The sequence below is a fragment of the Sporomusa sp. KB1 genome, assembly GCF_007830295.1.
Lineage (GTDB): Bacteria > Bacillota > Negativicutes > Sporomusales > Sporomusaceae > Sporomusa.
Map to the genome: position 1 here is coordinate 4,091,209 of NZ_VLKC01000002.1, position 115,343 is coordinate 4,206,551.

Genomic DNA, 115,343 nt, shown 5'->3' on the forward strand with positions numbered 1-115,343 from the left:
CGTAGCGCAAGCGGCAACAGGCCTATCAACTCAGGCGTTGCAGCTAGAAACAACGCCAACTGTAAATAGCACAGCCGTAGCGCAAACGGCAGCTGATCTACCAACTCAGGCGTTGCAGCTAGAAACAACGCCAACTGTAAATAGCACAGCCGTAGCGCAAGCGGCAGCAGACCTACCAACCCAGGCATTGCAGATAGACGCTACAGCAGCTGGGATTGGCACAATTCTACCGCAAACAGCAACAAATATACAACAAACCCAAGCCGTGCAGGTAGAAGCAATGCCAACTGCAAATAGCACAATTTTACCGCAAGCGGTAGCAGGACTGCAAGCACAAGCCATAAAAGCAGAAACAACCCAAGATGCTAACGGCAAAGCTAGCAAGCAAGTGCAGCAAACTGGTGAACAAATAGCTATACCGACTGTTGGAACAAACCAGCAGGACAAAGCTTTACAATCAGACCTTAGCGGTCAAAAAGATAATCTAACAGATACCAGTACCTTCAAGGGTACACAAGTTCTATCCCCTGGAAGTAATGAAGTAATGAATTTCTCGGCGTTTACTCAGAATTTAGATGCTGCACTAGTATCTGCAAATGGGTTAACGATGTCAGCTAAAACTACCGAAACTCAATCGCCAACAACTCCTGTTGCTGATGTATATCAAGTCCTTGATCAAATTGTGGAGCAAACAAAAATTATTACCAAACCGCAAAATACTGAAATGATTATGAAACTCAAACCAGAGCATCTTGGAGAACTTACCCTGAAAGTAGCAATTGAAAATGGTGTGGTAAATGCCAGCTTCCATTCTAATAATCCTGAAGTGCGCAGTTTGCTTGAGGCGTCTTTGTCTCAGCTCAAACAAGAATTAGCTAGTACGGGGATTAAAGTGGATAATGTTAGTGTTTATGCTGGCCTTAGCCAATTTCAGCACAATCAGGATCAAAATCAAAACTCGCGCCAGCAGTTAATGAAATTTACTAATAAAAATTCTGCAGATGATTTTGTCGAAGCTATTGATGGTGAATTAACAGGTGGGAATAGTTCTGGAATGGGCTTGCAATCCGGTGTAGATTACCGTATTTAGAAAAAGGAGGTGTTAACATGGCTACTACATATTCAGTTGCTGGCAATAGTCAATCTTCGGCCACTACTAACACAACAACTACCCAAAAAACGAGTGATACTCTTGGTAAAGATGATTTTTTAAAACTACTAATTACCCAATTACAGTACCAGGATCCGATGAATCCAATGGAAGATAAGGAGTTTATTTCGCAAATGGCGCAGTTCACGAGTTTGGAACAAATGAAGAACTTGAACTCGTCGATGCAGATGACGCAGGCCAGCAGCCTGATTGGGATGAAAGTAACTTGGACAAATAGCAGCAATGCTGAAGTAAAGACAGGTGTAGTTAATTCCGTACGGTTAGTAAACGGTGAGCCTAAGTTGGTAATTGGTTCTGATTCCATTGAATTAAGCAAAATAACCGGGGTCGAATTCCCTACGACGGTAAGTACGAATGCCTGATAATCGTATCTATAATTCGTACCAGCCTCTGCCTACGCTTAGTTCATCTGTCCAAGCATCCAACAAAACTAAAGCGAACCCGGTTGCTAATAAAACAACGAATGGTTCTAACTTTAATCAACTGTTACAACAGGAAATAACCGGAGTTAAATTTTCCCAACATGCTTTACAACGCTTAGATAGCCGTAAAATCCAACTTGACAGTACCCAATTAAGCAAACTGAGCCAAGCAGTGGAGAAAGCCGCCCAAAAAGGGGCTAAAGAGTCACTGATCCTGATGAATGATAATTTGGCATTTGTCGTTAGTGTCAAAAATAAGACTGTCATAACAGCTATGGATGGTGCCAACATTAAGGATAATGTATTTACCAATATTGATAGTGCGGTAATTGTTTAGGGCTGGACCTCTTGAGGGAGCCCTCAGGCTGCTGAATGACAGAAGCAGTCACTAAATTAGATATAAATTGGAGGTCATTTTTACTATGATGCGTGCATTATTTTCCGGTGTATCAGGTCTCAAAAACCATCAAACCCGGATGGATGTTATTGGCAATAACATTGCCAACGTTAATACAACTGGGTTTAAGGCCAGTAGAGTTAGCTTTCAGGATGTTTTAAGCCAAACGATACAAGGGGCATCTGCTGCCCAAGGAAATCGCGGCGGCACTAACCCGGTGCAGGTTGGACTGGGTGTCGGTGTGGCTAGTATTGATACTATCTTTACCGATGGAAGTTATCAGTCGACTGGCAAGATGACTGACTTGGCTGTCACAGGTAAAAACTTATTTATTCTCAGCGATGGTACACAAGAATATTATACCAGGGCAGGCAATTTTGATTTTGATGGTAGTGGCATTTATGGTGTCACTGGCACAGGTCTCAAAGTTATGGGCTGGATGGCAAACGCTGCCGGTGAGATAAATGCAACAGGATCGCTTACCGCTATTCAGATTCCGGAAGGAACCTCAATGCCACCCCAAGTATCTACCGAGATTGCCATTGCGAATAACTTGAGTGGAGATGGTAAGGGTATAGCGGCAGGTATTGCTACCGCAGATACGAAAATGAATTTTGAGGGAACGTTGAATGCAAATACGGCTGTGGGTGAAGTAGTGTCATTTCAGGTGCAAACTTATTTGGCAAGTGGCGCACAGGTACCTGTTACCGTTAATTTCAAAAAAACGGGCGAGCCTGGTACTAATACCTGGAGTGTTACAACTGGTGACAGCACAATTGGTGGACAGTCTTTTACGGTAGGGACAGCTATGTCGCCGAGTACACTTTCCATTGACAATGGTAAAGGCGGAACTATGACGGTTGCTGTCGATACCGCTGGTATTATAGCGGGAGCAACTGATGCTTTAAAAGGGAAAACCGATTTGTCTGCAGCAGCCAATGATACTGGAATTAAACTAAGTGGTGTGTTACCTGCGGATGCCCAAGAAGGTGCTGTTGTAGAGACTACTGTTGAGGTTATTGATGGTAATGAACGTGTGCCATATACAATAACGCTTACGAAGACTGCTAATACAACTGAAAATGAATGGAAAGTTACTAAGGCTACTTATACTGATGCTAGCGGTACAGTGCAGGACGTAACTAGTACTATTGCTGTTACTCCTGTTACTGTTCCTGCTACGCCTGCTACGTTTATCGTTGAAGGTGTTAATACTTCTACGATTGCAGTAAATGGATTATCGCTAGACATGTCAGGCATTACAACTGATGCGGCTGATACCGCTAATGCCGCGCTCAATGTGTACGACAGTCTGGGAGGAGCCCATAAAGTTGAATATACTTATACAAAAACCGGTGTGCCAGGTGAATGGAGTGTGTCAGCCAAGGTAGACGGTAAAAATGTTGATGTTACTAACGATAAAATTGCTTTTAATTCCAAGGGTGTCTTAATTTCACCAACTTCGCCTAATGGTGGGCCACAGATTACAGTACCTGGCAGTGCTGGCGCTACCAACTTCCCGGTGACAATGAATCTCTTTTCAGAAGATGGCACTCCGGCTCTTACCCAATATAGTGGCAAATCCACTATTATGGCTACCACTACTGATGGTTATGCGGCCGGTACGCTGAAAAATGTTGTGGCTAATACTTCCGGAGAACTTATTGGTACCTTCAGTAATGAACGGACAATGACGCTGGCTAAGGTGGCCTTGGCTACCTTTAGTAATCCCGGCGGTCTGGAAAAGGCGGGCTCCAACTACTATGTTAAATCGGCTAATTCAGGCGAACGTCGGATTGTTTCTGACGGCGCTTTTGCACCAGGAAGCTTGGAAGGGTCTAATGTTGATTTAGCGGAGCAATTTAGTGATATGATTATTACCCAGCGTGGTTTTCAGGCAAATTCTAAAGATATTACTACTGCTGACGAAATGCTAGAGATAATAGCCAATCTGAAACGATAATCTTAGGGAAAGGTAGCGGGGGGAAGGCCTCCCTTCCGCTACCTGTTTTTTGAAACAATAGTAAGGGGGAGGGATAGATATGATAAAGGTTACAAAACTTAAGTCTCAGGATTGTGATTTTGTAGTGAATGCCGAATTGATTGAAACCATAGAAGAGACACCAGATACAGTAATTACCCTGACTAGCGGCAAGAAGCTGATTGTGGAAGAAGCCATGGATGAGATTGTGCGTAAGGTAATGGATTATCGCCGGGCATTATTCAGAAATATGCGTTAAAATGCAATGCCTTGGGATTGGCGGCAAGATAAGTAATACAAATATTGTATAATGGAGGTGAGACAGTGGCTGAAGAGGAAAAACCCAAAAAGATGTCGATGATGGTAATTATCATCTTGATTGTGGTGGGCTTGATTTTGGCCGGTGGTATTTCGTATTTAATTGCAACCAGAGTTGTATCAGATCAAACGGTTGAGAAAAAAAATTCTCAGCATGAGCCAGGTCAGTTTATTAAGCTCGGTGATGCAAAAGACGGGTTGATTCTCAATATTGGTGGTGTAAATAGTGGACGCTATCTTAAAATTGGCGTTATTGTGGAATTGAAACCAAGTAAAAATACAGCGGCCAAGGAAGGGAAAACGCTCTCACCTGAAGAAATAAAGATACTAGATACTGCTGTTTACGTTTTGCGTTCACAAAAGATCGAAGACTTTGACCCAACTAAGCAAGATCAGTTAAAAGAAATGTTAAAAAATGAAATTAATACAACACTTGGCGAAGATCGTGTATATGATATCTATATCACCAATTTTGTTTTACAGTAGCTTTACATTTATGTTTTTAGTATAATAAAAAACAGCTAGTAGTTAGCTAAGGTGTAGTAACATAACACTTTTTTATGTGAAAGGAGGGGGAGGATTGGCAGGACCCGATGTTTTATCACAATCTGAGATCGACGAACTTTTGTCAGCTTTATCTACAGGTGTTGTAACTGCTGAAGAGATTAAAACCGAAGAAAAACAGCGGAAAATTAAAATATATGATTTTAAACGCCCAGATAAGTTTTCTAAGGATCAAATTCGTACTCTTTATATGCTGCATGAAAACTTTGCGCGTTTGCTTAATACATACCTGTCAGCGCATCTTCGGACACTTATTCATATTGATGTGGCCTCTGTTGACCAACTGACGTATGAGGAGTTTATCCGGTCAATGCCCAACCCCAGTGTTATTAGTATCTTTCAGATGCGACCACTTAAAGGTAATGCAATATTAGAGATAAATCCTAATATTGTACTGGCTATCATTGACCGATTATTTGGCGGTCCAGGGTTACCACCTGCTAAGCCACGTTCCTTGACCGATATTGAGGAAGCGATTATCCGGAAAGTAATTAATAAAGCTATGGAGAACATGCAGGATGCCTGGAAACAGGTTGTAGCGATTGAACCCCGCATGGAGGCTTTAGAGACCAATCCACAGTTTACCCAGATTGTTCCTCCTAATGATATGGTTGTACTTATTACTCTGCAAGCTAAGATTGGCCAGGCTGAAGGTTTGATGAATATTTGCATTCCGTATTTGGTACTTGAGCCGATTATGTCCAAATTGACGACAACCTTCTGGGTGTCTGCTGCCACTGCTAAGCAGGCATCACCGGAAACCATGAATGTATTAAAACGAAAAATTGAAAGAACGCTGATTCCTTTTATAGTTGAGCTTGGGCGGGCCACAGTTACTGTCCATGAACTATTAGATTTAGGTGTGGGTGATGTATTGCAGCTGGAGACAAAAGCGGAAAATGACCTAAGCCTAATGATTGGCAGCCGAGAAAAATTTAAGTGTAAACCAGGTCTTATTGCTAATAGAAATGCAGTACAAATAACTCAAGTAATTTCCCAAGGAGATGATAATAATGAGTGATGGATTCCTGTCCCAGGAAGAAATAGACGCTTTGCTAAGAGGCGAACCAGTTGCAGCCTCGCCATCTCCGGCTGGGCAAGATTTATCTGATATTGAAAAAGATGCTTTAGGTGAGATTGGTAATATATCTATGGGTACTGCTGCTACGACGCTGTCTGTACTTTTAGGCAGACGAGTATCTATTACTACACCTAAGGTTTCGATAACTAGCTTAAATGAAATTAAGCGCCAATATCCGTTGCCGTATTTAGTCATTGAGGTAGGGTATACACAAGGCCTGTTAGGTACCAACATTTTGGCGGTACGCGAGCAGGATGCGTTAATTATCGCCGACTTAATGATGGGGGGGGATGGCACTAATCCGCCAACAGAACTAAATGAACTCTATATGAGTGCTGTTAGTGAATCTATGAATCAAATGATGGGTTCAACGGCAACCTCCATATCGACTATGTTTAAGAAAAAAGTTGATATTGCTCCACCAAAAGTCAATCTGCTTGACTTTGCGGTTGATCCTAATATTGATAGTATCGTTTCTGGTGACGATTCGTTAGTGCGGGTGTCTTTCCGTATGGAAGTAGAGGATCTTATTGACAGTGAGCTTATGCAGATATTGCCTATTAATGTTGCTAGAGAAATGGTTGAAAATCTGTTAAATGCAGTGCAAACACCCACAGCAGCAGCTCCAGCTGCACCGCAGCCAACAGCTGCGCCGCAACCTGCTCCTGCCGCCGCTCAGCCAGCACCCCAACCTAAACAGCAATCAGTGCAAAATGTTGCTGTACAGCCTGTGCAGTTCGCTGCATTAAAACCAGCAGGGATGCCTGGTGTGGATGCTAATATTGGCCTTATTATGGATGTTCCACTACAGATTACGGTTGAACTGGGGCGGACTCGCAAACTAATTCGCGATATTTTAGAATTGACACCAGGTTCAGTAGTTGAATTGGACAAACTTGCGGGAGAACCGGTAGATGTTCTGGTTAATGGTAAACTAATTGCCAAAGGCGAGGTTGTTGTAATTGATGAAAACTTTGGCGTACGGATTACCGATATAATAACTCCTTTGGAACGAGCTAGCCATCTTCAGTAGTAATTCCGAATTTTATTTGAGATAGGGGAGATAAGTTTAATGGCCATTAAAGTTTTAATTGTTGATGATGCCGCTTTTATGAGAATGATGATTAAAGATATTTTATCTAAAAATGGGTATGATGTAGTTGGCGAAGCAGAAAATGGTCTCAAAGCGGTAGAAAAATATCAGGAACTTAAACCGGATTTGACCACTATGGATATTACTATGCCGGAAATGGATGGAATTGCAGCCGTAAAAGAAATTAAAAAGATGGATGCTAGTGCAATCATTATTATGTGTAGCGCAATGGGACAGCAGGCTATGGTTATCGAAGCAATTCAATCAGGTGCCCGTGACTTTATTGTTAAGCCATTCCAGCCTGATCGTGTTTTGGAAGCTGTCCGCAAAGCGGTTGGTTAGTCAGGTGAATTAATAGATGTTTGGTAATTTGCGCGTTAACGGCAGTATCCTAGTATTTGTTAGTTGGTTATTCTTGTTTACAGGTCAGGTATTGGCTGCTGCTGAAACGGGCGAATATTTAAAATATCAGGAGCCTCAACCAGCAACCTCATCTTGGCTTGCAACCAGTGGTTATATTGTATCGTTACTATTAACTTTTTTGTTAGTTCTTGCCCTTGCTTATCTTACTTCGCGGTTTTTAGGACAAAGAATGACTAGCGGTGGTAGATTTGGCAGCGGTAAGGTTTATGCTACATTGTCTTTGGGGCCTAATCGTGCTATCTATGTAATAGAGATAGCAGGCAAGTTTATGGTATTGGGAGTAACCGAGCAAAGTATTACGATGCTCAATGAGATTACCTCTTTATCAGATATTGAGCAACTTAAGGCTACTCAAACTGTCGCTATGCCTCCGGAACAATTCAGCAGTGTTTTTGATCGACAAATTGGTATGCTTAGGCAAATGCAAAAAAAATCCCTTTTTAATTTTACTTCCGACACTCCCGAATTTCGCGAGAAGGAGCAGGATACCGATAGTAGGAAGAGGTAAATAGAGTGTCACAATGGATTAACTATGTGAAATCTTGGCAAAAACATGGTTTGATTTTGACCATAATTATTGTACTAGCTTTTCCAGCTGTAGCTGGAGCCGCGCCGCTGATACCTATTCCCAACATTAATGTTGGTGTGGAACAAGCAAATAGTCCTCAGGATGTTGCGCTTAGCCTGCAAGTTCTGTTAATGTTAACGGTGCTTTCACTGGCACCGTCTATTTTGATTATGATGACTTCATTTACTCGTATAATTATAGTATTGTCATTTTTACGCAGTGCTTTGTCAACTCAGCAGATGCCTCCGAATCAAGTTTTAGTTGGGCTTTCGCTGTTCTTGACCTTTTATACGATGTCTCCCTATTTCGACCAGGTGAATCAAAATGCCTTACAGCCTATGCTGGCTGGGACGATGGATCAACAAACGGCAATGACTGAGGCAGTGAAACCGATGCGTGAATTTATGTTTAAGCAAACTCGTGAAAACGATTTAGCCTTATTTGTAAATTTGTCAGAGATGCCTCGGCCCAATGGACCGGAAGATGTTCCCACAACGGTATTAATTCCTTCTTTTATTATTAGTGAGCTTAAAACTGCTTTTCAGATTGGTTTTTTGATTTATATTCCATTTATTGTTATTGATATGGTCGTGGCTAGTACCCTCATGGCTATGGGGATGATGATGTTGCCGCCGTCAATGATATCATTACCTTTTAAGGTATTATTATTTATATTGGTGGATGGCTGGCATTTGATTACACGGTCATTAGTCAGTAGCTTTATGTAGGGGGGCGCTTATGTCTGGTGATATGGCTATTCAGATTGGTCGTGATGCCTTGACAATGGTTATGCTAGTGTCAGCCCCGATGCTCATTCTGGGGCTGGTTGTTGGTGTTGCGGTCAGCATATTTCAGGCGACAACACAAATACAAGAGCAGTCACTTGCCTTTATCCCTAAAATTATTGCTGTTTTTGTTGCTGTACTTGTTTTTGGTCCATGGATGCTGAGTATATTGATTACCTATACCAGAGACTTGTTTTTGAGTCTGCCTACTATGGTTCGTTAACGGAGAAGATGAGGTAGTTCTACCAATGATAGGTGGTAAGAAAGAGTGGATCTGTTTACTTTATTGCAAAACCAGTTGGGATTTTTCCTGTTGATTTTTGCAAGACTGAGTGGGATATTTTCATCAGCTCCTATTTTTGGTGCTAAAAATGTTCCGTTAATAGTAAAGGCTGGGTTATCATTACTAATATCCTATATTTTGTTACCACTATTAATCCAATCTAACCTTGTTATCCCAGATGCTGTACTCTCCTATATGGCGGTAGTAATTGGTGAATTTTTAATTGGCTTGATTATGGGCTTTGCATGTTCATTTATCTTTTATGGAATACAGATGGCAGGCACCTTATTAGATACACAAATTGGCTTTGGAATGGTTAATGTCATAGATCCTCAATTTGGCCAGCAGGTACCACTTGTTGGCAATTTTAAATATATTTTAGCTATATTAGTGTTTTTGACTAGTAACAGTCATCATCTTTTTTTGTCAGCCATTGTTTACAGTTTTACAAGTATTCCGGTAACTCGCGGATTGTTTCGTCCCGAACTTGCCAATATTGTGGTCGACATGGTTGGAGATATTTTTATCATTGCAATTAAGATTAGTTTACCAGTAGTGGTAGCAATACTGCTTACTGATGTTGCGTTAGGTATTTTGGCCCGTACTATGCCGCAAATGAATATTTTTGTTGTTGGCATGCCGGGCAAAATTATTGTCGGCATTTTTGTACTATCGTTGGCTTTGCCGTTTTATATAGCATTTTTGGAGGTGGTTTTCAGTGGGGGTTTTCATAATATGTACCGCCTCTTGGAAAGCTTTGCCTCAAGTTAAAGATAGTCAGTATAAACTGAATACCTTTGATTTGCAGTTGTTTAATGGCGAAAAAACGGAAGAAGCTACCCCTAAGCGAAAAGCGGATGCTAAGAAAAAGGGGCAAGTGGCCAAAAGTTCTGAGATTAGTTCTGCTTTCGTCATTCTGGCTGCTTTTTATACGCTCAAGTTGGTTGGGGTTGGTGTATATAATGAATTAGCAGGCTACATGACAGCTATTTTGTCTGGTCTGACTACCACAGATTTGACGATTAATGCTGTTCAGTTATTATTCTTTAATGTGGGATTAGTTATGGTAAAGACAGTCTTGCCGATTCTTTTAGTTATTATGGTGATATCAGTGGTTATTAACTTTATGCAAGTAGGAGTCGTTTTTTCAACCGAAGTATTAATGCCGGATTTTAGTAAACTTAATCCGCTATCTGGTTTTGGGCGACTGTTTTCGAAAAGATCACTTGTTGAACTTGCAAAAGCTCTTTTTAAAGTGGGTATTATTGGTTACTTTATTTATCGCTTTGCTATTGTTCAAATAAGTGATATTTCTAAACTAATTAGCATGGAATTAATTGACTCGCTTAGATTAACTGGTTCGTTGATTATGGATTTAGCTTTTCAAATTATTACGGTTATGATGATTTTGGCAATATTTGATTATATTTATCAATGGTGGGAACATAATGAAAGTTTGAAGATGTCTAAGGAAGAAGTTAAACAAGAAATGAAACAAACAGAGGGAGACCCGCAAATAAAAAGTAAAATCAGGGAAAGGCAGCGGGCGATGGCGATGCGGCGAATGATGCAAGAAATTCCCAAAGCCGATGTAGTCGTTACTAACCCTACTCATTTGGCGATTGCCCTTAAATATGAGAAAAGTATGGCAGCTCCGGTAGTTTTGGCTAAAGGTCAGGATTTTTTGGCTGAGCGTATCAAACAAATTGCACGGGATAATAAAGTTGTCGTTGTAGAGAATAAGTCGTTAGCCCGTGCCTTATACCCTGTGGTAGATATTGGCGATGTTATACCTGCTGAGTTATATCAAGCGGTTGCAGAAGTCCTGGCTTATGTATATCGCTTGAAGAAACGCTTGTCCTAGTAGAAGGAGCGATAAAATAGATGGCTGTTATGCGAGAATCCAAACTATTTACAAATCTAGAAAAATATAGTGACGTCATGGTGGCTGTGTTTATTATTACTATTGTCGGAATGATGATTATTCCGCTGCCAACAATGTTACTTGACCTCTTATTGACATTAAATATTACGCTGGCTGTAATTATTGTAATGGTGGCTATTTATAATATTGAGCCTTTAGATTTTTCAGTATTTCCATCATTGCTTTTAATTGCTACCTTATTTCGGTTGGCGCTTAATGTATCTTCTACACGTCTTATTTTGCTTGAGGGCCATGCGGGGGAAGTTATTGCTGCCTTCGGTAATTTTGTAGTTGGTGGTAATGCGGTAGTTGGTTTTATTGTATTTGTTATTTTGATTATCATTCAGTTTATTGTAATCACCAAAGGCGCCGAACGTGTCGCTGAAGTTGCCGCACGTTTTACTTTGGATGCTATGCCTGGTAAACAAATGAGCATTGATGCTGACCTTAATGCCGGGCTCATTTCGGATAAGGACGCGCGTGAACGACGCAGTAATATTCAGCGGGAAGCTGATTTTTATGGTGCGATGGATGGTGCCAGTAAGTTTGTTAAAGGTGATGCCATTGCAGCTATTATTATTATTGTAATTAATATTGTCGGCGGTTTTATTATTGGGATGGTGCAGCGTGACCTGGATGTGTTGCAAGCGCTTCATACCTATACGTTGTTGACTGTAGGTGAAGGTTTGGTTAATCAGATACCGGCGTTATTAATATCTACGGCTACTGGTATAGTGGTAACCAGAGCTGCTTCTGATTCTAATCTAGGCTCAGATCTTACTCGTCAACTTATCAATAATCCCCGCGTATTCTTTATCGCTTGCGGGGTATTATTGCTTTTAGGCTTAATTCCAGGGTTACCTGGTATTCCGTTTTTGACGATCAGCCTGATTACTGGTGTTATTGGTTATGCGCTCGTTAAAACTCAACAAACAGATGTTCAAACAGAAATGTCTCAACAAGAGGAAATCGAAAAAGAAGAGGTCCGTAAGCCCGAAAATATCATTGCTTTGTTACAGGTTGATCCGATGGAATTGGAGATTGGTTATAGTCTTATCCCGCTTGTTGATGTTAGCCAAGGCGGTGACTTACTAGACCGGGTGGTTATGATTCGTCGCCAATGTGCATTAGAACTAGGGCTTATTGTTCCAACAATACGAATTCGTGATAATATTCAGTTGAAACCTAGTATCTATGTAATTAAATTAAAAGGGATTGAAATTGCTAGAGGCGAATTAATGCTAGATCACTTTTTAGCGATGGATTCAGGTGCGGCTTTTGAATCGGTGCCAGGAATTGAGACTGTGGAACCGGCTTTTGGGTTGCCAGCACTGTGGATTCAAGAGACTTATCGTGAGCAAGCTGAGCTTGCGGGTTATACGGTAGTTGACCCGGTGTCTGTTTTGGCAACACATCTTACTGAGATTATCAGAAGCCATGCGGCTGAGATTCTAGGGCGACAAGAAGTACAAACCTTGGTTGAGTCTGTTAAACAAAATAATGCAACTGTAGTCGAGGAATTGACACCTAATCTCTTATCAATTGGTGAAATTCAAAAAATCTTGGGAAATTTGTTACGTGAGAAAATTTCTATTAGAGATTTGGTAACAATCTTTGAGACAGCGGCTGATTATGCTCAATTAACAAAAGATACGGAAATTCTAACTGAGTATGTTCGGCATGCACTTTCTCGCCAAATATCCCGTCAATTTGTAAATAATAATATTTTAACCTGTTTAACGGTTGATCCGCAGTTGGAAAACACAATCGTTAATTCAGTACAGCGCACTGAACAAGGTTCCTATGTTGCATTAGAGCCGAAAGTGGTGCAAGCTGTAATTACTAGTCTTACAAATGAACTTTCTAAGCTTACGAATATGGGTTATCAGCCAGTAGTTCTTACAAATCCGGGAGCTAGGCTATATTTTCGCAAACTTACAGAACGTGTGGCGCCCAATTTAACGGTCTTATCCTATGCTGAAATAGATCCAAAAGCTGAAGTACAGGCACTAGGGATGGTGAAATTGTAAGTTGAAAGTTAAACTATTTACCGCACACAATATGGCAGAAGCAATGGCTCATGTAAAGCAGGATTTAGGACGAGATGCTGTTATCTTGCATACCCGACGGTTTAAAAGAGGGGGAATTTTTGGTTTTTTCGGCAAAGAAATGGTTGAGATTATGGCAGCCATAGATACTGTTCAGACTACCATTGTCGAGAAAAAGCAGCCCATCATTACTACTCCACCTGTAGCCAATACGGATGACACAAAAATATCGGCGTTACAGATGGAAATGGCTACTATGCGAAAAATGATTGAGCAGATGGTATGCCAACTTGGTAAAAATGATAAAGAATTATCACCCCTTATGGACTTATTAATTAAGAATGATATCGATCCGGTGATTGCTGCCAACCTTATTAAAGGATTGCCAGATGAAAACTTGATTGCCGGCAGCGATCATGCGAGTGTTCGTAAGCTTTTAGCTGATCGTATTGTTAATTACTTCCCCAAAATTGATGGAATTGATATAATGCCCTCAAGCTGTAAGACGGTGGCTTTGATCGGTCCGACCGGTGTTGGGAAAACGACGACTATTGCTAAGCTAGCTGCTAATTTTGTTTTAAAAGAGGGATATAAGGTAGCACTTTTGACCGCTGATACATATCGGATTGCAGCTGTTGAGCAGTTAAAAACGTATGGTGATATTATTGGCGTACCCATTGAAATCGTATATTCGCCTGATGAGTTTAAGGCTGCTCTTTGCCGTCATCAGGATAAGGATTTGGTGCTAGTGGATACCGCTGGCCGCAGTCCTAGCAATCAATGCCAATTAACGGAACTCCAGGCATTATTGTCAGTGGATCCAGATATTGAAACACATCTTGTTTTGAGTACTACAACTAAATATCGTGATGTCTTAGAAATAGTAAATAAATTTTCGATTTGTTCTCCACAAAAAATTTTATTTACAAAAGTGGATGAAGCAAGTAATTTGGGAACTATCCTAAATTTGGTATATCATTTTCCGACATCTTTATCATATATGACTACAGGACAAAGTGTTCCAGATGATATTGAGTTAATTAGTTCAACCAAATTAGCGAATATGATTTTGAGGGATTAAAATGAGTGATCAAGCTGAAAAATTGCGTCAAATGACACTACATTCTTCAATTCCGACAAGTCCGATTATTAAGCAAAGTGCTAAAAGCCGGGTAATCACAGTTACCAGTGGTAAAGGCGGTGTAGGAAAAACTAATTTTACCGTGAACCTCGCGCTTGCTTTAGCCGCACTTAACAAAAAGGTATTGGTAATTGATGCTGACTTAGGGATGGCTAATGTTGAAGTGGTATTGGGGTGTTCAGCCACTTATACTATTCTTAATTTATTGGAAGACGGTTTGAAGATTGCTGATATTGCCACAGAAGGTCCGCGCGGCATTAAGTTTATGGCCGGCGGTTCTGGAATTTATCATCTGGCAAATTTAAGCGATGCCCATTTAAACCATATAATAGGCCAAATATCTTTATTTGATAATTGGGCTGACTTTATTTTAATTGATACAGGAGCTGGAATCAGTCGCAATGTTTTAAATTTTGTTGTGGCCGCTGATGAAGTTATTATTATTACGACACCAGAGCCCACAGCAATTACTGATGCCTATGCTATGGTGAAGGCCTATGCTGGGCAAAAGGGGACGGCACCACTTAAGCTGGTGATTAACCGTATTGTAGACCGTGATGAAGGCCAAATGGTTGTTGATAAATTGATGCGAGTCTCTCAGCGATTTCTCAATGTAGCCATTGATCATCTTGGATATGTTTATGAAGACCGTAATATGGTAAAGGCTGTTAAAAGCCAAATACCACTTTTGATATCGTTTCCAGAAGCGATATCATCCCGTTGTATTGAAGATATTGCACAACAAATACTTCATGGTAAAAATGTACAGCAAAGGCCCCGTGGAATGAAAGGATTTTTTTATAAGTTTTTAGAATATATGTAGTAGTCCTCAAATGGGGGGGGTGTCGTTATTAGTATTGAGTCAAAAGATATTTTTAAAATTAATCAACGTATTAAAGTAATTGTTCCTGATCGAAGTGGTCTTGCAGAGCAATATCGCAGCCGGATTGAAGATATAACTGCTGAGAATATGGTGATAGCTATGCCAATGAGTAAGGGCGTTCCGGTCATGCTGCAACAAGGTGATATATTCTTCGGACGGACAGTGATTAACCACATGGCTTTTGAATTTACCAGCTCTCTGCTCAGCAGACAGATTAATCCGTTGCCTGTATGGACGATTGTCTTGCCTTATAATATAAAAAAAATTCAGCAAAGGGCTTTTGTCAGGATTGATTTGAATATACTTGTTCAAATTAGAGCGATTGATGCTGATGAAATGCTTGATGATACAATAATCAACGCTTCAACAAAAGATATTAGTGGTGGTGGTGTGCAAATTGTTACCGGTCACAAATGGCCTGTTGGAACTAAATTGATGGTTACAATTCATTATCCACAGATTGGTGCTCTTACTTTAGAAAGTGAAGTGGTTAGGGTGTTTCAGCCACAGCATGAGCTTGCGGTATTCTGGGTGGGGATACGATTTCTTGAAATTGCCGAAAAAGACCGTAGTAATATTATTAAGTTTATTTTTAAAAAGCAGCTTGAACAGCGCCGCAAAGAGTTGGAGTAACTAAAAGGTATTGGTGGTGATTTTATGATAAAAGTGCTGGTTGTTGATGATTCTGTGTTCATGCGTAAGCTTTTAGGTGATTTATTTTCTAATGAAGCTGATTTTACTGTTATTGAGACTGCACGCAATGGTAAAGATGCAATTGATAAAGCAAAACGCCTGAAGCCTGACTTAATTACTCTTGATGTTGAGATGCCGATTGTGGATGGTCTTAAGGCCTTAGAAATAATTATGTCAGAATGCCCTACACCGGTAGTTATGATAAGTAGCTTGACGAAGGCAGGCGCTATTGCTACTTTGCGGGCACTTGAATTAGGTGCTGTTGATTTTGTTGCTAAAACGGCAGGGCCTATCTCTAATATAGCGGATGTACGAGATGAAATACTTGCTAAATGCCGGGCTGCTGTTAGAGCTAATGTCTCGCAGCTTACAAATACGCAAACTACCAACCGTATGCCGACAACGAAACAAGTGTATTCATCACCTGGTGTACTAACCGAAGAACGAATTATTGCTATTGGTACTTCGACCGGTGGACCACGGGCTTTGCAAGAGGTTATAACTAAAATTCCCGGCAATATTCCCTGTGGAATTGTTATAGTCCAGCATATGCCGCCAGGATTTACTAAATCATTAGCAGAACGGCTGAACTCATTATCTGCTGTAACAGTGAAGGAAGCTGAACATAATGATGTTGTGTGCCCAGGACTTGTGTTGATTGCACCAGGAGATTATCATATGCTGCTTGAAAAAGAAGGTGGTAAGGTAGTTGTTAAGCTTAGCCAAAACCCTCCCATTGGTGGACATAGACCAGCAGTAGATCCTTTACTAGAATCAGTAGCCCGTATTTTTGGCAGTAAGGCAATAGGGGTTATTTTAACCGGTATGGGCCATGATGGTACAAAAGGTATTCAAGCGATTAAACGTCAAAATGGCCAGACAATTGCGGAAGATCAATCAACGGCAGTTGTATTTGGAATGCCTAAATCAGCTATTGAAGCAGGTGTAGTTGATAGGGTAGCGCCCATTACTGGTATAACCGCTGAAATACTTAGAGCTTTAGCTAAACAATAAACATAAATCGTGATACGGGGGTGTAGATGAATGGATATTAATCAGTATATGGGAATGTTTTTAGAAGAATCTCGTGAGCACCTTCAAGCCTTAAATAGTTGTTTGCTTGATCTTGAAAATGATCCTGGCAATCTAAATGTACTTGATGAAATATTTAGAAGTGCTCATACCATTAAAGGTATGTCTGCTACCATGGGGTTTACTACTATTGCGGAGCTTACACATGAGATGGAAAATGTTCTTGATTTGCTTCGTAAAGGGACACTGCAGGCAAATGATGATATTACTGATATTTTATTTAAATGTGTTGATACCTTGGAGCAGCTAGTCGAGAACGTATCCTCGAATTCTGATACGCCTATTGAGATTAAACCGCTCATTTCCAAACTCACTGCAATTGCTAAAGGTGAGCCGTGTTCAGTATCTGAGCAACACTCTGTGCAGGTTGCAGTGACGCCAGAAACGGAATCTATTTCAGTTCAAGCTGTCAATCTTGATGAAACGGAGCTCAATGTTGTTAAAGCTGCAAGAAAGCAAGGCATTGAGTGTTATGAAGTTCATATTAATTTGCGGGCAGGATGTCTCCTTAAATCTGCCAGGGCATATATGGTAATGAGCGCATTAGAAGAACTTGGTGAGGTTATTAAGAGTGTTCCAACTGTTGAAGAATTGGAAAAAGAAAACTTTGACAATTCTTTCCAAGTTAGTGTTTTGACAAGTATTAATGCGGAGAATATTGAAACAGCTGTTCTCAATATTTCAGAGGTTGAAAAAGTAGATGTTATTCCAGTGATAATTCCGGAAAATACCGAAAAATCAGCCCCAATCCCAGAGGCTCAAGCAGATAACCCAACTGTCAGCAAACGGGATAAAAAGGTCTCTGGTGACAAACCGGAAAAACCGGCCGCTAATGAACAACATAATGATAAAAAGCTTAAAAGTGGTCAATCAGTAAGAGTTGATATTGATAAATTGGATAGTTTGCTTAACCTTGTTGGGGAATTAGTTATTAACAAGACCCGGCTGGAGCAAATTGGATTAACACACAAACTTACTGATCTTGTCGAAACAATTGAACAAATGGATAGGGTAACGACAGATTTACAGTCAGTAGTCATGAAAGTTCGGATGGTTCCTGTTGGCCAGGTGTTTAATCGTTTTCCACGAATGGTTAGAGATTTGTCACGCGAATTAAATAAAGAAATTAACCTCATTATTCAGGGGGAGGAAACAGAACTTGACCGTACTGTAATTGATGAAATTGGCGATCCTTTAGTTCATCTTTTGAGAAACTCTATTGATCATGGTGTTGAACATCCGGCTGAACGGCAAGCCAAAGGCAAGAATCCTGTTGGCGAAGTTCGCTTGATTGCCCGTCATGAAGGTAATAATGTTATTATTATGGTTGAAGATGATGGGAAAGGCATTAATGCCGATGTTATAAAACAAAAGGCTGTGGAGCGGGGGATGATTACGCAAGCTGAAGCTGATAAGCTTGAAGCAGCTGAAGCTGTTCGGCTTGTGTTTTTGCCCGGTTTTTCGACTGCTGAAACAGTAACCGATGTTTCAGGACGTGGCGTAGGTATGGATGCTGTTAAGACTAAAATTGAATCATTAGGCGGCATGGTAGATGTTGAGACCAAAATTAATATGGGTAGTAAGTTCAAGATTCGACTGCCACTAACATTGGCTATTATTCAGGCATTATTAGTGAAAGTATGTGAAGAAATTTATGCTATTCCGCTTGGCTCCATTGATAGCACCATTAATATTACACCCCAGGATATAAAAACGATTCAAAATCAAGAGGTTATCTTACTTAGGGGCCAAATCATTCCCATAGTTCGTTTGGCAAATGTGCTTAATGTTGCTAATACTTGCCAGCATAGTCAGGAAGAATTATTTGTAGTAATCGTTCATATTGGGGAAGAGCGTGCCGGGATCATTGTAGATACGCTTATTGGGCAGCAAGAAATAGTAATTAAATCTATGGGAAAATTATTAGCTGGAATTAAGGTTATTGCCGGTGCTACTATTCTAGGTAATGGCCAAGTAGCACTTATCTTAGATGTTGGGGCGCTAAAACAGTAAAAAGGGGAGGGAAGAAGAGTGGCTGAACTAACATATTCTGGTAATGATATTCAGTTAGTAGTATTTAAATTAGGGCGCGAGGAGTATGGTGTCAGTATTCTGCAAGTTCAAGAGATCAAGCGAATAACGGAGATTACCCGGGTTCCTCATTCACCTGATTATATTAAAGGGGTAATGAATTTACGCGGTAGTATTTTGCCTGTTATTGATTTGAAGAAAAGACTTAATTTACCTCCCGAAGAGTATACGGAAGATACGCGAATTATTATTATAAAAGTTGAAGATATAGTTGTTGGCATGATTGTCGATGCTGTGTCTGAAGTAACAACAATTGATCAAAATAGTATTGAACCACCGCAAGCGGTAGTGGGTGGTATTGCTGGAGATTATTTAAGTGGTGTAGGTAAATTAGATAATCGACTTTTAATATTGCTTAATACGGATGCAATTATTGGTGTGGGTCAAGAAGTTAAAGCTAGTTAATAGTTAGGTGTAGATATCAAAGGGGTGGCAAAACTTGTCTGAGGATATATTAAAACTATCATCATTGCAGTTAGATGCGTTGAGGGAAATAGGTAATGTTGGCGCTGGCAATGCGGCAACTGCGCTATCTCAAATCATTAATAACAAAATTGATATGACAGTACCAGAAGTGGCTATTCTCCCTCTTGGCGAAGTACCAGAGGTGGTAGGAGGCCCAGATGCTATGGTTGCGGGGGTTTACCTCAGAGTTTTTGGCTTGGCACCTGGGAGTATCTTATTTTTGCTTCCTCGTGACAGTGCTTTTTACTTGGTTGATATGCTGATGGGGCGCAGCCAAGGTGAAACTCAACTCCTTAATTCTATGGATGAATCAGCGCTGATGGAGATTGGCAATATTTTGGCGGGTGCCTATTTGAATGCACTTTCTCACTTTACTAAACTGACATTATTACCATCTATTCCGGCTTTGGCCGTTGATATGGCTGGTGCTATATTAAGCGTTATCTTGAGTCAGCTAGGTCAAATGGGCGATCATGCATTGGTAATCGAAACTGAATTTACTACTGATAATGATGGCGTTAAGGGTCACTTTTTCCTTATTCCTGATCCCGGTTCTCTGAGTACAATTTTGGCGGCAATCGGGGTGACAGAATAATGGCTGAACTAATAAAAGTCGGCATGGCTGATTACAAGGTTGGGCGTAATCCAGCTAGCTTAATTAGTTATGGACTAGGATCCTGTGTTGGTATCGCGCTTTTTGATTTGGTTGCTAAGGTAGGTGGATTAGCCCATATAATGTTACCTGACAGTACGCAAGCCCGCTCAGCAGAGAATATAGCAAAATTTGCGGATACGGCTTTACCGGCTATGCTTAATGATATAATAAAATTAGGTGCAAGCAAGTCACGTATTACGGCGAAGATTGCTGGCGGAGCACAAATGTTTACATTTACTAATGCTACTGATATTATGCGGGTAGGTGAGCGTAATGCAGAAGCTGTGCGTTTAGTGTTAAAGAAGCTGGAGATACGATTAATAGCTGAAGATACCGGTGGTAATTATGGACGTACAGTGGAGTTGAAATTGGACACTGGTATTTTTCGCGTCAAAACCATTGATAAAGGTGAAAAAGAATTATAATTGGAGGAAGGACTATGACACTAAAGTTGCGGATTAGCTTATATGTGGCACTTATTGCCAGTGGCTTAACATTATTGGTAGGTGCGCATAATAATATTACACTAACTGCTATGTTATACCGAACATTAGTATCGTTAGTTCTTTTTGCAATTATTGGATATGTTTGTGGTCAATTTGCTGAGCGCTATTTTCAAGAAACCCTGGATGAATTAGAACCTAAGGGCGTGGATGTTACTATTGCAGGTAGCGATGACCAACAGGGGGATGAGGTACCGATTGCAGAATTTGAACCTCTTAACCCTAATAATTTTGAGAATATAACACTAACGCAAAAGTAACGATGGAGGGGTAAGCGCCAATGGCAGATAATAATGCTGAAGAGAAGGCTGCTAACACTCTCAAACGTTGGCGGGAGTATAGTAATAACAGGAGCCCGGAGATTCGGGAGAAAATTATTGAGAACTACTTGCCTTTAGTTAAACTAGTGGCAGGCCGTGTTGCAGTTAGTCTTCCTCAGCATGTAGATAAAGATGATTTAATTAGTAATGGATTTTTTGGTCTTATGGAATCAATTGAACGCTTTGATGCTGATAGAGGAGTTAAGTTCGAGACCTATGCAGTTGTAAGGATCAGGGGAGCTATTCTTGACTCCCTTAGAGCTCAAGATTGGGTTCCGGCTACCATTAGACAAAAAGCACGACAATATGAACAAACAGTCGCCAAGTTAGAACATGCGCTGGGACGCTCAGTAAAAGATGAAGAAATTGCGATGGCAATGAAAATCCCACTCAGTGAACTGTATAAGCTTATTAATCATCTAAATGCCAGCACACTTATTCCACTTGAAGAATTTGCCAGAACAGAGACAGCTTCGCAGCATACGCCGAACCCTGCACAACATATTGAAGAGCAAGAAGTAAAAGATATGTTAGCCAAAAGTATTGATAAGTTGCCAGAAAAAGAGCGTTTGGTGGTTAGTCTTTACTATTACGAAGGACTGACATTAAAAGAGATCAGTTTGATATTAAAACTGTCGGAAGCTCGTATATCTCAACTTCATACTAAAGCTATTTTCCGGTTACGAGGTGCTCTGTCAAGGCTAAAATCAAGCTTTATTTAATAATCAAACCTAGTCGTTAGTGCTAGTGATGGGAGATTGGGTATGAGTGATGATACACGCTTATTAGAACAGGCAGATGATTATGTAAGTTCACTTGATGGATATTTTACTATTACAACAGATGAAGATGGTATTTATCTAGCTGTATATTCTCCGCAAGGTGAGGGACAGCCTGTAAAAGTATCTCAAATTACTGAGCTTTTGAGAGAACGCGGCATTGATAAAGTAGAGAATGCTTTGCTTGTTCGTGTAGTAAAAGAGGCATTAGGTACTCCCATTAAAGTGGCAGAGAAACTAGTTGAAACAGAACCGGTTATTCAGGTTTTGGTCTCTCGTGATAGAATGGAGGCCACTTTACAGGTAGATATGCCGAAAGGCTGTCGACCGGTTACTATTGATGAGATTATGGATAAGGTTAAACAGACTGGTATAGTTTATGGAATTGACAGCGCGGCAATTGAAGCAGCACGCACCAGACCGGGAAGCATGGTCGTCTGTGCAAAGGGATTACCACCTGTTAATGGAGTTAATGCCGGTATCACATATTTTGTTGATTTAGAAAACAAAGGGCGACCTGTAGAATTAGATGATGGCAGGGTCGATTTTAAAAGCCTTAATATGTTTACCGTTGTTCAGAAAGATGAGTTGTTAGCTGAAAAAGTGCCTGCAACACAAGGGACGGCGGGAATTGATGTCTTGGGAAATGAAGTTGCAGCTAAACCTGGTAAAGATTTACTATTGCCGACAGGTAAAAATGTTTATGCTGTTGAGGGATTGAAAGTGTATGCTGCTCAAGCAGGCCAAATTGTTATTACTAATAAGAAAATAACGGTTATTCCCCTTATTGAAGTGAAAGGCGATGTTGATTTATCAACAGGCAACATTGAATTTGTCGGTAGCGTAATAGTTAAAGGCTCAGTACAAACTGGTTTTACAGTAAAGGCTGAAGGCAATGTAGAGATTGCCGGTAATGTCAGTGGTGGCATTGTTGAGGGCAAGAATGTTGCTGTTCGTATGGGTATTCAGGGAATGAACAAAGGATATATCAAAGCAAGTGAGAATGTTGTTGCAAAGTATATTGAAAATGCAACTGTATTAGCAGGAAAAGACGTCATTGTCAGTGATGTTGTTTTACATAGTAAAGTGAGTGCCGGCAAAAGAGTAATTGTTGACGAACGGCGTGGCCTTATTGTTGGTGGACAAATATCCGCAGGTGAAGAAATTAAGGCTAAGACTATTGGTACTTATTCTGCTACTAATACTGATATTGAGGTCGGGGTAAATCCGGCGTTACGTGAAGAATACCAAACGTTACGCAAAGAAATTAAAAAGCTTGAATTTGATTTAGAGCAAGCGCAAAAAGCTTTACATATATTACGAGCGATGAACCAGAGTACGATGGCGCCAGACAAACATGAAATGTTGCTTAAATTGACGAAAGCTCAGTTTCATTTAATTGGTCAGACTGAGACCATGCGTAATAGACTGTCAGAAATAGAAATCGCTCTGGAAGAAATGCGCTATGGTCATATTAAAGTAGCAGATACAGTTCACCCTGGGGTCAAGCTAGTTATCGGAACATTAGTGAAACCAGTACGGGATGCTACTAAGTTTGCGAATTTTTATGCTGAAGACGGCGAAATAAAAACAGGCTCTTATAAATAGTGATTAACTACCAATCAGCTTTTACTTTATGGTTGGATGGTGATGTAATGAGTATCAGGGCAATTGATATGCAGGTGATTATTCCAAAAGCGACAGAAGTCGGGGCACAACAAAATAATCTTGCCCACCAAGGTACACTTCAGCAACAGCAATTTGCTGAACAGATGGAAAAGGCGGCCCAGGTACGTCAGCAGCAGGTTCAGAGTGTAGAAAAGGGACAAGGTGGCAAGGTTGAACGCGATAATAAAAAAGAAAATAGTAATAGTAAACGTGGTGCTAGTGACTTTAACCAAAATCACAATGCAGTTCCCCAAGAATCGTTAGAATCAGAAAATTCAGAGCAAGGAATAATGCCTCCAGATCCGGTACTAGGACATATTATCGATATTAAAACGTAGTATTACAGAGGTGATATTCTTGCAGGCTAGCGTTAGTATTGTTTTACTTGCAATCGTTCTTTTTCTTTTTTTATTACTATATAAAAAAGATATGATTGTTAAAATGTTTATGTTAAAGATGTCTGCTCCAGCTAATGAATTTACAGAGCAACTAGAACAAACAGCTGATTCTATTATTAGACGCCTTGAAGAGGAAGCTGCTCAACTTGAGCTATTACTTGAAGAAGCGGAGACGAAAATTGGCCTGCTGAGCCAGCAGGTTGAGTATGCCAATAAGATTATTGAGCAGTTATCAGCGCTCGAGGAAAAACGGAATATAGCTAAGCAACAGGATCCGGGACTAGGTGTTGCTGTGATTGGTAATGCATCAGTGCCAGCGGTTGCAGATGATGTTTTGCCTGAGCCAGTTCAGCCTATTGCTGAACCGGCAATTGAGGCTGAAGAGAATAAACATACTATCAAAGAAGTAATAAATGTTGAAAAATATCGTCACATTATTGCTATGGCAGACCAGAATTACACTGTGACAGAAATTGCTAAAGCTACAGGTATGGGCAAGGGCGAAATTATGCTGCTCCTGCAATTGAATAAAAAGTAAGGCAGTTGGTATAATAAAAAGCGAAAAGCAAGAAATTATGAGAGAATTTGACTTGTTATCAGCGGAAAGTTATGCTATACTACTTTTCGGTGTATCACACACGCAATCCAATTTTGCTACTGTGCCAAAACTGGTGAAGGCAAAAGATGCGGGTTGCGGCGGTAATTTAACAGGAGGTGTATTTATGTCAGTTATATCTATGAAACAGCTTTTGGAGGCTGGTGTACATTTTGGTCACCAGACCAGAAGATGGAACCCCAAAATGGCTCCGTACATATTTACGGAGCGTAATGGTATTTACATTATTGACCTACAAAAAACAGTAAAAAAGGTGGAAGAAGCGTATAATTTTGTACGTGACTTAGCCGCTCAAGGACAAACCATGCTGTTTGTAGGTACTAAAAAGCAGGCGCAGGAAGCTGTAAAAGAAGAAGCTATCAGATGTGAAATGTTCTATGTCAATGAAAGATGGCTGGGTGGTATGTTGACAAACTTCCAAACAATTCAAAAACGCATTAACAGATTGCGTGAGCTTGAAGATATGGAAGTCAAAGGTATGTTTGAAGTATTGCCTAAAAAAGAGGTCCTTACTTTACGCCACGAAATGGAACGATTACAAAAATTTCTTGGTGGTATTAAAAATATGCACAAGCTGCCAGGCGCCCTTTTCATTATTGACCCGCGCAAAGAACGCATTGCTGTGGCAGAAGCTCGTAACTTAGGTATTCCTATTGTTGGGATTGTTGATACCAACTGCGATCCTGATGAAATCGATTATGTTATTCCTGGTAATGATGATGCTATTCGCGCTGTTAAGCTGCTTACCGCAAAGGTTGCTGACGCTGTACTGGAAGGTCGCCAAGGCGAACAGATGGCAGAGTAAACTATTATGTGCACATTAAAGGTAAGGGGCTTTCGGCCCTCTTACCTTTACTAATAGTTAGGAGGATTTTAAATGATAACTGCAGGAATGGTTAAAGAACTACGGGAACGTACTGGTGCCGGCATGATGGATTGTAAAAAGGCTTTAACTGAGACTAACGGTGATATGGAAAAGGCTGTTGACTCATTGCGGGAAAAAGGTTTGGCTGCAGCAGCAAAAAAAGCTAGCCGTATAGCTTCTGAAGGACTTGTTGAATCTTACATACATGGGGCAGGACGTATTGGTGTTCTTGTTGAGGTAAACTGCGAAACTGATTTTGTTGCTAAAACTGATGATTTTAAATCACTAGTGCGAGATATAGCCATGCAGATTGCTGCCGCTAACCCTGGTTATGTTACTCGTGAAGAAGTGCCTGAAGAAATACTGAATCACGAAAGAGAAATCCTGCGGGCGCAGGCTCTTAACGAAGGGAAGCCCGCTAATATTGTTGAAAAAATGATTGAGGGTCGTTTGAAAAAATTCTATCAGGAAAATTGTTTATTGGAGCAAGCTTTTATCAAAGATCCTGATAAAACAATAACTCAATTAATTACTGAACGAGTATCAAAAATTGGTGAAAATATTTCAGTCCGACGTTTCACCAGATATCAATTAGGTGAAGGTATTGAGAAAAAGTCTAATGATTTTGCAGCTGAAGTAATGGCGGCTGTTAATAAATAAAGAGAACACATAGTGTTCTCTTTTTTCAAAAAAATATTTTGTGAAATAAAGGATTTATTCGCAAAATGTAGAAATATATATCTTAAAGGAGGTTTCCCTTTTGGTCGCTGGTAAATATAAACGCGTTGTCTTAAAATTAAGTGGTGAAGCCTTAGCTGGCAATAAGGGCTTTGGTATAGATCCTGTTGTTGTTGATTCTATTGCCAAAGAAATAAAAGAGGTTAAAGCAAATAATTTGGATGTAGCCATTGTTGTTGGTGGCGGGAATATCTGGCGTGGCCTTGCCGGCAGCGCGAAAGGCATGGATCGTGCCACTGCTGATTATATGGGAATGCTGGCAACTGTTATGAATTCACTTGCACTCCAAGATGCGCTTGAACATTGTGGTGTTGATTCAAGAGTGCAGACTGCTATTACTATGCAACAAGTTGCTGAGCCATATATCCGTCGCCGGGCTATACGACATATGGAAAAAGGACGCGTAGTTATTTTTGCCGCAGGTACGGGGAATCCTTATTTCTCGACAGATACGACAGCTGCACTAAGGGCTGCCGAAATTGAAGCAGATGCAATTTTGATGGCAAAAAAGAACACTGATGGTGTATATGATTCTGATCCACGCCACAATCCTGATGCTAAGAAGTTTAAAGAACTTGAATATATTGAAGTTTTACAGCGCGGGTTAGGAGTCATGGATTCTACAGCTACTTCGCTGTGTATGGATAATAAAATTCCAATTGTAGTATTTAGTATTGACGAGCCAGGCAATATTTTGCAAGCGGCGCTAGGCAAAGATATCGGAACTATCGTTGGAGGAGAAAAAAATGGCAACTAAGGAAATTCATTCTGCCCATGAGGACAAAATGAAGAAGGCTTTGGAAGTCCTACGGAAAGAGTATGGCAGTCTGCGTGCAGGCAGGGCAACTCCTTCGCTTCTAGAAAAGGTTATGGTTGATTATTATGGTTCACCAACGCCAGTTAATCAGGTAGCTAATGTTTCAGTTCCTGAACCGCGGATGATTGTCATTCAACCATGGGAAAAGACAATGCTTAACGCCATTGATAAGGCTATTCAGAAGTCGGATTTAGGGCTGATGCCTACTAATGATGGTGCTATCATTCGATTGACTATTCCGCAACTTACGCAAGAACGCCGTTCAGAAATTGTTAAAGTTATACATAAAAAAGCGGAAGAATGCAGAGTCGTTATTCGTAATCTCAGGCGTGATGCCAATGAGGCAATAAAGAAGGTTGAAAAAGACAAGACGGTTTCTGAAGATGAGGCCAAAAAAGCGCAAGACGATATTCAAAAATTAACAGATAAATATATTAAAGAAGTAGATCAGGTTATGGCTGCAAAAGAAAAAGACATAATGGAAGTGTAATATGGTGGATACAGTTGCGCAGCCGTTGTCGAAAGTTATCGGCAGATTGGAACAAGCGAATTGCAAATATAACATTACTGTTACTAAGCCTTCACGCGAACTATTTCAGCTTGAAGATAAGCTTTATGTTATCAAGCAGCAATTAGATGCTGATGGTATTTATAATTTAATAGCTGCTGCTAAAATGGGAAAGGAGGTGTTTTAATAAATGGCTTACAAAATTACAGATGAGTGTGTTGCTTGTGGTTCTTGTGCTGCAACCTGCCCGGTTGAAGCTATTAAAGAAGGGGAACCAACTTACAGCATTGATGCTGAAGAGTGTGTTGAGTGTGGTTCTTGTGCTGAAGCTTGCCCTACCGGGGCAATAGTAGCTCCAGAGTAATTTAAATCCCCCTCGCAAGAGGGGGTTTAAATTTATATTTATTGGCTAACTTTTCTGGATTTTGGAGATAATTTTGGTAATAACTATGCTGCAGTTTGGCGGAGGGGCTTAGTGTGTGGAAAAAGTGGTTTAGTGATAAAGCTGCTAATAAACAAAATGATTATAATTCGATTGATCTGACTAGACTTCCATGCCATGTGGCCATCATTATGGATGGAAACGGCAGATGGGCTCAAAAGAAAGGTCTTCCCCGTGCATTTGGTCATCGGGCTGGCGCGGAAACGCTACGAGAAATTGTAATGACAGCTTCGGAGATCGGCATAAGAGTTCTTACTGCTTACGCTTTTTCTACGGAAAATTGGCGGCGACCAGCTGATGAAGTTAGCTTGCTTATGGGTTTACTTGCTGAGTATCTTGATAATGAAATTAATGAATTGGACAAAAACAATGTGCAAATCAGGTTTATCGGTAAGATCGAGGAACTGGCACTAACTTTACGAAAAAAAATCGAAAAAGCTCAGGCGCAGACTGCTCATAATACCGGTTTAATTCTAAACCTAGCTGTAAACTATGGTGGACGAGCTGAGTTGACGCGTGCTGTTAAAATAATTACTGAAAAAGTATTAAAGCAAGAATTGGCATTAGAAGATATCAATGAGGCAATTATTGAAGAAAATTTATATACAGCGAATATTCCAGCACCAGATTTATTGATTAGGCCAAGTGGGGATTTTCGTATTAGTAACTTTTTATTGTGGCAAGTTGCGTATGCTGAGTTCTGGTTTACAGAGACTAATTGGCCGGACTTTAAATCAGAGGATTTTTTGCAGGCGATACGCGATTACCAGCAGCGGGAACGAAGATTTGGTGGGATTAAAAATACAAAGTAAACGGTAGGTGCCTATATTGCTTGGTATGCGTATTTTGACAGCAGTTATTGGAATTCCAATAGCCATAGTTATTATTAATTATGGTAGTTGGTTGTTTGCGGCAACGGTAGTAGCGCTCGCATTGGTTGCCTGGCATGAGTTTTTTACCATGATGCAGGCCAAAAATATTCAAATTCAGTACTATATTGGTTTTATTGGCATTATTTTAGCATCAGGTTGTGCTTGGCTTGGCAACATGCAGGAATTAGTTATGGTAATGCTGCTAGTCGTATTAGTAACTATGGCGCAAACAGTACTTAAGTATAAGACCTTCGGGGTTACTGAGGCCGCTTTTACTATATTGGGTACAATGTATATCAGTTTGCCGTTTGCTCATTTGTTACTGCTTAGGTTTACAGATCAATATGATTATATGTATACGGCGTTTGGCAATCTATCAGCAGGTGCCGTCTATCTTTGGTTAGCTTTTATTGGGACTTGGTCCAGCGATACGCTGGCATATTTTGTCGGGTCATTAGTCGGCCGGCACAAGTTGTGTCCGGCTATTAGTCCTGGAAAAACCATTGAGGGAGCTAGTGGCGGCTTACTTGGTAGTATCGCAGGTGTAGTTACTGTAGGACACTTGTGCGGATTGCCGCTAGCGCATATGGTTTTTTTAGGTTTGTTAATTGGTATTGCCGCTCCTTTTGGCGATCTTGCTGAATCCGTATTAAAAAGGTTTACCGGAATAAAAGATTCTGGTAATATTTTACCTGGGCATGGTGGGATACTTGACCGTTTTGATGCCATTATGTTTTCTGTACCAGTAGTTTATTATTATATTAAGGCATTTATTATTATCTAGAAACTTAGAATGGAGAACTCCTTGATGAAGCATATTGCTATTTTAGGAAGTACTGGCTCAATTGGTACCCAGGCTTTGACTGTGATTGCAGCTAATGCCGATAGGTATACTATAACTGCCTTAGCTGCATATCAAAATGAGAAATTATTAGCCGAGCAGATTGAGTATTTTAAACCGAAGATTGCTGTACTATTTGATAAATTGGCAGCTGATCGCCTGGTTAATACCTATCACGGTAAAACGAAAATTTTGGCTGGTGAGGAAGGGCTGCTGGAAGCGGCTACTTTTTATCAGACAGATACTGTTTTGACATCATTAGTTGGATTTGCAGGATTGAAGCCAACGGTTGCTGCGATAAAGGCCAAGAAGAATATAGCGCTTGCTAATAAGGAAACCTTAGTAGCTGCCGGGGAATTAGTCATGTCATTAGCAAAGGAATATAATGTTAGCATTTCCCCGGTTGACAGCGAGCATAGTGCTGTTTTTCAATGCTTGAATGGAGAAAATAAACAGCAGATAAAGCGGATTATTTTAACGGCATCTGGCGGACCATTTCGCGGGCGTACGATAGAAGAAATGCGCAATGTGACGATTGAAGATTGTCTAAAACATCCCAATTGGTCTATGGGACGAAAAATCACCATCGATTCTGCTACATTAGCCAATAAAGGCTTAGAGGTCATTGAAGCCAAATGGCTATTCGGTGTTGATTATGACAATATTGATGTTTGTGTTCATCCTCAGAGCATAATTCATTCAATGATTGAATTTATTGATGGCAGTATTATGGCGCAACTAGGAATGCCGGACATGCGACTGCCGATCCAATATGCGTTATCTTATCCTGAACGCTTGCCATCTGAGTTCCCTCGTCTGGACTTGGCAACATTATCGGCACTGACTTTCGCGGAACCTGATACGGTAAATTTTCCGGCATTAAAGCTGGCTTATAGTGCAGGGAAAGCAGGTGGGACGATGCCCTGTATTTTCAATGCAGCTAACGAAGTAGCGGTTAACGCTTTTTTAAATGGTGAAATAGGTTTTCTTGATATCATTCAGGTAATACGATATACTATGGAAAAACATACCTTGATTACAACTCCTGATTTGGAACAGATTGATGCTGCTGATGCATGGGCACGCCGCTTTGCACTCCTGGCAGTAAATGATTTAAAAAAATGAACCAATACTTGAAAGGTTGGTGAAAATTTGTCTACAGTCATTGCGACTATTTTTGTTTTCGGTTTACTTATCTTATTTCACGAGCTAGGTCACTTTATTACAGCGAAAAGTGTGGGTATGCGGGTGGATGAATTTGCCATCGGCTTTGGTCCTAAGTTGATAAGTAAAAAAATTGGTGAGACCATCTACTCTATTCGTATCATACCACTTGGCGGTTTTAATAAAATTGCAGGTATGGATCCAGAGGAGCAGCAGGATGAGCGTTCATTTAGTGCTAAGCCTATCTGGGCGAGGATGTTAGTAATTGTAGCTGGTTCAGTCATGAATTTTGTTTTACCTGTGCTCTTGCTTTTTATTGTATTTGTGAGCGCAGGTATTGACAGTCCCTCCAACCAACCAATAATAGGTAAAATTTTTCCGGATAAGCCAGCTGCTGTTGCTGGGTTGCTGCCTGGTGATAGAATAACAGCAGTAAATGGAACAGCAGTAGATTCCTGGCGGGATTTTGTTAGTGTTATCCAGGCAAATGCAGGAACCAAGCTCACGATAACCTTTTCCCGCGCTTTGGAAACTAACAGAACAGCTGTGCTTACACCTGAATATGATGAAAAAGGCAAGCGCGGAGTTATTGGTGTTATTCCCCAGATTGATAACTACCAGCCTGGAATAATTGAATCTGCTGGTCTGGCTGCAAAACAAACAGTTACTGTAGCGCAAGCTATGCTGATTGGTATTGGTGAAATGATTACCGGTAAAACAGCAGCCGATGTTGCTGGCCCCATTGGTGTAGCCCAAATGGCAGGAGAAGTTGCCCAAATGGGAATTATTCCATTACTGCAATTTGCCGCTTTTTTAAGCATTAATTTAGGGTTAATTAATCTTTTACCAGTGCCGGTATTAGATGGTGGGCATGTTGTCACACTGGCTGTTGAAGGCATTAGGGGTAAACCGCTTAGTGATAGTCAAATGCAGTTTATTCAGATGATTGGCTTAGCGTTGTTACTGCTGCTATTTGTTGTGGCAACTTTCAAAGATATAGTGCGATTAAATTTGTTTTAAGCTGGTGATGAAATATGCAGCGTAAGAAAACACAGCCGCTACAAGTTGGCAAAATGGTGGTAGGTGGCAGTGCCCCTATATCGGTACAATCGATGACAAATACCCGTACAGACCATGTTGCTGATACTGTAGCGCAAATTAAGCGGCTTATCGATGCCGGCTGTGATATAGTCCGGGTTGCTGTACCTGATATGTCTGCCGCTCAGGCTATAGAGCAGATAAAAGCCGCCGTAGATGATGTTCCCCTTATTGCAGATATTCACTTTGATTATCGTTTGGCGGTTGCGGCCATGGAGCGCGGCATCGATGGTCTGCGTTTAAATCCAGGGAACATTGGCGAGGTCGATCATGTGGCCGTAATCGTTAAAGAGGCCAAAAAACGGCGAATTCCGATTCGCATTGGGGTTAATGCCGGATCACTAAGTAAAGCAATACTTGCGAAATATGGCGGGCATCCGACAGCGGAGGCTATGGTCGAAAGCGCGCTAAGTCATATTGCAATTTTGGAAAATCATAATTTTCATGATATTAAAATATCGTTAAAGGCGCATGATGTACCGCTTACTATCAGAGCCTATGAGCTCATGTCAGAAACTGTAGATTATCCATTGCATTTAGGAATTACTGAGGCGGGGACAATACGCTCAGGGGTAATTAAGTCAGCCGTAGGCATTGGTGCGCTTTTAGCTCAGGGAATTGGTGACACAATCAGAGTATCATTAACTGGTGACCCTGTCGAAGAGGTGTATGTTGCTAATGAGATTCTTAAATCGTTAGGACTACGCAAGTATGGTCCTACGCTTATATCTTGTCCGACCTGTGGGCGTTGCCAAATCAATTTGGTTGAAGTTGCTGAAAAGGTAGACAGTAAGTTAAAAACCATGAAAACCCCCATTACGGTAGCCGTAATGGGTTGTGTTGTGAACGGACCTGGAGAGGCCAGAGATGCCGATGTTGGTATTGCTGGTGGTAAAGGGGAAGGTCTGTTATTCAGTAAAGGCGAGATTATTCGTAAAGTGCCGGAAGGCGAACTAGTAAGTACATTATTTGCTGAAATCGATAAACTTAGTAAGGAGGCCAATACTTAATGCGCTTTTCCCAATTATTTGCACCCACATTACGAGAAACTCCGGCTGAAGCCGAAGTAGTAAGCCATCAATTAATGCTCAGAGCAGGACTTATTCGTAAAGCTACAGGTGGAGTTTATTCCTATTTGCCGTTAGCTTTGCGGGTACTGAAAAAAATTGAAAAAATAGTACGTGAAGAAATGGATGCTAAAGGTGGACAAGAATTGGCAATGCCCATTCTTCAGCCAGCCGAAATGTGGCAGGAAACTGGCCGGTGGAGCGTTTATGGTGAAGAAATGTTTCGCTTGCAAGACCGTCACGAGCGCAAGTTTTGTCTGGGACCCACACATGAAGAAATGATTACTACCCTTGTTCGCGGGGATGTTCGCTCTTATCGTCAGCTGCCACTTATGCTTTATCAGATTCAAAATAAGTATCGTGATGAGATTAGGCCGCGGTTTGGACTTATGCGGGGTCGTGAATTTATTATGAAAGACTTATACTCCTTTGATCGCGATGAGGCAGGTCTTGACGAAAGCTATAACAAAATGTATGATGCTTATTTACGCGTATTTACCCGTTGTGGTCTGACCTTCCGCGCCGTGGAAGCCGACTCTGGTGCTATTGGCGGCAGTGGTTCACACGAATTTATGGTAATTGCTGAATCAGGAGAAGCTGGCATTGTCTATTGTGAAAAATGTGATTATGCAGCCAACGATGAGAAAGCCGAATTGCATCCGATTTGTCTTCCGCGTGAAGAACAGCTGCCGCTAGAAGAAAAAACAACTCCGGGAATGAAGACTATTGCTGCACTCTGTCAGTTTTTAAGCATCACACCAGAAAAGACGATCAAAACATTAGCTTACCGGACAGATACTGGTACGCTTGTACTGGCGCTTGTTCGCGGCGATCATGAAGTAAATGAGATTAAATTATTAAACAAAGTCGGCTGTATACAACTGGATATGGCTAATGAAGAAGCTATTACCCATGCATTAGGTAGTCAAGCTGGTTATATTGGCCCTGTTGGGCTTACCGATAAAGAAAATATTACCATTGTTGCCGATGCTACTGTTATGAATATGAGTAATGCGGTATGCGGTGCTAATAAACCGGATACTCACTATATTAACGTCAATCCTGGCCGTGATTTTAAACCGTCCATTGTTACAGACCTTCGACTGATAAAAGAAAATGATCCTTGTCCTCACTGTGGTGCTCCTGTTAAAACTGCCCGGGGAATAGAAGTTGGCCAGGTATTTAAATTATTTACCAAATATAGTACGGCATTACAGGCTACTTTTATTGATGTTGATAGTAAAGAAAAACCGATGGTTATGGGTTGCTATGGCATTGGCGTCAGCCGTACAATGGCAGCGGCTATTGAACAAAATTATGATCAAAATGGTATTATCTGGCCTGCACCTATTGCTCCTTACCATGCTGTAGTTATTCCTGTCAGCAGTAAAGATGAAAAGCAGATGGCCTTAGCAGAGAAAATATACACTGAGTTAAATGCGAGTGGGATAGAGGCTATTTTGGATGATCGCAATGAGCGACCCGGTGTTAAATTTAAAGATGCAGACCTTATTGGTTATCCTATTAAGATCACAATTGGTCCGAAGGCAATTAATGAAAATTTAATTGAGATCAAAGTGCGGCGTACAGGGGAAGTGCTTTATTTTAGTCAAGCAGAATATCTTAGTAATGTCAAAGAACTTTTAACTAGGTTGTAGCACTATAATCCATTTATACTAAAAGGCGTGATAATGATGATCACGCCTTTTTAACTATATGGGAAAGCATGCGAGGTGAGAAGGTGGCTCCAATCAGTGAAATAGATATTACGTTACGGCTGGTAATCTCTTGTATTCTTGGCGGTTTAATCGGCTTTGAACGCGAGAGTTTGGATCGCCCGGCTGGCTTGCGTACTCATATATTGGTATGTATAGGGTCGACATTAATGACGCTTGTGTCTATTTATGGATTCTCCGGCTTTGAACCTGTTACCAAGGATCCTGCACGGATTGCGGCACAAGTAGTAAGTGGGATTGGCTTTTTAGGTGCCGGTACTATTCTACGGGAAGGCTTGACTGTTACAGGGCTTACAACGGCAGCTAGTTTGTGGGTTGTTGCCGGAATTGGCTTGGCTATTGGCTGTGGGTTATATTTTGCCGGTATCGCAGGTACTGCCCTGGTATTTTTAACATTGGTACTATTTGGGCAAGTGGAGCGCCGTCACTGGAGTAATAAATGTCGTGATAAAATAAAAATTATTGTGCGCGATCAGCCAGGACAGATTGGTCAAGTGGGTATATTTTTTGGAAAACATAATATTGGTATTAAGAATATAACCATGCATCATATCCACGAGCAAAAAGTGATAAACCTTGAGTTTGTTTTAATAATCCCGGCAAATGCTGATATGATACAGATATTTGCCGAACTAGCCGAAATTGACGGAGTGCTATCCATTGATAAACCGTGGTAAAATAGTGATGACCTGTTATTGATGGGAGAGGTTGAATGTCTAGTTATTGTGTTATACCAGAAAACTGCCAAAGTTTTTTCCAATTTGTCGAACAGTTACCAGTTGATGCGGTTAACCGGGAATTAGTGAAGACAGCGCAAGTTAATAAAGTTGAGGTAAACCCGGTTGCTAAGACATGGATCATATTTATAACCGTAGCTAAACCTGTTTCTGAACAGACTATTGGTATTATAGCAGAGCATCTATGTCAACAATGTGGTTTAACTACTGTTCGTTTTACTCAGCAGACAAAAGATTTGAAGCAATATCTGGTGGAGAACTGGCCACAATTTGTTGAACAAATTACGGCAGGCCATTACGGTATTCAACATTTGCTTTTGCAGGCGAGTTGGTCGTATGATGGGGAAACGCTTAGCATTGAAACTGTTGGGGGATTGTCAACAGCAATTTTGGCTGAACGTGGCATAGAGCAGGTAATAAAAGCCTTCATTATCCGGAATTTTGGTCACAGCTGTGAAGTGAAATTACTTTATTCAGAGATGGAAGAAGTAGTAAACTGTGATGAGGCATTATTAACTCCCGCGTACAAGGAAGCTGTTACCTTCCAGGATAAACCAAAAGACAGTGATAGCCATAGCCCAATACTATTTGGCCGCAATATTCGCGGAGCGGCGGCCGCTGTTCAGCCGATAAATGCCATCCAAGAGGAAGCACGCAATGTAGTTCTTACTGGTCAGATTCTTAACCATGAAGTAAAAGAATTGAAATCAGGCCGGTTTTTGTTGACGTTTGACCTGGTTGATCCTACCGACGGTATTAGTGGCAAAGCTTTTTTTGATAATAAAGAGCAGTTTGATAAAGCAACCGGACTTATTAAAAACGGTATGCAGGCGACAGTTAAAGGGACAGTTCAATATGACAAATTTGCTAATGAATTAATTCTATTTACTGACAGTATGTGTCGCGCAGAAAAAGTCGAAGAGCGTCAGGATAATGCGCCTATACGCCGGATTGAACTACATGCCCATACTCGTATGAGTGCTATGGATGCTGTGGTTTCTGCAAAAAATTTAGTCAAAACGGCTGCTAAATGGGGGCATTCTGCCATTGCCATTACTGATCATGGCGTAGTGCAAGCTTTCCCGGAAGCCTATGAGGAAGCTGCCAGTGCTGGTATTAAAGTGATTTATGGCATGGAAGGCTATCTGTTTGATGACGATATCAATCAGGCTCGTCATATTATCATTTTGGCACAAAACAATATTGGCCTGCGCAATTTATACCGGTTGGTATCAATATCCCATCTTAGGTATCTACATCGTACGCCGCGCATACCACGGATGATATTAGACGATTACCGGGAAGGCTTATTGTTGGGGTCAGCTTGTGAAGCGGGTGAGTTAATTCATGCGATGATTAATGGTGCCAGCCAGGAAGAATTACTTACTATTGCTAACTATTATGACTATCTTGAGATTCAGCCTACAGGCAATAATGAGTTTTTAGTACGCAAAGGCAAGATCGCCGATGAAGAAGGATTGCGCGCTATCAACAAAAAAGTTTGCGAGCTTGGCGCGCAATTGGGAAAACCAGTTGCCGCTACCTGTGACGTTCATTTTTTAAACCCTGAAGATGAAGTATATCGTCGAATTCTTATGGCAGGCCGGGGTTATGATGATGCGGATAAGCAGCCGCCACTCTTTTTTCGGACAACTGACGAAATGTTGGCTGAGTTTAGCTACCTGGGAGCAGAGAAAGCCCATGAAGTAGTAATAGAGGTTCCTAAACGTATTAATGACAGTATTGAAAGTATTAAGCCTATCCCGGAAGAATTGTATTCGCCGCAAATCCCTGGAGCAGAAGAAGATATTAAATTTATGTCCTATCAAAATGCCGAACAACTCTATGGTACACCATTACCGGAGATTGTAGCTAAACGGCTTGAGAATGAACTTGATTCGATAATTAATCATGGTTTTGCTGTACTATATCTTATCGCCCATAAACTGGTAAAGAAATCGATGGATGATGGTTATCTGGTAGGTTCCAGGGGATCAGTAGGCTCTTCTTTTGTTGCTACTATGACCGGGATAACGGAAGTTAACCCGTTACCGCCGCATTGGCGCTGTCCCAGTTGTAAATACAGTGAATTTATTACTGATGGCAGTTATGGTGGCGGCTTCGATTTGCCGGAGAAAGTTTGTCCTCATTGCCAGACTGATATGGAGAAAAATGGCCATGACATTCCCTTTGCTGTATTTATGGGATTCCATGGTGATAAAGTGCCTGATATTGATCTAAACTTTTCCGGTGATTATCAGCCGGTTGCCCACAAATATACCGAAGAATTATTTGGTCGTGATAATGTATTTAGGGCCGGGACGATTGCCACTATCGCCGACAAGACAGCCTATGGTTATGTAAAAAATTATCTGAATGACAAAGGCTCTACCGCTCGTAATGCTTATATAAACAAGCTTGTAGGAGGTTGTACCGGCGTAAAACGAACTACGGGACAACATCCAGGCGGTATTATGGTTATTCCCAGGGATATGGATGTGCATCACTTTACACCAATCCAATATCCGGCAGACGATAAGAACTCAGCAACAATTACTACTCACTTTGATTACCACTCCATCAGCAGCCGCCTGGTCAAACTTGACATTTTAGGGCATGATGATCCGACAGTGATTAAAATGCTGGAAGATTTGACACATATTGATCCCAAGACAATTCCTTTTGATGATGCTGCGACAATGAGTCTATTTTCTTCGACAACCGCGCTGCAGCTTACGCCGGAAGCACTTAACAGTACGGTTGCTACCTTTGGTATACCAGAATTTGGGACTAAATTTGTAAGGCAAATGCTTGAGGATACGAAACCAAAGACCTTTAGTGAACTGATACGAATAAGCGGATTTTCTCATGGGACAGATGTCTGGCTTAATAACGCCCAGGACCTTATTCGCAGTGGAACTGCCAAACTTTCTGAGGCCATTTCTACACGTGATGACATTATGGTTTATCTCCTGCAGAAAGGCGTTGAGCCTCTGCTGGCATTTAAAACCATGGAAAGTGTGCGTAAAGGTAAGGGGATAAAGCCTGATGATGTCGAAAAGATCAGGGCTAAAAATGTACCGGAGTGGTTTATTGAATCCTGTCAGAAAATAAAATACATGTTTCCCAAAGCCCATGCCGTAGCTTATGTAATGATGGCTTTCCGGATAGCATACTGCAAAGTACATCATCCGTTGGCGTTTTATGCCGCCTATTGCACCGTTAGAGCTACCGATTTTGATGCAGACTTAATTGTCAAAGGTGCTAAAGTACTTAAAGATGAGCTGGTGATGTTAGAGGAAAAAGGAAATGCGCTTTCAACTAAAGAGAAGAGTATCCAGACAATTTTAGAAATAGCCCACGAGATGTACTTGCGAGGGTATATCTTTCACCGGGTGGATCTATATAAATCTGACGCTGAAAAATTTCTGATTGTTGATAATGGGCTTTTACCTCCAATTGGCTCTTTGCAAGGGGTAGGAGTATCTGCTGCTCATAACATCGTGGCAGCTCGCGAAGACAGAGATTTTTCGTCAATTGAGGATTTGCGCTCGCGCAGCAGAGTTTCTAAAACTGTAATTGATGTTCTAAAAAATCATGGCTGTTTGGCAGGACTAGATGATTCGGATCAAATCCAGTTGTTTGCCTGAAGTGAACTCGGTTCAGTATGACTGAAACATTGGGGATTCAGGTGGAGAATCTACTCCACCTGAATTAACGCCGCCTATAGAGGCGGGGTCGTGATTCGTATCCAAGATAAAATTCAGATGAAAAGCCGGTTGTAAAATTACCATTTTAGTGGTATAATAACTGAGTGTATAAAAGGTATTTGACTTTTTAAGAGTGGGTATTGAGCACCCACTCTTTCATCGTATTTTAGCACTAGTCGCTCTTACCATAATTAGGTATGAGAGGTAGGATATTAGGAAACAATAAAAAGTAAGAACTGTTACGGCTTATTAAGCCCTAATTGGAGGTGTTAATTATTGTGTTGCGAGAAAAAATAGAAGCAGTAGTGGAAACCATTGTTTCAGATATTATTGTTGATAGTAAACTCGAATTGGTTGATGTTGAATATGTTAAGGAGCGGGACTGGTATCTTAGAGTCTTTCTTGATAAAGAATCAGGTATTGAGATTGATGATTGCCAGTGGGTGAGCGAACAACTTGAAGCTAAGCTTGACGAAAGTGATTTAATAAAAGATCATTATTATCTTGAAGTTTCCTCTCCTGGTCTTGATCGTCCACTTAAAAAAGACCGGGATTTTATCCGTCATGCAGGTGATAAGATAGAAGTGAAAACCTATGAGCCTATTAACGGAGAAAAACTACTAGTGGGGACGCTAATTGGTTTGCTCAATGGTAATGTTCAGCTTGATATGGATGGTCAAACTGTTACTATCCCAAAAGAAAAGACTGCGCAAATCAGACTTCATATAGAATTTTAGCATTGAAAATTGAATAAGGGGGAATTGTTATGAATGCAGAATTTATGCAGGCATTTGAACAACTGGGAAGAGAAAAGGGTATTGCGCCGGAAATTCTGTTTGATGCAATTGAAGCAGCCTTGATTTCAGCGTATAAACGTAACTTTAGCTCGGCACAAAATGTAAGGGTAGCTTTGGACCGAACTACCGGAGAAATACATGTTTATGCCCGCAAGAATGTTGTTGAAGACGTTAGTGATACCCGTCTTGAACTATCTCTTACTGAAGCCAAGGTAATTGATCCACGTTACGAGCTTGAGGATGTAGTTGAACTTGAAGTTACTCCTAAGAATTTTGGGAGAATTGCGGCCCAAACAGCGAAACAAGTTGTTGTTCAACGGATTAGAGAAGCCGAACGGGGCATGATTTATGAAGAATTTTCTAATCGGGAAAGCGACATTGTAACAGGTATTGTACAACGTATTGAACAAAAGAATGTATTTATTGATTTGGGCAAGGCGGAAGCTGTTCTGGCACCGTCTGAACAAATTCCTGATGAAATATATAAACATAATGATCGACTGAAAACATACATAGTGGAAGTGAAAAAAACTACTAAGGGACCACAAATACTTGTATCCAGAACACATCCCGGACTGTTAAAGCGCTTGTTTGAGTTGGAAGTTCCAGAAATTCATGATGGTGTAGTTGAATTAAAATCAGTAGCACGTGAGCCTGGAATGAGATCTAAAATTGCAGTTTACTCTCGTGATGAAACTGTTGATCCGGTAGGGGCCTGCGTAGGTCATAAAGGTATGCGGGTACAGACTATCGTTAATGAGCTCAAAGGCGAAAAAATAGATATTGTCAAGTGGAATACTGATCCGGCAAAATATATAGCTAATGCATTAAGTCCTGCCAGGGTAATTTCAGTAGAGGTTCAGGAAGCAGAAAAGATGTCCAGGGTGGTTGTGCCTGATTATCAACTTTCATTGGCAATCGGGAAAGAAGGGCAGAATGCACGGCTGGCAGCTAAGCTTACTGGCTGGAAAATTGACATTAAGAGCGAGTCGCAAGCTGCGCAATTGCCGAATGCGCCAGTGAATTTGGCGCAGGAGGAATTGGAGTGAAACCAAAAAAAATTCCGTTCAGAATGTGTGTGGGCTGTCAGGATATGAAATCTAAAAAAGAATTGTTGAGAGTTGTTCGAACACCAGAGGGCGAGATTGTTCTGGATCCGAGCGGTAAAAAGGCCGGACGAGGTGCTTATATGTGCCGTAGTGAGCAATGTCTGACAAAAGCTTTTAAAGAAAAACGACTGGAAAAGGCGCTGAAACATCCGATTGGAGAAGAGGTTTATGCTGCGCTTAGACTTGGGATTATAGAATGAATCAGCAAAAACTAATGTCGCTTTTGGGGCTGGCTCAAAAGGCAGGCAAAATTGTTTCTGGTGATTTTGCTGTACAGGGTGCTATCAAATCAGGTAAAGCTAGATTGCTTATTATTGCTGCTGATGCTTCTGAAAGTACTAAAAAAGAGTATCAGCATTTGGCAGCAGCAAAAAATATTACTGTTTTCTGTGTTTTATCGAAAGAACAGTTAGGTGGTGCTATCGGCAAAGCATTACGGGCTGCTGTGGTGATAACTGATGAAGGTTTTGTCAAGCCAATTACTTTGAATTTGCAAGAGTAATTGTTCCTATGGGAGAGAAAGAAAATGGGGGTGGATCAATGTCCAAATATAGAGTATATGAATTAGCCAAAGAACATAATACAACCAGCAAGGTTATCATAGATATTTTAGGACGGCATAGCATTGTTGCTAAAAATCACATGAGTAGTGTGGATGATGATGCCAAAGTTGCTATTGAACGGACTTTTGCCAGAAAGACTGGAACAAATGAACCAACACAGGCGGCGCAGCCTGTTCAATCTGAAAAGAACGAACCAAGGAATGTGCTGCAATCGGTAAAGGAAGCCCAAACTGCAAACCTGCAGCCAAATCGTCCTCAGTCTAACCATAATCAACCACAAACCGGTAACCGTCCGGGTTCTAACCATAATCAACCACAAGCAGGCAACCGTCCGGGCTCTAACCGTAATCAACCACAAGCAGGTAACCGTCCGGGCACTAACAATAATCAGCAGCCACAAGCAGGTAATCGTTCGGGCTCTAACAATAGTCAGCAATCAACTAACCGTCCGGGTTATAATAACCATCAGCAGCCACAAGCAGGTAACCGTCCGGGTTATAGCAATAATCAACAGCAATCAACTAACCGTCCGGGCTATAACCATCAGCAACCACAAACCGGTAACCGTCCGGGTTATAACAATCAACAACAACAGTCAACTAACCGTCCGGGCTTTAACAATCAACAACAATCTAATAATCGTTCGGGCTATAATAATCAGCAGCAGCCAGCAACGAATCGTCCAGGCTTTAATAATCAACAGCAATCTAATAATCGTTCGCAAACTGCAGGGCAAACCTCGAATACCCAACAACGTTCGGGGGCTGGCCAGCAAGGACAACAGACGGCTAACAATAATCGTCGTCCCTTTACTAATAACTCTCGCAATAGCGGTGGCCCAGGACATGGAAATAGGAATCAGCGTTCTAATCAACACAGACACCAGCCCGGGAAAAATCAGGCTCCTCATGTAAAAGTTGAGATGCCAAAACCGAAAAGTATTCGGATTGGCGAATCAATTGCAGTTAAAGATCTTGCAGGTAAAATGGGCCGCGAAGTCAGCGAAATTATCAAAAAGCTGATGATGCTGGGAACCATGGTGAATATTAATCAAGAAGTTGATTTTGATACTGCCTGTATTTTAGGCGGAGAATTCGGGGTTGAGGTAGAAGCAATTCCGCCTGAGGAAGATCCAACAGAGATTCCCGAAATCGAAGATGAGGAAAAGGACTTGGTTTACCGGCCGCCAGTTGTTACTGTTATGGGTCATGTTGACCATGGTAAAACTTCACTCTTAGATTCTATCCGTCAAACACATGTCACAACGCAAGAAGCTGGCGGGATTACACAGCATATTGGCGCTTATCAGGTGATGTGCAAAGGGAAGAAAATCGTCTTTCTAGATACCCCAGGGCATGAAGCTTTTACAGCCATGCGTGCGCGTGGTGCACAAGCTACCGATATTGCCATTTTAGTAGTTGCAGCTGATGATGGTGTTATGCCTCAGACTATAGAGGCTATTAATCATGCTAAATCAGCGAAAGTACCAATTATTGTAGCTATCAATAAAATGGACCGCCCAGGGGCGAATCCTGACAGAGTTAAGCAACAGTTGGCAGAACACCAATTAATACCTGAAGATTGGGGCGGCGAGACCATTATGGTACCGGTGTCTGCTCACCAAAAGACAGGTATTAGTGACTTACTTGAAATGATTTTACTAGTCGCTGAAATGCTTGACCTTAAAGCAAACCCCAACCGTCTTGCCTATGGCATAATTATTGAGGCTAAACTTGATAAAGGACGCGGTCCAGTATCAACAGTGCTTGTACAAAAAGGAACACTACGGGTCGGTGATACAATTATCGCCGGAACAGCTTATGGTAAAGTTCGAGCCATGACTAATGACCGAGGCGAGAAGATAAAGAAAGCTGAGCCTTCTACGCCGGTAGAAGTACTTGGGTTAGCAGATGTCCCAGCAGCAGGAGATATTTTAGTAGCTGTGGATGAGCGGACAGCTAGAGTTGTGGCTGAAAAACGTGTGGCCAAAAAACGTACTGACGAGATTAAACAATCGCAGAAAGTTTCGCTTGAAGATTTATTTAATCAAATTCAGGAAGGCAGTATAAAAGATCTCAATATAGTCGTTAAAGCAGATGTTCAAGGCTCTGTTGAAGCACTGCGGCAATCGTTGTTAAATATCAAAAACAAGGAAGTCAGGGTAAACATTGTTCATGCCGGTGTCGGAGCTATTAATGAATCTGATGTTATGCTGGCAGCTGCTTCCAACGCACTTATTATTGGCTTTAACGTTCGACCTGCTGGGAATGCCCGTAAGGCTGCTGATAGTGAAAAAATTGATATCAGGCTTTATCGCGTTATTTATGATGCCATTAATGATGTAGAAGCTGCTATTACCGGAATGCTGGCACCCGAGTTTAAGGAAGTTATACTAGGACGGGTAGAGGTACGGCAAGTTATTTCTATTCCTAAAGCAGTAGTTGCAGGTTCGTATGTACTTGAAGGGAAAATAACAAGTACTGCACAAGTTCGACTGATTAGAGATGGTATTGTTATTCATGAAGGAAAGCTTGAATCACTCCGCCGCTTTAAAGATGATGTTAAAGAAGTTGCACAAGGATATGAGTGCGGTATAACCATTGAAAAGTTTCGGGATGTTAAAGAAGGCGACACGATTGAAGCTTTTACCATGGAAGAGGTCGCGCCTAAGGCTTAAGCGTAAACGGTATGTCAAGATGGTGGAGGAATTACGATGGGACAACTGCGGGTAGAAAAAGTGCAGGAATTCATTAAACAAGAAATCAGTAAAATCATTCTGTCTGAGCTTAAAGATCCACGCATTGGTTTTGTAACAGTAACCAGAGTGGAAGCTACTGGTGACTTGCGAAGTGCTAAAGTATATGTCAGCTTAATGGGAAATGATGATCAAAAGACAGAGACTTGGGCCGGATTGACTAAAGCCTTAGGGTATATGCGGGCGGAAATTGGCAAACGAATTAGAATGAGATGTACTCCCGAACTATCTTTGCATCTTGATGAAACCTTAGAGTATAGTGCACGTATTCAGGAATTGATTTTAAAAATCAAGCAGGAAGAAGGCAACTAGTAACAATATGGAAGTGTCTATTAAACACAGCGCTAAGCTGTTAAGTCAGGCTAATCATATCGTGCTTACTGCCCATATCCATCCTGATGGCGATGCACTAGGGTCAATGCTGGCACTTTATGCCTATTTATCAGCCCAAGGGAAAAATGTCAAAATGCTACTTGATGATGAAGTTCCTCGTGCTTTTCGATTTCTTGCTGATTGGAAAAAAATCGAACAGCCCCAAAGTGTAATGACTGAGATCGATTTGTTGGTAGTGCTTGATTCCAGCGACTTAGAACGGATTGGTAAAGTAAAGGATGTTGTTACAGCGCCTATCCTGAATATTGACCACCATATATCTAATCTTAAGTTTGCGGAGTATTGGTATATAGACAGTCAAGTAGCGGCAACAGGAGAATTGATTTTTAAACTGCTAAAAGAAATGAATGCAGCTATTACTAGCGGTATGGCTACCGCTTTGTTTTTGGCAATAGCTACTGACTGCGGTTTTTTTCGCTATGCCAATACTTCAGCAGAAACGCTAAAACTTGCTTCAGAACTAGTAGCTTTGGGTGCAAAGCCGCATACTATTTCTGAATATCTGGATGCTAAGCCACTGGCTGTGATTAAGGCATTGCCTAAAGTGCTTGAAACACTCGAAATTATCGAAGGTGGTCAAAATGGGCAAATTGCAACCTTGACATTGAGTCAAGAAATATTGGCTGATTTCAAAGATGATACAGAAGGATTTATTAACTATCCCCGCAATATTGAAGGCATTGAAATTGCCATTATGTTTAAAGAAGCCGATACTCACAGTATTAGGGTTAGCTTACGTTCAAAAATGGTAGATGTAAGTCAGCTTGCACTTGCCTTTGGCGGCGGTGGTCATGCCCGGGCGGCTGGCTGTACGGTGACAGAAACTCTTGGCAGAGCTAAAACTTTGATTATAGACGCGGCTAAACAACTGTTAGTTACAGGATTAGGAGTCGATGATGCAGAGCGGGATAATTAATGTACTTAAACCGCCGGGCATGACATCACATGATGTTGTGTCGTATATCCGGCGGCTATATAGCATAAAACGTGTTGGGCATGCGGGTACATTGGATCCTGCAGCAGCAGGCGTATTACCCGTGTTTATTGGCAATGCAACCAGGCTTGTTGAATACCTGGCTGACGCAGATAAAAGTTATCGGGCTGAGCTTACCTTTGGCTTTGAAACAGATACTGGTGATGATACCGGAAAAATTATAAATAGTCGTCCATATATTCGGCCCAAGTTGAATGAGATTGAGGCTGCACTTGCTTCTTTTGTCGGCGAAAATGAGCAAATTCCGCCGATGTATTCTGCTATAAAAATTGGTGGTAAAAAGTTGTATGAACTGGCCAGGCAAGGTCAGGTTGTTGAGCGAAAACCGCGTAAAATTAGTATCGATACGATCTCACTTATAACTGAATGCGAAACAGGTATTGTATTTGATGTAACCTGTTCTAAAGGAACTTATATCAGGGTTTTGTGTTCTGATATCGGCTCCCGGTTAAATTGTTTAGCAGTAATGAGTTTTCTAGTCAGGACAAGAGTAGGAAATTTTCATTTAGAGCATGCTTTGACTCTTGAAGAAATTGCCGCTAATAAAGAGCAAGCTATTCAAGCTGCGGATAGTGTTTTGGCTCATCTGCCAGCGATCATGTTGTCAGAACAAGAAGCCCAGGCTATAAAAAATGGGCGTAGTATCTGCTGCAATCAAAGCGGTTCTGATTTAATAAAAATGTATGATAGGGAAAGCGCATTCATTGGTATTGGTCGAGAAACATGTCAACTGGACGGGCATGTAACACTAACTCCCGTGAAAATATTAAGTCCGGGCCTGTAACGGTCCGGATTCTTACATAGACGGGTAATGAGGAGAAACAGAAAGAGAATGAAAGTCTTTAACCAGATAGAGAACGTGAAGCACCATCCACCTGTCTATATGGCTTTAGGTACTTTTGATGGTATCCATATTGGACATCAGGCAATTATTATGCGTACACTGCAACTGGCAAAAAATAAAAACTGCAGCAGTGCGGTCTTTACTTTTAGTAATCATCCGCTTGACGTGATTGATGCTGACCGCTGTCCGCCACTTATTGTAACTAATCAGGAAAAGGTAAATTTAATTGCCGAGTTGGGTGTGGACATGTTATTTAATGTTCCCTTTACTACCGAATTCTTGCAGTTAACTCCTGAAAAATTTATTGAGAAAATAGTTACTAACATTAATCTTCGGCATATAATTGTTGGTGCCAACTTCACTTATGGATATCGGGGGGCTGGAACGCCAGCGCTTTTAACAGCTGCTGGCGCTAAACACGGTTTTACTGTCGATGTAGTCAATATGGTGGATAGGGAAGGGGTTATTGTAAGCAGTACTGTCATTAGGCAACTAGTTACAGAGGGTGCGGTTAAGCAGGCAGCAAACTTACTTGGCCGGCCAATAACTATATCCGGGAAAATCAGTACAGGCGACCAACGCGGGCGAAAGCTCGGTTTTCCTACAGCAAATTTGGCGATTATGCAGGGGCTTTTGGTTCCGAGTGACGGGGTTTATGCTGTTTACGTATATGACGAAGCCGGTACTAAGCATAATGGTGTTGCCAATGTTGGCAATAATCCTACTTTTACTCGTCAAACCCACCGTATTGAGGTACATATATTGGACTTTGACCGCGTTATTTATGGGCAGCAGCTAAAGATTCAATTTATCGATAGAATTCGGGGTGAGATTGCTTTTACTAACGTTAGGCAACTCAAAGAGCAAATGCAGGCAGATATTGAATTTTCTCGTAAACATTACTTTTAATCGTTCTGTGGTTTACATGCTTTAATTTTTATGGTAAAATATCTTTTAGTGAGTAAATCACATTAGTAACCGTAGCGAGGATAATCGAGTCTCCGGCGATGTCTTGGCTAATGGGGATAGACAAGAAAAAGGAGGTGAACCACGTGTTGACACCTGAAAACAAACAAAAGCTCATTGAAACATATCGTGTACACTTAAATGATACTGGATCTCCTGAAGTTCAGATTGCTATTCTTACTGAACGTATTAATTATCTAACTGAACATTTGAGAGAACATAAAAAAGACCATCACTCCCGTCGCGGCCTGCTAAAAATGGTTGGTCAGCGCAGAGGTCTCTTGAATTATCTGCGTGAAAGCGATATTGAGCGCTATCGTTCAATTTTAGAAAAACTTAACTTGCGGAAATAAGTAAAAAGCGGATTTTCCGCTTTTTATTTTTTTCTTAGGTTAAAGAAAATAAAAGAGGGAATAATAAGAAAAATGTCGAACAGTTAATCTTTGCTAAAAGAAAAGGGGCTTATACAGAGGAGGAAAATAAAATATGGAAAAATTCCAGATGGAACTAGGTGGCCGGACCTTGATCATTGAATCAGGGAAAATGGCTAAACAAGCCAGCGGTGCGGTATTGGTGCGTTATGGCGATACTGCAGTGTTGGTCGCAGCAACCCAATCAGCTGAACCGAGACCAGGTATTGACTTTTTCCCGTTAACAGTTGATTATGAGGAACGCTTATATTCGGTAGGTAAAATTCCTGGTGGTTTTATAAAGCGGGAAGGGCGTCCAAGTGAAGCATCTATTTTAGCTAGCCGTTTAATTGATCGCCCGATTCGACCACTGTTTGCCGATGGATTGCGTAATGATGTTCACGTAGTAGCTACAGTAATGTCAGTGGATCAAAATAACCCGCCTGATATTGCAGCTATGATTGGTGCCTCTTGCGCTTTAAGTATTTCTGACATTGTTTTTAACGGGCCTATTGGCGGCGTTCGCGTCGGGTTGATTGATAATCAATTTATTTTGAATCCTACGATAGAGCAGCAAGAAAAAAGTGATCTTAACTTAGCTGTAGCAGGCACAAAAGATGCTATCTTGATGGTTGAAGCAGGAGCAAATGAATTATCTGAAGATACCATGCTTGAAGCTATTTTATTTGGACATGCCGCAATTAAAGAGATAGTGGCTTTTCAAGAAACTATTATTGCTAAAATTGGCAAGCCTAAAAAGGAAAAACCGATTTATGAGGTGCCAACCGAAATTGACGTGGCTATGCGTGAGTACATAACCGAACAGTTAAAAGCTGCTGTAGCTAATGCGGACAAACTTGTACGTGAGGAAAATATCAAACAGATTAAAATTGAAGCTACCGAGCATTTCTTGTCAATTTACCCTGAGAACGGAAAAGATATTAATAATATGTTCCAAAAGATTCTCAAAGAGATTGTGCGGAAAATGATTACTGTAGATAAAATTCGTCCTGATGGCCGTCAGATTGACGAAGTACGCCCTATTACCTGTGAAGTAGGTTTGTTGGCACGTACTCATGGTTCTGGACTGTTTACACGTGGTCAAACACAAGTGTTTACTATCACTACTTTAGGAGCTATTGGCGACGAACAGATTCTTGATGGTCTTGGAGTTGAGGAATCCAAACGCTATATGCATCATTATAATTTTCCGTCATTTAGTGTTGGTGAGACTAGACCTTCACGTGGACCTGGACGCCGTGAAATCGGTCATGGTGCATTAGCTGAGCGGGCACTAGTACCTGTTATCCCTTCCGAGATGGAGTTCCCGTATACCCTTCGTTTAGTATCAGAGGTACTAGAGTCCAATGGCTCTACTTCTATGGGCAGTGTATGCGGTAGTACCTTATCCCTAATGGATGCAGGTGTCCCAATTAAAGCACCGGTATCTGGTGTTGCTATGGGCTTAGTTAAAGATGGCAGCAATTACACAATCTTAACTGATATTCAAGGCATGGAAGACGCGCTTGGAGATATGGATTTTAAAGTGGCTGGTACTACTAAAGGTGTAACTGCCATGCAGATGGATATGAAAATATCGGGGATTACGGAAGCAATTTTTAAAGATGCGTTAGCACAAGCGAAACGTGGCCGGATGCATATACTAGGCAAAATGCTTGAGGCAATCAAAGAACCCAGAAAAGAACTTTCCCCGTTTGCACCACGCATTATTACTATGGAAATTGATCCGGATAAAATCCGGGATGTTATTGGACCAGGCGGCAAGACAATTAAGAAAATTATTGAAGAGACAGGCGTTAGCATTGATATTGAAGATGATGGTAAGGTTTTCATCGCAGCTGTTGATGTTGAGGCTGGCCAGAAGGCAGTGAGCATCATTGAAGCCTTAATACGCAGTGTGGAAGTTGGTGCCACATATACTGGCAAAGTCACTCGATTAATGAATTTTGGCGCATTTGTCGAAATTATTCCTGGTAAGGAAGGTCTTGTGCATATCTCGCAACTCGCACTTGAACGTATTGCCAAAGTGGAAGATGTCGTTAAAGTAGGCGATGAAATTATGGTCAAAGTGACCGAAATTGACCGCCAGGGACGTATTAATTTGTCTCGTAAAGAATTGTTGAAGGCCGAACAAAAGGAAAATCAGCCTGAAAACGCTGGAAAATAGCAGGTAATCAGCTGGGACTTGGCAATAAGCCAAGTCTTTTTATTTTGGCTCATAAAATACAGGCAATAGTAATACATTGTATTACTACGCAAGAGTAGTGAGCAGGAGTTGATTATATGCAGTGTAAAGTGGTAACTGTAGGAAAAGTGCGTGCTTGGTATGTATATTTTACTATTGGCGTTTTTTTGGTAGTGGCTATGCTGGCAGGCAGTCTCCAACCACTGGTAAGCACTACGCAGCTAGCTGCTGCAGTGCCGCCGGTATTTCAAGGTAATCCATCCCAGCCACAGATTGCATTGGCTTGCAATGTATTTTGGGGAGAGGAATATCTCCCAGACATGTTGAAAACACTTGATGAAAATAATATTCATATTACTTTTTTTATTGGTGGCAGCTGGGCCAACAAATACCCGGAAGTACTTAAAGATATGGCTAATAGAGGCCACGAACTTGGAAACCATACCTATAGTCATCCGCATCCTAATAACTTAAGTAAAGAAAAGAATAAAGAACAGATAGTAAAAACAGAGGAGCTTGTGAACAGCGTTACAGGGATAAAAACAAATTTATATGCACCTCCCTATGGTGAATACAACAATACAGTACTGCTAGCTGCACAAGAACTCGACTATACTACTATTATGTGGAGTATTGATACGATTGACTGGAAGCGCCCGCCCCCTGAAGTTATCACCGAGCGGGTGCTAAAAAAACTTCATAATGGTGCTATTATTCTGATGCATCCGACAGCACCAACCGCTAAGGCTCTTCCAGGGTTAATTGCTGAAATAAAGAAACGTGGATATACTATAACGACAGTATCTGATATACTAAAATAGAATAAATAGGCAGGCGAAAGCCTGCTTTTTTTATTGCTTAATTCCGTCATTTATGATAGTATTATGTTTACATAATTAAAAAACATTTTATTATGTTTAGCCAAGGACTAAATTACCTGAAGCCTTTCACTTTTCTCAAAGGCTTCAGGTAAGCCATGCTTTTTGGAATGGAGGTTGCCGTATGAATAAATACAAGAATTTACTATCATGGGTAGTAATAATGGTTTTTATGATGACCATTATGCTGCCTGTTACCCCTGCATATGCCGCCTTTTCAATAGCTGATTTACTAGGGAAAGCTACTGCGGCTAATGACGACTCTAGTGCATCGACTGGCATGAGTACTGGTAAAGGTATGCTAGATATTTTTCTTGGCCTATTACTAGGCAAATTTTTGGGCAATGCCTTTAACAGTTCTGCCAATGTAGGAACGAACAATAACTCTGCCAGTGGATCAACCAGTTCATCACCGAAAGAATTTGTGGGTTTTTACGCCGAATGGTGGGGAGAAGATACTTCTTCTTATAACTCCATGGTAAAAAATACTGATGTAATTAAAACAATTGCCCCATTCTGGGCTACAATGCAGGCTGATGGCACAGTGATTGACCGCGGCGGCAATGACCATGCTGCAGTGGTTAAAACTGCTCAGCAGAAGGATATGACAGTATTGCTGCTGGTTAATAATGCCAAGCAAGATAACAACACTACAGCGCCAGTTCATACCGTACTGGCAAATCCGGCACTTAGGACGAAAGCAATTGACAATTTTGAGGCCTATATCAAGAAGTATAACCTTGATGGTATCAATGTTGACTTTGAAATGGTGCCTGCTGAGGATCGTGATAGCCTGACAGCATTTATGCGGGAGCTTTCTGCCCGCCTCAAACCACAAGGCTTGCTTGTGACAATTGATGTTTTTCCAAAACAAGATGAAAATAACGATGTGGCAGCTGCCTATGATTATGCAGAACTAGCTAGCTATGCTGACAAGATTATGATTATGGCTTATGACAATCACGGCATGTGGAGTGGGCCAGGCCCGATTGCGGATATTGGTTGGGTAGAGAACAGCCTAAAATATGCGCTCAAGTTTATCCCTAAGAATAAACTATACCTTGGTATTGCGGCCTATGGGTATGATTGGTCAGCCCAAGGAACACAGTCGTTAGAATATAAGGCGATAATGGATTTATCCCAGCGTTATGGACAAGCAGTACAATGGGATGATGCAGCGAAATCTCCGTATTTTAGTTACACTGCCGCTGACGGTATTGCACACACAGTTTGGTTTGAAAGCAGCGAAAGTATAAAACATAAACTGGCGCTTATTACCAAATATGATATTGCCGGTGCAGCTATGTGGAAGCTTGGCGAAGAAGATCCCGGAGTTTGGCCAATCCTGCGGGATAAGTTTCATAAGTAATTTCAATATATATTCCGCAATAAAGAAGTTTGAGGCACAAGCGGGTGGTGTATTAACTTCCGCTTTTGCCAACACACCACCCGCCTGGAAAGAGCTTCACCACGCTGAATAAAACTCAACACAGGAGGTTTAATGGTGTATAGTAAAAAAATATTGATAGTAACCATGCTTTTGGTCTTGGTATTTAATATAGTAGGACCAGTACAAGTAAGTCATGCTGCCGCTTTGGACAGTGTTATTAATACTCTGGCAGTTTCGACTGTTTCATCCACCGATAGTGGGGCTGGCGGGTCAGACGTATTTAGCAAGCTATTTAGTTTATTATTTGATAAAATACTCGGGCCAATATTGAATATTTTTAGTGGTGGCAAAGCAGCAACTACCTTACCCGAAAATCCAGTAAAAGTGACACCGCTTCCTGCTGATGAAGGGACTACAGGTATTGTAGACAGCGGTATATTACGCGGTAAAGTTATTGTTGTTGATCCTGGTCATGGTGGTAGCAATCCAGGTGCTGTAGCTAATAGCACCAGAGAAACAGATAACAACTTAGCAGTTAGTCTCAAATTGAGGGATAAGCTGACTAAAGCTGGAGCAAAAGTAATTATGACCAGGGAAAATGACCGCACTGTTGCACCTGAAGGTAGTTCGTTAGGTCAGGAGTTGGCAGCACGCGTGGATATTGCTGAAGCGAATAATGCAGATATTTTTGTCAGTGTCCACTCGAACTCCAATCCCGACTCTTCCTTATATGGAACGATGACTTTTTATCCTAGTGGCAAATCGTCGAAATTGGCACTTGAGGTTCAAAACAGTATCATTAAAGAAACCGGTGCTGTAGATAAAGGAACTTCCTCAGCTACTTTCTATGTGCTGCGCAATACATCCATGCCGAGCATTTTGGTCGAAATGGGTTTTGTGAGCAATGAGAGCGAGGCCCGTAAGTTGCAGGAAGATAATTACCGCAATAAAATAGCTCAGGGTATTTTTAATGGTGTAGTAAAATACTTTAACAACTAGTAGTATTAGTTTGTTTTTGAACAGAGATAAACGCAGTGCGAATATCTCTGTTTTTTTCTTTAGCAAATTTAGGTATAATAAGATTTATACTATCTTGGGAAGTTATTCTTTTGAAGTGGTTACCAATAAGAACAATTTGTAGTAAACTAGGAAGGCGTTATTTTTGCTGTAACGAAAAGGAGATTTATGTATAAAAAATCAGTATTGCCAAATGGAATTCGCGTCGTATCTGAAACGATTCCTTATGTGAAATCAGTTAGTATGGGCGTGTGGCTTGCAACAGGATCAAGATTTGAAGAAGAATATAATCATGGAGTTTCTCATTTCATTGAGCACTTGATGTTTAAAGGAACCGCTCGGCGTTCGGCCAAGGATATTGCTGAGATAGTTGATGCTGTTGGTGGACAATTGAATGCATTTACTGCTAAAGAGTGTACTTGTTACTATTTGAAGGTTTTGGATTCTCATGCTGACTTAGCGATGGATATTCTAAGCGATATGCTGCTGTCATCAAAATTTGCCGAAGAAGATATAGAACGTGAGCGCCAGGTAGTAATGGAAGAAGTGCATATGTATGAAGATTCGCCAGATGAATTGGTGCATGACATTCATCTTGATGCTGTGTGGCCGGTTCATCCACTTGGGCGAAATATCTTGGGTACGACTGATTCAATTGAACGATTTAATCGAGATTCAATATTGAAATATTACCAGGATTTTTACACACCTGATAACATGGTAATTGCTGCTGCTGGTAATATGACTCATGAAGAATTAGTAGCATTAGCGACCCGTTATTTTAATGACTTTAAAGGACAAAAAAGAAAATTAGCGGTAACTCCTCCGAACTTTGAGTCAGCCAGATCAATTATCAGCAAAGATTCCGAGCAAGTGCATATCTGCTTAGGAACATTGAGTGTGCCTCAGGAGGACCCCAAAATTTATCCAGTCTATATTTTTAATAATCTTTTAGGTGGCGGAATAAGCTCTAAATTATTCCAAACCATCCGCGAAGAACGTGGCCTGGCCTATTCCATTTATTCTTATCAAAATAGCTACAAGGATGCCGGCTTGCTTACAATTTATGCAGGTACTCGTCCTGCAAACGTAAATCAGGTTTTGGACCTTATACTAGAAAACTTACGGGAATTTAGAAGTAAAGGTATAAGTGAGCAAGAAATGATTAAGTCCAAAGAGCAAATAAAGGGGAGTTTGCTGCTTGGCTTAGAGAGTTCAAGCAGCAGGATGTCCCGTATTGGAAAAATGGAAGTGACTTTAGGCAAATTTGTTTCTTTAGATGAAGTTGTAAACAAGATAGATCAGGTGACGCTAACTGATGTGAACCAGATGATAGAGCAAATGCTTGTTGCTGAAAAGCTATGCTTTACTGCGCTAGGCCCTATTAACTCATTAACTATTAATACTAATTTTAGTTTTTAAGGAGGAAGGTTATGGCAAGAGGTTTTGAGGTAATTAGTCAATATCGAGAGCAGGATATAAAATTACCTATTCGCAAGACTACGTTAAGTGCCGGATATGATCTTACAATTGCCCAGGATGTTACTTTGTTTCCCGGAAAGGTTGCGTTAGTTCCGACAGGCATTAAAGCTTATATGGAGGAAGACGAATATCTAGGCATTCATATTCGTTCTGGTTTGGCTATTAAGCACAGTTTGAGTTTAATTAATGGGCAAGGGATTATTGATGCTGACTATTATAATAATAGGGAGAATGAAGGACATATTTTAATTGCCGTGTTTAACCATGGGTCAGAACCGGTGACAATTACCAAAGGAACCAGACTGGCACAGGCGATTTTTTATAAGTATCTAAAAGCAGATAACGACTGTGCTGATACTGTTCGTTCAGGCGGCTTTGGGAGTACAGGACAGTAACGAATAGGATTTTTCTTTCATAACTTATTCTTATTAACCATATACATAGGTAGAAGCCGGTTAAAGGGAGGGCTGCCATGTATACCTGGGCGACATTAGTGTTAATTATCTTGGTAGTTATGGGGTCTGTTTGGCTACGTGTTTGCCGCTTGCGCATATCTTTGGGCAATACGCCCCATATTGAGCCAAAAGCATCGCCCTTTGCCAATGCTGTACAAGATTTAGTTGCCACTGCTGGCGGCGTATATCTTTCTTTGGTAATGATTGTTTCATTTTTAAAGCTGGACCTGCCTGAACGGATAACTATCAGTATAATTACTTTCGATCCGCTGGCTATGACGGCGATTGCCGTGGCGGTTATTCAACCAGTTGTTAGTAAATTATTTGATAGCAAGTAGGTGAAAGTATGCGGATAAGTGAAATGACTGGAAAAGAAGTTATTAATTTGGGAGACGGTGCGCGTTTAGGTATCGTTGGCGAGTGTGAACTTACTTTTGACAGTTACTCCGGTGTTATTGGCGGATTAATACTCCCCAAACGAAAAACAGTATTTAATTTTTTAGGTGACAATCAGATAGTAATAATACCATGGGAGGCAATCAAACGCATTGGGGATGAAGTTGTTATTGTTGATTTAAATAATGCTTATGAGCGCATGTATTCTAGCTGAGTCTGGGATAATAAAAGACTTGTTAACCTTTCCAGCTAGAATAAAAAATGCGATACTTGTCAAACCTAACATTAAACCGTATATCAGACTAATGTTAGGAGGCTTATTGATGTCAATAACAAACGATTCTATTATGCAAGGAAACACTGGCAGTCAGCCAACAACTCAAATCTCAGGCCAGACAGAAAATGCTTTGGTAAATAGCTATACAAGCACCCAATCGCAAACTGCAAATGCTCAGACACCGGTTGCGAGCTCGGCGGCACAGACTCAGCCGTCTGCAATGCAATCAGGCACCACAGGAGTTAAGAGCGTAATTGGTGTATTTAATTCTCATGATAAGGCTGAGCAGGCGGTAAATGCGCTTAGAGCGCAAGGGTTCACAACAGAAGAAATCAATATTGTTTCCAAGAACAAAAAGCAGCAAGGCCGGGAAACTGAATATGTTGAGGATGATATTACCGATGGTGCCCTAACAGGCGGAACTTTAGGCGGTATTGGCGGTTTGCTTTTGGGGGCAGGTGCTTTAGCTATTCCTGGTGTAGGACCTGTATTAGCCGCAGGGCCGATAGCAGCTGCCTTGAGCGGGGCGGTAGCAGGCGGTATTACGGGTGGCCTTATTGATTGGGGTATTCCGGCTGAAGCAGGCAGGCGCTATGAACAACATGTAGTACAAGGCGGGATTCTGACAATAATCCGCTCTGATGCCGCTAAAGCGAATCAAGCAGCTCAAATCCTGCGTCAAAACGGAGCAAAAGATGTTGAAACTCATGCATTAACCTAAAACATGTGTTTTTACCAAAAGTATTTGGATAATTAAATAAACAGCTTTCAATATTTATTTGACAATGCAGGAACATTTGGTATAAAATGTGTATAAAATGAATAAGCAACATCCTGTAAAGGATGAAGTAGAGGTGCGGGAGTCAAGAGTACTTTCAGTGAGAGTGGAATCGATGAGCTGAAAGAAAAGGGGTAACCGCCGAAGTAAGAAAGAACGCCAAATCTTCTTACTGGTCTTACATCAAATAGATCTAAGACTGTCACCAGTACTTGGTGGAGTGCTATCTCATCTGGTCAGGGACGATATATACGCATATATTTTCCTAAGGTCAGAAAATGCTGTTTTAGCAGCTGGTGAGAAAGGTACTCACCAGCTGCTTTTTTATTTTTTATCCAGATGAAAAGTTTACTTTTCCTGGATTGAACAAGGCTTCTTTTCTTATTAAACAGGAGGTGGATAGTGCTTGATTAGAGTGATGGTATGTGGTGCCTATGGCAAAATGGGGCGGGAAGTGTTGCGAGCCGTTCACAAGGATCCACAGTTAAGCATAGTAGGAGCAGTAGATATAAATTCCGATTTTGCTGATGTAGGCGATATTATCGGCGCCGGTAAAACAGGGGTAACGGTTGGCAATGATTTACTTACTGTTATCAATGAAACGAAACCACAAGTTATGGTTGATTTTACCAATCCGCAATCAGTTTTAAATAACATTAAGCTTGCAATTAAAAATGGCGTCTGTCCGGTTGTCGGTACAACCGGCTTAACGGAACCTGATATTGAGGATATTCGTGAACTATGTGCCGCTTCTAAAGTTAATGCAATTATTTCACCTAATTTTTCCATCGGCGCTATTCTTATGATGAAGCTTGCACAAGAGGCAGCCAAGTATTTGCCACATGTTGAAATTATTGAGATGCATCATGACCAAAAACTTGATGCTCCGTCTGGCACAGCTCTCAGAACTGCCGAATTAATTGCCGGTGTACGGGGCACAATGCAGCAAGGCCATCCCGATGAGAAAGAAAAATTACCTGGTGCGCGTGGCGGCGAGGACGCAGGTATTCGATTACATAGTGTTCGACTACCTGGCTATGTAGCTCATCAGGAAGTAATTTTTGGTGGCTTGGGACAAACGCTGACAATTCGCCATGACTCGATATCCAGAGAATCTTTTATGCCGGGAGTAGTACTGGCTTGTAAAAAAGTGCTAACCGTTGATGGACTTATTTTTGGTCTTGAGCATATAATGGGCTAGAGCGTGCAAAGAATGCAGATATTGCAAGAACTATGAGTTGTAATTATCGAATGGGGGAAAACTTAAATGAAAAAGTATAATGTAGCAATTTTAGGGGCAACTGGAGCAGTTGGCCAAGAATTTTTAAAACTTATTGAAGAGCGCAATTTTCCATTTAACGAATTGAAGTTGTTAGCATCTGAACGCTCAGCAGGTAAAACTATTGCATTTATGGGTAAAGACTACATCGTTGAGGAGGCAACACCAGATTCATTTAATGGTGTGCAGATTGCCTTATTTGCAGGCGGCTCAATTAGTAAAACATTAGCTCCCGAGGCCGCCAAACGGGGAGCGGTTGTTATTGATAACTCAAGTGCTTTCCGTATGGATCCGGAGGTACCTTTGGTCGTGCCGGAAGTTAACCCTGAAGCCATAAAAAATCATAAAGGGATTATTGCTAACCCTAATTGTTCAACAATTATTATGGTTATGGCATTAAAGCCTGTGCATGATGCAGCTAAGATCAAGCGCATAGTTGTTTCTACTTATCAAGCTGTTTCGGGTGCTGGTAAAGAAGGCATTGATGAACTGACTGACCAGGTTAAATCAGTTGTAGAAAATCGTCCTGTAGAAGCGAATATTTTACCAAGTGCCAGTTTGCCCAAGCATTATCAAATAGCGTTTAATCTTTTACCACAGATAGATGTATTTGTTGAAGATGATTACACTAAAGAAGAAATGAAAATGGTAAATGAGACCCATAAAATATTCAATGACTATAACATCGGGATAACTGCGACGACAGTTAGGGTACCAGTATATCGCAGTCATTCTGAATCAATCAACATCGAGCTGAACGGTCCGCTGTCTTCGGAAGAAGCAAAACAGGTACTCTCTAAATTTCCGGGTGTAATTGTACAAGATAACCCGGCTGAAATGCTGTATCCTATGCCGTTATATACTTCGGACAGTAATGAAGTGTTCGTCGGTCGTATCCGGGCCGATAAAACTGTACCTTATGGATTGAACATGTGGGTAGTAGGCGATCAAATTAGAAAAGGTGCAGCGCTTAATGCTCTGCAAATAGCTGAGTATATGATTGAGCATAATTTAATTTGAGGTGTACAAAATGCGAATAATTGTCCAGAAGTTCGGGGGCACATCTGTTGCGTCACCCGAAGTGCGGGAACTTGCACTGCGCAAAATTGAAAAGGCGCGGGATCAAGGCTTTAATCCGGTAGTTGTAGTATCGGCTATGGGACGCAAAGGGGCTCCTTACGCTACTGATACACTAATTGATATCGCGCGGTCAGCCTATAAGAATATTGCTGATCGCGAGCTTGATCAGATTATGTGTTGTGGCGAAATAATCTCAGCCGTGATTATGGCCGGTACGCTGCAGGCCGCTGGTATGGACGCAGTTATGTTGACAGGAGGAATGGCGGGTATTATTACTGATGAACATTTTACTGATGCCCGTATTTTAAAGTGTGATCCAACAAAGATAATCAATCTGTTAAAACAGGGAAAGGTACCTGTTGTGTGTGGCTTTCAGGGTATGACGGGCGAAAACGAATTTACCACCTTGGGACGAGGCGGCAGTGATACCAGTGCATCAGCCCTGGGGGCGGCCCTGAATGCTGATATTATTGAAATATATACAGATGTTGACGGAATCATGACAGCTGATCCAAGAATTGTTGAGAATGCAAAAATCCTTGATTGCATAAGTTATGGGGAAGTATGTCAATTGGCTCATCAAGGTGCCAAGGTTATACATCCCCGCGCAGTTGAAATTGCCATGCAAAAAAATATTCCCCTTGTAGTAAAATCAACATTTTCTGAAGCTCCCGGAACACTTATTACTAATATTGCCAAAGAAGACACCGGTGGTTCAGCAGTAATAGACCGTGTCGCAACAGGCGTAACCTATTTGACCAATATTGTTCAGGTTAAAGTTCATCTAGACAATACTATGGAAACTGATGCAAGTTTTAAGGTATTTAAAACTATGGCTGATAATGGTATTAGCGTTGATTTAATTAATATTCATCCAGGCGAGATCATGTTTACTATTAACGCTGACCATGCCGAAAAAGCATCGATGAAGCTCAAACGTCTAAATTATGAATTTGAAATAGTAGAAAATTGTGCGAAGGTATCCGTTGTTGGTGGCGGAATGCGAGAGGTACCAGGTGTGATGGCAAGCTTTATTGAAGCTCTGTCTCGTAATAAAATTGCTATTCTCCAGACAGTAGACTCTCATACGTCTATTTCAGTGCTTGTGCTGCAAAGTGATGTTGGTGCTGCTGTTAAATCGCTTCATGAGAAATTTGGTTTATCAAATTAATAAGGGGCGAATGTAATGAAGAATTTCGGGCGAGTCTTAACTGCAATGGTAACCCCGTTTAATGCTGATTATAGTGTAAACTATAGTGAAGTGGCCAATTTGGCGAATTATCTTGTGAATAACGGATCTGATGGACTGGTTGTTGCTGGCAGCACTGGTGAAGCAGCTACATTAACTCGCGATGAAAAGCTTACATTGTTCAAAATAGTAATGGAGACTGTAGGTGATAAGGCTACGGTCATTGCTGGCACTGGATCAAATGATACGAGAGCTTCTATTGCCTTGACTGAAGAGGCGGAAAAGATTGGTGTGCATGGCGCAATGCTCGTTGGTCCCTATTATAATAAGCCGCCGCAAGAAGGGTACTACCAGCATTTTAAAGCCATTGCTGAATCAACAAGTCTGCCACTTATCGTATATAATGTTCCCGGGCGAACAGCTTCTAATATTTTACCGGCAACGATAGCCCGTTTGGCTGAGATTGATAATATTGTTGCAATTAAAGAAGCAAGTGGCAACTTAGAGCAAGTTTCTGAAATTATCCGTACAACTCCCAATGATTTTTTGGTATATAGTGGGGATGACGGGCTGACTTTACCGATACTATCTCTGGGTGGCTGTGGGGTAATTAGTGTGGCTGCTCATGTTGTAGGTAAACGCATGCAGGAGATGATAACCGCCTTTTTGGCTGGTGATATGAATAAAGCGCAGGCATTACATCTTGAACTTATGCCGTTCTTTAAAGTTATTTTTGTTACTACCAACCCAATACCGATCAAAAAAGCAGTAAATATCCTGGGGATAAATGCTGGACCGGTAAGATTGCCATTGATTCCTCCTACTGTCAGTGAAGAGGAACAACTAAAAAAAGTAATGCAATCAATAGGTGCTATATAACGAAAGTTTCGACCGGTAGCGGATGCTACCGGTTTTCTTTACATGTCTAGACAATATTTGCATATAATATTGCTGGTGAGCAGCACCACTTGTTGTCAGAGATTATTAAATAGGTTATAATTATTGACAAGTGGGCAGGACGGCCGGTTTTTTTTCAGTGGCTTAATGAACGGGCGGTTACAACTTGATTTATATCGAAATTTTAAATTCTGGAGGTGTATGTTTTTTTGGCACGACAACCAAACAAAGTACAGATAATTCCCCTGGGCGGGATGGGGGAAATTGGTAAAAACATGACTGTTATCCGATACGGTGATGAGATAATAGTTATTGATTCCGGTTTGATGTTTCCCGAAGATGACATGTTGGGCATTGATCTGGTTATTCCTGATATCTCCTATCTGTTGGATAACCGTGATCTAGTGAAAGCGATTGTGCTGACACATGGGCATGAAGACCATATTGGGGCTTTGCCCTATGTGCTAAAACAACTTGATGTGCCTGTATATGGAACTCGATTGACACTTGGAATTTTGGAAGGGCGTCTAAAAGAAAATAATGTTGCTGCCAATAATTTGCATGCTGTTAAATCAGGTGATCAGATTCAACTTGGCAATTTCAAGATAGGATTTATTCGGGTAAGTCATAGTATCGCTGACGCGGTAGCGTTATCGATAAAGACCCCAGCGGGGGTGATCGTTCATACTGGTGATTTTAAACTTGATCAAACTCCAGTAGATGGCAAGGTGACCGATTTTCATAAATTTGCTGAGTTAGGTGATCAGGGGGTGCTAGTGCTTTTAGCCGACAGTACCAATGCAGAGCGTCCTGGTTATACGCAGAGTGAAAAATCGGTTGGTGTAACTTTTGATGAAACTTTCCGTACTGCGCGGGAACGGATTATTATTGCTTCGTTTTCTTCCAATATTCATCGAATTCAACAGGCCATTGATACGGCTTGCAAGTATCGGCGCAAGGTGGCTATACTTGGCCGTAGCATGGTCAATGTTGTTACTATTGCACTGGAACTAGGATATTTGAATGTGCCGGAAGGTGTGATTATTGATGTTGATGAAATTAATAATTATCCTGCAGCAGGAATTGTTATTTTAACAACCGGCAGCCAAGGTGAACCGATGTCGGCACTAACCAAAATGGCTATGTCAGATCATAAAAAGGTCGAGATTGTTCCCGGAGATACAGTAATTATTTCGGCTACGCCAATACCTGGCAACGAGAAGTTAGTTTCACGCACGATAGATTTTCTTTTCCGGCAAGGGGCCGAAGTTGTGTATGAGTCAACCTCCGGTATTCATGTTTCCGGGCATGCTAGTCAAGAAGAACTTAAATTAATGCACAACCTTATACGCCCTAAATTCTTTATTCCCGTGCATGGAGAATATCGGCATTTAATCAAACATTCCCAATTAGCACAAGCATTAGGGATGCCTAAGGAAAACATTTTTATTGCTGAAAATGGACAATCACTAGAATTTACTGCCGAAAAGGGTACAATTAATGGCAAGGTTACATCTGGCAATGTCTTAGTAGATGGTCTCGGCGTTGGTGATGTCGGCAACATCGTACTGCGGGACCGCCGTCAGCTTTCGCAAGATGGAATATTAATTGTTGTTGTAACCATGGATAAACAGCGTGGTCAAGTAGCTGCCGGGCCAGATATTGTTTCCCGCGGCTTCGTATATGTGCGCGAATCTGAGCAACTAATGGATGATGCCAGGGAACGAGTACGGCAGGCTCTGGACAAGTGTGAGCTTAATGGTGTTACCGAATGGGCGACAATTAAATCAAATGTTCGTGATACGTTGGGAAAATACTTATATGAACGTACGCGACGCCGGCCAATGATACTGCCGATTATTATGGAAGTGTAATAAGAAAAGCCTTGAGCCTGCCTGCTGCAAGATAGTTTGGTAAGCTAGGGCTTTTTTATTAATTTATATCTGTATGAAATCACCGCCAGTGCCAATACTATGTATGATAAAGAAAGCACAAGTCGATGTTGCTCTTATCGGTTCGTAACAGAGAGTTAACCTTTCTGTTAAGTAAAAAAGACTAGCTAATTAGCTGGAGGGATATTCATATGATAGTGAATGATAATCCGGTAGTTGCACCTCCCGGTACTAATCCTGAAGAGCCGCAAATACAGCCGTCTCCGACTGAGGCTCCTAAAAAAAGCAAACAAGCCCAAAAAGTAGGCCCAACGGAAACTATCCAGGAATTGGGCGCTACTGAAGTGCCAACAGCGAAAAGCAATATACATGTTATGACGATAATTGGCCAAATCGAAGGCCACATGGTTTTGCCGCCAAACTCCAAAACGACCAAATATGAACATATAATGCCGCAACTGGTAGCTATTGAGCAAAGCTCTGAAGTTGAAGGACTTATGTTGTTATTAAATACGGTTGGTGGTGACGTGGAAGCTGGTTTGGCAATTGCTGAAATGATTGCCAGCATGTCAAAGCCATCTGTTTCCATTGTCCTGGGAGGCGGGCATAGTATTGGCGTACCGGTGGCTGTATCAGCTACTCATTCATTTATTGTCGAAAGTGCTACGATGACAATCCACCCAATACGTCTGACTGGGCTTGTAATAGGTGCGCAGAGTTCTTTCGATTATCTTGAAAAAATGCAGGATCGTGTTAATAACTTTATTACTTCACACTCTAATATATCGGAGAAAAAATTAAAAGAGTTATTATTTAAGACAGGTGAGTTATCGCGGGATATTGGTACTTCCTTAGCAGGCAGAGACGCAGTTCACTATGGTCTTATTGACGAAATTGGCGGTATTGCCCAAGCCATGGCTACCTTGCAGGAAATGATTCATGCGAAGAAAGAAACTAAGGGGCTGAAGCAGTAATGGTACTGTGGACAGTTATGCCAATGGAAATACTACTTTCCCAGGAATACCAGCCGCATTATGAAGAAATCGAATACGCAGGAACCAAAATGATGGTTGAGAAAACCGCTGATAATGAATGTCGAGTAGTTCGGATACTGTCAACTGACCCCCAGGATTATCTGCGAAACGATATTCAGCCAGGTGCGGTTTTGTCTTATGCACCGATATAAAAACCGAATAATCCTGTTCAGGTTACTGACATATTAATTAGGTGCCTAGGTCATTTGGTTATTTTGCTATGATGCAAGAAAGTGAATTGCCACCAGAACGGTTATTACGTGAAACCCTGCCGGTGAAGCGCTCTCATTCAAAAGAGAGTGCTTTTCTTGTTGTAAAGAAAACCAGAAAAGTAGTAATATGCCACGCGAACCTTGCCGCTGATAGCGGTTATTTTATTGTGGTGAGATGATTGCGGAAAAATTATAAAGAATTAAAAAAAACATATAATAAAATATATAAAATAACACTTTATTAGAATTTTTAACAGATTTTATTGACGAAAATCTTGATAAATGCTAATTTTAATATAAAAAAATATATAAAAACAAGGAGGGATAAAGTTGCATCCGATCTTAAAGGCATATATTCCAGTAGCAAACATGCTTACACAGACATTTGGAAAAAGTTGCGAAGTAGTAATCCATGATTTGACACAGCCAGAAAGTTCAGTGGTATATGTGGCCAATGGTACTGTAACCGGACGGAAAGAAGGGCAGTCCTTCGATCATCTCATCCGTCAGGTTTTACTCAACAAAAAGTTTAAAGATGATTGTACTGTGAACTATGTTTTTGAAACGGAAGACGGCAAGAAACTCAAATCGTCTTCTGCGTTGCTTCGCAACCCCGAAGGAGAAGTGGTGGGAATGCTCTGCATCAATTATGACTTAACCATCCCATATTTAATCCGAGAAGAGCTAGCTGGTTTTCTGCCTGACTCTTTTTCCACGATATCCTCTCCGGAAGACGAAGTGCCGGATCAAGACGTACTGACTATTGTTAACGAATTGATTGACAACATCATCGCCAATACCGATCTTGTTAACCTAAAAAGAAAAGATAATCTGGAAATCATACGCTTTATGGATGAAAAGGGAATATTTTTAGTCAAAGGTGCGCTTGACAAAGTGGCTATCAGCATGGGCTTGTCAAAAGTAACTATTTACAGTTACTTAGACGAAGTGCGAGGGAAAAAATAACAGTGGGATAGTGTCAACAAAGTTTATACAGAATTTTTCGGCGAACATAAACCAGCACGAATCGTGGTATCTGTGGGCAAGCTTCATTTTGGATGTCTTGTAGAAATTGAAGCAATTTTGGAGGTTGATGAAAAATGAAATATATTTGTTCGAAATGTGGAACCTCAGTTGAAGTGACAACACGAAACGCGAAGTGTGATTGTGGCGGTCTTTGGAAACTCAATTATCAGCCGCCGAAGTTTGATCTAGCATTAGTTGACCGGGATACTTGGAACATTTTCCGCTATCGGGCTTTCATGCCCCTGGAAGGGGAGCAGTGGCGTGAAATCAGCTTAGGTGAAGGCATGACGCCTATCATTCAATTTGATGAAGATGTTTTGCTTAAAATGGATTATTTCATGCCGACTTTGTCTTTTAAGGATAGAGGCGCAGCCATATTGATTGCTCACTGCAAAGCGATTGGAGTGGATTTTGTCGTCCAAGATAGCAGCGGTAATGCCGGAAACAGCGTGGCGGCTTACTGTGCAAGGGCTGGTATTGATTGTGAGATTTTTGTTCCGGAAGGAACATCGCCGAAGAAGATCGCTATGATCAAATCCCACAATGCACGAGTCAATATTGTCCCCGGCACGAGAGATAACTGTGCAAATGTCTGCAGAGCAAAAGTAGGTGACGAGGGAAAGTATTACGCAAATCATGTATATAATCCGTTCTTCTATGAAGGCACGAAAACTTATGTTTACGAAGTTTATGAGCAGCTGACCAGAATTCCTGCCAATATCTTTGTCCCGCTTGGTAACGGCACGCTATTCATCGGCATTGTAAAGGCGCTGGAAGAATTCCTTGAAAGTGCTGTTATTGAGAAAATGCCGCATATCGTGGCAGTTCAAAGCGAGTACTGCGATCCTTTCGTGAAAGCAGTGCTGACCGGAGAAAAACATCCAGCTACGGTAACGCCTGCACCGACAATGGCAGAGGGAATTGCAATCGGCGTACCTATGCGCGGTGATGAAATTTTGGAATATACCTACAAGTACAATATCGAAATGATTACGGCTCCGGAAAATCGAATTATGGAGGCCAGAATGGCGCTTGCTGCAAAGGGTATTTACTGTGAACATACAACCGCAGCTACTTATGCAGCCTATTTAAAATATTGTGAACTGAACGGCAAGACATCGGACTGCTTGATTCCGATGTGTGGAGCGGGCCTTAAATCTGATTAAATTCAGTGGTTTTCTCGCTTTACTGCCCTTACTTTGACAATTTTCCCTTATTGGCAAGCGGGGCGGCTAGCTACGATTAGTCTAGGATTTGGCTATATACGCAAAAAACTACCATAAAATATTGGTAGCTTTTTGTTCATCATAAGGAGTTGGTTACGAGCAGAATACAAATGGACGATTCTATTGTTTCCTTTGTTTCCTTCAAAAAAATGGTATAATATAGTTAAATTAGGGCAAGTCCGGTTCTGTGAGCTCCTACTCGACCTTGAGTCTTCTCCCAGGATCAAAGCCGGACGTTTATGTTTGGCGTCAAGCGCGACTTATAGCGGAGAAACTTATGATGGTCATTACATCATCGGTTACGGTGTGCTATAGCGGATTGAAGTTTGCTAATTCATGGAGGAAATATGTCAGATAGTACACAGATTGTAGTCGATTTTGCAAATTTGTCAGACATTACATTAATTATTATCAACGTAAGTAGAGTCGTCTTTGTTATAGTAAATATATGGCTGTTTTATTCCTTTTTAACAGTGAAAAACCGGCCTATTTGGTTTCAGATAATAGCCTTTGCTGGTACATGGGCGACGATAAACTGCCTGCGCGATTTTATTATGCCAATAGCACCGAACCATTATTGGGTTGGTTATATATTAAGCCTATTGTTACTAATTCCTCTTTCGCTGGTTTTTAAGGAAACTCTCCATGCAAAACTGTTTGTTTTTTTTATGGTTTCTTCCTTTTCACAGGCTAATTTTTCTATTTTTTGTAGTTTGGAAATTTTGGTGCTTGGGAATATGGTAGGCTGGTTGCTGTTAGCCGGACTTTTGCTGGAACTGGCTTGTATACCATTAATACGAAAATATATTAGGCCTCATATTAAAAATATTCTTGATGTCCTTGATCAGCAACATCGTGTTTTTTATTTTTTTCCCATGCTGTCTTTTGTACTAGTGGCTTTTTATGCCGGGCAAACAACATATTCGTTGTTCACATGTGTTCCTTTAGTATTATTCACATTAATGATGGGATTTTCTTATTACCTGATTGCAGTATCCATAGACCAGACTAAGTGTAATCAACAATTAGAGTTGACATCAAGAACAGATAGTTTGACAAGCCTTTATAACCGGCGGCACATGGAAACGAGAATTCAGGAAGAACATGAGCGGTATCAACAAACTGGTGTGGAATTTGCATTGATTAGTATTGACGTTGACTTGTTCAAAATAATTAATGACAGGTATGGGCATGCTTGTGGCGATTTCCTGCTGCAGTCTGTATCTGAAGATATCCGTAAATCTGTAAGGCAGTCCGATACTGTTGCGCGGTGGGGTGGCGATGAATTTCTCCTGTTGCTGCCGGGGACAAATTCGAAAATTGCTATGGAGTTGGCTGAACATATCAGCAAGACTGTGGGGAGGCACCGGTATGTTTATGAAAATAATACCTTATCGGTGACAGTGACAATCGGCGTTGCTGTGATTAAGAGCGGCGATACCGCGGATGGTATCATTAAGAACGCAGATACAGGCATGTACCAAGGGAAGCGTGTTGGCAGAAACCGTGTAGTATTTTTTGATAATGTAGATGCGGGGGTAACTCTTACATATCTCAACTAGCAAAAAGTTGCGTATATATAATGCAGAGTTCATAATTACATTAAGTAGTACTCAAAAGGCAAGAAGGGTTACTAATCCAGTGACCCTCCTTGCCTTATTATATAGCTATAATCTGATACGGAAGGTGATACAGAGTACTGAATAGGGAGACAATGGGGGGACGTCAGGCTGCTAACCCATTTGTCGAACGCAGAAGGGGAAAAAGAATAGGGACATGAATTTGCAATATTATCCATTGAATATAAACAGTTCTGACAAAATATTGACGCCTTTGAAGACTTCCCAGACAGCATTCTGACGAGGTTTTGAGATACAATAAGCATGCTAATAAAATTTTAAAAGTAGATTAAGGAGGCGTTAGCATGACCGACCTGTGGTTGGCAGGAGGAGTAACATTTCTATTATTGATTTATCTCATTTATGCTTTGATGAAACCGGAGGAATTTTAAAATGGCAAGTGATCTGACGTTATTTGGCCTGTATTTTGTAATTCTTTTTGGCCTAGCTTGGCCACTTGGCCGGTACATGACCAAAGTATTTAATCTTGAAAAGACTGTCTTTGATCCAGTCTTTCAACCAATAGAAAAATTATTGTATCGCTTAACAGGCGTTGATGATTCAAGAGAGATGAACTGGAAGCGATATGCGAGTGCGGTTATCTGGTTTAATCTTCTGGGTATGGCACTGGTATTTATCATTCAGATACTGCAAGATAAACTACCGTTTAATCCTGAAAATTTAGATGCGGTAGCGCCATGGCACTTAGCTTTCAATACAGCGGTTAGTTTTATGACCAACACTAACTGGCAGGCTTACGGCGGTGAGACGACAATGAGCTATTTTACGCAGATGGCCGCACTGACTGTGCAGAATTTTTTGTCTGCAGCTACAGGCCTTGCGGTGGCAATAGCCTTTATCAGAGGTCTTACCCGCAAAACAACGCAGCTTATCGGTAACTTCTGGGTCGACCTTACCCGCAGTGTTATCTATATCCTGATTCCGATAGCAATTCTGTTTTCAGTGGTGCTTGTCCAGCAGGGCGTACCACAAACGCTGTCCTCCTATGTGAGTGCGCAGACGATCGAGGGAACAGAGCAAAAGATAGCGGTGGGGCCGGTTGCTTCGCAAGAGGCAATTAAAATGGTGGGAACTAATGGCGGCGGCTTTTTTAATGCCAACTCGGCGCATCCCTTCGAGAACCCTACTCCGCTTACAAACTTCCTTGAGACTCTCAGTATCTTTTTAATTCCTGCCGGCTTAGCATTTACCTTCGGGTATATGGTCAGAGACCGGCGTCAGGGTTATGCGATATTGGCGATGATGACACTATTGTTTCTAATGATGTTGACCCTTAACTATACCAGTGAACTAGCTGGCAATCCCCTGGTAGCGGCCAACGGCATTAGCGGACCATCTGCAATGGAAGGCAAGGAAGTCCGATTTGGTATCGGTGGAACCTCGCTGTTTGCAACCGTAACCACTGCCGCATCGTGCGGGGCGGTAAATGCTATGCACGATAGCTTTACGCCACTGGGTGGTTTGGTGCCGATGCTGCAAATGATGCTTGGTGAAGTTGTCTTCGGCGGTGTTGGTGCTGGTTTCTATGGCATACTTGTCTTTGTAGTGCTTACGGTGTTTATTGTTGGCTTAATGGTGGGACGGACACCTGAATATCTAGGGAAAAAGATAGAATCCAGGGAAATGAAAATGGCTACTATCGCCATTCTGATTCCGGCTGTTACAATCCTTATCGGCAGTGCCATCGCATCGGCGACAGAGGCAGGAATGGCAGGTATCGCCAACCCAGGTCCCCATGGCCTGAGCGAAATGCTTTATGCCTTTGCCTCCGCTGCTGGCAATAACGGTAGTGCTTTTGCCGGACTCACGGTCAATACTTTGTTTTACGATCTTTTACTTGCCTTGGCGATGTTACTTGGCCGGTTTAGCGTTATTATTCCCGTGCTGGCAATTGCCGGCAGTATGGCAGAGAAGAAAATATCACCACCTGGTCCTGGCACCTTTCCGACCACGGGCTGGCTGTTCGTAGTGTTGTTAGCGACTATTGTGCTGGTGGTTGGTGCATTGACCTTTTTGCCAGCGCTGGCGCTGGGACCCATTGTCGAGCACTTACTAATGCTACAGGGTACTACCTATTAAGGAGTGAAGGAAATGAATGAACGCAGTAGTTTCAATAAAGATATTCTAGTACAAGCAATCCGGGACGCTTTTAATAAGCTTAATCCTAAGACACAACTTCGTAATCCGGTCATGTTCATTGTCTATATTGGCGCGCTATTAACAGCCTGGTTGACTGTCCGTGACTTTTTCATTGGAGAACCAATCACTTTTCCTTTGCAGATAACATTTTGGCTATGGTTTACCGTATTATTCGCCAATTTTGCTGAGGCGGTGGCTGAAGGTAGGGGTAAAGCCCAGGCCCAATCCTTGAAGACGGCTCGTGCCAAGACTAAAGCGAATAAAGTGACCGGTAACGGTATTATCCAGATGGAGGCTACCGAACTCCGCAAAGGCGACGTAGTTTTAATCAATGCGGGAGAATTTATTCCCGGTGACGGCGAGGTTGTCGAAGGAATGGCATCGGTGGATGAGAGTGCCGTAACTGGGGAATCTGCTCCTGTTATCCGCGAATCCGGTGGCGATAGGTCGTCGGTAACTGGTGGCACCAGGGTGCTTTCTGACTGGATTAAGGTAAAGATTATCGCTAATCCCGGCGAAACATTCCTTGATCGGATGATATCACTGGTGGAAGGTGCGAAACGTCAGAAGACACCGAATGAAATCGCGCTGACTATATTGCTCGTTGGTTTGACCATCGTATTTCTAGTAGCTGTGGCAACAATTAAACCCTTTGCCGTTTACTCAGGGACCTTAATCTCAGTGATCACTTTGATAGCATTACTGGTTTGCCTTATCCCGACAACGATCGGCGGGTTATTGAGTTCCATAGGGATCGCGGGCATGGACCGCCTCCTGAAACGTAACGTATTGGCAATGTCCGGTCGGGCGGTAGAGGCCGCCGGAGACGTTAATGCCCTGTTACTTGATAAGACTGGTACCATTACTCTCGGAAACAGAATGGCGACAGAGTTTATCCCTGCACCTGGTATAAACGAAAGTGAACTGGCAGATGCAGCGCAACTGTCATCTTTGGCAGATGAAACCCCTGAAGGACGTAGTGTTGTCGTGCTGGCTAAAGAAAAATATAACATCCGTGAGCGAGATCTAACTACGCTAGAAGCCGAGTTTGTGCCGTTTACTGCCCAAACTAGGATGAGCGGCGTTAATATCAAGGGAAATCAAATTCGTAAAGGGGCCATTGATGCTATCCAAAAATATATAGTAGAGCAAGGCGGTCAGTTTCCTGATGCAGTAAAAGCTGCTGCCGAGAATATTGCTAAAGCGGGTGGGACACCGCTGATTGTTGCGCAAGGAGCAAAAGCTCTGGGTACTATCTATCTCAAGGATATCGTTAAAGGCGGTATCAAGGAGCGGTTCCATGAGCTTAGGCAGATGGGCATTAAGACAGTTATGATAACAGGTGATAATCCGCTGACTGCTGCAGCTATAGCTGCTGAAGCGGGGGTAGATGACTTTTTGGCAGAGGCAACTCCGGAGGCTAAACTTCGTCTAATCCGCGAATATCAGGAAAAAGGCGTACTGGTTGCTATGACTGGTGACGGCACCAATGATGCGCCTGCTCTTGCTCAGGCTGATGTAGGTGTAGCAATGAACAGCGGCACTCAGGCGGCAAAAGAAGCCGGTAATATGGTGGATCTTGACAGTAATCCGACGAAACTCATCGAAATTGTTGAAATCGGCAAGCAGCTGCTCATGACTCGCGGCTCACTTACAACTTTCAGTATCGCCAATGATGTCGCTAAATATTTCGCGATTATACCGGCTATGTTTGCAGGTACCTATCCTGCGATGAATGTTTTTAACATCATGCATTTGGCAACTCCTGAGAGTGCTATACTTAGCGCCGTAATCTTTAATGCGCTAATCATCGTTGCACTTATTCCGTTGGCACTTCGTGGTGTTAAATACAGGCCGGTAGGAGCGGAAGTCATTCTTCGCAGAAACATTTTAATCTACGGTGTTGGAGGATTAATCGTACCGTTCATCGGCATTAAAATAATTGATGTAATAATCGTGGCATTAGGACTTGTTTAACATAGAGTAGGGAGGCAACAGGATTATGGATAATTCGATTAAGGGAGCTGAAGGTCAATGTGGCGCCAAATAGTAAATTCATTCAGAATGCTGCTTGTTTTAACAGTTATTACTGGCTTAGTGTATCCGCTAACTATGGTTGGAGTAGCCAACACGATTTTTCCGTCTCAGGCAAAGGGGTCGTTGATTGAGAGCCAAGGGCAGGTTGTTGGTTCCAAACTAATCGGACAGAATTTTACGCAACCGGGTTACTTTCATGGGAGACCGTCATCAGCCGGCAAGGATGGCTATGACGCCGCCGGGTCGTCTGGTTCCAATCTTGGTCCCACCAATAAGAAACTAATGGATATGATTGCTGACAACGTGAACAAAGCACGCCAAGAGAACAGTCTTGATGAGAATGCTGCTATACCTGCTGATCTGGTAACTGCATCAGCGAGCGGACTAGACCCCGATATTTCCCCAGATGCGGCCTACCTCCAGGTTGAGCGCGTTGCTGAAGCGCGTGGGTTAGCGGCAAAGGAAGTATACAGTTTAGTGGATAAAAATATTTCAGGCCGGCAACTAGCGCTGTTTGGTGAACCAAGGGTTAATGTATTGGCGCTAAATATGGCGCTTGATAGCTTAAAATAAGTATAAATACTGCTTAGGAACTAAGATAATCATTTTGACGGAATTCTGACACAATGCCTAAGTAAATTGACCCATTATTTACGGGATTGTATGTTATCATTACCCTAAAGTTAATGCACTGAGTCGGGGGGAGTATTAGTTTCATTTTGGGGAAAGAAGGGAAAAGGTATGGATGCTTTAGATCTAGCCGGTGTGGTATTATTCGTTTTTGGTTTAGGCTTTTGTCTGGGTTTACTTTTGTGGCCAAGATTAATTGGATTCAAATAATATCGGATTGGGATGATTTGTATCTTTGCTTGTTCTTATCAGCTGTGTAAATGTTAATTCATGTAGGCACGTAGTTGTATTAAAAAAAGCGCGTTGGTTTTATTTCAACGTGCTTTTTTATAATTTTTTTGTTCATTTTTATAATATCTTTACAGGTAGTTTAGAATCTTAGACACCTTTTTGACAGAGGTAAGAGCTATACTAACACTGTAAGTTGCAACTACTGGAGGAAAATTATATGTATATGAAACAGGAGAATCGTGCTGATCCTGATACGCTTCTGCAAAAAATATCAAGAAGCGAAATGGGAAAGCTTACTGTATTGTTAGGTGCTTCGGCTGGTGTGGGAAAAACCTACACCATGCTGGAGAGTGCCCATGAACGTTTGCGTGAGGGGATCGACGTTGTCATCGGCTGGGTGGAGCCCCATGGAAGGAAGGAGACAGAAGGATTGGTTTCCGGGTTGCCTGTCATCTTGCCTAAATTGATTACCTATCGAGGCAAGACAATGCAGGAAATGGATATTGATGCTATTCTTGTTCGGAGGCCTGATATTGTTTTGGTTGATGAATTGGCACATACCAACGTCCAGGGGTCACGTCATGTGCGCAGATTCCAGGATGTTGAGGAACTTTTGAAGGCCGGTATCAATGTATATACGACTCTTAACATTCAGCATATCGAAAGTCTGAATGATGTCGTTGCCCAAATTACAGGTATTATTGTTCGGGAAACGGTTCCTGATTATGTTGTGGAACAGGCGGATAATGTCCAATTAATTGATATATCGCCGCAAGACTTAATTAAGCGTTTGCAGGAAGGCAAGGTGTATGTTGCCGGACAGGCAGAACAAGCGCTGCAAAATTTTTTCCGGCAAGGCAATATTAATGCGTTGCGCGAAATGGCCTTGCGGTTTATGGCCAGGAGAGTAGACAGTGATTTGAGTGAATATATGCGCGAACACAAGATTGATGGCCCTTGGCCGGCTTCGGGCAAGGTTATGGTATGTGTTGGCGCTAGTCCTTTTTCTGCTCAGCTTATTCGGGCAGCCTGCAGGCTGGCCGCTGGTCTGCAGGCCGAATGGCTGGCAGTTCATATTGAAACCAATGATAGGTTTTCTCAAAAGGAAAAGGAACGCCAGCGAGATCGCGTGGCACGCAACATGCGCTTAGCTGAAGAGCTTGGTGCCAAAACAATCAGTATAGCAGGTCGAGATTTGCTGCATGAACTGTTAGACATTGCCAGAAACAATAATGTTACAGCCATTGTGATCGGCAAGCCTCAACATAGTCGCTTACGGGACCTAGTGCACGAATCAGTCGTCAATAAGCTGATCCGATATAGCGGCGGAATTAATGTATACGTTATTCAAGCGCAAAAAGAACAGCAAAATCGAAATACACACATCAATACAGAAGTAGTATCTGATCATGGAAAATGGCAATATTATCTGATGAGTTTGGGCATGACAATGGCTATTAGTGGTTTTGGCTGGTTTTTTAAAGAATTGATAGAAATTATCAATATTGCTCTGCTTTATCAACTGCCTGTAACGTTAAGTGCATTTTGGTGGGGGCGCTGGCCTTCTTATTTTACGGCCGTTAGCAGTATGATTCTATTTGATTTTTTGTTCATTCCGCCAATACTTACCTTTACTGTCTATGATTTGCGGTATATTTGGAGTTTTATCACGTTTTTGATTGTTGCTTTTATTATTGGCGGACGTACTGAATTTTTAAGAGAAGAGGCCGCTCTGGCACGCCAACGGGAACGCAGTATTCGTTCATTATATAGTTTTAGTAAAGAGATTGCTGCGGTAGTTGATTTAAAGACTATTACGCGCAGTTTTGCAATTCAGGCAGCAGATACCTTGGGTCGTCATGTCATGGTGTTATTGCCTGATGAGCATAATCAGCTTATGGTATGCGCGGAACATGAGGCAGGAGCTGCAGTGGAACAACATACAAACCATCTGATTGAAAACAGCGCGGAAGCGGCTGTGGCAGCTTGGGTATTTGGGCACTGCGAAGCTGCCGGACACTCTGCTGAAACTCTGCCAAGTGCTGAATATCTATATTTACCACTGTTTACCCAGGAACGTATTGTCGGAGTGTTAGGAATAAAAATTATCGAAAAACTTATTACTCCCGAGCAACGCCGTCTCATGGAAGCTTGGGCCGGTTTAGCGGCGATTGCCATTGAAAGAGTACAACTGACAGAAAAAGCTCGCGAAGCAGCCTTACTGCTGGAATCTGATAAACTTAAGAGCACATTGTTTAATTCAGTCTCTCATGAATTGCGAACCCCGTTGTCATGTATTATCGGGTCAGCATTAACTCTTAAAGATGCGGCACAACATTGTTCAGTTGAAGAGAAAAATGAGTTATGGGCTAACATAATCGACGGAGGAAAACGAATGGTGCGGGTCGTGGCAAACTTATTAGATACTGCAAGGTTAGAGGGAGGAACTTTCCAACTGAAAAATGATTGGTGTGACTTGCAGGATATTATCGGTGTAGCCTTGCAGCAGGTGGAGGATCAGATAAAAGAACGGCCAATACTATTAAATATTCCATCTGAAGTTCCCATTGTGCGTGGTGATAGTCGGTTATTAGAACAAGTTATGGTAAATTTGCTTGATAACGCTTTAAAATATTCACCATCCAACAGTCCGGTGGAAATATCAATTGTAACAGATAAAAACAGAGTTCAGGTTTCCATTGCTGATAGGGGTATTGGTATACCAACTGCCGATTTATCACATATTTTTGATAAGTTTTATCGGGCAAAACAAATTGAGAGCAATATTAACGGTATCGGCTTAGGATTATCGATTTGCCGAACTATTATAGAAGCACATAACGGGAAAATTTGGGCTGAAAACCGCAAAGACGGAGGTGCGATTATTCATTTCTTTATGCCGCTTCATGAACAGGATAAAATGCTGATAGATCGGGAAGAAGGTATTTTTAATGGGTATAAAAATTTTAGTCGTTGATGATGAACCACAAATCAGGAAATTTTTGAAGGTTTCTCTTAGAGTTGGTGGTTATGATACGGATGAAGCCACGAATGGGCAGGAAGCCATTCAACGTGCTGTAATATTCAAGCCTGATATTATTTTGCTGGACTTGGGGTTGCCTGATATGGATGGCAAAAAGGTAATTAACCAAATTCGCGAATGGTCGCAGGTGCCAATTATTGTCCTTACGGCACGTGAGCAGGAAAAAGAAAAAGTCGACGCGCTTGACGCAGGTGCCGATGATTATGTTACTAAACCGTTTGGGGTTGAAGAGCTTATGGCTCGAATAAGAGTGTTTATTAGAAGAACGACACGTGTTGATGATAAACCTGTAGTGGTATGTGGTGAGTTAACGGTTGATCTTGCCAAGAGATACATCTTTGTCAGCGGTAAGGAAGTAAAGCTGACACCGACTGAATATGAAATTATGAAAGTTTTAGCACAGAATGTAGGAAAAGTGATAACCCACCGGCAATTATTTACAGCTGTATGGGGAAACAACTATTATGATGATAACCATTATATTAGGGTCTATATTAATCAATTGCGGCGTAAAATTGAGGATAATCCTATCAGGCCAAAGTATATCATTACTGAATCGGGTGTTGGCTATCGGTTAATGGATCATTAATAGGGGGTCACCTCACGAAACGGAATAGAGGAAGCGCGGGGACCCGATTTTTGCTTCAGTTTTAAAATAAGAATAGCACATTAATTGTTGCTGCCAGTTAGGTGAAAGAAATTTTTGCATGGCCGGACGTGGAACTGGGTTTTATCACCTCTATAATACAATATAGCAGGAAATACGATTAAATGTAGAGAAAATAGCGATAACTTACCTTTTTAGTAAGTTATCGCTATTTTCTCATAATTAATATCATAGGGAAGCAGATGCCCATGTATAGTAAAGGAGGCGAAGTTATGAAAAACAAAGCGGTTATGGTAGTATTGCTTTTTATTATGCTTTTGTCGCTCGTCGGGTGTAATGGCGGAAACGGAAAACCCACAGAGTCGCCAACGGCCATCCAGGGTGATACAAAAACTGCCGTAATAACTGAGAGCACTAAGCTACAAAGAACTGCGGATTTAAAAGATAAACGCATTGGGGTTTTACTCGGGTCTATTCACGATGCCTATGTAACCAAAACATATCCCCAGGCCCAGCTATTGCAGTATAAAAGCTCGCCAGACCTAATTCTTGGCGTAAAGTCAGGAAAGGTTGACGCCGCTTTTTATAACCGGGAAACACTGATCGAAATCTTTCGGAACGATAATGAATTGGCTTTTTTGGAAGAAAGAGTGTATTTAATTCCTATTGGTATTGGCTTTAATAAGCAAAATAGCGATTTGCGAGAGAAGTTTAATGCTTTTCTAAAACAAAGCAAAGAAAATGGCGTGTATGACGATATGGTTAATCGTTGGATCAATAACGGTGTTACTGATATGCCGGTGATTGATAATCCCAAAACCAACGGTGTCCTTATCGTAGGTATGGTAAGTGATAAAGGACTGCCTTTCGCGATTGTTAAAGATAATAAGTTGGTTGGTTTTGATGTCGAACTTTCCGAACGATTTGCGGCCTATCTGGGGAAAGAACTTAAACTGATCGATACAGAGTTTGGTAGTTTAATTGCCGCTGTTTCCACTAAAAAGATTGACATGTTTGCCAGTAGCGTGATGATAACAGAAGAAAGAAAGCAGCAAATTGATTTTTCTGACCCCTATTATGAAGTGGGGGTCAGCGTGTTTGCCCTAAAAAAGAATATCGCCCAATATGATGAACAGCCAGCTACGGCAGCTGCCATACCATTTATAAAAAAATTATCTGATAGGTTTCATAATAATATTATTCGTGAAAATCGCTATTTACTTATCCTTGACGGTTTAAAAACAACTGCGGTAATCGCTCTGGCGGCTGCAATTTTTGGTACCCTGCTTGGCGCTTTGGTCTGTTTTATGCGAATGAGCAAGAACTGGCTGGCAATTACTATCGCCAAGTTCTATATTTCCATCATGCGGGGAATCCCGGTACTTGTGCTGCTGATGATTATCTTTTATGTGGTGTTTGCCTCGGTAGATCTTAACCCTATCCTTGTGGCTGTTTTGGCGTTTGGTATGAATTTTGCAGCTTATGTTTCCGAAATGTTTCGGATGTCAATTGAAAGTATAGATAAAGGACAAACAGAAGCCGGGATTGCAGGCGGCTTTACCAAAACCCAGACTTTCCTTTATATTATAATGCCACAGGCAATACGACGGGTGCTTCCGGTCTATAAGGGGGAATTAATTTCCTTAGTAAAGATGACTTCAATCGTTGGCTATATTGCGGTACAGGACTTGACAAAGGCCAGCGATATTATCAGGAGTCGTACCTTCGATGCGTTCTTCCCGCTTATCATGGTAGCGGTGCTTTATTTCCTTGTTTCATGGTCGCTTGCGCTTGTTCTGGACTATATGGAAGCAAGAAGTAATCCGAAAAGAAATCGTAACGCAGGGAGGGTGACCAATGATTAAAACCGAACATCTTTCTAAAAGCTATGGCGGGCTTATGGTGCTAAAAGATGTAAGCGCCCACATACAAAAAGGTGAGGTTGTTTCGATAATCGGGCCCTCCGGCACAGGAAAAAGCACATTTTTACGTTGTATTAATCTCCTGGAAATCCCTACCGGCGGCAGTATTTTTATTGACAATACCCCTTTGTTGGCAAAAACAACAAATGTTCCTCAAATACGCCAAAAAGTCGGAATGGTATTTCAGTCGTTTAATTTGTATTCGCATCTATCTGTGGTAAATAATCTCACAATAGGGCCGATCAAACTACTGGGCAAAAGCAAAGCCACTGCAGAGAGCAAAGCGTTAGAGCTGCTGAAGCTGGTTGGGCTTGCCGAGAAAGCAGACAGCTTTCCTGATGAACTATCCGGGGGGCAAAAGCAAAGGGTGGCCATTGCCCGCTGCCTTGCCATGGATCCGGAGGTCTTGCTATTTGATGAACCGACATCAGCGTTGGACCCGACAATGGTGAGTGAGGTTTTAGCGGTTATCCGCGGTCTTGCCAAAGCTGGTATGACGATGATGATTGTTACTCACGAAATGGAATTTGCCCGCAATATCTCAAGTCGTGTATTTTATATGGACGAAGGGATAATTTACGAGGAGGGTACACCACAACAGATATTTGAAAATCCGCAAAAGGAAAAAACAAGAACATTTATTAACAGAATACGTAGCTTTAACTACCATATTAATAGCAAAAATTATGATCTGTATGCTATGAATGCAGAAATTGAAGCCTTTTGTGCAAAACATCTGTTACCAAGAAAAATATCTACTAATGTTCTGCTGCTTGTTGAGGAAGTTTTAGGCTTGCAAACAGAGTTTTCCAATATTACACTTACTTTTGCCTATTCAGAAAAAACTGGCCAATTAGAATTTGTGTTTGAAAGCGTGGGAGTTTCTGTAAACCCGCTTGAGGAAGGCGTGAGAGACGATGATATCGGATTAATGCTTATAAAGGGCACGTGTGAAAGTATCCGCTACAGCTATGAAAATGGAAAGAATATATTGCTGGCCAAGGTGAAAGGGAAGTGAATATAGAAATATCTTCGGGAATAAAAGGAGAATATATTTCTATATAGAAATATAGACGGGGAATCATGTTATGTCTCTCTTATATTTGCTCTGACCCTGATTATCTAATAATAGGAACCAACTTCCAGGGTTGTAGCGTTTGCAGGGAAACTGGCATGCGGCCTAGGAGCGAAAGGGGTGAGAAGCTGGTCTATTTTTGGAGGGGGGAGTTTTAGGGAATTTTTAGAAACGGTGGATAACATGTAGTAAAATTTTTTGGAGGTTTAAAATGAAAAATAAGAATCTGCTTTATATAATGCTTGTATTGCTAGTTGCCTTTTCACTTACAATAGCGGCCTGTTCCTCAAATGAAACGAAACAGAACAAAGCGGAGGTTGCTCCCGTTAATAAAGACATTATCCTTGCTACAACCACAAGCACCCAAGATAGCGGATTGCTTGATGAAATCATCCCCGCTTTTGAGAAAAAGACTGGTTATAAAGTTAAAACTATTTCCGTAGGTACTGGTCAAGCCCTGGCTATGGGAGAAAAGGGAGAAGCGGATGTGCTGCTTGTTCATGCTCCTGACGCGGAAAAGAAAGTGGTTGACAGTGGAGCGGCGATTAACAGACGCTTGGTTATGCACAACGACTTCATACTCGTCGGACCTCAGGATGACCCTGCAGGCGTTAAAAGCCTAAAAACCACGGTAGATGCCTTCAAAAAAATCGCAGGAACGGCAGCTGTCTTTGTTTCGCGTGGTGACGATTCGGGAACTCACAAAATGGAGAAAAGCTTCTGGAAAAACGCTGCCATAAGTCCCAAAGGCGAATGGTATCAGGAAACCGGTGCTGGCATGGGCCAGACGCTGAAGATTGCCTCTGAGAAAAAAGGATACACATTAACAGACCGCGCTTCTTATCTTGCGCAGAAAAAGAACTTGGATTTGGATATTGTTTTAGAAAAAGAGCCAGCGCTGCTTAATATTTATCATGTAATGGAAGTAAATGTTGCGAAGTTCTCTAAAGTTAATAAAGACGGAGCCAAAGCGTTCGCTGATTTCATGGTATCTGATGAGGGCCAGGCCATCATCAAGGACTTCGGCGTAAGTAAATATGGTCAGGCGCTTTTCGTACCAGATGCAGGTAAAAAGGAAGAAGATTTAGCTAAGTAGAATGCAGCCACTTAACTTATTGGGCCGGTGGCTGGTAGGCATGATGTGGTTACTTGTGTCCTGGTTATGAACAAGATGAAATAGTATGGGAGAAAACTAAAAAAATTATGTTGACAGGAGAAAGCTATAAGGGTATAGTATATATAGCCTGAAAATGCAATTTATTTAATATGAAAAATGTAATGAAGGAGAACTTGCTTTCTATGTCGTTTCAGAGAACTGATGGTTGGTGCGAATCAGTGCGATGGGAATACAAGCCTCACTCCTGAACAGCAAAGCTGAACTACAAAGTAAGCTTTGCCGGTCTCGGCTCCGCAGGGAGTGCAGTCGTTATTCTGCTAGGGTTGTTTGACCTGATGAGATGCAGATATTTTTATCTGTAAAAAGGGTGGTACCGCGAGAGTTGCCTCTTGCCCCTTTAAGTCTATTGACTTGAAGGGCAAGAGGATTTTTATTTTGCAGGAGGTTATTATTGATGAAGTATTTGGAAAAATTAGCTCAGTTTATTTGTCGGAATATGACGCTTTGGGTGGTGGTTTTTTCAGTAGTTGCTTTTTTCTATCCGGAACCATTTAAACCGATCGGCAAGAATATTTCGTACCTCCTTGGAGTTATTATGCTGGGGATGGGCCTTACCATGTCACTCGAAGATTTCCGTTTAGTGTTAACTCGGCCTAAAGATGTATTTTATGGAGTCTTTTTTCGCTATTTAATTATGCCCTTGGTAGGCTTTGGTGTGGCCCACATGCTTGGTTTGCCGCCGGCATTGGCCGCAGGGATGGTTCTCCTGGGTGCGGCTCCGAGCGGTACTGGTTCTAACGTCATGACATATATTGCCAAGGGAGATACAGCACTTTCTATAACAGTTTCAAGTATTAATACCATCTTAGCACCGGTCCTTACCACTTATATTTTTGCATTTTTGGCAGGGGCCATGATTCCTATTGATGTTAACGCACTGCTCATGGACATAGTCAAAATTGTATTGGTTCCGGTAGCTGCCGGAGTTGCGCTGCATATGTTGGTGCCCACTTTAGTGGAGAAACTCACCAAGGTGGTTCCGGCTGTGTCGGTCTCTTGTATTATCGCTATCATTGCTGCCGTAGTGGCGTTGAACGCAGCTAAGTTAGCGACAGTGGCGCTGGTTCTGTGTGTAGCCGTAGCGATTCATAATATAGCCGGACTGCTTCTTGGTTATTATTCCGGCAGGGTGGTCGGCATGTCAAAGAAAAAATCCAGAGCAATTACCTTTGAAATCGGCATGGAAAATTCAGGTCTTGCGGTTGCGCTGGCATTAGCGCATTTGGATCCGATGGCAGCTTTACCAGCTGCAGTCATGACTGTTTGGGAATACATTACAGGCAGCGTATTAGCCAGCTATTGGGGTAATAGGCCGCTTGACGAAGAAACGGCGTCTGCTAGTGAAGAAGGAGTGAATTCGTTTCAGGAAGGCTAAAACAGCATTGTTCAGGTGGAGAGTCTACTCCAAACTGAACTAGCGCTGCCTATAGAGGCGGGAGTGTTGACCGGAACGATAGAAAAAAGGCTCTCTTATCCCTAGGTTTGGATAAGAGAGCCTTTCTGTCTCACATGGCTTCACCTGATAATATACTTTGCCAAGCCAGTGGGACTAGAACGGCAAAAAAATGTTGATATTGAAAAAGCGTCAAGTTATACTTTACAACTGGACTCTATATCAAAAAGTTCACGGATTAACCGTGAACTTTTTGATATAGAGTCCAGTTTGTAAGTTTATCAATGGGTACGAGCTACTTGATCCACTATACAATAGCAACATCTTCTATGTCCTCTCTAGAAGCTGCAATTTTCTGCCGGCCTTTTTCGTCAATAGGAGGATACACTTCCTCAAAATCATTCATGATGTTCTTCCATAGGCGTTCATTTGCCTGGCTATCATTTTCTTTGAGAGGTTGATTATGAATGGCGCTATTTATATTGTCCAAACCAGTTGTGAAGGATGCATCTTGAGTTGAAGGAGCATTATCCTGGTTATTTGTGTTAGTATTTTTCATATTGTGCCTCCTATCTTAGATTATTAGCTCTTTCTATATACTGCCCATAATTCATTGCTGCATACATTCATTTTCCTCCCAAACTTTATATTTATATGCTTTAAGATAATTAAAAAATCATGAGAAAAGCACTAACAAAGTTAATATTTACTTCCGATTTATTATCATTCTACAGGGAGATAATAAACGTTAAGGTGTGGTGAGCAATTATCGCGTCCGGCAATGCGCCTCTTTTTTTATGTTTAAAATCAAAGTATGAGGAGGGATTTTCATGAACAAATTTATCCGTATAAACATGACAATCAAGGAAGTTACAATAAGTGAGGCTCCAGAAAAGTACGCAGGCCTGGCAGGGCGCGCTCTTACTTCATACTTCGTTAACGATGAAGTCAAGCCCACATGCCATGCCTTGGGGAAAAACAACAAGCTGATCTTTGCTCCCGGCCTCCTAAGCGGCACTACTGCTGCCCAGTCCGGACGGCTCTCTGTAGGAGGTAAGAGCCCGCTGACCGGTACCATCAAGGAAAGTAACACTGGCGGAACTTTCTCCCAAAAGATGGCCAAAATGGGTATCAAAGCTCTTGTTATCGAAGGAATGCCTGCGGGAGACAAGTTCTATATCCTGAAAATTGACATGAATGGTGTAACCATAGATGAGGCTCCGGCTGAAATACTTGGCGGCTGTGGCAACTACGAAGCAATCACAGTCTTAAACGCGAAATATGGTGCTAAAGTTGGTATCGCGCTGGCAGGTCCGGCTGGCGAATATCGCCTGCCTACCGCTAATATTTCCTTTAAAGATCCTGAAGGCAACATTCGTAGTGCTGGCCGTGGCGGTCTGGGTGCAGTGCTGGGTTCCAAGAAGGTAAAAGCGCTTATCATTGATGATGCCGGTGCACCTGGCGTTACCCTTGCAAGACCAGAGGAATTCAGAGCGGCAGCCAAAGCGTTTGCCAAGGCGTTGACTACTCATCCGGTTACTGGTCAAGCCTTGCCGGCGTACGGCACAGACGTGTTGGTTAACATCTTAAACGAAGCTGGCGGTTTGCCTGCCAAGAACTTCACTACAGGCCGCATTGACTGGAATGACAAAATCTCCGGTGAAACCCTGAATGCCACGATCAGTGAGCGTGGCGGCGAAGGCAAAGTGTCTCACGGCTGCCACACTGGTTGCATCATTCGTTGTTCACAGTGGTATCCGAACAAAGAAGGCAACTACATTACGAGTGGTTTTGAGTATGAGACTATCTGGGCCCTTGGCGCTAACGCTGGTATTCAAGATCTGGATGCCATCGCTTATATCGACCGGGCAATGGACGATGTCGGCGTAGACGCTATCGACGTTTCTGTTGCCGTAGCTACCGCTATTGAAGGTGGTTTGCTGCCTTGGGGTGATGGCAACGCTGCTCTGGCTGCTATCAAGGAAATCGCTGTTCCTACTCCACTTGGCCGAATCATTGGTGGTGGTACAGCCATTGTTGGTAAGGTTTGCGGTCTGTTCCGGACTCCTATTGTTAAGGAGCAGGCTATCCCGGCGTACGATCCACGTAACGTTAAAGGTATCGGCCTGACCTATGCTACTTCTCCAATGGGAGCTGACCACACCTCTGGTTATACTATTGCTACCAACATCCTGAAAGTTGGCGGCTATGTAGATCCACTCAAGAAGGAAGGACAAGTAGAACTCTCCCGTAACCTGCAAATCGCCACCGCTGCTGTTGACAGCACTGGCATGTGTCTCTTCATTGCCTTCGCTATCTTGGATATTCCTGAAGGCTTCAACGCTCTGGTCGATATGATCAATGCTCGCTACGGTCTGTCATTGACCGCAGATGACGTAACTGCCCTCGGAAAATCAATTCTTAAAGTTGAACGGGCCTTTAATGCAGCAGCTGGTTTTACTAACGCTCATGACCGTCTGCCGGAGTTCTTTGAATATGAGCCTTGCCCGCCTCATAACCTTGTTTGGGACTTTACGCCGGAAGAAATCGACGAAGTCTACAATTTCTAGCCGATAAGAAAAGACTTGGCTTGTGTCAAGTCCTTTAGGGTGCTGGCAGAAGACGCCTGTGCCCTAAAGGGGTATAAGCGTTCAATCCAGGGAAAGCAACCATCTGGATAAAAAGCCGGGCTCAAGCCCGGTTTTTTATAACTATGTTTTTGCTTAGGGTCAATAGGTATGATAATATATAAGTATAATTATTAAATATTGACAGTTTATTTATGACTAAGCACAATTTATGATATGGTTTATATTTAGAGGAGGGGGTTTGTATGATATTGGAAGTGCGTTTATATGCCACATTGAGGCGTTATGCGCCATCAAGCCCAAATGGAGTCATAATGGTCGATATACCTGATGGCATGACTGTACTTGATTTAGTTAAAAAAATTGAAATTGATCCTACAGAGATTCACTTGATTATGATAAATGGCATAGGGTGTGAGTTGGAGAAGCTTTTAACCAATGGTGACCGGGTTGCCTTGTTTCCACCAGTAGGCGGTGGTTGAGTTTTATAAACCATCGAAATGTTCGCAAGGTACTTTTGCAGTGGAATCATATATAACATAAGCGTGTAAAGCTGCTGTAGCAGGAGGCGAAAAGCATGTATAATGATAGAGTGCTTGATCATTTTTCAAATCCCAGAAATGTAGGAGAAATAGAAGCTGCAGACGGGATAGGCAGTGTAGGCAATCCCGTAGACGGTGACAGGATAACAATATATATAAAAATAAAAGACAATACACTGGCTGATGTCAAATTTAAAACCTTCGGCTGCGCTGCAGCAATAGCTGCAAGCAGCATGGTCACAGTAATGACTATTGGCAAAACACTTAAAGAAGCGCTCCAGATAAGGAATGAAGATGTGGCAGAAGCCTTAGGCGGACTGCCGCCTAATAAATTGAGGTGTTCAAATATCGCCGCTGATGCACTCCATCAGGCTATCGCCGATTATCTCAATGATGAAGAGAACAAATTATAGCTCCGTGATGGATGGGAAAATGCAAAAACTTACTGATCTTCTTTTGTCTTACCATTACAGATAATTTTTTCCAAGCCGGCAGCAAAGCGCGAATCATCTGCTTGGGTTCGTTTGCTGGGTCCTTTTGTCCGTCCGCCGCTCCGGCGAAACTTAGCCTTGATTTCCCGTTCTTCTAATAAAAAGTCCATCTTTTCCGGTAAGTATTCTATACCTGTTGGGGTGAGGCAATAGGCCGACTTGGCCAATACCATCGAAGCCAGACCCCAGTCCTGGGTAACGATGATATCGCCTGCTTCAGTTAGATTGATGACTTTTATATCGGCCTCCTGTGACGAGCTGCCCACCGTTACATGGTGATCGGACAGAATAATATGGTTAAAACTCGCTACCGTCCAAACAGGGATATTATGCCTCTTTCCTGATGCCAAACAGTACTGTAATGCCGCCTTGGGACAGGCGTCAGCGTCAATCAGTATTTTCATAGGTCTCCTTTATATACCAAAGATTTCTATTTAATTATATCTAAAACGAATAAAGAACGAAATATTCGACAGGCGTTTCTTATGAATATTACTTCAATTCTCCACAAGAAGTTCCTGAGAGCGCACTATTGACGAAAATTGTTATGCCGATACGATGACGGCGGCTGTTGTGTTATACTAAATAGAGAGAAGCACGACTTGCGCTGAGCCTTTGGCGGCAGCGGAAGCCGGATGATGAAAGGAGTTGATAGTATGGTTAACGCATATATTGCGGAGTCGGTATCAAACGGGGAGGTGCTTGCAAAGTAGTACTGGTCTTGCCCTCCCCATTGATCTTACATTGAATATACCTATGGGAGGACAAATAATGTGAGTAAAACAGATTTATATACACTAGGACTGACCGAATTATTGGAGCAGGAATCAAGCCTTTATGCTGGGTTATATGTAGCACGGGTGTCGGTTCAACACAAACATCTGTATAAAGTTATTACTGAAAATGGTGAAATTACGGCTGAGATTTCAGGAAAGCTTGCCTTTTCTGTGCAGGATAAAAGCGGCTATCCTACGGTGGGAGACTGGGTTATGGTAGACCGTACTCAAAGCAATGTCGGTCATGCCATTATTAACGCGGTTTTGCAGCGTAGAAGCATGCTTGAGCGCAAAGCAGCCGGAAATGCGCAGGAATGCCAGCTCATAGCGGCCAACATTGACACAATTTTCATTTGCATGTCATTAAACAATAATTTTAATCTGCGGCGGATGGAACGCTATCTGGCTATCGCCTGGGATAGTATGGCTATCCCGGTGATTATACTCACTAAAGCAGATCTTTGTCCAAACTTAGCTGACAAACTATCTGAATTGCATCCGGTTGCCCCGGGCGTCGATATACTTGTAACATCCAACAGGAGTCAGGAAGGCTATCGAGAGCTTATGAAATACATTGATTTTGGTAAGACTGTGGCGTTCATTGGCTCGTCAGGTGTCGGCAAATCTACGTTAATTAACTGCCTGGCAGGGACAGAAGTATTTGTCACCAAAGAAATTGATCAATATGATAAAGGACGCCATACAACCACACACCGGCAGTTAATCGTGCTTCCAACTGGCGGCATAGTGATCGATACTCCTGGTATGCGTGAACTGCAGCTCGAAACTGCGGATTTGTCTAAAGCCTTTGCCGATATTGACCAGTTGGCGCAAAACTGCCGGTTTGATGACTGCAGCCATCAAACTGAACCTGGTTGTGCCGTAAAAGCTGCTATCGAAACCGGTACTCTGTTGCTGGAACGTCTCACAAGTTACCAAAAACTCCAGGCTGAGTTGAATTATCAGGGGATGAATTCGCGCCAGCTTGAACAAGCCAAAATTAAACGAATGTTTGGGAGTTTCGGCGGAATGAAAGAGGTACAGCGGTCACTGAAGGAGAAGAATAAGCGCAAATAGTTATTCTCCAGAAGCGTAGATAGTGTGACCTAGTAGAAATAGTATGATAGGAGATTTGTTGTGAATATTTTAGAACAAGTACTGGCAGCTAATGGTCAGTTTATGGAACGTTTTGTTGAGGGTGTTCACTATTGTCCTGAGAACAGCAAATTGCCTAATCGGCATTTAGCTATTTTTACGTGTATGGATACAAGATTGGTAGATTTTTTAGAACCGGCAATGGGTATCAAACGCGGTGAAGCCAAAGTAATAAAAAATGCAGGTAATTCGGTGACTGGTCCATTTGAATCTACGATTCGCAGTTTAATTGTTAGTATCTACGAATTAGGTGTAAAAGAGGTAATGGTGATTGGTCATCTTGACTGTGGTTTAGCTCATACAACAGCTGAAAGTCTTATTCAAAAAATGTTAATACGCAAAATTTCACCAGATGCTATCAAAATGATAGAAGCAGAGTTGCGGGATTGGATAGATCACTTTCATCACCCCATAGATAATATCGAGGAAGTAGTTATAAAAATTCGCAATAATCCACTTATCCCAAAGGATGTGCCTATTCATGGTTTAATTTTTAATCCGCATACAGGACAACTTGAGGTTGTAGTGGACGGCTATCAGGCTTGTATATAATAAGCAAGCAGCTTTCCGTAATGGTCTATTCACGAGCAGAAATTAGCCATGTTATAGAGAGAAAATACTCATAATTTGCCTTGCGGTAGTTATGGGTATTTTTTTACTAACCTTTGCATCAGGCGTTTTATTGCTGAAGAGAGAATCGAAAATAATATAAAGTTTGTCTCAAAGAAATAAATATCGCATTAGACAGATAAATGTAATTCGTTGGAGAATATTTCATTGATGAGGCAGGATTTTAATCGCTAGTAACGAATAATATTGGAGAATAACAGAATATTCATTAACTCCGAATCTGGTAGTCTAATGGAAACTACGACAACCAGGTCGTTGGGTTTACCGGGAAACCAGTAAGCCTCCCGTTGCGGAAAGGAGTCAGTGCTATATTGAGACGGGGCGCTCATCCTTTTTTGCGTGCTCTGTCTTTTTATTTTCCCCATAAGCATAACTTTCTCAAAACCAAAATGAGGACAACAGCGGCTGCCACTTAGCAAAAGAATCGGCACAAGCCGTGTTTTCTTTGTTTGCAGGACCTGATGTTACGTTAAAAATTAGACAGGAGGGTGACTTATGGCTGTGTATGCCGAAAACACTATTGATAGTACCTGGGACGGATGGCTAAATTTTACAGCCACGCTAAAAAGTGCTGACAAGAATTATAATTATTCTATCAGACCAGAAATTTGGGATTCATGGATAAGGTGCCGCCAAGCCAAGGTTAATCCCAATGATGATAGCATTCATCGCCAATTGGAAATTGCCAGTCTTCAGGTTATGTTGCGAAAAAACCGGGATCTTATTACTATTGCCAAACCCTTTATGGAAAACTTATACCAGATTGTCGCAGGCTCTGGTTTTGTTGTGGCACTAACCGATATACGCGGTTATATTATGGAAATTTTTGGTGATAAAGATACTTTGACAAACCCAATGACGGCGAGCTTTTTTCAAGGCGCAAATTGGAGTGAAACCGAGGCTGGTACTAACGCCATTGGTACAGCGTTGATCACAGGGCAATCAATTCAGGTTTCAGGTTCTGAACATTATTGCCGCAAACACCACTGTCTGACCTGCTCGGCAGCCCCGATTATTGACGATAAGGGGACAGTTCTGGGAATTCTCGACGTTTCAGGCAAATCAGAGGCTGCTCATTTGCATACACTGGGGATGGTGATGGCGGCAGCGGAAGCAATCATGGCTCAGCTAGGTATTAGAAAAAAAAATAAAGAACTAAGTGTAATTAATAATCGGTTGACGAATATTTTTAATACTATGTCTGATGGCGTAATTATGGTTGACAATAATGGTGTAATTAGTGAACTGAACCCTGTTGCCAAAAATATACTTGGTATTGGTATAAATGACACTGAGGATACACGTGGAGTTCAGGTGGAGAGTATCTTAGGAGCAAAAAATTCCTTTGTTAGAAGAATGATAATGTGCAAAGAATCCTGCGCAGACACTGAAATCATGCTCGACATCAACGGCGAGATCAGTCATTTTTGGGCATCAGGGGAGCCTGTTACCGATGAACAGGGAGTAGTGACAGGTGGTGTTATTATTCTACGGCCCATTAAGCAAATTCAAAATTTGGTGAACCGGTTTAGCGGAAACTATGGGACTTTGCAGTTTAGCGATATTATTGGCGAAAGTAAAGCTATTCTGGAAGCTATCCGGATAGCTTCTCTTGCCGCAAACTCGCTGTCCAGCGTATTACTTCAAGGCGAAAGCGGTACAGGAAAAGAAATATTTGCCCAGGCTATTCACAATCGAAGTGAACGTAACGCCGGACCTTTCATAGCGGTAAACTGCGGGGCTATACCCAGGGAGCTTATTGGCAGTGAACTATTTGGCTACGCGGAGGGTGCCTTTACGGGGGCTAAACGTGGGGGTAAACCAGGCAAATTCGAGCTCGCCTGCGGCGGAACGCTGTTTTTGGATGAAATCGGCGATATGCCGTTAGAGCAGCAAGTAGCGCTGCTGCGTGTATTGCAGGAGAGAAAAGTAAATCGAATTGGCTGTGATAAGGTAATTCCGGTTGATGTCAGAGTGATTTGTGCTACCAATAAAAGCTTATTGAAAGAAGTAGAAAAGGGGACCTTTCGCAAAGATCTATATTATCGGTTAGATGTTATATCGATCACAATACCGCCGCTGCGGGAACGTTCTGATGATATCATAGCATTGTTTAACTATTTTTTAGAAAAGCAGGATAAGCATGACCGGAACTTTTTGGTTAGTCCGGAGGTTATTGACCGAATTGTACGATACGACTGGCCGGGAAATGTGCGTGAACTTCAGAATGTGGTGGAGCGGATTGTTAGTCTGACAGAAGGACAAGTTGTAAATCTTAGGAATTTACCGCAAGAAATATGTAATTGGCAACCGGTAAATACCGATAACGAAAATGTGGCTTCTTCAAATCATCATCCCGCAGAATCTTTTTGCGGGAGAGAAGGGCGCCGCTTCATGCTTGAAGAGCATGAACGACAGGAAATTCTGGATCTGCTTGTCAGCTATAGAGGAAATGTTAGTCTGACAGCGCGCAGCATGGGGGTTTCACGAAATACCCTGTACCGAAAAATGAAACAGTATGAAATATACAAATAGTGCATAAGTGTCACATTCATGGTACACTTATGCACATATTTAGGTACACATAACAGACTGTGAGAGAAGCATGGTTGACTTTTTGTCTAGTAAAAGTTGTATTTATTATTCCACAAAGAAAAAAATAATGGTAATTAAAGTAAATTATCTTGTCTAAAATTCGGCTTATAGCCATAAATAAGGGATAATGTATTCTGAATAGAAGAAAATGTCCGTATATAGTGGATGTGTAGGATAGGGGGTAAACGGCACTAGTTGTACTTTTTGGAAAATAGTCAAAAGTGGCATAAATCTTGCAATTATATATTATCATAATTGCTCTAAAACAATTCTAGGACACTCTAGAACAATTTAACGTTACAAGAGGCTATATATGCAGATTGGTATTAGCTAAGGAGGACGAACAATGAGAGCAGTTCCTGTATATCAGGCAGAAGGTATGGTTCTCTGTCATGATATTACTGAAATTATTCCAGGAAAACGTAAAGGCAAAGCATTCAGGAAGGGCCATGTAATCTGTAAGGAAGATATTCCGCGACTGCTGGATATTGGCAAAGAAAATATTTATGTCTGGGAAGTAAACGCCCAGACAATTCATGAAAATGATGCGGCAACCAGATTTGCTAAGGCCGTAGCCGGGCCTGGTCTATCCTTGGATGAGGCCTCAGAGGGCAAGGTTGAAATTAGAGCCAATACTCTTGGCTTGCTAAAAGTAAATGCCGAAGCAGTGGATAAAATCAACAGTATTGACCAAGTGGCTGCAGCTACCTTGCACACTAATCAGATGGTGAATGCGGGGAAGAAGGTTACAGGCTGTAAAATTATCCCGTTGGTAATTAATGCGGAGAAACTTCAACAAATTGAGCAGATTGGTATTGACTACTACCCAGTTGTGGAGGTTAAACCTTTAAAGGCATGCAAAGTGGGAGTGGTCACTACTGGCAGTGAAGTATATCATGGTCGGATAAAGGATTGTTTCGGTCCGGTATTGACAGATAAATTTGAACATTTAGGCAGTTCTGTTTTGCGGCAAGTGTTTGTACCAGACGATATTTCTATGATTGCAGAGGCCATTCAAAGTTTGCGTGCCGCAGGTGCTGATATGATTGTGACTACCGGCGGCATGTCTGTCGATCCGGATGATGTAACACCTTCTGGTATCAGGGAGGCAGGCGGTGAGATTGTTATTTATGGAGCACCTACTCTGCCTGGTGCAATGTTTATGCTGGCTTATTTAGGAACCGTTCCGGTTCTTGGATTGCCTGGCTGTGTAATGTATCATAAAAGCACGATATTTGATTTAGTGGTCCCTCGCATACTGGCGGGAGAAGTACTGACCAGGAAAGATATAACAAGGTTTGGCTATGGTGGGTTATGTCTTGTATGCGAAGAATGCCGGTATCCTGAATGTGGCTTTGGCAAAAGTAACTAATAAGCTGCGCAGTAAGGTTATGCGTATTTCGGGGATGAAGAAATCTCCTGAAATATAGATTATTGAATAATAAGGGAGACGAGAGAGCAGATGCAAAAGAAAATTCTGATTATCAATGGTTTGCCCAGAACGCTAATTGTTGATCTGGAAGCTACTTTGGCTAGTGTACTCCGGGAACAACTGCTGTTGACTGGTTGTAAGATTGGCTGTAATCAAGGGCAATGCGGTACTTGTTCAATTATCATGGATGGCCGGGTAATACGGTCTTGCGTCACGAAGATGAAAAAGGTTCCTGATGAAGCCAATATTACAACCATTGAAGGATTGGCTACACCTACTAACCTTCATCCGCTGCAAGTTGCCTGGATGGCTTATGGCTGCGCTCAATGCGGTTTCTGCAGTCCGGGATTTATTTTGTCAGCGAAAGTATTGCTTGATGAGAATCCCAACCCCACAAGAGAAGATATTCGCGCATGGTTCCAAAAACACCGCAATGCCTGCCGTTGCACAGGTTACAAACCTTTAGTTGATGCTGTTATGGCAGCTGCTAGTATTCTTCGCGGGGAAATGCGTAAAGAAGAACTGATTTTCAAACCTGTCGGCAACAAAATTTACGGCACAACCTATATTCGTCCGTCTGCCTTGCAGAAAGTTACCGGAACTTGGGATTTTGGCGCCGATGTTTCGCTGCAAATGCCTACAGGAACTTTGCGGTTAGCTCTTGTTCAAGCAGAAGTATCCCATGCTAATATTAAAGGCATTGACTACTCAGAAGCTGAGAAAATGCCTGGTGTATATAAAGTAGTTACCCATAAAGACGTTAAAGGCAAAAACCGGATTTCCGGTCTGATCACTTTCCCGACTAATAAAGGTGATGGCTGGGATCGCCCCATTCTTTGCGATGAGAAAGTATTCCAGTTTGGCGACGCTATTGCCATAGTTGCCGCAGATACGGAAGAACATGCCAAAGCTGCAGCTAAAGCAGTAAAGGTTGATCTTGAAGTATTGCCGGCATACATGAGTGCTCCTGCTGCAATGGCTCCTGATGCTATTGAAATCCATCCCGGAACTCCTAATATTTACTTTGAAACTGGTGTGGTAAAAGGCGAAGACACTAAACCAATTATGGATCGCGGAGATATTGTTACTGCAGAAGTCGAAACCTACTGCAGCCGTCAACCGCATCTTCCGCTTGAGCCTGACTGCGGAAACGCATACATGGATGAAGAAGGCCGTCTGACTATTCATTCTAAGAGTATTGCATTACACTTGCACCATGCCATGATTGTCGCCGGTATTGGTATTGAACCGGAAAAATGCCGTCTTGTAGCCAACCCGACAGGTGCTACTTTTGGTTACAAATTTAGTCCAACTAATGAAGCTTTGCTGGGCGTTGCCTGTCTTGCCTGCGATGGTAAGCCTGTTTCCCTTGTCTTCAACATGTTCCAGCAAATTACCTATACAGGCAAGCGTTCACCTGCACTTGTTAAAACAAAACTGGCTGCTGATAAAACAGGTAAAATTTTGGCAATGGAAACCAACTGGTGGCTGGATCATGGCCCGTACAGCGAATTCGGTGACCTGAACTGCATACGTCAGGGTCAGTTTACCGGTGCTGGTTATGATATTCCGAGTATTCGCGGCAAAGGCAAGTGCGTGTGCACCAACCATGGCTGGGGATCTGCTTTCCGCGCTTACGGCTCGCCTAAAGCCTTCTTATCATCAGAAATCTGCATTGATGAGCTGGCCGAAAAACTTGGCATGGATCCATTGGAATTGCGCTATAAGAATGTATATCGCCCTGGTGCTACCACACCGACCGGCCAGGTACCGGAAGTATTCTGTTTCCCGGACATGCTTGACAAACTTCGCCCCCATTGGGAAGAAGCCAAGAAACGTTGTAAAGAACTTTCAACCCCTGAAAAGAAACGCGGCGTAGGCTTGGCACTCGGAATATATGGCTGCGGTCTGGATGGTGCGGACAGTTCGCATGCTTGGACAGAACTTAACCCGGACGGTACAATAACTGTCGGTAACTCCTGGCAGGATCATGGTCAAGGTGCTGACCTTGCAACTTTGACACATTCACATGAAACTTTCCGTCAGATGGGGATTACCCCTGATCAAATTAAGCTTGTCATGAATGATATGGCTTTCACACCAGCCAGCGGTCCATCCGGCGGCAGCCGTCAAAACGTTATGACTGGTAACGCCACGAGGGTTGCCAGTGAAATGCTGGTCAATGCTATGCGTAAACCTGACGGCACATTCCGGACTTATGACGAAATGGTAGCTGAAAAAATTCCTCTCCACTATGATGGTTCCTGGACGGCATCCATGTGCAGTGACTGCGATCTTGAGACCATGCAAGGCAACCCGTTCGCCATTTACATGTATGCAGTCTTTATGCCTGAAGTTGAAGTCGATATGAAGACTGGTAAAGCGACTGTAGTCCGGTTTGTAACTGTTCAGGATATCGGAACACTTACTAATAAAACAACCTGCGACGGACAAGTCTACGGCGGTTTGGCTCAAGGTATTGGTCTTGCTCTTACTGAAGACTTTGAAGACCTCAAAAAGCATACCAGTCTTGTTGGCTGCGGTCTTCCGTTTATTAAGGATATTCCGGATGATATGGAAATCATCTACAATATTTCCCCACGTGAGAACGGACCATATGGTGCTGCTGGCGTAGGTGAAGGGCCGCTGACGGCTCCACATCCGGCTATTCTTAACGCCATTTATAATGCCTGCGGTGTACGCATTTACTCAGTACCTGCACTGCCAGAAAAAATCAAAGCAGGCCTGGACGCATTAGCTGCTAAAAAGTAAGTCATTAGCGGTAACTAAGCGAATAAAGAAAATGTAGAATTCTAAAACTAGACTGGAAAGCGTCATGCTTTCCGGTCGTTTTAGGATTTCTATACCAGGAAGAGGGTGTTTCAAATGGATCAAATGGATCAAAAATTATTGCGTGAACGGGAATCAAAATGTATTCAGGAAAATCCACCAGGTTGTACTGCCGGGTGTCCAATTCATGTTGATGCTCGGGGTATGGCTAAAGCTGTACAGAAAGAAGATTACGCGACAGGATTTGCCTTATTTAACAGAATGGTCCCTTTTCCCGGAATTATTAGCAGAATTTGTGATCAACCCTGTCGGCAAACCTGTAAGCGTAATGAAATTGATGAATCTATTTTTATCAAGGGTCTAGAACAAATTTGTGTTGATAACAACAATACTGCTCCCAAGTTACTATTACCGAAAGCTAAAAGCCAGAAGGTAGCTATTGTTGGTGCCGGGTTGAGTGGCTTGACCGCAGCATTGGAGCTTAGTCGCAAAGGGTACAAAGTGACTGTTTTTGAAGCTACAGATCGTTTGGGAGGAAGTATCTGGGATATCGCGGAAAACAAGCTGCCACGACAGTTGATTCATAATGATTTTGAGATTATCGCCAAATTTCCTATAGAGATTCGCTATAATACACCTATTAGTGACTTAGACAGTTTGAGCGCGGAGTATGATGCGATCTATCTAGCTACAGGTTTTCAACTGACTGACAATTCAGACTTAGGTCTGGAGTTAGCGTCAGATGGCAAAATCAAGGTTGATTTGATATCGTTAGCAACAAGCAACAACAAGGTGTTCACCGGTGGCAGTCTTCGCCGTGAATACGGACATCCATCGCCGATTGCTTCAATAGCTGATGGTAAAACCGTCGCGATTTCGATTGACCGGCTGTTTCAAAATGCGTCCCTTACTGCTAATAGAGAGAAAGAGGGACCTTATGAGACTGCGCTCTATACCAATATAAAAGGGATAAAACCTGAAGCCATGGTAATTGCTGGCGATTCTGCCGGCGGTTACAGTAAAACGGAAGCTGTTCAGGAAGCTAATCGTTGTTTGTTATGCGAGTGCCAGGAGTGCGTAAAAGCCTGCGAATATCTTGCACATTATCGGGGGTACCCCAAACGGTATGCACGCGAGGTATACAATAATTTGTCCATTGTTATGGGCATCCACCATGCTAACAATATGATTAACTCTTGTAGTTTATGTGGTCTGTGTGAACAGATTTGTCCGGGAAATTTGGATATGGGAGAAATCTGCCATGAAGCAAGAAAAATAATGGTAAGTAAGGGAAAAATGCCTCCGTCGACCCACGACTTTGCTTTAAGGGATATGCAATTTAGCAATAGCGAAGCATGTGCTCTGACTAGAAATCAGCCTGGCACTTCATCAAGTGAGTGGGTATTTTATCCCGGTTGCCAGTTAGCAGCCTCATCACCGCACTATGTGCAGCAGATGTACAGCTTTTTATGTGAAAAGCTGGGCGGCGGTGTTGGGCTACTATTAGGTTGTTGTGGAGCACCAGCCAGTTGGGCAGGACAGGAAGCAGTGTTTCAGGAGACAAGGAATAATCTGGAAAGCAACTGGCGTAGTTTGGGAAGTCCCAAGATTATTACGGCTTGTCCTACCTGTTTGAGCCTATTTAAACATGATTCACCTGACATGCCGGTGGAAAACTTATGGACATTGCTGGAACGTATCGGTCTGCCAGAAGGCAGCAGCCAGTTAGCCAAGACACAGCAAAAATTGGCGATACATGACAGCTGCACCACAAGGCATGATGCTGAGATTCAGACCAGTGTAAGAAACCTTTTGGGTAGACTGGGATATCAAATTGAAGAGTTGCCTTTAAGCCGTGAAACTACAGTATGTTGCGGTTATGGAGGTTTAATGCTTTATGCCAACCAGGAGATTGCGCATAAAGTTATAGATAGACGAATTAATGAAAGTGAATTAGACTATCTTGCGTACTGTAGCATGTGCCGGGATAATTTTTCCAGTCAGGGAAAACGTACATATCATCTCCTTGATTTGATTTTGGGTGGTGGTCAGGAAAATCTGGCTGCGCAAGCAGGGCCTGGTTATTCAAAACGTCAGGAAAACCGCGCTAAATTGAAACAAACATTATTAAGAGAAGTTTGGGGTGAAGAGGTGGCACAGCCGCAAGCTGAGGTCAAGGTCACTATTCCTGCAGATGTATTGCAACTGATGGAGGATAGGCGGATTCTTGTCGATGATGTTACTAACGTTATTGCCCAGGCGGAAAGTTCTGGCAATAAACTCAAGGATGCCAGGAGCGGCCGTTATATAGCATATTTTAAGCCAGCCAGCGTGACCTATTGGGTAGAGTACTTGCCGCAAGCGGATGGATTTGTCGTTCAAAATGCTTATTGTCACAGAATAGAAATTGAAGGATAGTGGAGGAAACATGAGCAAACAGATAGAAGAACAACCATTAGATATTGTTTGTGTTACCTGTGGCATTAAGCTGACACTAGGAAAGGTAGAGTTGTCGTATCTTGGCAGCAACTTTCCAGTTGAGCTATATAGATGTTCGCAGTGTGGCTTAGTTTATATTCCTGAGGAATTAGCTAATGGCAAAATGAAAAAGGTGGAAGCAGCGTTGGAGGATAAATGATGCTTCACCAACATCCGGGTGGTCTGACATTAACCAAGCAGGTTGCTAAGTACTGTTCATTTATGCCTGGCGCAAAAGTGCTTGATGTTGGTTGCGGCACCGGAGTAACTATGGAGTATCTGCAGGATGCTTGTGGGTTACAGGCAGTAGGAGTCGATGTATCTGAGGATAGGCTGGAGCAAGGGCGGAAGCGCTCGCCATATTTGCAGTTTATTCAGGCAGCAGGTGAAAGCCTGCCATTTGCCGATTCCTCATTTGACGGCGTGATAACTGAATGTAGTCTGTCGGTTATGCAAGATGCAGGTACAGTTTTAACTGAAATTAGCCGTGTTCTTGTGCCAGGGGGAAAGCTGGCGATAACAGATGTTTATTTACCGATTTCCGATAGCTCGGCTGGTTATCTGAATAGAAACCAACTAGAAAAAATGCTGGAGAACTCCGGCTTTACTATCGTTATTTGGGAAGACCAGTCTGCATTTTTGCGGGAGTTTATTGCCTGCTATATTATGGAATACGGAACAGTGGAAGAAATGTGGCAATGTATATCCATTCCCAAGACCAAGTCGGGATATTTTTTACTAGTGGCTGAAAAAAGGCAAATGGAAGGATGAAATACTTTGGACGAAAAAACATGTCCTCACTGTAATAGTGAACTAACGAATGATGCTCCCTTATATCAATGTTGTAGGTGCTTTACCTATTATTGCAAAAATTGTGAAGATAGCAATGCGGGCCGGAAATGTCCTAAATGCAATATGGGACCGCGCTTGATCGTTCCAAGGGGAAAATAAGAAGGTGTGGTGGCACGAATAATGACAGAAGAAACGGAGCTTTTAGATAAAATTGAGGCAGACGAAGTTATTGTCGAAGTTATTGATAAAAACACAGGCAAAATGTTTAGACGAAACCTGCCGGTGAGATATTTTGAAACCACTAATGGCGTAGTCTTGTCGGGAGAAACCCTTGACGGCAAGCCAGCAGAAATCAACTTTTTATCTGATGCCGCCTTAGCTAAAATCAATGATTTGTTTGGGAAAGGCCCTGAGCATTCCCCGTGTGATAACAAGGAGGAGCAGGGATGAGTTTTGCTAAATTGCTGTCAGCGCTGAATTGGAATAGTGCCGGAGTAATAGATACCTTAACTGTGATAGATTGTAACCCCAAGCAGGCTAGCCTGCTTGGGCAAATGATTATTATTCAATCAGATGGCAAATCAGAAACAAAAGTGGAGGGACAACTTGAGTCGTTTGTGATGGATAAAATATTGGATATAGTGCGGACAACGAGTTGGACTAAGCCAGTAATTATTTTAGTTGAAGATCAGCAGAAAAATACATACCGGCTATTTTGGGATAGAATTGTCCAAAAGTTGCGTGCTATCGTGTTTGGCGGCGGCCATATTAGCCAGCCGTTGGTCCAAATACTGTCATTAATAGATTTTGCTGTGACGGTTATTGATGACCGTCCAGAATTTGCCAATACAGCCAGATTTCCTGGCGCTCACCAGGTAGTCTGCAATAATTTTCAGCTAGCCATGAAAAACCTTACAATAGACAATGGTACGGCTGTCATTATTGTTACCCGCGGACACCGCTATGATTTGGATTGCCTGCGTGCTACTATGGGAAGCAATGCCCGGTATCTGGGAATGATTGGCAGTAGAAAACGTATTAGAGAGATTGTTAATCTGGTGCAGGAAGAAGGAGCGCCAATAGATATTGAAAAGCGGCTTCATGCGCCTATTGGTCTTGATATTAAAGCAGAAACGCCTGCTGAAATAGCACTTAGTATTGCGGCAGAAGTGGTGACCGCTTTTCGTGGTGGGTCCGGCTGCCCACTGAGCGGGCATAAGGAGGCGTTCTAATGGATCGGGCTTTATTAGAATATATCTGCGAATGTCAGAGTAAAGGAGAAAAGGCAGCCTTAGTCACCATTGTGGAAACCCGTGGCTCAACTCCCCGTAAGGCAGGCAGTAAAATGCTGATTTTACCTGATGGCAGATCTTCTGGTACCATTGGCGGTGGCTGTGGGGAAGCAGATGTTAGGCGTCAGGCGTTAATAGCACTAGATAATCAGCAATCCCAGATGTATACAGTAAGAATGTTAAATGATGTGGCTGCCGATGAAGGGATGGTCTGTGGGGGAATCATGGAAGTGTTTATTCAGATCATATAAGCTATGATGAGGCGAAAGGATGGGCTGGAAACATGACAGACAGATTTTTAAAGTTGCTTGAGCTATCACAAGCGGGTTTTTACTGTAGCCAAATCTTACTTATTATTGGGCTGGAAGCCCAGGGAAAAGAAAATCCTGATTTAGTGCGGGCTATGTCAGGACTTGTTGGCGGTCTGGGGTTCAGTGGCAGGACTTGTGGTGCTTTGACTGGCGGGGCCTGTCTGATCGGTTTATATGCCGGTAAGGGATCAATCGAAGAAATCGAAGACAGTCGTGTCAATGATATGATAAGAGAGTTTGCGGAATGGTTTGAGCAGGAAGCAAGTTCCCAATATAGCGGCAGTACCTGTGATATCATCTTAGAGAAGAACCCGCAAAACCGGGTATCACGCTGCCCGGACCTCGTGTTAAAGACGCTTGATAAAGTTGAGGCAATCCTAGAAGCCAATGGCTATGACCTCTCAGGTCGGCTCGAAATATAGGCCTCCTATATATTATTTCGCGCATAAAAGAAGATTATAGATACAGTCAGGTGGTGTCTTGCCAACATACCACCTGTTTAACATGTTGTATCTAAGAAATGTTGGGAGGATGCATGAAAAAGCTATACCAAAACTTAGTTAGGCTGCTCTCATCTGGTGAAAATGTTGTTTTGGCTACCATCTTTCATAGCGCTGGGTCAGCTCCGCGTTCCGCCGGAGCCAAAATGATTGTTTGTGCAGATGGCTCCATTATTGGTACAGTTGGCGGCGGGCGGGTAGAAGCCGATACAATTGAATTAGCAAAAGAAGTGTTGGCAAACCACCAATCGGTAATACTGCCTTTTGATTTGACAGGTGCAGATGCAGCTGGGTTGGGCATGATCTGCGGCGGTAAAGGTGAAATCCTGCTGGATTATCTGGATGCGGCCAATAGTGATAATCGTCTGATTTATGAAGCCATCCTCGCCACAATGGATAAGGCGCAAAAGGCCTGGCTAATGACAGAATTAAGCAGTCAATCGGTGGCTGGTCGAACAAGACAGCAATGCCTTGTTATGCAGGATGGTACTATTATCGGTAACTTCCACTGTGAGCCGGAGTTTATGGAAAAAATGTCTTCAGGTCCGGCCAAAATTTCTATCCATGCTGATGCGAAAGAGAACCGAATTTTTATTGTTGATCCTATCCGTACGATTAGTACAGTATATCTATTTGGGGCTGGTCATGTTTCTCAGCAGATTGCTAAACTGACAGAAATGGTAGGCTTTGTAACCGTAGTTATTGATGATCGACCGGCTTTTGCCAATAGGGAACGGTTTCCTCTGTCGGAAATTATGGTTGTAGATAATTTTGAGTGTATGGCAAAATTGCCTATCGACCAAGATAGCTATCTAGTCATTGTAACGCGCGGACATCTTCATGACAGAACGGTGTTAGAACAAGCGCTAGAAACTGAGGCAGGCTATATTGGGATGATTGGCAGTAAAAAGAAACGGGATCATTTATATAAAATATTACAAGAGCAAGGCGTTAGTGCAGCCAAGCTCCAGCAAGTCTATTCACCAATTGGCATAGACATTTATGCTGAAACTCCGGAAGAAATCGCGGTAAGCATTGTCGCCGAATTGATAAAGGCCAGGGTGGAGCGGGAAAAATGTATAGCTCAGGGATAATCGGATTAATTGTTGTTGCAGGCTATTCTTCCCGTATGGGGACATTCAAGCCATTGATGCCTTTAGGGGAAAAAAAAGTAATTGAAACAGCAGTAGACAGTTTGCGCCTTGGTGGGGTAAAGGATATCCGGGTGATAGTTGGACATCGGGCGGCCGAATTATATCCGGTATTAGAACGTTTGCCTGTCAGCATTATCGAAAACCCCAATTATGCGTCAGGTATGTTTTCTTCTATAGTTACTGGTGTTAGCGCTTTGGACGCAGAAGCGAAGGCCTTCATGCTGCTGCCTGGCGATACCCCGCTGATAAGAAGCAGCAGTATTAAGGAACTGATGAAAAAATACCGTCAGACAGGCGCAGCCGTGGTATATCCGACTTTTAACGGTCAGCGCGGTCATCCACCGGTGATTAGTAACAAGTGTTTTGCCAGTATTCTTAGCGGAGATGGCGCTGGTGGGCTTCGCCATATTTTAGAACAGTTTGCTGCCGACAGTGTGGTCGTGCCAGTCGCTGATCAGGGTATACTGATGGATATGGATACCCTGGATGACTATCAGCAACTCGTCAAGTTTTATGCCAAACGGAATATACCGACATATGACGAATGTCTGGCCTTATTAGATAAGTATCAGACTGGCGATAAGGTATTGCGTCATGGGCAGACTGTTGCTGCGGTCGCGCAGCAGTTGGTGGATTTGCTTACTGGCGCTGGTTTAACGCTTAATAGTGAATTGGTGGTCGCCGGGGGATTGTTGCATGATCTTGCAAAAGGTAAACCTAATCATCCCCTGCGGGGAGGACGTTTGGTTACCAGTAATGGTTTTTCAGCCTTAGCTGGTATTGTAGCTGCACATATGGACTTAGAATTGACGGCAGAGCAGGCAATTGATGAAGCAGCGGTGCTGTTTCTTGCTGACAAGTTAGTACAAGGTAACAGGCGGGTATCTCTAAATGAGCGATTTAGTTTGCCATTGGCAAAGTTCTCCGGAGATCCTGAAATACTAGCGGCGGTTTTGCGTCGACAGCAGACGGCAAAAATTATCAGAGACCGGATAACAGGCCTGGTGGGAATAGGCAGTTTGGAGAAACTAGTATTACAATAGGGGGCGAATCTGTAATGCAGGTATATGTAAATAATGCAGCGACTTCCTGGCCCAAAGCACCGCAAGTGGGCGAAATGGTGGCTTCTTATGTTAGCGGCGTGCCACATCATGCCGGACGTTCTGGTTTTTCCGGGCCGGACATTGCCGGCGAATGCCGTAAATTACTGGCTAATTTGCTGCAGGTAAAAGATGCCACCCGAATTGTTCTGGGAGCAAATGCTACCTATGCCTTAAATATTGCTTTGCACGGTATTCACTGGCAGCCGGGGGCCGCGGTGGTAACTACGGCTGCCGAACATAATTCCGTACTACGCCCCTTGCACTATCTGGCAAAAAATAAGGGGATAGCTGTTCATATACTTCCCGTGGATAAGCAAGGGCGGGTTAATCCGGAGGAATGGGAAACTGCAGTAGTAAAATATAAACCGCAAGTGGCTGTTTTTACGCATGCTTCTAATGTTACTGGCGCGGTAAATGACGCGGCTTTGCTTGGCAGGCTGGCTAAACAGGCAGGCGCAGTTACGCTTTTGGATGCGTCACAAAGCCTGGGAATTGTGCCAGTTCTACCAGAAGTTTGGGGAATTGATTTAGTAGCGTTTACTGGCCATAAGTATTTGTTAGGCCCGTCCGGCACAGGCGGCTTATATATAGCTCCGGAAGTTGATCTGGAACCTGTATGGGTAGGTGGAACAGGAGTCCAGAGTGATCTTGACGAGATGCCGGTAACTATGCCCATCCGTTTCGAAGCCGGTACACCCAATGACCCTGCAATTGCCGGACTATCAACAGCTCTAAAGTGGAGTGTCGGCCATGTTCTTAACGTCAGTGCACTGCAAAGTAAGACCGAGCGGTTGGCTACCGGACTAATGACAGCCGGAGCGGATGTCATTAATGTCGAGCCGCCCCGAACACCGGTTATTTCTTTTACGCTAAAGGACTGGACGGTAGAAGACGCTGGCGAAGTGCTGCAAAAAAGTTTTGAGATCATCTGCCGCACAGGTCTCCACTGTGCGCCGCTGATTCATACTTATTTGGGTACAGCTCCTGCCGGCACGATACGGCTGAGCTTATCACAGTTTACTACTGAGGAGGACATTGATTACTGTCTTAAGGCAATCAATGCACTGACACATGAAACAGTATGAATGTAAGAGAGTCGAAAATTGTTTTAGCAGTGCCAATATTTACGAGTATCGGCTGCCCATAAAAGCCAAGGAAGAGTTTATTGAATGTTTTGCGCCGCTTGGTGTCATCAAATATCATAAGAACTTTCCACGGCCTTGTTTTCATGCCACGCTAACAGATGGTGCAACAGTCAAAGGGATTATTGCAGACTCGGTGATTAAGGTTAGCTTTCCCGATAGCAATCCGCAGGAATGCAAAGCTAACTTTGAAATATTTTTAGAAGATTTGCTTAAACAGCAGACTGCTGGCAGGGAGAGATAGTATACTGATGGATGACATTGAAAAAAAAGAAGAAATTGTACTTTCTACAACGCAAAGTGTTTGCCCCGAATGCTTGGCGCGGATTCCGGCAACCCGGGTAGCAAAGGGCAATCAGGTGTTTTTACGGAAGCATTGTCCAGAGCATGGCGAGTATCAAGTTTGTATTTGGGAGGGAGAGCCTAGCTATTTAGGCTGGGCTAATGCTCAAATACCAACTTCGCCAGAAGTGTGCGCAACCGAAGTCAGCCAGGGTTGTCCGTTTGACTGCGGTTTATGTCCGGAGCATCGTCAGCAGACTTGTTGTGTGCTGCTGGAAGTGACAAATCAATGTAACTTACACTGTCCTGTCTGTTTTGCCGCCACTTCGCCGGCGGCTAAGGAAGAGCCAGGACTTGACGTTATTGAGGGGTGGTACCGGATGCTCATGAACAGCGGCGGTCCCTATAATATTCAGTTATCAGGCGGTGAGCCGACTGTACGTGATGATTTACCAGAAATCATTGCCTTGGGGAAAAAGTTAGGCTTGGTTTTTTTTCAGGTTAATACCAATGGCTTGCGGCTGGCAACTGATGAACAGTATGTTAGCAGGCTGAAAGCGGCAGGTCTAAATTGTGTTTTTCTGCAATTTGATGGAATGAGCGACGATGTCTACCTCAAACTCCGTGGGAAAGCATTACTTGATATCAAGAAAAAGGCCATTGAGGTTTGTACCGCGCATGAAATTGGGGTTGTGCTTGTGCCTACTTTGGTGCCAGGCGTAAATGACAGTCAAATTGGCGATATCCTGAACTTTGCCATAAGCAAGATGCCTGCTGTACGGGGCGTCCACTTTCAGCCAGTAAGCTATTTTGGCAGATATCCGGAAGACCCAAAAGATACTGACAGGATTACTCTTCCCCAAGTTTTGCGTGAAATTGAGAAACAGACAGCTGGACAAATGAAAATAGCGCATTTTAGACCGCCAGGTGGTGAACATTACCATTGTTCTTTTCATGGTAACTTTGTCCTAATGCCCGGAGGACATGTAAAGCCTTTGGTACAAGAAAATACGAGTGCTTGCTGCTGTCAAAGTGAACCTATAACCGATGGGGCAAAACGTGCCAGAAAGTTTGTTGCCAGGCAATGGTCGTCAGCTCACTCAGAAGCCAATATTCAGCGTAAAGAGCAACCCGGACCGCAAGCCGGTATGGGCAATGTAGCCAGCCTTGATGAATTTTTGGAACGGGTAAGTACCTATAAGCTGGCGGTATCAGGAATGGCGTTTCAGGATGCCTGGACTTTGGATTTAGACCGGTTAAAACAGTGTTTTATTCATGTGGTGGGACCTGATAATAAATTGATTCCCTTTTGTGCCTATAATCTTACTAACCGGCAGGGGCAGGCTTTGTATCGGAGGGGACAATGACAGCTGGAGTGGAGATAACACCGTTAGATGCATTGGTAGCGGGGAAAATAGGAGCAGCAGGCGGGCTGTTGACCCAGGAACAACTCTCTAGCTATCAGCTAGCCCGGCTAAAGGAAACAATAATAAAGGCGCAGAGTCTAAGTCCTTTTTACCGGCAGCGTCTGGCCAAGCAAAAAGTAGCTTCCTTTACACGCCTGGAAGACCTTGCAGACTATCCCTTTACCACAGCGGCTGATGTGACTGAGCATGCTATTGAGATGGTATGTGGTTCCCAAAGCCAAATCAACCGGGTGGTGACGCTTGCTACCTCAGGTACTACCGGGAATCCTAAGCGGGTTTATTTCAGTAAGTTTGATCAGCAATTGACAATTGATTATTTTGGTTGTGGTATGTCTACCTTAGTGGGGCCTGGTGACAAAACGCTGATTTTGCTGCCTGGCGAGCGTCCCGGTAGTGTAGGTGATCTGTTACTAAAAGGATTGCTTGGTATTGGGGTATTGCCTATTGCTTATGGTCTGGTGCAAAATCCTGCAGATGCTGTCCGGAAAATGTGTCAAGAACAGGCAACAAGTCTTGTTGGTATTCCGGTACAAGTTCTGGCAATGGCCCGTTATTGGGAAAAATGGGGCAAAAGCAGCTGGGCGCCAAGATGTGGCTTATTAAGTACTGATTATGTACCTGCTGCCGTCGTGAACGAACTAAGGCGCATCTGGAATTGTGAAATATACGATCATTATGGCATGACCGAAATGGGCTTAGGTGGCGGCATGGAATGCAGTGCCCATACGGGACATCATTTACGGGAAGCTGATTTATACTTCGAAATTATTGACCCTGATTCTACCCGCGTGCTTCCAGACGGAGAGTATGGCGAGGTCGTATTTACCACTCTGACAAGGCAGGGCATGCCGCTGATTCGCTACCGCACAGGGGATATTTCGCGATTTATTTCTGAGCTATGTCCCTGCGGCAGTATATTGCGGTGTTTAGAACGCATTCGCTACCGAAAGGATGGCAGGGTAAACTTGGGGCAAGCCGGTATGATTACCATGGCTGATTTTGATGAAGTACTGTTGCCTTTGCCTGAGGTTATCAATTTTACAGCTACCGTTTTCACCGGCCAACCTAGTAAGGTAAAGCTTGTTGTAGAGGTATTATCTCCGGAGAGAATACTGGATGAAGCGGTTGTGTTACAGGCTGTTAGACAATTACCGGTTATCCAGCAAGCTGAACAAGAACGAAGTATTGTGCTTGAAGCAGCAATTGCTTGTGATTTGTCACTACCTCCTGGTAAGCGGAGTATTAGCATAGTTGGACCAAGGGAGGATGCGTGAGTGCAGGAACGACGGATTTATCTGCTTCGCCATGGTAAGATAGTCATGGAAAAGCAGGAGCGCTGCTATATTGGTCATATTGATATTCCCTTAGCTGCTGAGGGGGTGCGTCAGGCCCAACTGTTGCAAGCGGAGTTCGCCAGACAAGAGCTTACGGCAGTCTTTTGCAGTGATCTGATACGTTCGGTTGATACAGCCAGAATTATTACAGAGCAATTACATATAAAGCTGACAAGTAAGCGCGAACTGCGGGAAATTAGCATGGGTGACTGGGAGGGGAAAACCTTCCGGGAAATTGCAGCGGCCTATCCCGCAGAGTACGCCAAACGGGGGAACAATATTGCCAATTATCGTATTCCCGGAGCTGAGAGTTTTGCCGAATGCCAGTCAAGGATTCTTGCTGCATTCACAGAGATCGTGAATACTACCCAAGGAAATATTCTTATTGTTGGACACGCCGGAAGCAATAGACTACTGTTGTGTCATCTTCTTGGAATGCCTCTGGAAAATCTTTTTCGCATCACACAAGACTATGGCTGTACAAATATATTGGCAGGCGATAGTGGTAACTACCGTGTTAAACTGTTGAATGGTCTTCCAGGCACCCGGATGTATTCAGCTAACTAAAATCCAGCCGGGTTCTTTTTTTTTGCGTTTTTTTTATCAGTCCTGTGTTTTTTCTAATATTTTCAAAAGTTATTCAAAAAATTGGAGTTCATAATACAACTATAGCCTCTAGGCTAAATGAAAAGCAAAGGATGGGTAAAAAATGAATAAGAAGAGAATGTGGTTATTAGCAATCAGTGTGGCAACAATGGTTACTGCAACTGGATTTGTGATGGCTGCTACTACTGCCGATAAGCAGGATAATTCAACAGGCAAATTGCAACAGACTCAATCTGAAAAAGGCAATTTTCCTAAAAGATGTGGGATGAAAGGCTTTCATGAGGATAAGCAAGCCTTACTGGAGTTCCTGAAAGTCGATGCTCAAACCTTTGAGGCCAATATAAAAGATGGTAAAACATTAGCGACCATTGCCAAAGAACAAGGGATATCAGAGCAGGAACTCACAGATTTTATGGTTAAACAACTATCTGTACATATAGATAAGGGAGTAAAAGAAGGTAGGCTGTCTGATGCTAAGGCAACGCAAATGAGAGCTGATATTGCTCAACGGGCAGCAGATATGATTCATGGCAAAGCTCCGATGCATGGATTTGGACCTATGGGTCACAGTCCGTTCCATAATGAAAAATTATTAAGTCTACTTAACATAGACAAAGAGACTCTGAAAACGGAGAGAGCATCTGGAAAATCTTTACTGACGATTGCCAAAGAACATGATGTTTCCGAACAAGAACTTACGGCTTTCATGACCCAACAAATGACTGAACGGATCGATGAGGATGTAAAAGCAGGTCGTATCCAGGAGAATCAGGCAGTGCAAATGAAAGCCAATATGGAGAAGCATATAACAGACATTATTAATGGCAGAGCTCCTATGCATGGGCATGGGGCTATGCATAATCCATTCCATAATGAAAAATTATTAAGTCTGCTTAACATGGATGAAGAAACTCTGAAAACAGAGATGAAATCAGGGAAATCTTTACTGAAAATTGCTGAAGAGCGTGGTGTTAGCGAACAGAGTCTTAAAGATTTGATGCTGGAAGATATGGCGCAACACATTGATCAAGATGTAAAAGAAGGCAGAATTCCAGCAGATAAAGCCGAGCAAATAAAAGCTGCTATGGCAAATCGCGTCAGTGATATGATCAACGGCAAAGTTCCTATGAAAGATCATCCACGAAATGACCAACAATAGCTGTTCAACAAAAGGAAGCTTCCGCTAGGTAATTTAGCTGGAAGCTTCTTTATAACTTACTACTCACCTATGCGACAAGGGAGGTATAACGTTGCAGAAGCTGCTGAAATTTAGACGAAGAAATAAAAGGGAATAAACCTTTTTCATGGAATACTATAAAAAACATTCTTGGGAGGGACTCTTGTGGTGCTAAAAGATAAATTAGGTAAGTCTTTTGTTTATACCACTGAATTAGGCGGTATAAATGGTACTAATATTGAAGAAAGTATTACCAAGGTCAAGGAGTATTCCGGTTTGGACGCTCTCAATATTCATGATTGCCCCAATGCGAGACTACGCATGAATTCCGTAATGGCAGCAGCGGTTATTTCCAGGGCGACAGGTATGGAAACCATTCCCCATTTTACCTGTCGGGATCGTAGTTTGCTGGGAACGCAGGCTGATTTGCTGGGAGCTCATGCGCTAGGTATTCGTTACCTATTGCCAACAACCGGTGATGGTCCACAGCATGGCCCATATCAGTCAACGGCAGTCTATGATTATAATTCAGCAAGCTTAATTGAGTTAATTAAAGGCTTTAATCAGGGAAAAGATGCGAATGGTGAAGTGTTCCAAGGGCAAACCCAATTTACTGTTGCCGCCACGGCCACGCCAGGAGCCGTAAACCTGGATGCGGAAATGGCTAATATGTTGAAAAAATCGAACGCTGGTGCGGACTTTTTCCAAACGCAGCCTGTGTATGATGCTGAACAAACACTGCGGTTTTTAGCTAAAGCTAAAGCTCTCGGAAAACCCATATTATTAGGGCTTATGCCTTTGAAAAGCCTTAAAATGGCTGAATTTGTCAACAAGAATGTGGCCGGGATAACCATACCTCCCAATATACTTGCCGAAATGCAGCAGGGAAAAACCGGTTTTGAAGTAGCCTGTGAGTTTATCAGTCAGATTTATCAGCAAATAGATGGACTACACATAATGGGGATGGGTGATGTGGCAGTAACGAATAAATTGATTGCTTTTACCAGGGAGCTGCAAAGCCAGCGGTAAAACTAAAAGGCAATGAGCGCCAACCAATAAGGGGGCGCTCATTGTATTTATTGATGGTGAGAATTACCAGATTAAAAGGCAACCGCAATGTGATATAATGGGACCGTATCCTGTTACCATAATATCAGATAGAAAGGATGAATGTAAACTAATCATGAAAAACAAATTTCTTGCAGTTGCAGTACTTATGATGGCTTTGCTGCTTACAGCAGGCTGTGGCGGCGGTAACGATTCTAATCTGACGCGTCAGGCTAATCTATCACCCGAAGCGGTAATCCAGCATTTCTTTGAGGCTGCCAAAAGCAGTCGCATGAAGGAGGCTGCGTTATATGTGTCGCCAACATCGATGGGGGATACACAGACAGTACTAAAGTTTGTGACTGGGCAGAGCAGCGCTACTATAAAAAACGCTAATTTACTTTCCGTCAAGATTGTGGCGCAGCAGGGTAATTATGCTGCAGCCCTGGCAACTATGCAAACAGAACAAAATTCACTTAGTCTTATACTTAAACCAGTAGGGCTTGAGAAAATCAATGGGGAATGGTACATTGTTGACTATGATCAGATTTTCCGTGAATCTAAGTATCAGATATTAGCTCAGTTACTTACAGGTATTTAAGAGATACTCTTTAATTGATACTATTGTAGGAGTGAAGCGCTCTTCCCGGAGCGCTTCACATAAGTACATATTGACAAGAGGAATGCCGTGTGGTTAAATATATTTATAGTAAAGTTTAGTTTCCAATATAATATTGTAAACTGATGATAGGGAGATTAAATCAGTTACGCGCTTACAGAGAGCCAGGAGTGCTGGGAACTTGGCAGAAATGCGGACTGAACAAATGGACCCTTGAGGGTGGAGTGAAAAGTTTTTGGACTGACTAGCTTTGAACGTGTGCTCACGTTACCGAGCCAAGAATGTGATGGCATTCTTATGAGGCGGTCAAACACAATGTTTGACAACCAAGGTGGTACCGCAGGTTAGACATCTGTCCTTGTAAAAAAGGACAGGTGTTTTTTTATTTGTCCAGAAAAGATGGGGGAGAATACATGAAGACCAAACTTCTTATGGGTAATGAAGCAATTGCGCTTGGTGCTATCAGAGCTGGCGTCAATGTTGTATGTGGCTATCCAGGGACACCTTCGACCGAGGTGCTGGAAACGATTGCTAAGCACCGGGATAATGATATATATGTAGAATGGTCGGTCAATGAAAAAGTAGCCCTGGAGGTAGCTGCCGGGGCAGCCTATACCGGGGCTAGGACATTGGTTACGATGAAACAGGTAGGTCTTAATGTTGCCAGCGATCCGTTGATGAGTTTGACCTATATCGGTGTAACGGGCGGCATGGTTGTTTTGGTAGCTGATGATCCTGGCCCGATATCTTCGCAAACAGAGCAAGATACCAGGCATTTTGCCCGCTATGCGCATCTGCCGGTTTTTGATCCGGCTACGCCTGAGGAAGCCTATACTATGATCGGCGAGGCCTTTGCTTTGTCCGAGAAATATAATACACCGGTATTGCTTAGACCCACTACCCAGGTTTGCCACGCTTGCGCCAGCGTTGAAACTGATGATGAACGGTATCGCAACAAAATAGCAGGCTTTATAAAAGACCCCAAGTGGGTAATATTTCCGCGCTTATCTTATCAAAATCATATAAAAATTGATGCGAATGAAGCTAAAATCAGTCAGGATTTTTCGGTTTCCTCTTATAACCACATAAGTGGCCAAGGCCCCTTGGGCATTGTTGGTTGTGGTGTTTCGTTTACTTATGTAACGGAAGCGCTAGCAACGATCAACAATCCTGTTAAGGTGCTCAAGCTGGCAACACCACATCCTTTTCCTGACAAGTTGGCACTTACGTTTTTGCAAGGTCTGGAAGAGGTTCTGGTGATCGAGGAATTAGATCCGGTGGTTGAGGAGAATTTACTTCGCTTATGCGGCAAGCTAGGTCTCGCCATCCGCATAACAGGCAAGCTGACCAAGGCTATGCCGGTAGCTGGTAAATATAGCTATGAAATTGTAGCCGCTGCCATCAGTAAATTCCTTGGGCAGGCCCAGACGGTATTGCCTAAGCCAGTTGAGCTGCCGCAGTTACCGGTGCGACCGCCGGTACTCTGTGCGGGCTGTCCGCATCGGGCTTCCTTTTACAGTGTAAAGCAGGCCATGAAAAAGACCGGACAAAAAGCAGTATTTACCGGAGATATCGGTTGTTATACATTAGGCAATGCCCAGCCGCTGGATATGGTAGATACTTGTCTTTGCATGGGAGCTGGCATCACTATTGCTCAAGGTTTGCAGCTGGCAGAACCGGACCGGAAGCAAATTGCGTTTATTGGCGACTCAACTTTTTTCCATACAGGTATTCCCGGAATTATTAATGCCGTTTACAACGAAACAGATATTACGGTAATTATTCTTGATAACAGCACTACGGCCATGACTGGCCATCAGCCTCACCCTGGCACTGGCAAAACCATGATGGGAACCATCTCTGAAAAAATCAGTATCGAAAATGTGCTGAAAGGCTGTGGTGTAACATTTGTCGCCAAGGCCAATCCGCTAAATTTATCCCAGGCAGTTGAAACAGTAACTGCGGCCGTAAATCATCAGGGCGTATCTGTTGTGATTTTTGAAGCACCCTGTATTGCGATTGTCAAACCTAATGCAGTTCAGGAAATTAAAGAAACCTGCATTGGTTGCAAAAAGTGCATTAAGGAGATTGGCTGTCCGGCCATGAGTGCAGTTGACGATAAGGTAACAATTAATCCGCATTTATGTTATGGCTGCCAGCTGTGCGGGCAGATATGTCCGGTGCAGGCAATTGGAGGGTTAGAATGATGAGAATAGATTGTTTATTAGCAGGCGTTGGTGGTCAGGGAACTGTGCTTGCTTCAAAAATAATTGCCCAGACAGCCATTAGCAACCAGTGTTTTGCCAGAACTTCGGAGACCATTGGCATGGCGCAGCGGGGTGGGTGTGTAGTTAGCCATGTGCGCATTGGCGATCAAAACTGTTCGCCAGCCATTCCACTAGGTATGGCAGATTTAATTATCGGTTTTGAACCAGCTGAAGCCTTGCGGAATATTGGATTTTTGAAACCGGATGGTCAGTTATTAGTCAATAGCAAACCAATTATCCCGGTGACATCCTCCCTGGGAGGCAACAGCTACCAGGCAGCTGACATAATTCATTATCTACAAAGCACTAGGCGGCAGGTGGTCTTTGTTGACGGACAAAGACTGTGCGCTGCCGCCGGTACGGCCAAGGTACTTAATGTTATCATGCTGGGAGTTGCTATTAAGCAGCAGTTATTGCCTTTTTCGCGGGAAGAAGTTCTACAGACAATTACAGAAAATCTGCCAGCGAAATTTTTGGAGTTAAATAAGAAGGCACTGGAAATTGGCTACAACTTCCAGCAATATGTGTAATAAATAAGGGAGTGCTGAGTAATGAACGCAGAACAATTTACCAAGTTACAGGCCCTGCTACAGCGAGTGCAGCAAAAAAGTCCTTTTTACCAGAATAAATTTAAAGCTGCCGGCGTTGATATAGCTGATGTTCAAACCCCAGCAGATATTGGCCAACTCCCCTTTACCACCAAAGAGGAGTTACGTGAGGCCTATCCGCTTAATATCCAAGCCGTTCCTGATGAAGAAATTGTTAGAATCCACTCCTCATCGGGAACAACGGGAAAACCGATAATTATCCCCTATACGGCCCAGGATGTCGCAGTTTGGGCCGAGATGATGCACCGTTGTATGAGCGTTGCCGGTTTGACAGCCAAAGACCGGGTGCAAATTACGCCCGGCTATGGTTTGTGGACAGCCGGTATCGGCTTTCAGGCCGGTGTTGAACGATTAGGGGCGATGGCGATTCCGATGGGACCGGGAAATACCGAGAAACAATTACAGATGATGATGGATTTACAGTCAACAGTAATTGCCGCGACTTCCTCCTATGCGCTATTATTGGCGGAAGAGATTCACAAACGCGGCCTGAAAGACCATATCAAACTAAAAAAAGCAATTCTTGGTTCTGAACGCTGGGGCGACAAAATGCGTATTAGAATACGTGAGGAACTAGGAGTTGAGTTATATGATATTTATGGACTTACTGAAATATATGGCCCGGGAATTTCTATAAGCTGCAGCGCCTGTAATGGTCTGCATTATTGGGATGACTATCTGTTATTTGAGGTTATTGACCCACAAACAGACAAGCCTGTTGCTGACGGAGAGTTTGGAGAATTGGTTATCACCACCTTGACCAAAGAGGGGGCACCGCTGCTTCGCTACCGGACAAGGGATATTACCCGAATTCTGACAGGAGAATGCTCCTGCGGTTTGCCCCATCCCCGCCATGACTTAATTCTGGGTAGAACTGATGATATGGTTAAGGTCAAGGGAGTAAACATCTATCCCGGTCAAGTGGAAGATGTTTTAAAACATATTGAAGGCATTAGCAGTGAATATCAGATTGTCATAGACCGCGAAGAAGGTAAGGATGCTATGCTGCTACGGTTTGAGCAGCAAGAGGGCTTTGATGCCACTAACCTGGAATTGCGCGTAAAAAAGTATTTTAAAACCAAAGTGGGTTTAACAATTAATGTTCAAGCGCTCAGTATCGGCCAGCTGCCGCGCAGTGAAAAGAAAACAGCCAGAGTTATTGATAATCGGTATTAATAGATAGATGAATTAAATATAATATAAAAACAGGGTACCGGTCAGCCGGTACCCTGTTTTCACACGTCACGATTCCACTCTTTCCAGGAGTTAGTTTCCTTTTTTGTAGTTTCGAATGAATTCTATTACGGTATCGTTGTAATTGTCATTTGAGGGATTTAAGATTATACCCTAACAAGATTTTAGGGTTCTATTTTTGGTTTATATATGGATATTTTTTGTGTAAAAGATTCTGCAATAGTGCTACATTGCTTGTCTGTTGTCGAAATTTCGGTTTTGAGTGCAATAAGGGACTCTGTAATAGTTTTAAGGTTGTTGGTCAACGACACAAGAATATTGACATAGGCATCATAAGTGAAGTTGTTCTTGATTAATGTGATTTCTTGAATAGCTTTATAAGTCGCCACAAGGACTTCTCTCAGTGCGTATTCTGCGTATTCTAAATCAGTTAACGTAATACAGCCTGGATTGCAGTCAACCAACAGCATAATCTTGCCGTTCTTCAAAACATCACTTTGTGTATGAATGCGTGAGTACATATTTTTTTCTCCTTGCAAACTACATTTTGGTATAACTTGACATAACTCTATTTTAAAATAGAAAGTGCCATCAGAAGGATAATTGTTTAATCTT

Annotated in this window: 114 protein-coding genes, 1 pseudogene, 2 riboswitches and 1 other annotated feature (2 of these 118 only partly in view); of the genes and pseudogenes, 111 read left to right on the forward strand and 4 right to left on the reverse strand. The window is 42.4% G+C overall.

Translation table 11 applies throughout. The features are described from left to right. The 83 genes and pseudogenes from SALPA_RS22810 to SALPA_RS23215 all read left to right on the forward strand — a co-directional run. Positions 1 to 1,090, forward strand: partial view of a flagellar hook-length control protein FliK gene (locus tag SALPA_RS22810; protein ID WP_145099421.1) — the 3' portion only. 881 nt of this gene lie to the left of the window's left edge; only the last 1,090 of its 1,971 coding nucleotides appear in the window; the start codon falls outside the window, past its left edge; its stop codon occupies positions 1,088 to 1,090. A 17-nt stretch (positions 1,091 to 1,107) separates the two neighbouring features. Beyond that, complete coding sequence (gene flgD, locus SALPA_RS22815) at positions 1,108 to 1,533, forward strand: flagellar hook assembly protein FlgD (protein ID WP_145099424.1); 426 nt, start codon at positions 1,108 to 1,110, stop codon at positions 1,531 to 1,533. Continuing rightward, positions 1,526 to 1,930, forward strand: a complete 405-nt coding sequence (locus tag SALPA_RS22820; RefSeq protein WP_145099426.1) for a TIGR02530 family flagellar biosynthesis protein — start codon at positions 1,526 to 1,528, stop codon at positions 1,928 to 1,930. The genes flgD and SALPA_RS22820 overlap by 8 nt, the downstream gene beginning before the upstream one ends. Positions 1,931 to 2,015: 85 nt before the next feature. Beyond that, the gene (locus SALPA_RS22825; protein WP_145099429.1) at positions 2,016 to 3,953 is read left to right on the forward strand and encodes a flagellar hook protein FlgE; all 1,938 of its coding nucleotides are present in this window, start codon (positions 2,016 to 2,018) and stop codon (positions 3,951 to 3,953) included. A 79-nt stretch (positions 3,954 to 4,032) separates the two neighbouring features. Further along, the gene (locus tag SALPA_RS22830; protein ID WP_021167586.1) at positions 4,033 to 4,230 is read left to right on the forward strand and encodes a flagellar FlbD family protein; all 198 of its coding nucleotides are present in this window, start codon (positions 4,033 to 4,035) and stop codon (positions 4,228 to 4,230) included. A gap of 92 nt (positions 4,231 to 4,322) precedes the next feature. Next, positions 4,323 to 4,775 carry a flagellar basal body-associated FliL family protein gene (gene fliL / locus SALPA_RS22835; RefSeq protein WP_145102198.1) on the forward strand — a complete coding sequence of 151 codons (453 nt, stop codon included), beginning with the start codon at positions 4,323 to 4,325 and terminating at the stop codon, positions 4,773 to 4,775. Positions 4,776 to 4,869: 94 nt separating this feature from the next. Next, entirely contained in the window at positions 4,870 to 5,874 is a 1,005-nt protein-coding gene (gene fliM / locus SALPA_RS22840; RefSeq protein ID WP_145099432.1) for a flagellar motor switch protein FliM, read from the forward strand. Continuing rightward, a complete protein-coding gene (fliY, locus tag SALPA_RS22845) occupies positions 5,867 to 6,967 on the forward strand; it encodes a flagellar motor switch phosphatase FliY (protein WP_145099435.1) in 1,101 nt (366 codons plus the stop codon). Before fliM ends, fliY begins: the two co-directional genes overlap by 8 nt. A gap of 39 nt (positions 6,968 to 7,006) precedes the next feature. After that, positions 7,007 to 7,369, forward strand: coding sequence for a response regulator (locus tag SALPA_RS22850; RefSeq protein ID WP_094607599.1), 363 nt, complete (start codon positions 7,007 to 7,009; stop codon positions 7,367 to 7,369). Positions 7,370 to 7,385: 16 nt separating this feature from the next. Then, entirely contained in the window at positions 7,386 to 7,958 is a 573-nt protein-coding gene (gene fliO / locus SALPA_RS22855) for a flagellar biosynthetic protein FliO (protein ID WP_145099438.1), read from the forward strand. Positions 7,959 to 8,008: 50 nt separating this feature from the next. Next, entirely contained in the window at positions 8,009 to 8,746 is a 738-nt protein-coding gene (gene fliP, locus SALPA_RS22860) for a flagellar type III secretion system pore protein FliP (RefSeq protein WP_145102199.1), read from the forward strand. A gap of 10 nt (positions 8,747 to 8,756) precedes the next feature. Beyond that, positions 8,757 to 9,026, forward strand: coding sequence for a flagellar biosynthesis protein FliQ (fliQ, locus tag SALPA_RS22865; protein ID WP_145099441.1), 270 nt, complete (start codon positions 8,757 to 8,759; stop codon positions 9,024 to 9,026). Positions 9,027 to 9,071: 45 nt separating this feature from the next. Beyond that, on the forward strand, positions 9,072 to 9,857 hold the full coding sequence (fliR, locus tag SALPA_RS22870) for a flagellar biosynthetic protein FliR (protein ID WP_145099444.1): 786 nt from the start codon (positions 9,072 to 9,074) through the stop codon (positions 9,855 to 9,857). Next, positions 9,844 to 10,950 carry a flagellar biosynthesis protein FlhB gene (gene flhB, locus SALPA_RS22875; protein ID WP_186451307.1) on the forward strand — a complete coding sequence of 369 codons (1,107 nt, stop codon included), beginning with the start codon at positions 9,844 to 9,846 and terminating at the stop codon, positions 10,948 to 10,950. Before fliR ends, flhB begins: the two co-directional genes overlap by 14 nt. A 20-nt stretch (positions 10,951 to 10,970) precedes the next feature. Next, the gene (gene flhA / locus SALPA_RS22880; RefSeq protein WP_145099450.1) at positions 10,971 to 13,040 is read left to right on the forward strand and encodes a flagellar biosynthesis protein FlhA; all 2,070 of its coding nucleotides are present in this window, start codon (positions 10,971 to 10,973) and stop codon (positions 13,038 to 13,040) included. 1 nt (position 13,041) lies between these two features. Then, a complete protein-coding gene (gene flhF, locus SALPA_RS22885) occupies positions 13,042 to 14,139 on the forward strand; it encodes a flagellar biosynthesis protein FlhF (protein WP_145099453.1) in 1,098 nt (365 codons plus the stop codon). A 1-nt stretch (position 14,140) separates the two neighbouring features. Further along, complete coding sequence (locus tag SALPA_RS22890; RefSeq protein ID WP_145099456.1) at positions 14,141 to 15,022, forward strand: MinD/ParA family protein; 882 nt, start codon at positions 14,141 to 14,143, stop codon at positions 15,020 to 15,022. Between the two features lie 57 nt (positions 15,023 to 15,079). Next, a complete protein-coding gene (locus SALPA_RS22895; RefSeq protein WP_255451445.1) occupies positions 15,080 to 15,715 on the forward strand; it encodes a flagellar brake protein in 636 nt (211 codons plus the stop codon). Between the two features lie 24 nt (positions 15,716 to 15,739). Next, positions 15,740 to 16,789: a chemotaxis response regulator protein-glutamate methylesterase gene (locus SALPA_RS22900; protein WP_145099462.1), complete on the forward strand. Its 1,050-nt coding sequence runs from the start codon at positions 15,740 to 15,742 to the stop codon at positions 16,787 to 16,789. A gap of 30 nt (positions 16,790 to 16,819) precedes the next feature. After that, positions 16,820 to 18,880, forward strand: coding sequence for a chemotaxis protein CheA (locus SALPA_RS22905; RefSeq protein ID WP_145099465.1), 2,061 nt, complete (start codon positions 16,820 to 16,822; stop codon positions 18,878 to 18,880). An 18-nt stretch (positions 18,881 to 18,898) separates the two neighbouring features. Continuing rightward, entirely contained in the window at positions 18,899 to 19,363 is a 465-nt protein-coding gene (locus SALPA_RS22910; RefSeq protein WP_145099468.1) for a chemotaxis protein CheW, read from the forward strand. A gap of 34 nt (positions 19,364 to 19,397) precedes the next feature. Continuing rightward, complete coding sequence (locus tag SALPA_RS22915) at positions 19,398 to 20,018, forward strand: chemotaxis protein CheC (protein WP_145099471.1); 621 nt, start codon at positions 19,398 to 19,400, stop codon at positions 20,016 to 20,018. Beyond that, positions 20,018 to 20,503, forward strand: a complete 486-nt coding sequence (locus tag SALPA_RS22920) for a chemotaxis protein CheD (RefSeq protein WP_021167605.1) — start codon at positions 20,018 to 20,020, stop codon at positions 20,501 to 20,503. The genes SALPA_RS22915 and SALPA_RS22920 overlap by 1 nt, the downstream gene beginning before the upstream one ends. Positions 20,504 to 20,517: 14 nt before the next feature. After that, a complete protein-coding gene (locus SALPA_RS22925; RefSeq protein WP_145099474.1) occupies positions 20,518 to 20,841 on the forward strand; it encodes a hypothetical protein in 324 nt (107 codons plus the stop codon). Between the two features lie 20 nt (positions 20,842 to 20,861). After that, entirely contained in the window at positions 20,862 to 21,623 is a 762-nt protein-coding gene (locus tag SALPA_RS22930; RefSeq protein ID WP_145099477.1) for a FliA/WhiG family RNA polymerase sigma factor, read from the forward strand. A 42-nt stretch (positions 21,624 to 21,665) separates the two neighbouring features. Next, a complete protein-coding gene (locus SALPA_RS22935) occupies positions 21,666 to 23,288 on the forward strand; it encodes a DUF342 domain-containing protein (RefSeq protein ID WP_145099480.1) in 1,623 nt (540 codons plus the stop codon). Further along, positions 23,288 to 23,686 (forward strand): hypothetical protein, encoded by a 399-nt coding sequence (locus tag SALPA_RS22940; RefSeq protein WP_186451197.1) that lies wholly within the window; start codon positions 23,288 to 23,290, stop codon positions 23,684 to 23,686. The genes SALPA_RS22935 and SALPA_RS22940 overlap by 1 nt, the downstream gene beginning before the upstream one ends. A gap of 109 nt (positions 23,687 to 23,795) precedes the next feature. Continuing rightward, complete coding sequence (locus SALPA_RS22945; RefSeq protein ID WP_222428099.1) at positions 23,796 to 24,284, forward strand: hypothetical protein; 489 nt, start codon at positions 23,796 to 23,798, stop codon at positions 24,282 to 24,284. A 184-nt stretch (positions 24,285 to 24,468) separates the two neighbouring features. Continuing rightward, the gene (gene rpsB / locus SALPA_RS22950) at positions 24,469 to 25,167 is read left to right on the forward strand and encodes a 30S ribosomal protein S2 (RefSeq protein WP_145099489.1); all 699 of its coding nucleotides are present in this window, start codon (positions 24,469 to 24,471) and stop codon (positions 25,165 to 25,167) included. A 72-nt stretch (positions 25,168 to 25,239) separates the two neighbouring features. After that, positions 25,240 to 25,887, forward strand: a complete 648-nt coding sequence (gene tsf / locus SALPA_RS22955; protein WP_145099492.1) for a translation elongation factor Ts — start codon at positions 25,240 to 25,242, stop codon at positions 25,885 to 25,887. Positions 25,888 to 25,987: 100 nt separating this feature from the next. Beyond that, positions 25,988 to 26,722 carry a UMP kinase gene (pyrH, locus tag SALPA_RS22960; protein WP_145099495.1) on the forward strand — a complete coding sequence of 245 codons (735 nt, stop codon included), beginning with the start codon at positions 25,988 to 25,990 and terminating at the stop codon, positions 26,720 to 26,722. After that, positions 26,712 to 27,272, forward strand: a complete 561-nt coding sequence (frr, locus tag SALPA_RS22965; RefSeq protein WP_021167614.1) for a ribosome recycling factor — start codon at positions 26,712 to 26,714, stop codon at positions 27,270 to 27,272. Before pyrH ends, frr begins: the two co-directional genes overlap by 11 nt. Position 27,273: 1 nt before the next feature. Beyond that, on the forward strand, positions 27,274 to 27,477 hold the full coding sequence (locus SALPA_RS22970) for a hypothetical protein (RefSeq protein ID WP_145099498.1): 204 nt from the start codon (positions 27,274 to 27,276) through the stop codon (positions 27,475 to 27,477). A gap of 3 nt (positions 27,478 to 27,480) precedes the next feature. After that, on the forward strand, positions 27,481 to 27,654 hold the full coding sequence (locus SALPA_RS22975; RefSeq protein WP_094607576.1) for a DUF362 domain-containing protein: 174 nt from the start codon (positions 27,481 to 27,483) through the stop codon (positions 27,652 to 27,654). 113 nt (positions 27,655 to 27,767) lie between these two features. Continuing rightward, complete coding sequence (locus tag SALPA_RS22980; RefSeq protein ID WP_145099501.1) at positions 27,768 to 28,544, forward strand: isoprenyl transferase; 777 nt, start codon at positions 27,768 to 27,770, stop codon at positions 28,542 to 28,544. Positions 28,545 to 28,551: 7 nt separating this feature from the next. Further along, on the forward strand, positions 28,552 to 29,388 hold the full coding sequence (locus tag SALPA_RS22985) for a phosphatidate cytidylyltransferase (protein ID WP_255451311.1): 837 nt from the start codon (positions 28,552 to 28,554) through the stop codon (positions 29,386 to 29,388). 24 nt (positions 29,389 to 29,412) lie between these two features. Next, positions 29,413 to 30,570 (forward strand): 1-deoxy-D-xylulose-5-phosphate reductoisomerase, encoded by a 1,158-nt coding sequence (locus SALPA_RS22990; RefSeq protein ID WP_145099507.1) that lies wholly within the window; start codon positions 29,413 to 29,415, stop codon positions 30,568 to 30,570. A gap of 27 nt (positions 30,571 to 30,597) precedes the next feature. After that, complete coding sequence (gene rseP, locus SALPA_RS22995; RefSeq protein WP_145099511.1) at positions 30,598 to 31,629, forward strand: RIP metalloprotease RseP; 1,032 nt, start codon at positions 30,598 to 30,600, stop codon at positions 31,627 to 31,629. A gap of 14 nt (positions 31,630 to 31,643) precedes the next feature. Further along, a complete protein-coding gene (gene ispG / locus SALPA_RS23000) occupies positions 31,644 to 32,717 on the forward strand; it encodes a flavodoxin-dependent (E)-4-hydroxy-3-methylbut-2-enyl-diphosphate synthase (protein WP_145099514.1) in 1,074 nt (357 codons plus the stop codon). Next, complete coding sequence (locus tag SALPA_RS23005) at positions 32,717 to 34,432, forward strand: proline--tRNA ligase (RefSeq protein ID WP_145099517.1); 1,716 nt, start codon at positions 32,717 to 32,719, stop codon at positions 34,430 to 34,432. Before ispG ends, SALPA_RS23005 begins: the two co-directional genes overlap by 1 nt. Positions 34,433 to 34,515: 83 nt before the next feature. Next, on the forward strand, positions 34,516 to 35,187 hold the full coding sequence (locus tag SALPA_RS23010) for an MgtC/SapB family protein (protein WP_255451312.1): 672 nt from the start codon (positions 34,516 to 34,518) through the stop codon (positions 35,185 to 35,187). Positions 35,188 to 35,222: 35 nt separating this feature from the next. Next, on the forward strand, positions 35,223 to 38,897 hold the full coding sequence (locus tag SALPA_RS23015) for a PolC-type DNA polymerase III (protein WP_145099523.1): 3,675 nt from the start codon (positions 35,223 to 35,225) through the stop codon (positions 38,895 to 38,897). A gap of 338 nt (positions 38,898 to 39,235) precedes the next feature. Next, entirely contained in the window at positions 39,236 to 39,694 is a 459-nt protein-coding gene (gene rimP, locus SALPA_RS23020) for a ribosome maturation factor RimP (protein WP_145099526.1), read from the forward strand. Positions 39,695 to 39,723: 29 nt separating this feature from the next. Continuing rightward, a complete protein-coding gene (gene nusA / locus SALPA_RS23025) occupies positions 39,724 to 40,803 on the forward strand; it encodes a transcription termination factor NusA (protein WP_145099529.1) in 1,080 nt (359 codons plus the stop codon). Then, on the forward strand, positions 40,800 to 41,063 hold the full coding sequence (gene rnpM / locus SALPA_RS23030; protein ID WP_255451313.1) for an RNase P modulator RnpM: 264 nt from the start codon (positions 40,800 to 40,802) through the stop codon (positions 41,061 to 41,063). Before nusA ends, rnpM begins: the two co-directional genes overlap by 4 nt. Beyond that, on the forward strand, positions 41,060 to 41,365 hold the full coding sequence (locus tag SALPA_RS23035; RefSeq protein WP_145099532.1) for a ribosomal L7Ae/L30e/S12e/Gadd45 family protein: 306 nt from the start codon (positions 41,060 to 41,062) through the stop codon (positions 41,363 to 41,365). The genes rnpM and SALPA_RS23035 overlap by 4 nt, the downstream gene beginning before the upstream one ends. Before the next feature lie 38 nt (positions 41,366 to 41,403). Continuing rightward, positions 41,404 to 44,103, forward strand: a complete 2,700-nt coding sequence (gene infB / locus SALPA_RS23040; protein ID WP_145099535.1) for a translation initiation factor IF-2 — start codon at positions 41,404 to 41,406, stop codon at positions 44,101 to 44,103. A gap of 36 nt (positions 44,104 to 44,139) precedes the next feature. Further along, entirely contained in the window at positions 44,140 to 44,493 is a 354-nt protein-coding gene (gene rbfA, locus SALPA_RS23045) for a 30S ribosome-binding factor RbfA (RefSeq protein ID WP_145099538.1), read from the forward strand. A gap of 7 nt (positions 44,494 to 44,500) precedes the next feature. Further along, positions 44,501 to 45,490: a bifunctional oligoribonuclease/PAP phosphatase NrnA gene (locus tag SALPA_RS23050; RefSeq protein WP_145099542.1), complete on the forward strand. Its 990-nt coding sequence runs from the start codon at positions 44,501 to 44,503 to the stop codon at positions 45,488 to 45,490. After that, complete coding sequence (gene truB / locus SALPA_RS23055) at positions 45,471 to 46,352, forward strand: tRNA pseudouridine(55) synthase TruB (RefSeq protein WP_145102202.1); 882 nt, start codon at positions 45,471 to 45,473, stop codon at positions 46,350 to 46,352. Before SALPA_RS23050 ends, truB begins: the two co-directional genes overlap by 20 nt. Before the next feature lie 48 nt (positions 46,353 to 46,400). Next, the gene (locus SALPA_RS23060; RefSeq protein WP_186451198.1) at positions 46,401 to 47,321 is read left to right on the forward strand and encodes a bifunctional riboflavin kinase/FAD synthetase; all 921 of its coding nucleotides are present in this window, start codon (positions 46,401 to 46,403) and stop codon (positions 47,319 to 47,321) included. A gap of 143 nt (positions 47,322 to 47,464) precedes the next feature. After that, a complete protein-coding gene (gene rpsO, locus SALPA_RS23065; protein WP_021167634.1) occupies positions 47,465 to 47,731 on the forward strand; it encodes a 30S ribosomal protein S15 in 267 nt (88 codons plus the stop codon). 133 nt (positions 47,732 to 47,864) lie between these two features. Next, a complete protein-coding gene (locus SALPA_RS23070; RefSeq protein WP_145099547.1) occupies positions 47,865 to 49,976 on the forward strand; it encodes a polyribonucleotide nucleotidyltransferase in 2,112 nt (703 codons plus the stop codon). Positions 49,977 to 50,092: 116 nt separating this feature from the next. Further along, complete coding sequence (locus SALPA_RS23075) at positions 50,093 to 50,815, forward strand: polysaccharide deacetylase family protein (protein ID WP_145099550.1); 723 nt, start codon at positions 50,093 to 50,095, stop codon at positions 50,813 to 50,815. Between the two features lie 181 nt (positions 50,816 to 50,996). Then, entirely contained in the window at positions 50,997 to 52,241 is a 1,245-nt protein-coding gene (locus SALPA_RS23080; protein WP_145099553.1) for a glycosyl hydrolase family 18 protein, read from the forward strand. A 132-nt stretch (positions 52,242 to 52,373) separates the two neighbouring features. Then, the gene (locus SALPA_RS23085) at positions 52,374 to 53,261 is read left to right on the forward strand and encodes an N-acetylmuramoyl-L-alanine amidase (protein ID WP_255451314.1); all 888 of its coding nucleotides are present in this window, start codon (positions 52,374 to 52,376) and stop codon (positions 53,259 to 53,261) included. Between the two features lie 186 nt (positions 53,262 to 53,447). Beyond that, the gene (locus SALPA_RS23090; protein ID WP_145099556.1) at positions 53,448 to 54,701 is read left to right on the forward strand and encodes a pitrilysin family protein; all 1,254 of its coding nucleotides are present in this window, start codon (positions 53,448 to 53,450) and stop codon (positions 54,699 to 54,701) included. An 11-nt stretch (positions 54,702 to 54,712) separates the two neighbouring features. Then, positions 54,713 to 55,156, forward strand: a complete 444-nt coding sequence (gene dut, locus SALPA_RS23095; RefSeq protein WP_145099559.1) for a dUTP diphosphatase — start codon at positions 54,713 to 54,715, stop codon at positions 55,154 to 55,156. 77 nt (positions 55,157 to 55,233) lie between these two features. Then, positions 55,234 to 55,554, forward strand: a complete 321-nt coding sequence (locus SALPA_RS23100; RefSeq protein WP_145099562.1) for a hypothetical protein — start codon at positions 55,234 to 55,236, stop codon at positions 55,552 to 55,554. Between the two features lie 8 nt (positions 55,555 to 55,562). Continuing rightward, a complete protein-coding gene (locus SALPA_RS23105) occupies positions 55,563 to 55,826 on the forward strand; it encodes a YlmC/YmxH family sporulation protein (RefSeq protein WP_094607554.1) in 264 nt (87 codons plus the stop codon). A 109-nt stretch (positions 55,827 to 55,935) separates the two neighbouring features. Beyond that, the gene (locus SALPA_RS23110; protein ID WP_255451315.1) at positions 55,936 to 56,610 is read left to right on the forward strand and encodes a general stress protein; all 675 of its coding nucleotides are present in this window, start codon (positions 55,936 to 55,938) and stop codon (positions 56,608 to 56,610) included. A gap of 120 nt (positions 56,611 to 56,730) precedes the next feature. Continuing rightward, a riboswitch (Lysine riboswitch) is annotated at positions 56,731 to 56,901 on the forward strand. A gap of 172 nt (positions 56,902 to 57,073) precedes the next feature. Continuing rightward, positions 57,074 to 57,868, forward strand: a complete 795-nt coding sequence (gene dapB, locus SALPA_RS23115) for a 4-hydroxy-tetrahydrodipicolinate reductase (protein WP_145099565.1) — start codon at positions 57,074 to 57,076, stop codon at positions 57,866 to 57,868. A 66-nt stretch (positions 57,869 to 57,934) separates the two neighbouring features. Next, on the forward strand, positions 57,935 to 58,966 hold the full coding sequence (locus SALPA_RS23120; protein WP_145099568.1) for an aspartate-semialdehyde dehydrogenase: 1,032 nt from the start codon (positions 57,935 to 57,937) through the stop codon (positions 58,964 to 58,966). 10 nt (positions 58,967 to 58,976) lie between these two features. Beyond that, positions 58,977 to 60,197 (forward strand): aspartate kinase, encoded by a 1,221-nt coding sequence (dapG, locus tag SALPA_RS23125; RefSeq protein ID WP_145099571.1) that lies wholly within the window; start codon positions 58,977 to 58,979, stop codon positions 60,195 to 60,197. A 15-nt stretch (positions 60,198 to 60,212) separates the two neighbouring features. Beyond that, a complete protein-coding gene (gene dapA / locus SALPA_RS23130) occupies positions 60,213 to 61,094 on the forward strand; it encodes a 4-hydroxy-tetrahydrodipicolinate synthase (RefSeq protein WP_145099573.1) in 882 nt (293 codons plus the stop codon). A 272-nt stretch (positions 61,095 to 61,366) separates the two neighbouring features. Further along, on the forward strand, positions 61,367 to 62,986 hold the full coding sequence (locus tag SALPA_RS23135) for a ribonuclease J (RefSeq protein WP_255451446.1): 1,620 nt from the start codon (positions 61,367 to 61,369) through the stop codon (positions 62,984 to 62,986). Positions 62,987 to 63,195: 209 nt separating this feature from the next. After that, positions 63,196 to 63,978, forward strand: coding sequence for a ClpP family protease (locus SALPA_RS23140; RefSeq protein WP_145099579.1), 783 nt, complete (start codon positions 63,196 to 63,198; stop codon positions 63,976 to 63,978). Further along, a complete protein-coding gene (locus tag SALPA_RS23145; RefSeq protein ID WP_145099583.1) occupies positions 63,978 to 64,190 on the forward strand; it encodes a YlzJ-like family protein in 213 nt (70 codons plus the stop codon). Before SALPA_RS23140 ends, SALPA_RS23145 begins: the two co-directional genes overlap by 1 nt. Before the next feature lie 68 nt (positions 64,191 to 64,258). Then, positions 64,259 to 64,429, forward strand: a complete 171-nt coding sequence (locus SALPA_RS29265; RefSeq protein ID WP_186451199.1) for a hypothetical protein — start codon at positions 64,259 to 64,261, stop codon at positions 64,427 to 64,429. Between the two features lie 151 nt (positions 64,430 to 64,580). Further along, the gene (locus SALPA_RS23150) at positions 64,581 to 65,216 is read left to right on the forward strand and encodes a transcriptional regulator (protein WP_145099586.1); all 636 of its coding nucleotides are present in this window, start codon (positions 64,581 to 64,583) and stop codon (positions 65,214 to 65,216) included. A gap of 15 nt (positions 65,217 to 65,231) precedes the next feature. Continuing rightward, positions 65,232 to 65,354: pseudogene (locus SALPA_RS23155) on the forward strand (RidA family protein); the annotation flags it as partial. After that, the gene (locus tag SALPA_RS23160; protein ID WP_145099589.1) at positions 65,351 to 66,442 is read left to right on the forward strand and encodes a threonine synthase; all 1,092 of its coding nucleotides are present in this window, start codon (positions 65,351 to 65,353) and stop codon (positions 66,440 to 66,442) included. The pseudogene SALPA_RS23155 and the gene SALPA_RS23160, both read left to right, overlap by 4 nt. Before the next feature lie 407 nt (positions 66,443 to 66,849). Continuing rightward, positions 66,850 to 68,064: a GGDEF domain-containing protein gene (locus SALPA_RS23165; RefSeq protein WP_145099592.1), complete on the forward strand. Its 1,215-nt coding sequence runs from the start codon at positions 66,850 to 66,852 to the stop codon at positions 68,062 to 68,064. Between the two features lie 362 nt (positions 68,065 to 68,426). After that, positions 68,427 to 68,513, forward strand: a complete 87-nt coding sequence (gene kdpF / locus SALPA_RS33335) for a K(+)-transporting ATPase subunit F (protein WP_145102206.1) — start codon at positions 68,427 to 68,429, stop codon at positions 68,511 to 68,513. Position 68,514: 1 nt separating this feature from the next. Continuing rightward, positions 68,515 to 70,221: a potassium-transporting ATPase subunit KdpA gene (kdpA, locus tag SALPA_RS23175; protein WP_145099595.1), complete on the forward strand. Its 1,707-nt coding sequence runs from the start codon at positions 68,515 to 68,517 to the stop codon at positions 70,219 to 70,221. A 12-nt stretch (positions 70,222 to 70,233) separates the two neighbouring features. Continuing rightward, complete coding sequence (gene kdpB, locus SALPA_RS23180; RefSeq protein WP_145099598.1) at positions 70,234 to 72,258, forward strand: potassium-transporting ATPase subunit KdpB; 2,025 nt, start codon at positions 70,234 to 70,236, stop codon at positions 72,256 to 72,258. Positions 72,259 to 72,315: 57 nt separating this feature from the next. Beyond that, the gene (kdpC, locus tag SALPA_RS23185; protein ID WP_145099601.1) at positions 72,316 to 72,891 is read left to right on the forward strand and encodes a potassium-transporting ATPase subunit KdpC; all 576 of its coding nucleotides are present in this window, start codon (positions 72,316 to 72,318) and stop codon (positions 72,889 to 72,891) included. Positions 72,892 to 73,396: 505 nt separating this feature from the next. Then, positions 73,397 to 76,156 (forward strand): sensor histidine kinase KdpD, encoded by a 2,760-nt coding sequence (locus tag SALPA_RS23190; RefSeq protein ID WP_255451316.1) that lies wholly within the window; start codon positions 73,397 to 73,399, stop codon positions 76,154 to 76,156. Then, positions 76,131 to 76,811 carry a response regulator gene (locus SALPA_RS23195; protein ID WP_145099604.1) on the forward strand — a complete coding sequence of 227 codons (681 nt, stop codon included), beginning with the start codon at positions 76,131 to 76,133 and terminating at the stop codon, positions 76,809 to 76,811. The genes SALPA_RS23190 and SALPA_RS23195 overlap by 26 nt, the downstream gene beginning before the upstream one ends. 290 nt (positions 76,812 to 77,101) lie before the next feature. Then, complete coding sequence (locus SALPA_RS23200) at positions 77,102 to 78,694, forward strand: ABC transporter substrate-binding protein/permease (protein ID WP_222428100.1); 1,593 nt, start codon at positions 77,102 to 77,104, stop codon at positions 78,692 to 78,694. After that, on the forward strand, positions 78,687 to 79,769 hold the full coding sequence (locus SALPA_RS23205; RefSeq protein WP_145099609.1) for an amino acid ABC transporter ATP-binding protein: 1,083 nt from the start codon (positions 78,687 to 78,689) through the stop codon (positions 79,767 to 79,769). The genes SALPA_RS23200 and SALPA_RS23205 overlap by 8 nt, the downstream gene beginning before the upstream one ends. A gap of 268 nt (positions 79,770 to 80,037) precedes the next feature. Further along, positions 80,038 to 80,922 carry a substrate-binding domain-containing protein gene (locus tag SALPA_RS23210; RefSeq protein ID WP_145099612.1) on the forward strand — a complete coding sequence of 295 codons (885 nt, stop codon included), beginning with the start codon at positions 80,038 to 80,040 and terminating at the stop codon, positions 80,920 to 80,922. Between the two features lie 173 nt (positions 80,923 to 81,095). After that, positions 81,096 to 81,343, forward strand: a binding site (T-box leader). 54 nt (positions 81,344 to 81,397) lie between these two features. Beyond that, positions 81,398 to 82,378: a bile acid:sodium symporter family protein gene (locus SALPA_RS23215; protein ID WP_186451200.1), complete on the forward strand. Its 981-nt coding sequence runs from the start codon at positions 81,398 to 81,400 to the stop codon at positions 82,376 to 82,378. Between the two features lie 325 nt (positions 82,379 to 82,703). Here SALPA_RS23215 and SALPA_RS23220 read toward each other — a convergent pair whose 3' ends face one another. Next, on the reverse strand, positions 82,704 to 82,955 hold the full coding sequence (locus SALPA_RS23220; RefSeq protein WP_145099618.1) for a hypothetical protein: 252 nt from the start codon (positions 82,953 to 82,955) through the stop codon (positions 82,704 to 82,706). Between the two features lie 271 nt (positions 82,956 to 83,226). Between SALPA_RS23220 and SALPA_RS23225 the strand changes: the two genes are divergently transcribed. The 3 genes from SALPA_RS23225 (at position 83,227) to nifU (ending at position 85,939) form a co-directional block, all read left to right on the forward strand. Beyond that, the gene (locus SALPA_RS23225; protein ID WP_145099621.1) at positions 83,227 to 84,966 is read left to right on the forward strand and encodes an aldehyde ferredoxin oxidoreductase C-terminal domain-containing protein; all 1,740 of its coding nucleotides are present in this window, start codon (positions 83,227 to 83,229) and stop codon (positions 84,964 to 84,966) included. 263 nt (positions 84,967 to 85,229) lie between these two features. After that, positions 85,230 to 85,466: a MoaD/ThiS family protein gene (locus tag SALPA_RS23230; RefSeq protein WP_145099624.1), complete on the forward strand. Its 237-nt coding sequence runs from the start codon at positions 85,230 to 85,232 to the stop codon at positions 85,464 to 85,466. A 95-nt stretch (positions 85,467 to 85,561) separates the two neighbouring features. Continuing rightward, a complete protein-coding gene (gene nifU, locus SALPA_RS23235) occupies positions 85,562 to 85,939 on the forward strand; it encodes a Fe-S cluster assembly scaffold protein NifU (protein WP_145099626.1) in 378 nt (125 codons plus the stop codon). Between the two features lie 29 nt (positions 85,940 to 85,968). Here the strand turns inward: nifU and SALPA_RS23240 are convergent, their stop codons facing one another. After that, positions 85,969 to 86,421, reverse strand: coding sequence for a DUF188 domain-containing protein (locus SALPA_RS23240; protein ID WP_145099629.1), 453 nt, complete (start codon positions 86,419 to 86,421; stop codon positions 85,969 to 85,971). A gap of 369 nt (positions 86,422 to 86,790) precedes the next feature. Here SALPA_RS23240 and rsgA point away from each other — a divergent pair, with 369 nt between their 5' ends. From rsgA to SALPA_RS23370, 25 genes are all read left to right on the forward strand, one after another. After that, positions 86,791 to 87,870: a ribosome small subunit-dependent GTPase A gene (gene rsgA / locus SALPA_RS23250; protein ID WP_145099632.1), complete on the forward strand. Its 1,080-nt coding sequence runs from the start codon at positions 86,791 to 86,793 to the stop codon at positions 87,868 to 87,870. A 60-nt stretch (positions 87,871 to 87,930) separates the two neighbouring features. Beyond that, complete coding sequence (locus tag SALPA_RS23255) at positions 87,931 to 88,500, forward strand: carbonic anhydrase (protein ID WP_145099635.1); 570 nt, start codon at positions 87,931 to 87,933, stop codon at positions 88,498 to 88,500. A 278-nt stretch (positions 88,501 to 88,778) separates the two neighbouring features. Next, positions 88,779 to 88,893, forward strand: a riboswitch (molybdenum cofactor riboswitch). Between the two features lie 180 nt (positions 88,894 to 89,073). Further along, positions 89,074 to 91,113: a sigma-54-dependent Fis family transcriptional regulator gene (locus SALPA_RS23260; protein ID WP_145099637.1), complete on the forward strand. Its 2,040-nt coding sequence runs from the start codon at positions 89,074 to 89,076 to the stop codon at positions 91,111 to 91,113. A 406-nt stretch (positions 91,114 to 91,519) separates the two neighbouring features. Then, positions 91,520 to 92,545, forward strand: coding sequence for a molybdopterin-binding protein (locus SALPA_RS23265; RefSeq protein ID WP_145099640.1), 1,026 nt, complete (start codon positions 91,520 to 91,522; stop codon positions 92,543 to 92,545). Positions 92,546 to 92,635: 90 nt separating this feature from the next. Beyond that, positions 92,636 to 95,377 (forward strand): molybdopterin-dependent aldehyde oxidoreductase, encoded by a 2,742-nt coding sequence (locus SALPA_RS23270; RefSeq protein WP_145099643.1) that lies wholly within the window; start codon positions 92,636 to 92,638, stop codon positions 95,375 to 95,377. Positions 95,378 to 95,491: 114 nt separating this feature from the next. Further along, a complete protein-coding gene (locus SALPA_RS23275) occupies positions 95,492 to 97,813 on the forward strand; it encodes a pyridine nucleotide-disulfide oxidoreductase/dicluster-binding protein (protein WP_255451317.1) in 2,322 nt (773 codons plus the stop codon). Between the two features lie 10 nt (positions 97,814 to 97,823). Next, the gene (locus SALPA_RS23280; RefSeq protein ID WP_145099645.1) at positions 97,824 to 98,033 is read left to right on the forward strand and encodes a DVU_1557 family redox protein; all 210 of its coding nucleotides are present in this window, start codon (positions 97,824 to 97,826) and stop codon (positions 98,031 to 98,033) included. Next, a complete protein-coding gene (gene trsM, locus SALPA_RS23285) occupies positions 98,030 to 98,644 on the forward strand; it encodes a DVU_1556 family methyltransferase (protein ID WP_145099648.1) in 615 nt (204 codons plus the stop codon). Before SALPA_RS23280 ends, trsM begins: the two co-directional genes overlap by 4 nt. 201 nt (positions 98,645 to 98,845) lie before the next feature. Further along, positions 98,846 to 99,115 (forward strand): hypothetical protein, encoded by a 270-nt coding sequence (locus SALPA_RS23290; protein WP_145099651.1) that lies wholly within the window; start codon positions 98,846 to 98,848, stop codon positions 99,113 to 99,115. After that, positions 99,112 to 99,897, forward strand: a complete 786-nt coding sequence (locus SALPA_RS23295; RefSeq protein WP_145099654.1) for an XdhC family protein — start codon at positions 99,112 to 99,114, stop codon at positions 99,895 to 99,897. Before SALPA_RS23290 ends, SALPA_RS23295 begins: the two co-directional genes overlap by 4 nt. Further along, positions 99,897 to 100,208, forward strand: a complete 312-nt coding sequence (locus SALPA_RS23300) for an XdhC family protein (protein WP_145099658.1) — start codon at positions 99,897 to 99,899, stop codon at positions 100,206 to 100,208. The genes SALPA_RS23295 and SALPA_RS23300 overlap by 1 nt, the downstream gene beginning before the upstream one ends. Positions 100,209 to 100,240: 32 nt before the next feature. Further along, complete coding sequence (locus SALPA_RS23305; protein WP_145099661.1) at positions 100,241 to 100,690, forward strand: DVU_1555 family C-GCAxxG-C-C protein; 450 nt, start codon at positions 100,241 to 100,243, stop codon at positions 100,688 to 100,690. 113 nt (positions 100,691 to 100,803) lie between these two features. Beyond that, positions 100,804 to 101,862 (forward strand): XdhC family aldehyde oxidoreductase maturation factor, encoded by a 1,059-nt coding sequence (locus SALPA_RS23310; RefSeq protein WP_145099664.1) that lies wholly within the window; start codon positions 100,804 to 100,806, stop codon positions 101,860 to 101,862. Continuing rightward, positions 101,844 to 102,965, forward strand: coding sequence for a DVU_1551 family NTP transferase (locus SALPA_RS23315; protein ID WP_145099666.1), 1,122 nt, complete (start codon positions 101,844 to 101,846; stop codon positions 102,963 to 102,965). The genes SALPA_RS23310 and SALPA_RS23315 overlap by 19 nt, the downstream gene beginning before the upstream one ends. A 14-nt stretch (positions 102,966 to 102,979) precedes the next feature. Beyond that, positions 102,980 to 104,110: an aminotransferase class V-fold PLP-dependent enzyme gene (locus tag SALPA_RS23320; RefSeq protein WP_145099669.1), complete on the forward strand. Its 1,131-nt coding sequence runs from the start codon at positions 102,980 to 102,982 to the stop codon at positions 104,108 to 104,110. After that, positions 104,097 to 104,411 (forward strand): hypothetical protein, encoded by a 315-nt coding sequence (locus SALPA_RS23325; protein ID WP_145099672.1) that lies wholly within the window; start codon positions 104,097 to 104,099, stop codon positions 104,409 to 104,411. Before SALPA_RS23320 ends, SALPA_RS23325 begins: the two co-directional genes overlap by 14 nt. A gap of 7 nt (positions 104,412 to 104,418) precedes the next feature. Then, positions 104,419 to 105,816, forward strand: coding sequence for a radical SAM (seleno)protein TrsS (trsS, locus tag SALPA_RS23330; protein WP_145099674.1), 1,398 nt, complete (start codon positions 104,419 to 104,421; stop codon positions 105,814 to 105,816). Further along, a complete protein-coding gene (locus SALPA_RS23335; protein ID WP_145099676.1) occupies positions 105,813 to 107,150 on the forward strand; it encodes a DVU_1553 family AMP-dependent CoA ligase in 1,338 nt (445 codons plus the stop codon). Before trsS ends, SALPA_RS23335 begins: the two co-directional genes overlap by 4 nt. Next, entirely contained in the window at positions 107,151 to 107,777 is a 627-nt protein-coding gene (gene cobC / locus SALPA_RS23340) for an alpha-ribazole phosphatase (RefSeq protein WP_145099679.1), read from the forward strand. A gap of 142 nt (positions 107,778 to 107,919) precedes the next feature. Next, positions 107,920 to 108,975 carry a LysM peptidoglycan-binding domain-containing protein gene (locus tag SALPA_RS23345; protein ID WP_145099682.1) on the forward strand — a complete coding sequence of 352 codons (1,056 nt, stop codon included), beginning with the start codon at positions 107,920 to 107,922 and terminating at the stop codon, positions 108,973 to 108,975. A 183-nt stretch (positions 108,976 to 109,158) separates the two neighbouring features. Further along, positions 109,159 to 110,022: a methylenetetrahydrofolate reductase gene (locus SALPA_RS23350; RefSeq protein ID WP_145099684.1), complete on the forward strand. Its 864-nt coding sequence runs from the start codon at positions 109,159 to 109,161 to the stop codon at positions 110,020 to 110,022. A gap of 154 nt (positions 110,023 to 110,176) precedes the next feature. Further along, complete coding sequence (locus SALPA_RS23355) at positions 110,177 to 110,641, forward strand: DUF4878 domain-containing protein (protein WP_255451318.1); 465 nt, start codon at positions 110,177 to 110,179, stop codon at positions 110,639 to 110,641. A gap of 431 nt (positions 110,642 to 111,072) precedes the next feature. After that, complete coding sequence (gene iorA / locus SALPA_RS23360; RefSeq protein WP_145099690.1) at positions 111,073 to 112,866, forward strand: indolepyruvate ferredoxin oxidoreductase subunit alpha; 1,794 nt, start codon at positions 111,073 to 111,075, stop codon at positions 112,864 to 112,866. Further along, complete coding sequence (locus SALPA_RS23365; RefSeq protein WP_145099693.1) at positions 112,863 to 113,456, forward strand: indolepyruvate oxidoreductase subunit beta; 594 nt, start codon at positions 112,863 to 112,865, stop codon at positions 113,454 to 113,456. The genes iorA and SALPA_RS23365 overlap by 4 nt, the downstream gene beginning before the upstream one ends. A 21-nt stretch (positions 113,457 to 113,477) precedes the next feature. Continuing rightward, positions 113,478 to 114,710, forward strand: coding sequence for a phenylacetate--CoA ligase family protein (locus tag SALPA_RS23370; protein ID WP_145099695.1), 1,233 nt, complete (start codon positions 113,478 to 113,480; stop codon positions 114,708 to 114,710). 182 nt (positions 114,711 to 114,892) lie between these two features. Here SALPA_RS23370 and SALPA_RS23375 read toward each other — a convergent pair whose 3' ends face one another. Both SALPA_RS23375 and SALPA_RS23380 read right to left on the reverse strand, forming a co-directional pair. Further along, complete coding sequence (locus tag SALPA_RS23375) at positions 114,893 to 115,249, reverse strand: hypothetical protein (protein WP_145099698.1); 357 nt, start codon at positions 115,247 to 115,249, stop codon at positions 114,893 to 114,895. A gap of 86 nt (positions 115,250 to 115,335) precedes the next feature. Then, positions 115,336 to 115,343, reverse strand: the 3' portion of a protein-coding gene (locus SALPA_RS23380; protein ID WP_145099701.1) for a PadR family transcriptional regulator. The gene runs 388 nt beyond the window's last position; only the last 8 of its 396 coding nucleotides appear in the window; its start codon lies beyond the right edge, outside the window — the gene reads right to left on this strand; it ends in the stop codon at positions 115,336 to 115,338.

Coding starts and splice junctions, on each gene's coding strand:
- flgD (WP_145099424.1), top strand. CDS start 1,108: ATGGCTACTACATATTCAGTTGCTGGCAATAGTCAATCTTCGGCCACT.
- SALPA_RS22820 (WP_145099426.1), top strand. CDS start 1,526: ATGCCTGATAATCGTATCTATAATTCGTACCAGCCTCTGCCTACGCTT.
- SALPA_RS22825 (WP_145099429.1), top strand. CDS start 2,016: ATGATGCGTGCATTATTTTCCGGTGTATCAGGTCTCAAAAACCATCAA.
- SALPA_RS22830 (WP_021167586.1), top strand. CDS start 4,033: ATGATAAAGGTTACAAAACTTAAGTCTCAGGATTGTGATTTTGTAGTG.
- fliL (WP_145102198.1), top strand. CDS start 4,323: ATGTCGATGATGGTAATTATCATCTTGATTGTGGTGGGCTTGATTTTG.
- fliY (WP_145099435.1), top strand. CDS start 5,867: ATGAGTGATGGATTCCTGTCCCAGGAAGAAATAGACGCTTTGCTAAGA.
- SALPA_RS22850 (WP_094607599.1), top strand. CDS start 7,007: ATGGCCATTAAAGTTTTAATTGTTGATGATGCCGCTTTTATGAGAATG.
- fliO (WP_145099438.1), top strand. CDS start 7,386: ATGTTTGGTAATTTGCGCGTTAACGGCAGTATCCTAGTATTTGTTAGT.
- fliQ (WP_145099441.1), top strand. CDS start 8,757: ATGTCTGGTGATATGGCTATTCAGATTGGTCGTGATGCCTTGACAATG.
- flhA (WP_145099450.1), top strand. CDS start 10,971: ATGGCTGTTATGCGAGAATCCAAACTATTTACAAATCTAGAAAAATAT.
- SALPA_RS22890 (WP_145099456.1), top strand. CDS start 14,141: ATGAGTGATCAAGCTGAAAAATTGCGTCAAATGACACTACATTCTTCA.
- SALPA_RS22900 (WP_145099462.1), top strand. CDS start 15,740: ATGATAAAAGTGCTGGTTGTTGATGATTCTGTGTTCATGCGTAAGCTT.
- SALPA_RS22905 (WP_145099465.1), top strand. CDS start 16,820: ATGGATATTAATCAGTATATGGGAATGTTTTTAGAAGAATCTCGTGAG.
- SALPA_RS22920 (WP_021167605.1), top strand. CDS start 20,018: ATGGCTGAACTAATAAAAGTCGGCATGGCTGATTACAAGGTTGGGCGT.
- SALPA_RS22925 (WP_145099474.1), top strand. CDS start 20,518: ATGACACTAAAGTTGCGGATTAGCTTATATGTGGCACTTATTGCCAGT.
- SALPA_RS22930 (WP_145099477.1), top strand. CDS start 20,862: ATGGCAGATAATAATGCTGAAGAGAAGGCTGCTAACACTCTCAAACGT.
- SALPA_RS22935 (WP_145099480.1), top strand. CDS start 21,666: ATGAGTGATGATACACGCTTATTAGAACAGGCAGATGATTATGTAAGT.
- SALPA_RS22945 (WP_222428099.1), top strand. CDS start 23,796: ATGTTAAAGATGTCTGCTCCAGCTAATGAATTTACAGAGCAACTAGAA.
- rpsB (WP_145099489.1), top strand. CDS start 24,469: ATGTCAGTTATATCTATGAAACAGCTTTTGGAGGCTGGTGTACATTTT.
- tsf (WP_145099492.1), top strand. CDS start 25,240: ATGATAACTGCAGGAATGGTTAAAGAACTACGGGAACGTACTGGTGCC.
- frr (WP_021167614.1), top strand. CDS start 26,712: ATGGCAACTAAGGAAATTCATTCTGCCCATGAGGACAAAATGAAGAAG.
- SALPA_RS22970 (WP_145099498.1), top strand. CDS start 27,274: ATGGTGGATACAGTTGCGCAGCCGTTGTCGAAAGTTATCGGCAGATTG.
- SALPA_RS22975 (WP_094607576.1), top strand. CDS start 27,481: ATGGCTTACAAAATTACAGATGAGTGTGTTGCTTGTGGTTCTTGTGCT.
- SALPA_RS22990 (WP_145099507.1), top strand. CDS start 29,413: ATGAAGCATATTGCTATTTTAGGAAGTACTGGCTCAATTGGTACCCAG.
- ispG (WP_145099514.1), top strand. CDS start 31,644: ATGCAGCGTAAGAAAACACAGCCGCTACAAGTTGGCAAAATGGTGGTA.
- SALPA_RS23005 (WP_145099517.1), top strand. CDS start 32,717: ATGCGCTTTTCCCAATTATTTGCACCCACATTACGAGAAACTCCGGCT.
- SALPA_RS23015 (WP_145099523.1), top strand. CDS start 35,223: ATGTCTAGTTATTGTGTTATACCAGAAAACTGCCAAAGTTTTTTCCAA.
- nusA (WP_145099529.1), top strand. CDS start 39,724: ATGAATGCAGAATTTATGCAGGCATTTGAACAACTGGGAAGAGAAAAG.
- SALPA_RS23035 (WP_145099532.1), top strand. CDS start 41,060: ATGAATCAGCAAAAACTAATGTCGCTTTTGGGGCTGGCTCAAAAGGCA.
- infB (WP_145099535.1), top strand. CDS start 41,404: ATGTCCAAATATAGAGTATATGAATTAGCCAAAGAACATAATACAACC.
- rbfA (WP_145099538.1), top strand. CDS start 44,140: ATGGGACAACTGCGGGTAGAAAAAGTGCAGGAATTCATTAAACAAGAA.
- SALPA_RS23050 (WP_145099542.1), top strand. CDS start 44,501: ATGGAAGTGTCTATTAAACACAGCGCTAAGCTGTTAAGTCAGGCTAAT.
- truB (WP_145102202.1), top strand. CDS start 45,471: ATGCAGAGCGGGATAATTAATGTACTTAAACCGCCGGGCATGACATCA.
- SALPA_RS23060 (WP_186451198.1), top strand. CDS start 46,401: ATGAAAGTCTTTAACCAGATAGAGAACGTGAAGCACCATCCACCTGTC.
- SALPA_RS23070 (WP_145099547.1), top strand. CDS start 47,865: ATGGAAAAATTCCAGATGGAACTAGGTGGCCGGACCTTGATCATTGAA.
- SALPA_RS23075 (WP_145099550.1), top strand. CDS start 50,093: ATGCAGTGTAAAGTGGTAACTGTAGGAAAAGTGCGTGCTTGGTATGTA.
- SALPA_RS23080 (WP_145099553.1), top strand. CDS start 50,997: ATGAATAAATACAAGAATTTACTATCATGGGTAGTAATAATGGTTTTT.
- SALPA_RS23085 (WP_255451314.1), top strand. CDS start 52,374: ATGGTGTATAGTAAAAAAATATTGATAGTAACCATGCTTTTGGTCTTG.
- SALPA_RS23090 (WP_145099556.1), top strand. CDS start 53,448: ATGTATAAAAAATCAGTATTGCCAAATGGAATTCGCGTCGTATCTGAA.
- dut (WP_145099559.1), top strand. CDS start 54,713: ATGGCAAGAGGTTTTGAGGTAATTAGTCAATATCGAGAGCAGGATATA.
- SALPA_RS23100 (WP_145099562.1), top strand. CDS start 55,234: ATGTATACCTGGGCGACATTAGTGTTAATTATCTTGGTAGTTATGGGG.
- SALPA_RS23105 (WP_094607554.1), top strand. CDS start 55,563: ATGCGGATAAGTGAAATGACTGGAAAAGAAGTTATTAATTTGGGAGAC.
- SALPA_RS23110 (WP_255451315.1), top strand. CDS start 55,936: ATGTCAATAACAAACGATTCTATTATGCAAGGAAACACTGGCAGTCAG.
- SALPA_RS23120 (WP_145099568.1), top strand. CDS start 57,935: ATGAAAAAGTATAATGTAGCAATTTTAGGGGCAACTGGAGCAGTTGGC.
- dapG (WP_145099571.1), top strand. CDS start 58,977: ATGCGAATAATTGTCCAGAAGTTCGGGGGCACATCTGTTGCGTCACCC.
- dapA (WP_145099573.1), top strand. CDS start 60,213: ATGAAGAATTTCGGGCGAGTCTTAACTGCAATGGTAACCCCGTTTAAT.
- SALPA_RS23135 (WP_255451446.1), top strand. CDS start 61,367: ATGGGGGAAATTGGTAAAAACATGACTGTTATCCGATACGGTGATGAG.
- SALPA_RS23140 (WP_145099579.1), top strand. CDS start 63,196: ATGATAGTGAATGATAATCCGGTAGTTGCACCTCCCGGTACTAATCCT.
- SALPA_RS23145 (WP_145099583.1), top strand. CDS start 63,978: ATGGTACTGTGGACAGTTATGCCAATGGAAATACTACTTTCCCAGGAA.
- SALPA_RS29265 (WP_186451199.1), top strand. CDS start 64,259: ATGATGCAAGAAAGTGAATTGCCACCAGAACGGTTATTACGTGAAACC.
- SALPA_RS23160 (WP_145099589.1), top strand. CDS start 65,351: ATGAAATATATTTGTTCGAAATGTGGAACCTCAGTTGAAGTGACAACA.
- SALPA_RS23165 (WP_145099592.1), top strand. CDS start 66,850: ATGTCAGATAGTACACAGATTGTAGTCGATTTTGCAAATTTGTCAGAC.
- kdpF (WP_145102206.1), top strand. CDS start 68,427: ATGACCGACCTGTGGTTGGCAGGAGGAGTAACATTTCTATTATTGATT.
- kdpA (WP_145099595.1), top strand. CDS start 68,515: ATGGCAAGTGATCTGACGTTATTTGGCCTGTATTTTGTAATTCTTTTT.
- kdpB (WP_145099598.1), top strand. CDS start 70,234: ATGAATGAACGCAGTAGTTTCAATAAAGATATTCTAGTACAAGCAATC.
- kdpC (WP_145099601.1), top strand. CDS start 72,316: ATGTGGCGCCAAATAGTAAATTCATTCAGAATGCTGCTTGTTTTAACA.
- SALPA_RS23190 (WP_255451316.1), top strand. CDS start 73,397: ATGTATATGAAACAGGAGAATCGTGCTGATCCTGATACGCTTCTGCAA.
- SALPA_RS23195 (WP_145099604.1), top strand. CDS start 76,131: ATGGGTATAAAAATTTTAGTCGTTGATGATGAACCACAAATCAGGAAA.
- SALPA_RS23200 (WP_222428100.1), top strand. CDS start 77,102: ATGAAAAACAAAGCGGTTATGGTAGTATTGCTTTTTATTATGCTTTTG.
- SALPA_RS23205 (WP_145099609.1), top strand. CDS start 78,687: ATGATTAAAACCGAACATCTTTCTAAAAGCTATGGCGGGCTTATGGTG.
- SALPA_RS23210 (WP_145099612.1), top strand. CDS start 80,038: ATGAAAAATAAGAATCTGCTTTATATAATGCTTGTATTGCTAGTTGCC.
- SALPA_RS23215 (WP_186451200.1), top strand. CDS start 81,398: ATGAAGTATTTGGAAAAATTAGCTCAGTTTATTTGTCGGAATATGACG.
- SALPA_RS23220 (WP_145099618.1), bottom strand. CDS start 82,955: ATGAAAAATACTAACACAAATAACCAGGATAATGCTCCTTCAACTCAA.
- SALPA_RS23225 (WP_145099621.1), top strand. CDS start 83,227: ATGAACAAATTTATCCGTATAAACATGACAATCAAGGAAGTTACAATA.
- SALPA_RS23230 (WP_145099624.1), top strand. CDS start 85,230: ATGATATTGGAAGTGCGTTTATATGCCACATTGAGGCGTTATGCGCCA.
- nifU (WP_145099626.1), top strand. CDS start 85,562: ATGTATAATGATAGAGTGCTTGATCATTTTTCAAATCCCAGAAATGTA.
- SALPA_RS23240 (WP_145099629.1), bottom strand. CDS start 86,421: ATGAAAATACTGATTGACGCTGACGCCTGTCCCAAGGCGGCATTACAG.
- SALPA_RS23260 (WP_145099637.1), top strand. CDS start 89,074: ATGGCTGTGTATGCCGAAAACACTATTGATAGTACCTGGGACGGATGG.
- SALPA_RS23265 (WP_145099640.1), top strand. CDS start 91,520: ATGAGAGCAGTTCCTGTATATCAGGCAGAAGGTATGGTTCTCTGTCAT.
- SALPA_RS23270 (WP_145099643.1), top strand. CDS start 92,636: ATGCAAAAGAAAATTCTGATTATCAATGGTTTGCCCAGAACGCTAATT.
- SALPA_RS23275 (WP_255451317.1), top strand. CDS start 95,492: ATGGATCAAATGGATCAAAAATTATTGCGTGAACGGGAATCAAAATGT.
- SALPA_RS23280 (WP_145099645.1), top strand. CDS start 97,824: ATGAGCAAACAGATAGAAGAACAACCATTAGATATTGTTTGTGTTACC.
- trsM (WP_145099648.1), top strand. CDS start 98,030: ATGATGCTTCACCAACATCCGGGTGGTCTGACATTAACCAAGCAGGTT.
- SALPA_RS23290 (WP_145099651.1), top strand. CDS start 98,846: ATGACAGAAGAAACGGAGCTTTTAGATAAAATTGAGGCAGACGAAGTT.
- SALPA_RS23295 (WP_145099654.1), top strand. CDS start 99,112: ATGAGTTTTGCTAAATTGCTGTCAGCGCTGAATTGGAATAGTGCCGGA.
- SALPA_RS23300 (WP_145099658.1), top strand. CDS start 99,897: ATGGATCGGGCTTTATTAGAATATATCTGCGAATGTCAGAGTAAAGGA.
- SALPA_RS23305 (WP_145099661.1), top strand. CDS start 100,241: ATGACAGACAGATTTTTAAAGTTGCTTGAGCTATCACAAGCGGGTTTT.
- SALPA_RS23310 (WP_145099664.1), top strand. CDS start 100,804: ATGAAAAAGCTATACCAAAACTTAGTTAGGCTGCTCTCATCTGGTGAA.
- SALPA_RS23315 (WP_145099666.1), top strand. CDS start 101,844: ATGTATAGCTCAGGGATAATCGGATTAATTGTTGTTGCAGGCTATTCT.
- SALPA_RS23320 (WP_145099669.1), top strand. CDS start 102,980: ATGCAGGTATATGTAAATAATGCAGCGACTTCCTGGCCCAAAGCACCG.
- SALPA_RS23325 (WP_145099672.1), top strand. CDS start 104,097: ATGAAACAGTATGAATGTAAGAGAGTCGAAAATTGTTTTAGCAGTGCC.
- trsS (WP_145099674.1), top strand. CDS start 104,419: ATGGATGACATTGAAAAAAAAGAAGAAATTGTACTTTCTACAACGCAA.
- SALPA_RS23335 (WP_145099676.1), top strand. CDS start 105,813: ATGACAGCTGGAGTGGAGATAACACCGTTAGATGCATTGGTAGCGGGG.
- SALPA_RS23345 (WP_145099682.1), top strand. CDS start 107,920: ATGAATAAGAAGAGAATGTGGTTATTAGCAATCAGTGTGGCAACAATG.
- SALPA_RS23355 (WP_255451318.1), top strand. CDS start 110,177: ATGAAAAACAAATTTCTTGCAGTTGCAGTACTTATGATGGCTTTGCTG.
- iorA (WP_145099690.1), top strand. CDS start 111,073: ATGAAGACCAAACTTCTTATGGGTAATGAAGCAATTGCGCTTGGTGCT.
- SALPA_RS23365 (WP_145099693.1), top strand. CDS start 112,863: ATGATGAGAATAGATTGTTTATTAGCAGGCGTTGGTGGTCAGGGAACT.
- SALPA_RS23370 (WP_145099695.1), top strand. CDS start 113,478: ATGAACGCAGAACAATTTACCAAGTTACAGGCCCTGCTACAGCGAGTG.
- SALPA_RS23375 (WP_145099698.1), bottom strand. CDS start 115,249: ATGTACTCACGCATTCATACACAAAGTGATGTTTTGAAGAACGGCAAG.